Source organism: Flavobacterium sp. GNP011 (assembly GCF_056428925.1).
In genome coordinates this window covers 1-87304 of sequence record NZ_JBWJVJ010000018.1, presented here as the reverse complement: position 1 = coordinate 87304, position 87304 = coordinate 1, and the positions used below count along the sequence as shown (strand labels likewise).

Below are 87304 nucleotides of genomic sequence, written 5' to 3'. Positions count from 1 at the left end.
CGAAAGATTGCACTTTCTCGCCTTTTTGTATGGTGTCGATTTTCTTCAAATAGGTGAATAACCTATATATTGACAAAAAATTACATCAAACATTCTCGATTTTACTTTTTTTTGTGGGTATTTATCATTTAAATAATTTTCTCAATAAGCATAGATTTAATACTTTTATAAAAAATTACACTATGAGTTACTACAAAATTGACAATCTAGAACAATACTTCAAACATTACAATAAATCAGTTCGTGAACCTAGAAAATTTTGGGGAAAAATAGCAGAGGAAAATTTCACTTGGTACCAGCAGTGGGACAAGGTTGTTGAATTTAATATGGCTGAAGCCGACATCAAATGGTTTACGGAAGCCAAAGTGAATATTGTCAAAAATTGCATTGATAGACATTTGGCAAAAAGAGGCGAAAAAACCGCTATAATTTTTGAACCAAATAATCCAGACGAAGAAGCTCTGCACATTACTTATAATGAATTGCACCAGCGTGTTTGTAAAATGGCAAATGTGTTGCGTGAACAAGGAATTAAAAAAGGGGATCGAGTTTGCATTTATTTACCCATGATTCCAGAATTGGCAGTATCTGTATTGGCATGCGCCAGAATAGGAGCGATACATTCAGTTGTTTTTGCTGGATTTTCTGCATCGGCAGTAGCCAGTCGTATTAATGACAGTTCTTGCAAAATGGTAATTACTGCTGACGGTGGTTTTAGAGGAAACAAAACAATTGACTTGAAAAGTATTGTTGATGAAGCATTAGAGAAGTGTTCATCTGTAGAAAAAGTTTTAGTAGCCAAAAGAATTCACACCGAAATCAGCATGCAAGAGGGTCGCGACCAATGGTTACAACCTCTTTTAGATGAAGCTTCGGATAATAATGTTGCAGAAATAATGGATGCCGAAGATCCTTTATTCATTTTGTACACATCGGGTTCTACTGGAAAACCAAAAGGAATGGTACATACCACGGCAGGCTATATGGTGTATACGGCGTATACCTTTAAAAATGTTTTTAATTATGAAGAAAGTGATGTATTTTGGTGCACGGCTGATATCGGTTGGATCACTGGTCATTCATACATTCTTTATGGACCACTTTTAAATGGGGCAACTACAGTGATATTTGAAGGAGTTCCTTCTTATCCTGACTTTAGTCGCTTTTGGGAGGTAATCGAAAAACATAAAATCACTCAATTTTATACCGCGCCAACTGCTATTCGTTCTTTGGCGAAAGAAAATATAGAATTTGTACAAAAATATCCATTAAAATCTTTAAAAGTAATTGGATCCGTTGGAGAACCTATTAATGAAGAAGCTTGGCACTGGTACAATGACCATGTTGGGGACAAAAGATGTCCAGTTGTAGATACTTGGTGGCAAACAGAAACGGGAGGAATTATGATTGCTCCAATAGCTTTTGTTACTCCTACAAAACCAACCTATACAACCTTGCCGCTTCCAGGAGTGCAAGCTGTTTTGATGGATGATAAGCGCAACGAAATCGAAGGAAATCAAGTGGTAGGTAGTTTGTGTATCAAATTTCCTTGGCCAGGAATTGCCAGAACTATATGGGGTGACCATCAGCGTTATAAAGATACTTATTTTTCAGCTTTTCCAGGTAAATTTTTTACAGGTGATGGCGCTTTACGAGATGAAGTTGGGTACTATCGAATTACAGGTCGCGTAGATGATGTCGTGATTGTTTCAGGTCATAATTTAGGAACAGCTCCCATTGAAGATGCTATCAATGAACATCCAGCTGTTGCTGAATCAGCTATTGTAGGTTTTCCTCATGATATCAAAGGGAATGCTTTATATGGTTTTGTTATCCTAAAAGAAACTGGCGAAACCCGTAACAAGGAAAACTTAACTAAGGAAATCAACCAACATATTTCGGATCATATTGGACCTATTGCTAAGTTGGATAAAATTCAGTTTGTTTCTGGTTTACCAAAAACGCGCTCTGGAAAAATTATGAGGCGAATTTTACGTAAAATTGCCGAAGGAGATTATTCTAACTTTGGTGATATTACAACCTTATTAAATCCTGAAATTGTTGAAGAAATTAAAGAAGGAAAAGTTTAAATATAAGAATAGCCGTTTTATTTTAAAGCGGCTTTTTTTTGTTGCTCTATTTTTTTAGACCATAATTATGTAAGTTTTTTTAAGTTTTATATAGCAAATGGTATTAAACTTATCCATAAATTTACTTCCAGATGAAAGACAAAGAAGTACTTATTGTTGGTGGTGGTTTAGCAGGTTTGACTGCTGCAATTCATTTGTCTAAAATTGGACTTCAAGTAACGGTTATTGAAAAAAATAGTTTTCCAAAACATAAAGTTTGTGGAGAATACATTTCTAACGAAGTTTTACCTTATTTAAACTGGCTTGGTCTTGACCTATCTCATTTAAATCCTACACATATTACTCATCTTGAATTTTCAACATCAAGTGGAAAAACTATAGAAAGTAAGCTACCACTTGGAGGTTTTGGCATTAGTCGTTTTGCTTTGGATCATTATTTGTATCAAATAGCAATCAAAAATGGCTGTCACTTTTTACAAGATACTGTAGCAGAAATTGTCTTTGCAGACAATGAATTTAACGTTACCACAGCAAAAAATAGTATTTTAAAATCTGAAATTGTTATTGGTGCTTTTGGCAAACGTTCGAATATTGACCAAAAAATGAACCGGGATTTCATCACTAAAAAGTCTCATTGGCTTGCAGTTAAGGCGCATTATACGGGTGATTTCCCTAATGATTTAGTAGGGCTTCATAATTTCAAAGGTGGATATTGTGGCGTTTCCAAAGTAGAAAACGATAGTATTAATATTTGCTATCTAGCAGATTATGAAACATTTAAACAATATAAAAATATTGAAGAGTTTCAAAGTAATGTTCTAGAGCAAAACCCTCATTTGAACGAAATTTTCAATAAAACAAAAATGCTTTTTGAAAAACCTTTAACAATAAGCCAAGTATCGTTTGAAAAAAAACAAGCTGTTGAGAATCATATTTTAATGATTGGAGATACTGCGGGACTTATTCATCCTTTGTGCGGCAACGGAATGGCAATGGCAATTCATAGCGCTAAAATTGTTTCAGAATTAGTTGATAAATACTATACCAGTGAAATTAAATCTCGAGAAAAATTAGAAGAAAAATACATACAAGAATGGAATTTTAACTTTAAAGAACGACTTAAAATGGGTCGGTTTTTATCAAATATTTTACAAAACCAAAAACTTTCGGGGATATTAATGCGTTTATTAAGTATATTTCCTTTTTTATTACCTAAAATTATTAAAAAAACACACGGAAAACCAATCCTTTTACAATCTTAAATGGCATTAAATACGAAGTACAGAACTGATAAACCAGAAATAATGGACGATTTTGCCTTAGAGGGCGAAATTTTACGAGATGCTTTAGACAAAATAGCAAAAATCAATCAGCTATTAGGTGGAAATCAGTTGACCTTAAGAGGAGTACAAGAACTTATTCAACAATCTAAAAAAGAAGAAATTCTAATTGTGGATGTAGGTTGTGGCAATGGTGATATGTTGCGGAATTTAGCTGATTTTGGACTTAATAATAAACTAAATTTTAAGTTGATAGGTATTGATGCTAACAATTTTACAATTTCTCATGCAATAAAATTGTCAGAAAAATATACGAATATCAGTTATCGGTGTGAAGATATTTTTAAGGATTCTTTTAAGGAATTAAAATACGATATTGTCTTGTGCACATTAACATTACATCATTTCAAAAACCATGAAATTGAAGATTTTTTAAAAGTTTTCTATAAAAATTCATCGATAGGAATTGTAATTAATGATTTACATCGAAGTCCAATTGCATACCGCTTATTTCAAGGGTTATGTTTTGTATTTCAATTGAATGATATGTCCAGAGAGGATGGCCTGACTTCTATTTTAAGAGGTTTTAAAAAAGAAGAACTGATTCATTTTTCTAAAAAATTAAATTTCATAAACTATAAAATTCATTGGAAATGGGCTTTTCGTTACCAATGGATAATTTCGAAAATATGAGTGTAAAAATCAAAACAGTTGCTAAACAACTACCTAAATATTCTAAAAATACGGATGAAATAATTCCTTTTTTAGACACTTGGTTGACAGGACAAAACGAGCGTTTTATTAGAAAAGTAAAGAAAATTTTTGAAGGAGCTGCAGTTGATAAACGATATTCTATTATGGATCCAATTGAAGTGTTTACCAAAACTTCTTTTGAAGAAAGAAATGACATCTATGTACGTGAAGTGATTGATTTAGGCGAAAAGGTATTAGAAAAAGCGTTAGAAAAAGCCAGCTGGAACCCTGAAGATTTAGATTACATTATTACAGTAAGTTGCACTGGAATTATGATTCCATCATTAGATGCATATTTAATTAATAAATTACAATTGCGTCAAGATATCGTCCGACTTCCTGTGACTGAAATGGGTTGTGCTGCAGGAATTTCAGGAATTATCTATGCAAAAAACTTTTTGCAGGCCAATCCCGGAAAACGTGCTGCTGTAATTGCAGTTGAAAGTCCAACAGCTACATTTCAATTGGATGATTTTTCTATGGCCAATATTGTGAGTGCCGCCATTTTTGGCGATGGAGCGGCTTGTGTGCTTTTATCATCACATGAAGACGACGACGGACCTGAAATTCTAGCCGAAGAGATGTATCATTTCTATGATAACATTCATATGATGGGCTTTAAATTAACGAATTCTGGATTACAAATGGTCTTGGATATTGAAGTTCCCGAAACGATTGCTTCGCATTTTCCTGATATTATTCATCCCTTTTTAGAAAAAAATAATTTAAAAATGGAAGATATTGATCATTTAATTTTTCATCCAGGAGGAAAAAAAATAGTACAAACGGTAGAAAGTTTGTTTTCCAGTTTGGGTAAAAATATAGACGATACCAAAGAGGTTTTACGATTGTACGGAAACATGTCTAGTGCAACGGTTTTATATGTTTTAGAACGAATAATGGATAATCAGCCTAAAAAAGGGGAAAAGGGTTTAATGTTGAGTTTTGGTCCAGGATTTTCTGCTCAAAGAGTTTTGTTACAATTTTAATTCACTTTTAAAAACAATGACAAACCAAGATATCCTAAGCAAATTACCGTATACTAAACCGTTTCTCTTTGTAGATGAAATCATTTCAATTGATGAAAATGGAGTAGAAGGAACCTATACTTTTGATGAAAATCTTGACTTTTATAGCGGACATTTTAAAGACAATCCAGTTACACCAGGAGTAATATTGACAGAGGTGATGGCTCAAATTGGTCTAGTATGTTTAGGTATATTTTTATTAAATGAAAACTTAAATATAAATATTGCAATTGCTTTAACATCAACAGATATTGAATTTTTAAAACCTGTTTTCCCTAAAGAAAAAGTAACCGTAATTTCCGAGAAAATTTATTTTAGATTCGGAAAATTAAAATGTAAAGTAATCATGAAAAATGAAAAAGAAGAAGTGGTGTGTACAGGAACAATTGCTGGAATGATAATTTCTAAATAAATGAAAAAGAGAGTTGTTATTACTGGGCTAGGTGTTGTTGCTCCAAATGGAGTTGGCCTTGATGCGTTTACACATGCCATTAAAAACGGAATTTCAGGAATTAAACATGATCCAGAGTTAGAAAGATTGAAATTTTCTTGTCAAATAGCGGGAAAACCTGAAATTTCTAATGAATTAGCTTTACACTATTTTTCAGAACTAGAGTTAAGAAATTTCAATTCATCTGGAATTTTGTATGGTGTAATAGCGGGTATTGATGCATGGAAAGATGCCGGATTATCTTTAAAAATAAATGAAGAACCAGATTGGGACAGCGGAACTATTTTTGGAACAGGAACCTCCGGAATTGATAAATTTCGTGAAAGCATCTATAAAATTGATGATTTTCAAACTAGAAGATTGGGTAGTACTGCCGTAGCGCAAACTATGAATAGTGGCGTAAGCGCATATTTAGGAGGTAAATTAGGTTTGGGAAACCAAGTCACAACAAATTCTTCAGCCTGCACAACGGGTACTGAAAGCATTTTGATGGCCTATGACCGCATAAAATCAGGTCAAGCCAAACGTATTTTAGCAGGCAGTACAAGTGATTCAGGTCCCTATATTTGGGGTGGTTTTGATGCTATGAAAGTGTGTACTTTTAAATACAATCAAGATCCAGAACACGGCTCAAGGCCAATGTCAGAAAGTGCTTCAGGATTTGTTCCTGGAAGTGGAGCAGGAGCTTTGGTTTTGGAAGATTTGGAAACCGCCATAGCTCGCGGCGCCAAAATTTATGCCGAAGTTTTAGGTGGGCATGTTAATTCTGGCGGTCAGCGCGGACTTGGGACAATGACAGCACCCAATCCTGTTGCAGTACAAAAATGTATTCAAAATGCCTTAACAAATGCTGGAATTTCATCAAATGAAGTTGATGCAATCAACGGACATTTAACAGCTACATCAAAAGATAGTTTAGAAATTCAGAATTGGAGTGAAGCTTTGGGCAGAAAAGGAAAAGATTTTCCGTATATAAACTCTTTGAAATCAATGGTAGGTCATTGTTTGTCCGGAGCGGGAAGTCTAGAAAGTGTTGCATCGGTATTGCAATTGCATCATGGATTTGTTTTTCCGAATACTAATTGTCCCGATTTACACTCAGAAATCACAGCATTAATTGATAAAACACGAATACCACAACAAGCTATTGAAATTGAATTAAATATAATTGCAAAAGCTAGTTTTGGTTTTGGGGATGTAAATGGTTGTGTGATTTTCAAAAAATACAAATAATATAACGTACAGGAAAACAAAAAATCATTACATTTATCAAAATACTACTTATGAATAAAGAACAAACCATAGCAGAATTAAAAAATATAGTTAAACCGTATATTGCAAATCAAGAAGCATTTGACACTCTTACCGAAGACACCGATTTTATAAATGATTTAAAGATCAACTCTGCTAATTTAGTAGATGTTATTTTGGACATTGAAGAAAAATATGATATCATTATTGATAATGAAGCTATGGAACGCATGATCAACGTAAAAGCAGCTTTAGAAATTATTGAAACTAAATTATCTGAAAAGATGTAATCCGACCTCCAAAATGATAGGGAATGATATCGTCGATTTAGATTTGGCTTCAAAAGAAAGCAATTGGAAACGCAAAGGGTTTTTAGAAAAAATATTTACCATAAACGAACAAAAATTAATAGCATCAACTGAATTTCCAGACGTAATGGTCTGGAATTTATGGTCTAGAAAAGAAGCTGCCTATAAAATTTATAATAGGGAAACAGGAATAAGAGGATTTTTTCCTTCACAATTAGAATGTGTTTACCAAGACGCCATTTTAGGAAGTGTTTTAATAAAGGGGAGATCCTATTTTACCCAAAGCACAATTAAAAATAATACAATTTACACTATTGCTGTTGCAAATAAGGAGCATTTTAGAAGGATCAAAAGTATTAATCCTAGTATTGAAATTTTAAAAAAGAATGGTATTCCCTTTATAATAGATTCTAATTCAATAGTAGAAAAGCCCATTTCTATAACGCATCATGGTAAATATTGGAAAGGAATACAGTTAATTGACTAAAACTATTTAATTCCCAATCTAGATTTTAATTTTAAAAACAATAGCGCCGTTTTATAAGCATCGTTTGCTGCTGAATTACGGTCACTTACTGGAATTTTATAAAACTCACAAAGTTCATCAAGTGGACTTTCTTTATCTGTAATATCTTGAAGCTTTCTATGCATAACATCAATATCTAGTGCTTCATTTTTCAACCTTCCACAATCCATTCGTTCAAGGGATTCATTAATAATATCAACATCAAAATCAACATGATGTCCTACTAATACTGAGTTACCTATGTATTCCAAAAAAGACTTTAAAGCTTCTGGTTCACTTATTTTTTTTAATTTACTTTCAACCAAAAACTCATTTGTCAAACCATTGTCATGAAAATAATTATACTGCGTCAATACAGCTTCAAAATTATCACCAATTACAATGGAATTATTAACTACAGAAAAAGAACCAATGGACAAAATCACATCGTATTTAGGGTTTAAACCCGTTGTTTCAGTAGAAAAAACAACAAATCTGGATGACTTTTTCTCAAACTTGGCTGTGTAAGCTTTCCAAAAATCAGGATATTCTTTATTTATATTTTTTAACCAATCTAACATACTATGAAAATTGTGTAAGTTGAAATTTACTTTTAATTAATTCTTCTAAATCTCGCATTGGGGCTAGAGCATTCTTTAATTTCTCTTTATCATTTTTTGATAATTCCTCTAAATTAATATACTGACCATTATTATCGTTTTTTAGCCCTTCTAAAGTTCTAAATTTTGATAATGTAAGGAAGGCTTCGGCACAGTTTAAATAGATTTCAGAATGTTTAGGATCTGTTATAGATAATTGCTTGAATCTTTGAAAAGTATTATTAATGCCCTTTACTTCAAAGGACAAGCAAAACATTCTGGCCCCATCAATTAATGGCATAAGAGCACGTGTTTTGATATCAAATTTGTCTTTATTTTCACCTTCTTCTTCAACATGAAATTTTTTGAAGAACGTTAATGGTGAATTATTTCTAAGAGCATCATTACCTAAGAAATCAAAGAAAAGTGTACTCTTCAAGACATTTTTAAAAATGACATCAGTAATTGCATCTTCCATTTTTTGCTCGCCAAAAATGATTTCATAATCAAAAAATATACTACTTAAGTCTGAACTGTTTTCACCTGGAGTATTCATCCAGTTGTCGTATTGTTTAATCCAATCAGTCAATGACTTACACCATTGCATATTACTCCCCATATGACCATTAGGACAGGATGAAAATCCAATTTTTTCAAGTGTAGCAGTTGTCTTTTTTCCTAATTTCAAAAAATAATCTTTTACATCACGATACTTTTCTGCAGCAACATCTTCAAATATTAAAATACTATCTTGATCTGTAAATAGTAATTGTTCTTTTCTACCTTGGCTACCTATACTTAACCAGGCGAAACGAGCAGGAGGGGAGCCTAAATCTAATATTGACAATTCAACAGTACGTTTTAATAATGCCAAATTAATTTCGCTTGTAATATTAAAAACGTGAGATAAAGGAACGTTTTTAGAAATGGATGTCTGTATCAAATCTGCAACTCTATCTCTTATTTGTTTGAGTTCTTTTGCAGTTTGGCTGCGTTTAATTTCTTTAACAAGTACTCCAGGGCTATTAGCTTGTGCAACAATCAAGTCGTACTCACTTATGATTCCTTTAACTAGTGATTTATCCGTTCCATCTAATGTTACACATAGATGCGTTACATTATTTTTAAGCATTAATAATTGTGCCTCGGCTAATGAAACATTTTCAAGAACAGTAACTACGGGTGAGGACATGATTTTATCAACAGTTACCGTAATTGGAAATCTTCCAGTAGCAATCTTTGTTCTCATATCAGTATCAGTAACAATACCGACTGGAAAATCATTTTCACAGATTAATATATTGTTTGTTAAAGAAGAAGTCATTTGCTGTGCTACATCTTGAACACTAGAATACAATGTAGTCTTTAAGGGATTTAAATTATAGGTTAAGGACTGAAAATACTGCATCTCAGACTGCTGATCAGAATAAAAAACATTGTCAGATATTAACTTTCCTATTAAATTTTCCTTGTCTTTTGGATTTCTAGTATTTACTGCAAAACTTTCCAATAAAAAATTTAATACATCCGGATTGTTAGCTACAAAAGGCCTAAACGAAGCAATAGGAATAGCATAAACAATAGTTTCTTCTCGAGACTTAGCCGTCATCATATAATTATTCTTGGCAAAAAAAGGTCTTAAACCAAAAATGTCACCTGCTGAACACTTGTTCAATAAAGTCTCCTCAGAATCAGAGATCACTGACAAATTGATTATACCTGATGATACTACATAAAAACTGTCATGAAGCACATCATTTATTTGAAATAAAGTTTGATTTTTTTCTAAAACAACAACTTTTACATCACTAGCTATTTGTGAAAGTTCTTCAAACGCTAAATAATTAAAAGGCGCGTAATCACTTAAAAAGTCTGCAATTTGCTCAGCAATAGAATTCATAATGTTTGTTTTTCTAGTGTAAAAATAGAAAATAATAGGCAGATAAAATAGCTTTGTAAATGGTTTACCATTAAATTATACATTCCTTAATTTTTTCATAAAATAAGACTGTGTATATAAGTTTGTTGCACAGTTTTTTTAATTTTATACAGTAACTAATAAATAAAAATTATGAAATCAATTATTAAGACTGGTTTTGCAATAATTGCATTACTGCTAGTAAATGTAATGGGAGCTCAAAGTAAGCCTACGAGTAGTAAAGAAACAATCACAGGTAAAATTAAAGACGCCACAATAACTGTTGACTACGGTAGTCCATCTGTTAATGGAAGAAAAATATGGGGCGAATTGGTGCCATTTGACAAAATTTGGCGCGCTGGTGCAAATGATGCCACAACATTTGAAACAGATAAAGATCTTACTGTAGAAGGATCAAAATTACCAGCCGGAAAATATTCTTTTTTTATTATTCCAAATGGCAATGAGTGTACAATCATATTTAATAAAGTAGCTAAACAATGGGGAGCTTATAAATACAAGCAAGAAGATGATCAATTGCGAGTTGTTGTAAAACCAGAAGTACTTAGATCTGCATATGAAAAATTGACTTATGAAATTAACTCAAATACATTTAGTTTAAAATGGGATAATTGGTCAATTCCAGTTCAAATCAAATAAACATAAATCATACTTAATGATTTAAACTTCAAAAAGCTAATTAAAAAAACATTGCAAAGAGCAATGTTTTTTTAATTCTATATTTTCTATTTTACATAATATAAATTATAGGTCAAATATAAATACAAGTAATTATTTTGAAAATTGCTTAATTAAAGATCTTCTTTTAGATTGGATAAAATTAAATGTGTAGTTGGCTCACCGTAAACCAATAATCGATCAATATATTTTTGCAAATGCAACTGATTATTTAAAATTACTTTCATAAAAATATTATGCGTTCCTGTAATTCTGTGAATTTCAAAAATTTCAGGAAATTGATCTAAATTTTCACAAAAAACACTCAATTTGCCACTGTATAGTTTAAACATGATGAAAACTTCAAGACCATAACCAAGCTTAGTATTGTCTAATCTTACTCGATATCCTTTGATAACTTCTAAGTCTTCTAGTTTTTGAATGCGCTCTCTAACTGCAGATGGCGAAAGTTCTACTTGCTTGCCAATTTCTACAAATGAATATCGGGCATTTTGTTTTAGACATTCAATAATTTTTAAATCTAATGCATCCACCATAAAAAAGTTTTTAAAATACAAATTTACAATTTAAAAATGTGTTTTTTAACTTTTTAACCATTGAAACCATTTTACAAGAAGTTATTCTTGATTTAATTTTGCAAAATGGATACAATGATGATTTTACTTTCACTTGGAATTTTTACAGGTTTTTTTGTTCAAACAATTACTGGATTTGCTGGCGCTCTAATTGCATTACCTTTTTTATTATTTGCCATGCCATTGCCAGACGCTGTGGGATATTTATCTATTTTTTACATGATTTCTACTCCTATTCATGTTTATAAAGAGTGGCACAACATAAATTTAGATTTATTAAAAAAATTAGCTGTTTCTTCATTTTTTGGTTTGCTTGTAGGCATTGTTGTTTTGGCCTACGGACAACCCGTTATTTTAAAAAAAGCTTTAGGGATTTTCATTATTTTGTTTGTCTTAAATAGTCTTCGTAATGCTAAAGAAATCAAATTGTTTTCTAAAATGAAGTTTCTATTTGGTTTTTTAGGAGGGTTTTTTTCAGGACTTTTCTCAACTGGTGGGCCTTTATACTTGATCATTGTTAAAAATGAAACTTCGGATGTGAAGATTATGAGAGCAACCATGTTTGGGGTTCTTGGTTTAATTACGTTATTTAGAATTCCTGTTCTTGCTTTTGAAGGAATATTAACATGGCAACAACTGTACAACTCTCTTTATGTATTGCCTTTTTTCATTTTGGCTTTAGTATTGGGAAAAAAGGTATATCTTTTTTTGAATGATACTATGTTAAAAAAAATCATGCTTTCGCTCTTATTTGTATCTGGATTTGTTTTGCTTTTAAAAAAATAAACAACCGTAGCATCCCATTTATATTGGCTACTTTTGCAAAAAATAAAATATGAAGGTACAAAATGTAATGTCTCGTTTACAATACATCAAATTAATACTTATTCTAGGATCTCTAACAGCACTTGGTCCTTTTTCAATTGACATGTACCTACCCGGATTTGCGGGTATTGCAAAAGATTTGAATACCACTGTGGCCAATGTTTCCTTGACATTATCCAGTTATTTTATAGGCATATCAGCAGGTCAACTATTATATGGGCCATTATTGGACCGTTTTGGTCGAAAAAAACCTTTATTCATAGGAATGTTGGTTTATATTTTAGCTTCGTTAGGCTGCGTATTTGTTACTGATATTGACACTTTTATTGGACTACGATTTATACAAGCCATAGGTAGTTGTGGCGCAACAGTAGCATCTGTATCAATGGTTAGGGATTTATTTCCTGTGAAAGATATTCCTAAAGTATTTTCAATGTTAATGCTGGTAGTTGGGCTTTCGCCAATGCTAGCGCCAACTATAGGTGGTTATATCACTGAAGATTTTGGCTGGCATACCGTTTTTTTTATTTTGATGTGTATGGGGATTTTAATTTTAATTGCTGCATTGCTTGGCTTACCCAATACTTTTGTGCCTGACACTACTATTTCCTTAAAACCTAAACCTATTGTTTCTGGATTTATCTCAATACTTAAAGTACCACAATTTTATACCTATGCGTTTGCAGGAGCAATTGCTTTCTCTGGGTTGTTTACTTATGTGGCTGCCTCTCCTATTATTTTTATGGACATTTATAAGATAGATGCAAAAACGTATGGTTGGATATTTGCTTTTATGTCTTTAAGCTTTATTAGCGCAAGTCAGTTAAATTCTTTATTGTTAAGAAAATTTAGAAGTGATCAAATGATAATAGGTGCTTTGGTAGTGCAATCAATAATCTCTATTGTATTTTTATTTCTTGCTCTCAAGGGTTTATTAGGTTTGTATGAAACCATAGATATGCTTTTTATTTTCTTAGCTTGTTTAGGAATCTCCAATCCAAATACTGCGGGACTGACTCTTGCTCCTTTTGAAAAAAATGCTGGAAGTGCCTCTGCATTAATGGGCGCTATTCAGTTAGGTTTGGGTGCGATGGCATCGTTTGCGGTAGGTTTATTTGTTAAGAATTCAATTTTACCTATGGTTTTTATCTTAACCACTTCTACGATAATTGCACTTATAATCTTGATTTTAGGCAAAAAAAGAATAAAAAAAAACTAGTACACCCTCTGTTTAAATTGAGGGAGTACTAGTTGTTTTTTTTTATAAAAAACCTACTTTTTTAATTTTTTGATAGGTTTTTCTAATTTTTGCTGTGTTTCATTTTTAGTTTGTAGCACTTGATTTGCTATTAGTTTTTCAATTAACTCGTCCTTAGTTAAATGATGGAAAACCGTTTTTATTTTTTCTTTTAATTCAACTGCAACCTCATGATTGGGTTTGGTCTTAAAAATTTGCTTGGCCCACAAGAACGTATTGTTTTCTTCAATACTTGCTTTGTTCGGTTTAGCAAAAGGTAAAAATTTGATGCCCAATTCTTTTTCAAAGTCAGCAATTTCAACTACCTCTTCTTGTTGTAGCACAGTTAAGGCAAGTCCCTTTGCTCCTGCTCTAGCTGTTCTACCGCTTCTGTGTACATATGCTTCGTATACATCAGGTAAATGATAATTTACAACATATGAAATTTCTTTTACATCTATTCCTCTAGCTGCAAGATCTGTTGCTACTAGAATATTAATGTGGCCTTCACGAAACTGCTCCATTATTCGATCTCGAATACCTTGAGACAAGCTACCATGTAAGGCACCAGATGAAAATCTATTGATGGCTAAGTTTTTGGCTAATTTATTTACGGCAGCTTTTGTTTTACAAAAAATGATTCCGCGTTGACCCTCTTTTGTAGTAAGAAAGTGCATTAAAACATCTAGTTTTTCTATAGGGTCCACTACAATGTATTGGTGATCTATCCCTTGATTACCTATTGTTTCCATGTTAGCGCTTACTTGCACTACATTTTTATTTAAATAGTTTTGAATCAATTGCTTAATTGTACCCGGCATAGTTGCCGAAAACAAAAATGTTTTGTGTGTTTTAGGCAATTGAGCCACAATTTCATCTAAACTTTCTTTTAGAATCGTGACCATTTCATCAGCTTCATCAAGGACAAGGAATCTTGTCTCTTTGAGGTTTATGGCATTACGTTGTATCAAATCAATTAATCGTCCTGGAGTTGCTACAACAATGTGTGTAGGCAAAGTAAGTCTTTCTATTTGAGGTTTTATGGGTATTCCTCCACAAGTTGCAGCTATAGAAACTTGAGGTAGATATTTTGCAAAATCTTCTAAATTTTTAAAGATTTGGTGTCCCAATTCTCTAGTTGGTACTAAAATTACGGCTTGAATTGCTGGAACATTAATATCTATCAATTGTAAAATAGGAAGTCCAAACGCAGCTGTTTTTCCAGTACCGGTTTTTGCAATACCCACCAAGTCCTGTTTGTCTGCGAGTAACAATGGAATGGTTTGTACTTGAATTTCAGTAGGAATAACAATTTTCAAATCGGCTATTGCTTTAAGTATGGGTGTTGCTAATCCTAAATCTGAGAATTGTTTTTGCATTTTTTCTTGGTTTTGTATTTTAAAAATAATAGTTCTTTTGTAACCTAATTTTAGCCCTGATGGGAACGGCATCCTTTTGTGGTCTCTTTTTTGAGACCACAAAAGATACAGTGTACAGCAGGATTAGCTCCTAATAAAGAAATTAATCTTCATCAGGTTCATTCATGATTTTTTCTCGGTATTTTTTACCTGTTAATAGAACCAATTTAAGTTTATAATCATCTACAAGCCATTCTCTATAGTTTTTACTGCACTGACTCAAACATTTTGCATAGCGCTTGATACGGCATTCAATATCATCGTCTAATAATTTACCTAGAGCTTTTGCTTCTTGCAAGGTTTCGGAATTGTCAACACACATAGCTGCATGTTGATCTAATGATTTATCCAAAACTTCCTTTGAACGTAAGTTTAATTTTATAATAAGTTTATGTTCTTCCTCTACATCAAAAGTTACAACTTCGGTTTTACTGAATTTGGCTCGCACATCTAAAGGCATCGTGTATTTAAAATACATTTCGATTTCAGTGTCGTCTCTTAAATTTTCTAGGTAAAACTCAGGAGATTTAAAAATGTGTTGCCAGTTTACAGGTTCACTCCACAGTCCAAAACGGGCTGCATTATTTCCTAAATCTATTACATTAAAACTGTCTTTACCTGGTAATTTTCTAGATCCACGGCCTATCATTTGATAGTATAAAGTTAGAGATTTAGTAGCTCTATTTAAGATAATGGTTTCAACGGTAGGCTCATCAAAACCTGTTGTAAGAATACCTACTGAGGTTAAAATAGCGTCTGGAGTATATTTGAACCAGTGTAAAATGTCTTTTCGTTCCTCATTACTACTAGTATTATCAAGATGTCTTATAGCGTATCCAGCTTCTCTAAATGTTTCATATACATAAAGTGATGTATTGATACCATTATTGAAAATTAAGGTTTTTTTGCCTAATGATTTTTCGGTGTAAGCATGTAATAATTTTTCTTGCATAGCCATATTGGTATACAAATCATCTGAAGATTTTACGGTGTAATCTCCATTAATACCTACTTTAAGAGAAGTTAAGCCTACATCATAACTATAGGTAATTGCTTTTGCAAGAAAACCTTTTTCTATCAATGAGTTAATGGTATCACCTACTATCAATTCATCATAGCTCTCGTGCATGGGTAATTTTATGTTAGAGCTCAATGGCGTTGCAGTTACTCCTAGTATAAAAGCATTCTTGAAAGAACTTAATAATTTTCTGAAAGAGTTGTAATGCGCCTCATCAATAATAACTAAACCTACATTATCTAGGTGTAATTTATCATCATTGATACGGTTTTTTAAAGTCTCTACCATGGCAACAAAACAAGAATAATCATTTTGATCTGGTAGCTCTTTTACTTTACTATTGATGATTTTATTTTTTACATCAAAACCTTTAAGCATTTTTGAAGTTTGCTTACACAACTCAATTCTATGTGTTAGCACAACCACTTTTTTATCATGTTGAGATAAGTAACGACGCACAATTTCTGAAAAAACTACTGTTTTACCACCACCTGTAGGTAATTGATATAATAAATGGTGTTGTGGTGGTGCATTATCTATACGCTCAAAAATGGCGTCAATATCGCCTTGTTGGTATGCGTAGAGTTGTTTTTTGTCTTCTATTTCTATTTCTAAGGTGTTTTGGGACATTGCTAATTATTGGATTTTTGCAAAAATACACCTAAAAAACAGTTTAATTGTCAATTTTATTTAAAAAAAACCGCATCTGATTAATTAATTTAAATTAAGGAAACTTTTTAATACTCTAATCGTTCCATAATAGCATCAAATTCAGGAGTATTATACCATTTTTGATCTAATATACCGTTGTGAATAGCGTTGAGTCTGGGTTTAAAATCAGTTAAAATAGCACTTGCAATGAGATAAATCACAGCTTGCTCAAAGGAATTGAACATACTTTTGAAAAATAAATCTTGTTTTATGATGTTCTCTGAAGCAAATGTCTGAGCAATTTCAATGTTATACAACATCAAATCAGCTATGACAAACGGGTCAACCCCTAACGCAGTAAAGTGCTTGATGTATTTTTGAGCCACAGAACGTCTCATTTTCGGTCGGCTACGCCTACCTGATTTTTTTACTGGAAAATATTCATACGCTATTTTCAATTTAGCTTCTTTTAATAAATTCTCTTCTTTTGGATTAAAAACGAAATCATAATAGACTTTTACGGGACTAAATTTCTCGTACAACTCTATAATTTGTTCTTCAAGTTGCTCTTTAGTCAATTGTGCTATGTATTTTTTTAAATCTCGCTTGCTCATTATCAAAGTTTAGAGAAACAAAAGTAATTTAGTTTTATGATTTAAGCATCTAAAATCAATGTTTATACTTAATTTTGTGTTCAAAATAAAAAAATACAAATGCTTAAAATTTTTAAAATTGTCGCTTTATTGGAAGGGGTTTCTTATTTGGCATTGTTTTCAAATATGCTAATTATAAAACCTATAAATTTAGTTATGTATAAAACGTTACTTTTTCCAATAGGAATGGCACACGGTCTATTATTTGTAAGCTATATCATATTAGCAATAATGCTGAAATTTGAGCAAAATTGGGATTGGAAAAAATTTGGAATTATCTGTTTGGGCTCCTTAATCCCTTTCGGAACTTTTTACGTCGATAAAAAATATCTGAAAAATGTTTAAATACATCGAGAAAATTTTCACTTTTATATATCCCATTTTACGCAAAATAGGTTTGGGAAGTAGCGCAACGTCTTATTTAAGTTTACTGCTTAATATTTTTGTACTTTGTGCACTTTCATATGCTATTTACCTTGTTTTCAGGCTACTACTAGTAACTATTCTGGCTATTATTGCTCAAAAAACTAAAACCAAGTTTGACGATTTATTGGTTTCAAATAAAACTGCAAAATACATTGCGCATTTGATACCGCTTTTATTTATTTACAAATCTGTGCCCGTAATTTTAGACCGATTTGAATATTGGGAAGGGATTTTTGCAAAAATAGTTGGTATCTATATTATTGTACTCGTATTGTGGATTATCAGAACTATTTTTAATGCGTTACGAGATTATTTAAAACTAAAACCTCGATACAGTGACAAACCGATAGATAGTTTTATTCAGGTAATTATGATTTTATTGTGGGTCATCGGTACTACATTAATTATATCCAAGCTATTTGATATTGACAAAAAAGAACTTTTAACTATTTTGGGAGCCGTATCTGCGGTGATCATTTTGATTTTTAGAGACACGATTTTAGGTTTTGTGTCGAGTGTGCAAGTCTCTATAAATGATATGGTTCGAATTGGGGATTGGATTACGATGGATAAATTTGGCGCAGACGGAGATGTAATTGAAATCAATTTAGCTACGGTTAAGGTTCGAAATTTTGACAATACTACCACTACAATTCCTACATATAGTTTGAGTTCAGATTCTTTTCAAAACTGGCGCGGAATGCTCAACTCGGATGGACGAAGAATTAAACGACACATCTTAATTAAAACAAGTAGCATTCGCTTTCTTGAAGAAGCAGAGCTGGTTGATTTAAAAAAAATACACTTGATTAGCCACTACATTGACGAAAGAAAAAATGAAATTAAAAGATACAATCTTGAAAATAAAATAGATAAATCCCTAGCTATAAATGGTCGTAATTTGACCAATCTAGGCTTGTTTAGAAAATACATTACCGAATATTTATTCAATTATCCTGGACTTAACAAAGATATGCTCATGCTTTGTAGACAATTACAATCAACAGAGCATGGTGTTCCTCTTGAAGTATATGCCTTTTCTCATGACAAACGTTTTGAAAATTATGAATTTATCATGTCTGATATTTTTGATCACATCATAGCTGCTGTTGGTTATTTTGACTTAGAAATATTCGAATCTAAAATTGAATTAAACAATTAAAAAGACAGATACTTACAACCTGTCTTTTACGTACTCAATAACTGATTTTCCGTGTGGTTTCGGTTTTCCATTCTCATCAACATTAACCATAGTAGTTTGATCAATGGAAATAATGGTTTCTCTAGTCATCATATTTCTGGCCTCACATTTTAAACTAATTGAGGTAGTCCCAAACTTGATGACATCTATACCTATTTCTATGATATCACCTTGTTTTGCTGAACTCCTAAAATTAATTTCTGACATATATTTAGTAACAATTCTGGAATTTTCTAGTTGAACAATGGTATATAAAGCTAATTCCTCGTCAATCCAAGCAAGGAGTTTTCCTCCAAATAAGGTGCCATTGGGATTTAAATCTTCGGGTTTTACCCATTTTCTGGTATGAAATCTCATTTTTAAAATTTTACAGGTAAAAATAATACTTTTTTACTTTTATATTTTTAATTTTAAAGAAAAAATAATGGATACAAGAGATCAATTTATAGCTGAATTTAGAGGAAAAACATTAGGCATTATAACTAGTCAATCCACAACCGAAGAATCCTTTCAGAATGAGGTTTTGAGACCCATTTTAAAACTTCAAAACGAAATGATTTGTAAAGTTTTTCTACATCACCTAAAAAAGAACAAAATAGATTTTAATAGTTTCTCATTAGACAAGAAATTAAAAACTATTGATAATGCTGTTCAAAAAGACATTAAATTTAGGAATGCACTTAAAGGAATGATTTCTGGATTATTTACCATTCCAGAATATGAAATTTACACAAATAATAGCTCTAATTTAAACAAACGAATGATGAGTATGTTAATTGAAAGGTTAAAAAGTCAAATTCAGTTATTAAACATATAATATCTATAATTTTTATTTGCTTTTTCTATAATCAAAGATTAATTTTTTTTGATTTGTAGATTTTAGCGTTAAAAAAGTATTACTGTAGTTTTAATTTTTTAAAAGTTAGATTATTTCGTTTTGGATCTAAATATTTCATCAAAAAAAAGAGGCTGTCATGAACAGCCTCTTATAATCTAATGAATACTTTAATTTTTTATAATTTTTTGTTTTAATTCTTGTCCATTTTCAAAGCGTATATGAATGATATATATCCCATTATTTAAATAACTCATATCAATAGCATTGTTGTTTGATTTTCCAGATTTCACTTGTATACCATCCATAGCTTGAATTTTATAATCTAAAACTGGAGAGCTTGAGTTTACATATAAAAGGCTACTTACAGGATTTGGATATACTGAAATGGTATTATCTTCAGTTTTAAGTTCTTTATTTAGTGCAACTTTTGCTGTACTAGTGCCCCAAGAGTAAGAGAATCCATTTGTTTTATTTAATAAATCTGGTGTTTGATTTGCAGTCCCACTTGAGCCATTATTAAAAATCAAATTAGTTGATGTAGGTCCTGTAATGGTATATTTATAAAACCCATTTACATCGGCTAACATAGCAACACCTGGCCATGTTGTATTGGCAACACTTCCAGCAGGGATAGCATTCCAATAATGTATTTTTGGGGTTGTTGTCCAAGTCGTTGGAGGTTTAAAATAAACTGTCATAGTTGTTTGAACAGGACAACGATTTGCCGGTTCACCAGCTAACCAAGCACTATCATAATATTTCATTCCGGCAGTAGTAGTAAGATCGGCAGTTTTTAATGTTCCATCGTTAAATATTAAGTTTGTAGCACTTACAGTAGATGGGAAAGTAAATTTGTACCAATCACCACAATCTTTTGTCATTGCAACTCCTGGCCAGGCTACCGTTGGTGCTGTACCTGTTGGGGACCAGTAGTATACTTTTACAGCTGAATTCCAGTTTGCTGGTTTTTTAAAATATACAGTAAATGTTGGTAGTGTACCAAAAGTGTATGTTTCTGATTTGATTGTAGAGTTTACACCTACAGTATTTCTCACAAAGGCATTAAGAGTTTTAGTGGTATTAATTGAAAGTGTAATTGTACCAACTGCGGATGGCGATGCAATGGTTGGTGTTGTACCATCTAGAGTATAATATATAGTAGATGTAGAAGTATTAGCTGTTAAAGTAGTGTTAACCGTTGTTCCAGTTGTAAAAAATCCTCCTACTTGACTTACTGTTAGGCTTGGTAAATCAACAACACTTGACTTGTCCCAAATTGCAAAACCTGTTCCAGATAATTTTAATATCCAACCAGTTCCAGAAGGAGACCAATTATCTGATCCTAATTTCATTGCCACTTTATTGTCAATAATAGCTGCATATAGATTATTTGAAGCTGCTACTATATTTAAGGTAGAGGTGTTAGATAGTAAATTGTCTTTTCTAATTTTAATCATAGCGTCAATTTGAGATTTGATTCCCCAATTAAAATAATGAGGCCACCAAACCATAGGAGTTCCAGGATGAGTTAAAATATAGGCATAACCATTTAATACTTTTGATCCAGGGAAAATCCATAAATCTTGACCATAAGGCACAGGTCCCGTATCGTGATTATCAAGCATGGTTACTGCTTTATCTGGCCAAACTCCAATTAAACCAGAAGCTTTGCCAGAACCATCTTTTAAATAACTTAAATTATTATCATTAAATGCATTTTGGAGTGCGTTTTTGGTTGCAAAATCAAATGCAGTAGAAGAAGCTGTATTAGTTCCACCCTTTGTGTAATCTAACCATTTTACAATTCTATTTCGGTCACCTTCTAACAATTCACCAACTGAAAAATAAGGCGAGGTAGCATCGTTATATTCTTTAATATATTTCCCATCAAATCCATGGACAAAATCATAACGCCATCCATCAAAACCTATTTGATTTTTCAACCAAAGCATCCAAGTTTTGATACCATTTCTAACTTCAACATTAGAATGGTCTAAATCTCTAGCTGCAGAAAACAATCCTGTAGTACCGGGAGATTTTAAACCTGCTTGAACAGGATCATAATCTGGATTTCCAGTTCCTTTTTGTCCAGAAGGACTAATATTTGAATTATTGCAAATAGACCAAGTTTGTGTTGGAGTATTCCATGATGGTGTCGAAAAATCATACCACCCAGTTGTTCCGCCACGATGATTGACAACAATGTCTGCAATAACCTTTATATTTTTTGAATGAAGATCGGATATTAATGATGTTAATTGTGTTTGGGTACCATGAGCATTATTCAAGTCATACCAAACTGTTGGTATATAACCCATTCCTCCAGTTGATTTACTAGGAGGAGGCAACCAAATAGCATCAAAACCACCTGTTTGCAATGCTGTTGAATTACTTTTTATCACCTCATACCATTTGGTTGTTGAAGCATCAGTGGTCCAATGAAAACCTTGCATCATTACTTCTCTCCCAGTGGCAGTTGTTTGCGAAAAAACAATGGGATGTAATAATAGAAAAAAAAACAGCAAAAAAAATTTTTTTGATTTCATAATTTTTGGGGGTTTAGTTGTTAATTAATCATGAAATTAATGTTTATATTGATTAAAAATTACATTATTTATTTTTTAAATATTCTTTTTTTATTTTTTTCGTAACTATAACGTTATAGTTTTTAATAATGTTAATAAATTTTTAATTCTCAAAATAACTTTCTATCGATGTTTGAATGTTAATCAATTAAAAAAACTTTTAACCTATTTAGGAAAATCTATTTATAATGTCATTTTAACACAATGAAACTAAATTTGTAAATAACAGACAGAAATTTAATAGATAAAAACTTATTTATTTATAATTTTAAAGCCAACAACCACTTTTATTAATTTGGTCATAATTCAATTTTGATCAATAAAAATCTACTAACTAGTTAAAAGACAGCGTTTCTTTAATTTTTTTAATTGATAAATAACATAAAATTGTATAAATCGTAATAATTCAAAAAATTAACATTAAAAAAATAAACATGCTTTTTTTTTGGTTATTATTGTATAGTTATAGTAGTATTTCAATAGTGATTAATTTTAATATTTAAAAGTATGAATAGAAGAGAGGCACTAAAAAACGTTGCTTTTTTGATGGGCAGCGCGATATCAGCAACTACAATGGGCGTTTTATTTGAAAGTTTTACTATTCCAGAAGCTTTAAAAAAACAAGTTTATTTTTCTGCCATTGATGAAGATATTTTAGCAGAATTTGCTGAAATTATTATTCCTACTACTGCAATTTCTCCTGGCGCAAAAGCTGCTGGCTTGGGCACTTTTATACCCATGATTATGAGAGATTGTTACCCAACAAATATTCAAGAACTTTTTGCATCAGGTTTGAAAGAGATGCAATATACCTGTTCAAAAACTTACAATAAAGATTTTTTATCTTTAACCGTTCAAGAACGTCAAGAATTAATTACAAAATTAAAAGACGAGGCACTTGCTAATAACAAGGCTCCTTGCTTTTTTATAATAGCTAGAGACTTAACTCTTTTAGGATATTATTCCTCTGAAATTGGATGCACACAGGCCCGTGAATACCTACCCGTTCCCGGACGATATGATGGGAATGCCGATTATGTTCCTGGACAAAAAGCTTGGGCAACAAACTAAAACAGAACCAAATAAAGCGATTAACCAATTTTAAAAAATATACTCAAGTGAATATAAATACAAATTTAAAATTAGAAAATACCTATGATGCCATTGTTGTAGGATCTGGAATCAGTGGAGGTTGGGCTGCAAAAGAACTTACCGAAAAAGGTTTGAAGGTTTTAATGCTAGAAAGAGGCATGAACATTGAGCATATAAAAGATTATGAATCGGCTATGAAAGCTCCTTGGGAATTTGAACGTGCTGGAAAACTAACCGAAGAACAAAAAAGGACGCATCCCGTTCAAACCAGAGACTATCCCTATAACGAAGCTACCGAAAAATGGTGGGTAAACGATCTTGACTGTCCGTATACCGAAGACAAACGATTTGACTGGTATAGAGGTTTTCACATGGGTGGGAAATCATTAATGTGGGGAAGACAAAGTTACCGTTTTAGCGATCATAATTTTGAAGACAATAAAAGAGATGGACACGGAAATGATTGGCCTATTCGATATAAAGATTTAACCAAGTGGTATGATTACGTAGAAAAATTTGCTGGTATTAGTGGTCAAGCCGAAAACTGGCCTCTACTTCCTGATGGAAAATTTTTACCACCAATGGATTTGAATTGTGTAGAAAAATCAGTTAAAGAAAGATTAGAAAAACATTACAATAAATCAAGAATTTTAACCATTGGTAGAACGGCTAACTTAACGGTACCTCACAAAGGGCGTGGTAGTTGTCAATATCGAAATTTATGTAGTAGAGGTTGCCCTTTTGGTGCCTATTTTAGTACACAATCCTCTACTCTACCTGCTGCAATGGCTACCAATAAATTAACAGTTAGGCCCTACTCTATTGTAAACCATATAATTTATGATAAAGATACTAAAAAAGCCAAAGGAGTAATGGTTATTGATGCAGAAACAAACGAAACTATGGAATTTTATGCCAAAATTGTTTTTGTAAACGGTTCTACTCTGGGATCTACTTTTATTTTATTAAATTCTACTTCTGAGGCACACCCAAATGGAATGGGAAATGCAAGTGGGCAATTAGGACATAACTTGATGGACCACCATTTCCGCTGCGGAGCTGAAGGAACTGCCGAAGGTTTTGAAGACAAATATACTTATGGACGACGAGCAAACGGAATTTATATCCCCAGATATCAAAACGTTGGTAGCGATAAACGTGATTATCTTAGAGGTTTTGGTTACCAAGGAGGTGCTAGCAGAGGCTCTTGGCATAAAGAAGTGGCTGAATTAGCATTTGGCGAAAACTTTAAAGCAACGATGTCCCTACCAGCAGATTCATGGAGTATGGGTTTAGGCGGTTTTGGAGAGATGCTACCTTATTATGAGAACAGAGTATATATTGATCACACCCGAAAAGATAAATGGGGACAGCCTGTTTTAGCTATTGATTGTGAACATAAAGAAAATGAGGCTAAAATGAGGGAAGATATGATGAATGATGCTGCCGAAATGCTTGAAGCATCAGGAATCAAAAACGTAAAAACGTATGATAATGATTGCTATCCTGGAATGGCAATTCATGAAATGGGAACAGCTAGAATGGGTAATGATCCTAAAGAGTCTGTTTTAAATAAGTGGAATCAAATGCATGAAGTCAATAATGTATTTGTTACAGATGGTTCTTGTATGCCATCCATCGCTTGCCAAAATCCTTCATTAACTTTTATGGCATTGACGGCAAGAGCTTGCGATTATGCTGTAAAAGAACTTAAAAAAGGAAATATCTAAAACAGCAGCATGAGAAAGTTAAAAATGGGCATGGTAGGTGGCGGTACAAATGCCTTTATTGGCGCCATTCACCGTATTGCAGCCAGCATGGATAGTCTAATTACTTTACATTGTGGTGCTTTTAGTTCAAATCCAGAAACTTCTATTCAGTCTGGAAAACAACTTTTTTTACCTGAGACCAAATGTTATGCGTCTTATGCAGAAATGTTTGAAAAAGAGCGTGCCCTACCAAGAGAGGAACGAATGGATTTTGTAACTATTGTTACTCCTAATTTTGCACATTTTGAACCTGCAATGATGGCTTTAGAATATGGTTTTCATGTGGTAATAGATAAACCGATTACTTTAACTTTAACTGAAGCCAAAATGCTTCAAGGAAAAGTTAAAGACACTGGTTTATTACTTTGCTTGACACATACTTACTCTGGTTACCCAATGGTTAAGCAAGCAAAGCAAATGGTTTTAGAAAATCAATTTGGTTCTATTCGAAAGATACTTGTTGAATATCCGCAAGGATGGTTGAGCACACTTTCTGAAAATAACGGAAACAAACAAGCGCAATGGAGAACTGACCCTTCAAAGAGTGGTTTAAGTGGTTGTATGGGAGATATAGGCACACATGCTGCACATTTGGCAGAATATATTTCTGGTTTGAAAATCACGAAACTCTGTGCCGCAATACATACCGTTGTTGAAGGTAGACAACTTGATGATGATGGCAATGTTTTACTTCAGTTTGACAATGGTGCCAATGGCGTTCTAATTGCAAGCCAAATTGCGGCTGGAGAGGAAAATAGTTTAAAAATAAAAATATATGGTGAAAAGGGAGGTTTAGAATGGCATCAAATGGAACCAAATAGTTTAACTGTTAAATGGATTGACGCGCCAAGTCAAACCTATCGAGCAGGAAATAACTACTTACATTCAAATGCCTCTTTTAACTCTAGAACTCCTGGAGGACACCCTGAAGGCTACTTAGAAGCTTTTGCTAATTTGTATAAAAATTTTGCCCTGACTTTAATGGCACAAATTGAAAATAAGCAACCTACACAAGAGATGTTAGATTTTCCAACAGTTGCAGATGGCGTTAGAGGTATGGCTTTTATTGAAAACGTAATTGCCTCAGGAAAATCAGATTTAAAATGGCATGACTTTAAGATTTAAAAAATAATAAATGACTACAATTCAAGGACCAGCCGTATTTTTAGCACAATTTATTGGGGAACAAGCGCCTTTCAATACTCTGGATGGAATCTGTAAATGGGCGTCTGATTTAGGTTTTAAAGGGATTCAATTGCCTACTTTAGACAATAGATTCATAGACCTTGAAAAAGCGGCAAACAGTATCACTTACGCTGAGGAACTAAAAGGAAAAATTGCTTCTTACGGACTTGAAATAACAGAGTTATCAACGCACTTACAAGGGCAACTAGTTGCTGTTCACCCTGCATATGATGATTTTTTTGATGCATTTGCACCTAAAAATGTGCATCGAAATCCGAAAGCGCGTCAAGAATGGGCTGTACAACAATTGATGTTTGCGGCAAAAGCATCTTTTAATTTAGGTTTAAATGCTCATGCTACCTTTAGTGGGTCTTTGCTATGGCAATATTTTCACCCTTGGCCGCAGCGACCAGCAGGATTGGTTGAAGAAGGATTCGCAGAGTTAGCGAAACGCTGGACTCCTATTTTGAATGAATTTGATAAAAATGACGTTGATGTTTGCTATGAAATACATCCTGGCGAAGATTTATTTGACGGTGAGACCTATGAAATGTTTTTAAAAGCAGTTAATAACCATGAAAGAGCTTGCATTTTATACGATCCTTCCCATTTTGTTTTACAGCAATTAGACTACATTCAATACATCGATTTTTATCACGAACGTATCAAAGCATTCCATGTAAAGGATGCAGAATTTAATCCAACGGGAAAACAGGGAACTTTTGGAGGATATCAAAACTGGTCCAACAGAGCCGGTAGGTATCGCTCTCCTGGCGATGGACAAATTGATTTTAAAACGATTTTTAGCAAACTAGCCCAATATGATTTCAAAGGATGGGCTGTCATGGAATGGGAATGTTGCATTAAAAATCAAGAAGATGGCGCTCGCGAAGGAGCTGAATTTATTAAAAAGCATATCATAAAAGTTACAGACAAAGCGTTTGACGATTTTGCGGCTGTACCAACAGATCAAGCTTTTAATAGAAAAAACTTAGGACTTTAAAACTAAAAATAACTAAAATGAAACTGAAATTTGTATTGTTTGGAGCAGCTTTAATAAGCCTGAATTCATTCTCAACTCCAATTGAAACACCAAAATATAGTAAGGTTACCAAAAAAGTAACTTTTATTGATCAATCTTCGGATGGCGAAAAACTAATTGCTAAATCAGATTGTATAGGGTGTCATAAAGTTGATAAAAAACTTATAGGTCCCTCATATTTAGAGATTGCGAAAAAATATCCTTTGAATGATAAAAACATTGCCTACTTAACTGGCAAAATCATCAAAGGAGGATCGGGAGTTTGGGGAAGCATCCCTATGTCTGCTCATGCTTCACTTAAGAAAGACGATGCTAAAGTTATGGCTAAGTATATTTTATCTTTAAAAAAATAATTTTTTTCAAAACCTATTAAGTTTTGCTATTCAATTTCAAACCAAAAAAAGATGATGAATTCAAAAGAAGATAATAAGTCAACAACAAACAATCGACGGGACTTTATCAAAACCACTGCCATCGCTGCTGCGGCCTTCATGATTGTTCCACGTCATGTATTAGGGCGCGGATTTACAGCACCTAGTGATCGCCTATCGATAGCAGGAATTGGTGTGGGTGGTAAAGGAAAATCAGACATCGCTATGTTTGCCAAAAGTGGTAATGCTAATATCTCTTTTTTATGTGATGTTGATACCCGAAGAGCTGCCGAAAGTGTAACTGCATTTCCCAAAGCTAAGTTTTATAAAGACTGGAGAGAAATGCTAGACAAAGAGCACAAAAATATAGATGCCGTTTCAGTTTCAACTCCAGATCATAATCATGCGATTCAAGCATTGGCAGCAATGCAACTTGGCAAGCATGTTTTTGTACAAAAACCAATTGCGCATGATATTTACGAAGCTAGAATTTTAACACAAGCAGCGGCAAAATATAAAGTGGTTACGCAAATGGGTAATCAAGGTGCATCAAATGATGGTACACGAATAATGAAAGAATGGTACGAAGCAGGTTTAATAGGAGATGTTCACACGGTTCATGCCTGGACTGATCGCCCAGTGTGGCCTCAAGGCATACCATGGTCTACAAATAAAGCTGCTGTTCCTAATGAGCTGGACTGGGATTTGTGGTTAGGCACCGCGCCGTATAAAGAATATGTAAACAAATTGGTTCCCTTTAATTGGCGAGGCTGGTGGGATTATGGCACAGGAGCACTTGGTGATATGGGATGCCACTTATTAGAAGCTCCTTTTAGTGTACTAAATTTAAAACATGCTAAAGATGTGCAATGTAGCATCGGCTCAGTTTATGTCGATGAATTTCAAAGAGGTTATTTTCCAGAAAGCTGTCCACCTTCAAGTCATGTAACGCTTAATTTTCCGAAAACAAATAAAACCAAAGGTGATATTGAAGTACATTGGATGGATGGAGGTATACAACCCGAAAGACCTGATGAACTCGGACCTAATGAAATTTTTGGAGATGGTGGTAATGGTACTTTATTTACAGGTACCAAAGGAAAAATGATGTGCGACACCTATGGATTAAATCCTAGACTGCTACCGTTAAGTAAAAATGATGCTATTAAAGTTCCAAAAAAATACGAGCGCGTAAAAAATGGTGCCGAAGGTCACTATAAACAATGGGTAGATGCTTGTATTGCTGGATATGGTAATATGGAAGTTAGTTCACCATTTGAAATTGCAGGACCACTTACAGAAACTTTACTAATTGCAAATCTAGCCATCAGAGGTTATGATGTAATGATTGAAGAACTTGGCGAGGAAACCTATCCTGGACGTTCTGCCAAGCTTTTATGGGATAACAATCAAATGAAAATAACCAATTTTGATGCAGCCAATCAGTTTGTAAAAAGAGAATATCGTGAAGGCTGGAAAGCTTTAACATTATAAAATATACTAATTAAAAAAACGGATAAAAAAAATGCGAAATTTATGTACTTCCTTATTAGTAATCTTGATGGTTCAAGTTACTAATGCGCAGCAAAGTCCAATTCCTAAGGGTTTCAAGTCTATTTTTGATGGACAATCTACAAAAGGCTGGCACACATACGGTCAAAAGACTGCTACCGCTGGATGGAAAATAGAAGATGGAACTTTACATTTTGACCCAGCAGCAGCTCAAAACGGACAAGGTGGTGATCTTGTAACCGATATAGAATATGAAAATTTTCATTTAAAATTAGAATGGAAAGTAGCTAAAAATGCTAATAGTGGAATCATTTTTTTTATCAATGAAGACCTATCTAAATTTAAAAATACTTACGAAACAGGTCTTGAGATGCAAGTTCTAGATAATGATGGTCATCCTGATGGGAAAATAGAAAAACATAGAGCAGGAAATTTATACGATTTGATCAAAAGCAGTTCAGAACCTGTCAAGCCAGTTGGTGAGTGGAATTCGGTAGATATAGTTTGCAAATTTGGAAAACTAACCATGCAACTTAATGGTGTAAAAGTAGTTGAAACAACACTTTGGGATGCCAACTTTAAAACTCTTGTTGCAGGAAGTAAGTTTGCAACTTGGTCTGGATTTGCTGCCTTTAAAAAAGGGAAAATTGCATTACAAGACCATGGAGACAATGTTTGGTATCGAAACATCATGATTAAAGAATGGAATACCATGAAAGTTACTACGGGCTGCGAAGCAGGAATGTAATTTCATGAAACCTAAATAAAACCAAGTTAAACACTAAATATTATCTTTTATGCATGCTACCATCAGAATAAAATTATCTATAATGATGTTCCTTGAATTTTTTATTTGGGGTGCTTGGTTTGTTACTCTGGGGACTTTTCTTGGAAATAATTTAAAAGCAACTGGATCTGAGACTGCTGCTATATTTTCAACACAATCTTGGGGTGCCATCATAGCACCTTTTATAATAGGATTGATTGCAGATAGATATTTTAATGCTGAAAAAATTTTAGGATTTCTTCATCTCGCAGGTGCTGTGTTGATGTATCAAATGTATCAATCAGAGGATGTAAGCACTTTTTACACCTATGTTTTTAGTTATATGATTTTATATATGCCCACATTAGCACTTGTTAATTCAGTTTCCTTCAATCAAATGCAAGATCCAGAAAAAGAGTTTGCAAATATTAGGGTTTGGGGAACAATAGGCTGGATAGTTGCAGGATTATCTATTAGTTACCTGTTTCACTGGGACTCCCCAACAAACATAACTCAAGGAATGTTAAAAAACACGTTTCTATTAGCAGGAATTGCTGCTTTTATTTTAGGAATATTTAGTTTTTTATTACCAAAAACACCTCCAAAAGTATCAGATGAAAAAATCAAACTTGGAGATATTATTGGACTCGAAGCCTTGAAGCTACTGAGAGATAAAAATTTCGCTATATTTTTTGTCTCTTCAATATTGATTTGTATTCCACTTGCCTTTTATTATCAGAACGCAAATTTATTTCTTACCCAAGCTGGGATAGAAAATCCAACCGGAAAAATGGCAATCGGTCAAATCTCAGAAGCTTTATTTTTATTATTAATACCTGTTTTTTTTACTCGATTTGGATTCAAAATAACAATATTAGTTGGCATGATCGCATGGGCTATTAGATATGTACTTTTTGCCTATGGAAATGGAAACGATTTGAGTTTCATGTTGATCATTGGAATTGCATTACATGGTATCTGTTATGACTTCTTTTTTGTTTCAGGTCAAATTTATACGAACTCTAAAGCAGGCGAGAAATATAAAAGTGCAGCCCAAGGACTTATTACACTGGCAACTTACGGAATTGGAATGCTAATAGGTTTTGCAGTTGCAGGATGGATTACTGATACTTACAAACTAGAAACTGGAAATACAAATTGGCAAATGGTTTGGATCATTCCTGCTGGTATTGCCTTTATCGTATTCCTACTATTTGCACTATTTTTTAAAAATGATACAAAAGAAAATACAACTATAGCATCATAATATGAGCTCAAATTTAAATAGACGGTCAGCCATAAAAGGTATTTTTGCTGGAGCTACTGCATTGAGTATTCCTGATTCTTTCTCAGCATTGGCTATGCCAAAAAATGAAAATGTTGATCAAAATAGATTAAAAGGCAATATTAACCACTCTGTGTCCAGATGGTGTTTTGACTCTTTAGATTTAGAAACTTTATGTTTAGAAGCCAAAAAAATGGGCATTACCGGTATTGATTTGGTAGGTCCAAAATCTTGGTCAACTTTAAAAAAATATGATTTAGAATCTACTATGTGCAACGGAGCAGAAATTAACTTAGTAGATGGTTTTAATGATACGCAATTTCATGAAAAATTAATCCAAAATTACTCTGAAATGATTCCGATGGTAGCAAAAGCAGGTTATAAAAATCTAATTTGTTTTAGCGGAAACAAAAGAGGAAAATCAGATGAGGAAGGATGGAATAATTGTGTAAATGGATTAAAACAGCTCATTCCGTTAGCCGAAAAGCACAAGGTAACACTAGTCATGGAATTACTTAATAGTAAAATAGATCACAAGGATTACCAATGTGATACAACGAGTTGGGGTGTAGCACTTGCAAAAAAAGTAAATTCAGAGAATTTTAAACTACTCTATGATATTTACCACATGCAAATTGATGAAGGTGATGTGATAAGAACCATTAATGAAAACCATCAATATATAGCACATTATCATACAGCAGGAGTTCCTGGAAGAAATGAAATTAATGACTCCCAAGAATTGAATTATTCTGCAATTATGAAAGCTATTTACCAAACAGGTTTTACTGGCTTCGTGGGACAAGAGTTTATCCCTAAAAACCCGAATAAACTAGCTTCCCTAAAACAAGCCATTACCATCTGTGATATCTAATCCTTAAAATAAATGTACCATGATAAAGAGAAGAGAATTTTTAATAAATACTAGTTTAGCATTAGGTGCGCTGGCACTAGCTCCTTCATTTGCTTTTGAAACCAAAAGAAAAGCAATAGGAATACAACTGTGGACCTTGAGAGATACTTTACCAAAAGATGTCAAAGGAGTTCTTTCACAGGTTAGTAAGGCAGGATTTACTGAAGTAGAAACTTTTGGTTTTTCTGTAGATCAAGGTTTTTTTGGAACCAAAGTGCGTGACTTTAAATCCATATTAGATGACAATGGTTTAAAAGCAACTAGTAATCATTTTGATTTCAATTCTATGATTAAAGATGGTACAACTGATTTAGTTCAAAAATACATTGAAACTGCAAATGAATTAGGAAGTGAATATATAACAGTTCCTTATATTGTATCTGAATTAAGAGGAACAACTGGAGATGATTATAAAAAATTGGCATTACAAATAAACAAAATAGGCAAACTTTGTAAAGATGGAGGCGTAAAATTGGCGTATCACAATCATGATTTTGAATTTACAAAATTTGGAGATACTAACGGTTATGAGATCTTATTAAATGAAACAGATAAGGAATTAGTTGATTTTGAAATGGACTTATATTGGGTGGTGCGTTCCGGTAACGATCCCTTACAACTCTTTGAAAAATATCCTGGACGTTTTAGTATGTGGCATGTAAAAGACATGGACAAGGTAAATCCAGCCTTAAATGCCGAAATAGGAAGTGGAGCAATTGATTTTAAATCTATTTTTGCACATGCTATTCAATCTGGAATGAAACGTTTCTTTTTAGAGCATGAATCAAATTATAAGCCTAACCCACTAGAATCAGCAGTAAGCAGTTTTAATTATATCAAGAAAAATTTGATCTAAATTTGGTTTAGAAAACTATATAAAAAAAGGGATACATGTTGTATCCCTTTTTTTGTACTACATTTATAAATTATTCAGTTACTTCGAAACTATCTACATAAAAGTTAGGATCTACTAGCAGTTTTAGGTTTTCACTATTTACTAGGATAATTTTGAACTCTGTTTCTGGTTGAAGCAATTCTTCTTTACCATTTAGAGTCACTTTTACTGGCATATTAAAACCTTTCACACTATTTTTCCAGCGATATCCTAACTGTTTATTCTTAAAAAAATATTCTAATTTTGGTATTCTAGTATCTCTTAAGTATTGATTAAAAACAATTGACAAATCAATTCCTGCTTGTTTGCTTAAATATTCCTCAATTTGCTTGGTTGTTACCGTTTGGTGATAAAAAGTACTGTTCAAACCTCTCAGTATTCCCCTCCATTTTTCATCGTTACTCACTAATTGACGTATAGTATGCAACATGTTTGCACCTTTAGGGTACATATCTCCTGAACCCTCATTGTTTACATCGTATTTACCAATGATGGGTTTGTCATTTTCAATAATATTTCTGAGACCTCTAACATAAGTATATCCAGCTTCCTTTCCGTAGTAATATTCTAAAAAAAGACTCTCAGAATAGTTTGTAAAACTTTCGTGAATCCACATGTCGGCAATATCTTTGTAGGTGATATTATTGGCAAACCACTCGTGTCCAGACTCGTGTATGATTATAAAATCAAACTTTAATCCCCAGCCAGTTCCGCTTAAATCTCTACCACGATACCCGTTTTGATATCCATTCCCGTAAGTAACGCTGCTTTGATGTTCCATTCCGAGATATGGAGCTTCAACTAATTTATAACTATCTTCATAAAATGGATAAGGTCCAAACCAATGTTCAAACGCTTTTAACATTTTAGGAACGTCTTGAAATTGTTTTTTAGCTTTCGACAAATTATCTCTCAAAACAAAATACGTACAATCTAAATTTCCTTTTTCACCTTTGTATTTTTCTGAAAAAGTAACATAATCCCCAATATTGATATTTACACCATAATTATTTATAGGATTAGCTACATACCAATTATAGGTTTTAGTTCCATCTTTCAAGGTTTTTATACTTTGCAAGCGACCGTTAGAAACATTTGTTAAATTAGCAGGAACATTGACACTAATGAGCATATTGTCAACTTCATCGTACATGTGATCTTTGTTAGGCCACCAAACACTAGCTCCCAATCCTTGACATGATGATGCTATAAAAGGGTTTCCATTTATGTCTTTTTTCCAAGTAATCCCGCCATCCCAAGGCGGATCTACAGCCACTTTGGGTTTTCCACCATAAAAAATAGTAAGTTCTTTAATGCTACCTTTTACTTGAGGATCCAGTAATGTAATAAAAAACACATTTCCTTCTCTTTTAAACTCCAAGTTTTTCCCATTCTGGGTAATCTTGTAAATGTTCATTGGATTTTGCAAATCAACTTGCATGGTGTTGTATTCTTGAACAACCTGATACTTTATGGTGTTTGAGCCTGTGATAGTGCTGTCTATAGGATTTATCTTAATATCAAGATGATAGCGTTTTACGTCCCACCAAACTCTTTCCTTAGTAATACTCCCTCTAAGGGTATCTTGTCGGGTAAATTTTTCTGCTTTTTCGCTCAAAAGTCCTTGAGCTAGAGTTGCATTAGAAATTAAAAATCCGATACATAGTAATTTGAAATATTCTTTCATTTATCATTTAGTTTTAATCAAAATTACGTTTTTTTTGAGTTTATATATCAGATATATATGCTTTATTTTATACAAAATAAATAATTAATTTTAATTATATACGAATATATTGATTAATAAATAAAAACAAAATAATTAGATAAACAGCTATTTTATTACATTTTTGTAAATTAATTAAGTATTTTTTTTAAATAAAAATAATTTTATTACCAAATAATTTTATTTTATAAATAAGTTTTATAAATTTGTGCAATCGATTACAATTTGTTGCAACAAAAATTAGAATTGATATTAATTTATTAATTAACAAAAAAAAACCAAATGAAAAATTTAAAAACAATTAGCAAAATCTCAGCTGCAGTTTTATGTACAATACTTTTAGGAAGTTGTCAAAATGATGATACCGAAATTATGAATACTGAAAGTATAACTAAAGAACAATCAATCTCTTCAAATCAAAAAACAACTACAGTAACTACGTTATCAGCATTAAAAAGTGCAGTAAGTAGTGCGGTAGCTGGAGATGTAATTACAATTAGTGGAACTATAAAATTAGATGGTACACTTAAACTTGAAAAAAATGGAACTTCTTCAAAAAGAATTATTTTTCAAGGTGGTACTATTGATTGTTCTGGCGTTCCAGGAACTGGTCGTGGTGTTGCATTGACTGGAAGCTATTGGGAAGTTAAAAATATGACCATCAAGAATGCTCCCGACAATGGATTAATTTTACAAAATGGTGGTTTCAATATTGTTCGTAATGTACAAACATTGACTAACCAAGATACAGGATTACAAATTGCAAATGGATCACACGACAATCTAATTATTGACTGTTTTTCTTCTAAAAATAACGATAAAGCCAATAATGGGGAAAACGCTGATGGTTTTGCGTGCAAACAAACTGGAGGAAGAAACAATAAATTTGAAAATTGTATTGCCGATGGAAATTCAGATGATGGATGGGATTTGTATGACCAACCTTATAGTGTTACCATAACAAAATGTACAGCCAAAAATCACGGTATCGGTTCAAATGGAGATGGTAATGGCTTCAAACTAGGTAGTGCTGGTCAAAATTTACCTCATACTGTAACGTATTGTACAGCTACAAACAACAAAAAAAATGGATATGATGGTAATGGAAACAAAGGGAAAATCACTATCACAGGGAGTGGCGGATCTGGAAACGGACAATCTTTATTTTCAAGAATTTTTTAATTCTATTCAATAAAAAAGGGAGTTGCTTAATTGTAACTCCCTTTCTATTTATAGTCAAAAACTACTTTTGACGTGCTTTCAAAACATTGACAACATCATTCAATTTAAATCCTTTGGCTTGAAGCAAAATCAAATAATGAAACAATAAATCAGCACTTTCACTCAAGAACAAATCATCATTATCATCTTTGGCTTCAATTACCACTTCAATTGCTTCTTCCCCTACTTTTTGGGCTATTTTATTAATTCCTAATTGAAATAAAGAAGCAACATAACTCTTTTCAGAGTCAGCTTTTTCTCTACGGGTTTCAATAGTTTGTTCTAGGTGTGAAATAAAACCATAATCTGATTTGTTTTCTGTTTGCCAACAGGTATCTGCACCTGTGTGACAAGTTGGACCAACTGGTTTTGCTTGAATCAATAATGTGTCGCCATCACAGTCATTTTTTATATCAACTAAGTTTAAAAAGTTGCCACTCTCCTCGCCTTTTGTCCATAGTCTTTGCTTAGAGCGGCTAAAAAAGGTTACTTTTTGCGTATCAATTGTTTTAAGATATGCTTCTTCGTTCATGTAACCCAACATCAAAACGGCTTTCGTCTCGCTGTCTTGTATAATGGCTGGAATTAATCCGTCTGTATTTTTTGAGAAATCTATGTTCATAATTTTAAGTCTAAAGTTTTAAAGTCGAATGTCTTAAAGTAAAAATATTAAATTCGTACTTCAATATTGTTATTTTTAAGAGCTTCTTTTAATGTTTTGATTTCAATTTCTTTAAAATGAAATACACTTGCTGCTAAGGCTGCATCGGCTTTCCCTTCTAGGAATGAATCTACAAAATGCTGGATGTTTCCTGCACCTCCCGAAGCAATAATTGGAATATTAACTAGTTGCGAAAGTTTGGCCAAAGCCTCATTCGCAAAACCATTTTTAGTTCCGTCATTATCCATCGAGGTGAATAGTATTTCACCTGCGCCACGTTGCTCCACTTCCTTTGCCCAATCAAATAAATTCAGTTCAGTAGGCACTTTTCCACCCACTAAATGTACAATCCATTGACCGTCAATTTGCTTAGCATCAATTGCAACCACAACACATTGGCTTCCAAATTTTTGTGCCAAATCATTAATCAACTGCGGATTTTTAACAGCTGATGAATTGATAGATACTTTATCGGCACCATTTTGCAATAAAACATCAACATCCTTAACAGAGGAAATTCCGCCACCAACTGTAAATGGAATATTAATAGTTGCAGCTACTTTTCGAACCAAATCAATTAATGTTTTTCTTCTTTCTTCGGTTGCCGAAATGTCCAGAAAAACTAATTCATCGGCTCCTTCATCCGAATATATTTTGGCCAATTCAACCGGATCTCCAGCATCACGTAAATCTACAAAATTTACACCTTTTACAGTTCTTCCGTTTTTAATGTCGAGACAAGGAATTATTCTTTTTGTAAGCATTTAAATTAAGTATAAAGTTGTAAGGATTAATTATTAAGTTTTTTTGATATTGTTTTTAGAAGTAATAATTATACTTTTTATTAATTTCAAAACTTCTACACCATCATTATTCAAACTTAAAAATTCTTCATTTGAAATATAATTAGTTGCATGTAATAGTTCTAACCAATATAAAGTTTCATCAGCTTCTTTTTGCGAGATACCCATTTTATGAATAAAATCAGCTTTGCTTTCTGCATTTTTAGCTTCTCTAATATTTGCGCCAACAGAGGTGCCAGAACGTAAAATTTGTTTACTTATTACATATTCTCTTCTGCTAATTAAGGTCTTATATAAATTAACGATTCTAATGGCAAAAGAAAAACTTTTTATTCTTATTACGTCCTCACTCATAATTAATGCTTAATAATTCATACCTAATATGTATTGTTCCAATTGTTTCAATGAAATACGTCCTTCGTAAATAGCTTTACCTATGATCGTTCCTTCGCAACCTAATTCCGCTAATCTAGGTAATTCATCAAAAGTAGAAATTCCACCAGAAGCGATCAATTTTAAACTTTTATTTTCATTCAAAATCTTCGCATACAAATCAAAACTTGGTCCTTCTAGCATGCCGTCTTTGGCAATATCAGTACAAATTACATACTGAATTCCTTTACTTTGATAGTCTTGAATAAACGGAATCAAATCTTCATTTGAATCTTCTAACCAGCCTGAAACAGCTACTTTTTCATTGTTTGCATCTGCTCCCAAAATAATTTTATCCGCACCATACTCCGCAATCCATTTTCCGAATAGTTCTTTATTTTTCACAGCAATACTTCCACCAGTAATTTGATTCGCACCACTTTCAAATGCAATTTTCAAATCGGAATCAGCTTTCAAACCACCTCCAAAATCAATTTTTAAACTGGTTTGTATTGCAATTTGTTCCAAAATTTTATAATTCACAATTTGGCTTGATTTTGCTCCATCTAAATCTACCAAATGTAAATATTCAATTCCGTGCGCTTCAAATTCTTTTGCAACTTCAAGCGGGTTTTCGTTGTAAATAATTTTGGTGTTGTAATCTCCTTTTGACAAACGGACACATTTCCCGTCGATGATGTCTATTGCTGGTATTATTCTCATTTATTTTAATTTAAAGATTTAACAATTGAATTATTTAAAGATTAATACTGTTGATCAAAGAAATATTTGACTCCCTAATTTTTCAATCTTTGAATTTTTCAATCTTATAATTTTAAGAAATTCCCTAAAATTTGTTCGCCAACATCGCCGCTTTTTTCGGGATGAAATTGTGTTCCGTAAAAATTATTTTTCTTTAATGCTGAGGCATATTCTACTTCATAATTTGTGGTAGCAATGGCATCGGAGCAATTTGGCGCATAAAAACTATGTACCAAATACATGTATTCCTTTTCAGCAATTCCCTTGAACAAATCTGATTTCAAATTATAGATTTGATTCCAACCCATTTGCGGCACTTTTACTTTCGAGGTGAATTTGACTACATCTACATCAAAAATTTCCAAACCAGCAGTGTTTCCTTCTTCGGATTTGTTACACATCAATTGCATACCCAAACATATCCCTAAAACAGGTTGTTTCAAAGTAGGAATTAATACATCAAGACCACTATCTACTAGCATTTTCATTGCAGAACTTGCCTCACCAACACCAGGAAAAATCACCTTATCTGCTGCTTTTATTTCCTTCCAATCATTACTAAGCACTGCTGTAAAACCCAATCGCTCTATAGCAAACATAATGCTTTGAATATTCCCGGCTCCGTAGTTTATAATTACTATTTTCATTTAACTTTTGTTTCAAGTTTCAAGTTTAACGTTTAAAGTTGCTCGAATCAACCTGAAACTTTAAACTTGAAACAATTTTAAAGCATACCCTTCGTACTTGGTAAAATCATTTTTTCTGTATCACGTTTCACAGCTACTTTTATCGCTTTTGCAAAAGCTTTAAAAATCGCTTCAATCTTGTGGTGCTCATTAGTACCTTCAGCCTTGATGTTAATATTGGCTTTGGCACCATCTGAGAACGATTTAAAAAAGTGAAAGAACATTTCGGTTGGCATTTTACCTACCATTTCTCGTTTGAATTCGGTTTCCCAAACTAGCCAATTTCTACCACCAAAATCAATAGCCACTTGAGCCAAACAGTCATCCATTGGCAAACAAAAACCATAACGTTCTATACCTAATTTATTCCCCAATGCTTTAGCAAAAACTTCTCCAAGAGCTATCGCAGTATCTTCAATAGTATGGTGTTCATCTACTTCTAGATCACCTTTTACAAGGATTTCCAAGTCCATTTGCCCATGACGCGCAATTTGGTCCAGCATGTGATCAAAAAACGCGATTCCGGTTTCAATTTTACTTTTCCCAGTTCCATCAAGGTTCAAATTGATGTAAATATCAGTTTCATTCGTCTTTCTTGAAATGGTTGCTGAACGTTCTTCTAATTTTAAAAACTCATAAATCGTTTTCCAATCCGTGGTTTGAAGCGCTATAACCGAGTCTAATTCTTCTCTTTTTGAAGCTATTTCGTCACTTCCTAATGCTTCATCCGTATTGATGAAAATCCCTTTTGCACCCAAGTTTTTCGCTAATTCCACATCAGTAATGCGGTCACCAATTACAAATGAGTTTGCCAAATCATAGTTAGAACTATTGATATATTTAGTCAATAAACCCGTTGCAGGCTTGCGTGTAGGAGCATTTTCATGTGGAAACGTTTTATCAATTAAAACGTCACTAAAAACAACACCTTCATTTTCAAAAGCTTTCATCACCAAGTTATGCACGGGCCAAAAATTCTCTTCGGGATGAGAAGCGGTACCTAAACCATCTTGATTGGTAACCATAACCAATTCAAAATCCAATTCTTTTGCAATTTTCCCCAAATATTGAAACGCGTTTGGGTAAAATTCTAATTTCTCAAAACTATCCAACTGGTAGTCATGCGGTTCCAAAACCATCGTTCCATCACGATCTATAAAAAGCACTTTTTTCATGGTATCCTACTAATAAACGCATTGGCATGTGCGGTTGCGTTCTGTTATTTTAATTTAATATTTCAAGTTTTGGGCGTGACCCTCCAAAAAAAGTCGGGTCGGGCTATTCGTTCCCGCTTTTGTACTGCCCAGCTTCGCGGCACTACAAAGAGCTCCACTCCTATCCCTCACGCGGAAACAAAGTTCCTAACTAGTTTCCAATAGCTTTCAAAGCTACTATTAATTTTTTATTTTCTTCTTCAGTTCCTACTGTCAAACGCAATGTGTTTTCACAAAGTGCTTGTGTAGTTCTATTTCGAATTACAATTCCTTTTGCAATCAATTCAGCGTATCTTTTATTGGCATCATCCACTTTAACCAAAACAAAATTGGCTTCTGTAGGATGAATTTTTTCCACATAACTCACTTCTGACAAAGCTTCAATTAAAAGTTCTCTTTGTGATATAATCGACTCAATTTCAATTGTAATAGCTTGCTGATCTTCAAGTCTTGCTACCGCTCTATTTTGCGACAATTCGTTTACATTATAAGGTGGTTTAATTCGGTTTAATATGGTAGTTACCGCGCTAGAAGCATAACAAATTCCTAAACGAATACCCGCCAATCCATAAGCTTTAGAAAGCGTTTGAGTGATAATCAAATTAGGATATTCATCCAATTCATTGATCCAACTTTCTTTTTTAGAAAAGTCAATATAAGCTTCATCAATAACAACGATTCCTTTGAAATTTTGCAACAAATAGGCTACTTTTTCATCCGAAAAGGAATTTCCCGTAGGGTTATTTGGCGAACATAAAAAGATCATTTTGGTATTGGTGTCAACCGCTTCTATGATTTTTTCAATCTCAGGCTGAAAATCCTCCGAAAGTAAAACTTCTCTATTCTCAATAGCATTCAAATTAGATAAAACGCCGTACATGCCATAAGTTGGTGGCAAAGTAATCACGTTATCAGTATTAGGCTCACAAAATGCTCTGAAAAGTAAATCTAAAATTTCATCGCTTCCATTTCCTAATACAATCTGATTCGTTTGTACACGACGTTGTTTTGCTAAAAGGCGTTTTACACGCATTTGTTGCGGATCTGGATATCTGTTTACGCCATTTTCAAACGGATTTTCATTGGCATCCAAAAAAATCATTTCGGCTGTATCAAAGTCTTCAAACTCATCGCGAGCAGATGAATACGGTTTCATGTTTTTTACATTCTCCCGAACTAAATTATTGATATCAAAACTATTTTCCATTTTCAAGTGCTTTTAATCGTAATGTAACTGCGTTTTTGTGCGCTTGCAATCCTTCTGCTTCGGCCATAATTTCTATAGCTTTACCAATATTTTGAATCCCTTTTTCAGAAATTTTTTGAAACGTCATTGCTTTTGTAAAACTATCTAAATTTACACCACTGTAATTCTTAGCATAACCATTCGTTGGTAAGGTATGATTGGTTCCTGAGGCATAATCGCCTGCACTCTCAGGAGTATAGTTTCCTATAAAAACCGAACCCGCATTTTCTATTTTGTCAATATAAAAATCATCGTTGTCGGTGCATACAATAAAGTGTTCTGGTCCGTATTCGTTTATTAAATCCAAAGCAATTTCATCATTTTCGACAAAAATTAATTTGGAGTTGGCGATAGCTTTTTCGGCAATTGCTTTACGTGGTAATTGCTCTATTTGAAGCTGAATTTCTTCTTCGACGGTATCAATCAGTTTTTTAGATGTTGAAACTAAAATAACCTGACTGTCTGCTCCATGTTCTGCTTGCGATAATAAATCGGATGCCACGAAAGCCGGAACCGCTGAGTCATCTGCAACAATCAATAATTCCGACGGGCCTGCTGGCATATCGATTGCTACTCCAAATTGAGTAGCCAATTGTTTGGCTACCGTTACAAACTGATTTCCTGGTCCAAAGATTTTAAATACTTTAGGAATCGTTTCTGTACCAAATGTTAATCCTGCAATAGCCTGAATACCTCCAACCTTAATTATTTTGGTCACGCCGCATAATTGTGCAGCAAATAAAATGGCGGCATTAATTTGCCCATTTTTACCAGGTGGAGAACATAAAACAATCTCTTTGCAACCTGCAATTTTAGCAGGAACAGCAAGCATCAAGACTGTTGAAAATAAAGGCGCTGTGCCTCCCGGAATATACAAACCTACTTTTTGAATAGGTCGTTTTTCCTGCCAGCAGCTTACTCCTTCAATGGTTTCAACCGCTACTCGGTTTGTTTTTTGAGCTGTATGGAATTTAGTTATATTTTCTTTAGCTAATGCAATCGCTGCTTTTAACTCCTCTGAAATACTAGCAATAGCCGCATCAATCTCTTCTTTTGAAACTTCGATTGTATCGACTGTAGCTCCATCAAAAAGCGACGTGTATTTGGCGACAGCCTCATCCCCTTTTTTTTGAACTTCCTTGAAAATTTCTTTTACAGTAGCTTCAATATCATCTACCGTTTTTGTAGGTCGTTCTAAAATACTAGACCACGTTTCTGGTTTTGGATTGTATATTTTGTTCATTGTATTATTTTTAACCGCAAAGTTCACAAAGGTTTTCGCAAAGTTCGCAATGAATTTTTTACTAAAATAAGTTATACACTAAAGTCTTTACAAGACCATTTTTTCAATTGGGCATACCAAGATACCTTCGGCTCCAGCCTCTTTCAACTGATCGATAACATCCCAAAAAGTATCTTTATCAATTACAGAGTGTACACTGCTCCAACCTTCTTGCGCCAATGGTAAAACGGTTAAGCTGCGTAAAACTGGAAGAATTTTACCAACTGCCTCAATTTTATCATTAGGAACGTTCATCAATATGTATTTTGATTTTCTAGCTCTTAAAACCGACTCGATTCTGAATTTCAACGTGTCGATAATTTTTTGAGATTCTGGACTTACTTTTGGCGAAACAGCCAAAACCGCTTCACTTTTGAAAATAACTTCAACCTCTTTTAAATTATTTTTAAATAAGGTACTTCCACTGGATACAATATCTACGATAGCATCAGCAAGACCAATGTTTGGAGCAATTTCAACCGAACCTGAAATTTGGTGAATGTCAACCGTAACACCTTTTGAATTAAAGAAATCAAGTACCGTTTTAGGATAAGATGTAGCGATGCGCATTCCGTCAAGATCTTTTACAGATTTGTACTCAAAAGATTTAGGTACAGCAACAGATACTTTGCATTTTGAAAAACCTAATTTTTGAATGACTTCAATATTTCCGCCTTTTTCAACCAATAAATTATCTCCAACAATGGCAATATCTACTACGCCATCCATTAAATATTGTGGAATATCTGAATTTCTTAAATATAGAACTTCAAGTGGAAAGTTAGATGCTTCGGCTTTTAATTGGTCGATTCCGTTATCAATGGATATACCCGCATCTTTTAGAATTTGAATACTGTCTTCGTTTAAACGACCTGATTTTTGAATTGCAATTTTTAATGTACTCATTTTTTTGTTTTTTGTTTTTTGTTTTTTTTAGAATGATAATGTTTGAGTACAATGTGGGGTAATAAAAAACCCGTTTGATGTACTCAAACGGGTTTTTAAATATGATGATTTACATGCATACCATTAACACATCGCTTGAGAGCAATAATGAAAATGATGATGATGTAATTGTATTGTAAACATGTGCTTTTATTTTTCTTTGCAAATATAGATTCTTTTTTAATTAAAAAGCAATTAATACTTTAACTAAATGTTTCTTTTTTGTTAAAATATTTTTTTATTCCTTTTCCTCCTCATTTGTAGGAGCAATTTTCTCAGTATTACTATCCGCAGCAGCACTTTCAGTTCTTATTTCAGTGTGACGAACTTCGCCTCCTGTTGTGCCCGTTTGTTGTGCAAAAAACACGGCAATGATTGCAACTACTGTCGCGATATAAGAAACTAGATTTGCTTTTGACTTGTTTTTCAAATTTGAATAAAGGCCAAACAATGATGTAACCGCTAGCGCATATAAAACAAGTGCAAGTTTTTCGGCCATTTCTTCGTGTTCATGAATAATTGCTTTTCCTATTCCTGGGAAATCTTCCACCATTTCCTCTGCTCCTTCCCCAGTAGACATGCTAAAAAAGCCAAAAACAGCTGCAATGACAAATAATACATAAGCGGTGTTTTGTACTGATTTATTCTTGAGTACTATTCCAGCGATTAAAATCCCAAGTCCAAGGATTGTTCCAATAATAGGAAAATGGTTTACAACTAGGTGTAAGTGTGCATCATTCATAATTTAATAGTTTAAGTTAGTGTTTATTAGTGATATTTAATTTTTCAGAATTTTATCCTGCTAAGGATACGCCAATTAACGAACCAATTCCGTAGGTAACTGCTGCAGCTAACAAACCGAAAGCCACTTGTCTGAATCCCGAGAATAAAATGCTTTTTCCTGTCAATAAAGTGATGGCTGCTCCTATGCCAAAAAGCCCAACGACACTGCTTCCGACACTCAGTAAAATTGCATTTTTCCCGTCTAAAAACATAAAAGGATATAACGGAATAATCGCTCCAATTGCAAAAAGCACAAACGATGCTGTAGCTGCTTCCCAGGCTGATCCTCCTAATTCTTCTTTGTCAATTCCTAATTCCTCCGTGATAATGGCATCAATCGCTGTTTGCGGATTTTCAAAAGCTTTGTCAGCCAATTTTTGTGCTTCGATTGCATTCATTCCTTTGGCTTGATACAATAAAACTAATTCTTTTTTTTCTTCTTCGGGAGAAGCTTCTAATTCTTCGGTTTCCAAATCAATTTGGCGCTGGTTTAATTCTCTGGAACTTTGTACCGAAAGCCACTCACCTAAAGCCATTGATATAGCGCCTGCCAAAAGTCCTGCGATTCCGGTTAACAATATCGTATCATTAGAAACGGCTGCGCCAGCAACGCCCATGACCAAGCTCATATTAGAAACCAATCCATCATTAGAACCCAAAACTGCCGCACGTAAGGCGTTTCCTCCCACGGATTTATGGCGACTCTCAAATTTAGACAGAAGCCCTCCAGAAACATTTAGAGCAGCATTATTATTTACAGCCTCAATAATATTTAGGTGATTGTGCTCAAAACCAGTTGGTTTTTCACCCGTTTTAATTTTGTTTCGAACCGAATTTTCGGCAAACTGTTTTTCTATTGAGGATAAAGAACTAATTATAGAGCTGTATCCAAAAATTTTGCCCAACTTCAATTGAAATTTTGCTCTACCAGATGGCAAAGGCATGTTGAAATTTGGTTCTATTGTACGAACTTTATCTAACATGTGTTTTGCGTGTCCTTTCTCGATTTCGCCTAAACTAAGTAAAACTCTCGAAAGATTTTCATCAGACTGAATGGCAGCAATACTATCGTACAAAAAGGCGGTATCAACCTCTGTTTGTAACTGATCTTTAAGTTTATTCAAGTCCATTATTTCATTTTTTATTAATTAACCAAATCAAAAACTCCTTTTGTTAATAGTCTTGAAGAAGCAGATATTGCAGCATTTGGCAGTATTTCGACAAACTTTTCAGACTTCGATCCTACTATAACACTTACTTTCTGGAACGAATATCCATTTTTTTCATTCTTGACTAAAAGTACGAAATTTTTATTGTTTTCTGTCACCAATGCTTCAGAAGGAATCGCTAATCCTTTTTTAGAATCGATAATTATTTCAGCTTCTACAAACATTCCTGTTAAGAATTTTTGTTTTATGGCATCGTCTAAATGCCCGTGAATATTAATCGTTCTGTCGTTTCCTTCAATTGATTTTCCTACCAAATGCACTTCGGCATTAAATACTTCTTTGGATGCTTCGGGAACTTTAAATTGTATTTTTTGTCCAATTTTCACATTCAAAATATCTTTTTCAAAAACGGCTAATTCCAAATGCAAGTGATCCGTATCAACAATTTCTAAAATCACATCCGAAGGCGCTACATACATACCCACATTGGCATTCATGATTACGATATCGCCTGTTATTGGAGAAAAAATAGTAATTGTTGAAGTCAAAATTCCTCTTTCTACATTTCTAGGATTAATGTTCAAAAGCAACAATTTGGCACGTAAACTTTGATGCATGGCTTTGGCTCTTTTATACTCGCTTTCGGCTTTTAAGTAGTTTTTTTGCGAAGTGATTTTTTCATCGTACAAGGTTTTTTGGCGATCGTATTCGGATTTCAAGAAATTAAGTTGCTCCGCTACTTCCATATACTCTTTTTGAATATCCAGAAATTCAGTGTTTTGTAAAGTCAATAAAGCTTGTCCTTTAGTGACTCTATTTCCAACCAAAAGCGTTGTCGATTTTACATAACCGCCCATAAAAGTGTTCACTTTAGCTCGGTTTTGTGGCGGTACATCAATTTTCCCAGATGCTTTTACGGTAACATCAAAATCCTGTTCTGTTGGACTCGCAATCTCCATTCCCGAGGTTTTAAATTGGGTTGCAGATACTGTAATTAATCCGGTATCTTTTGGTTCTGCCTCCTCCGTTTTCGCTTCTTTGCAAGAAAATAAAAAAAGTGAGATAGTGATTATATAGAGTGCATTTTTCATTGATAAAATATTAAAAATTTAAGTATTGTAAATCTAATTGGGTTTGGTTGAATTGTAAAATAGTATCTAAGTAATCCACTTGAATTGTTGTGGCATTTTCTAGACTTTGAATGTATTGGAAAAAATCGATCTCACCATGCTTGTAGCTGTTATTTCCCACCTTTATAATCTCATCCGATAACTTTTTACCGTATGAATTGTAGTAGTTTATAGCCTCCTGATGTTTCGCTAATTCATTCTTTTTTTGAGTGATGTACTTCTCTATTTTTATAGCTTCGTTTTGTTTTTGTTGCTCCCAACTTTGCAATTCAAGTTGTGCTACTTTATTTTTTGTAACTTGTCCCGATAATAAAATTGGTACAGCAACTCCGATTTGAAAACCATACAAAGACTGAGACAATCCGTTATTTTTTCCTTGAAAATAATCCACGTTAATATCTGGTAGCCAATGTTGCTTTTGTAAATTAATTTGACTTTTATAATTACTCGTAATACTTTCTAAATAAGAGGAATACATTGTTTTACTTGTTTCATTTATAGAAGATTCTAAAGGTGAAATTTTATTGCTTTTTACAAGTATGGTTTCATCGGTTTGAAGTAAGGATTGCAACAATTCATACTGCGCTTTTTTATCATTTTCATTCTGCGTGAGCTTAGTTCTTATTTGTCTAAACTTGGCTTGAGCCGTAATTTTTTCGAGATAATTGGTTTCTCCTAATTCAAAACGCCTGTCGCTGGCTTTCGAGAAATTTTGATACAAACTGTCCAAATACTGATAGAGTTTTTCTTGATGTTGCAAATAAACAATGTGCTGATACGATTTGGCTACAGCCAAAGAAAGTTTGTTTTTCTGAATTTCAAAACTAGCTTTTTCCTTTTCATATTCAGATGAAAATACTTTTTTCTGCGCTCCGTAAACCGTTGGAAAAGCAAAACGTTGCTGCACACCAAAAACACGCAAAGGTTGGTTATTGAGTGCCAAATTATTTTGATCGTAACTGTAATAAATATTGGTTTTATCAAAGGTATTGGCCGATTTAATATTGGCTTTAGTCTTATCGACTTGCAATTGAGCCGCTTTAATACCTTTATTGTTTTGCATTGCTTTGGACAATAAACTATCTAATTCTGGATTAGTATTTTGTGAAAAAGCAAATGAAGAACTCAACAGTAAAAAAATGATAAAAGTAGCGCTTTGATGCTTTTTAAACTTTACTTTTTTGAAAGACTGACCCTCAAAAACTTTGTATAAAATAGGCAATACAATCATGGTTAAAATAGTTGCCGTAAACAATCCACCAATAACAACCGTTGCCAAAGGTCGTTGCACTTCCGCTCCTGCAGAAGATGAAATTGCCATCGGTAAAAACCCTAGTGCGGCAGCAGACGCAGTCAATAATACCGGACGTAATCTATCTGTAGTTCCTTTCAAAATTAAAGCATCAATATCTTTCATTCCTTGGTGTTTGAGTTCTTTAAAATGTTCGATGAGTACAATTCCGTTTAATACTGCGATCCCGAAAAGTGCAATAAAACCAACACCCGCCGAAATACTGAACGGCAAATCACGTAGCCATAAAAACAAAACACCACCCACTGCTGACAACGGAATAGCTGAATAGACCATTAACGCTTCTTTCACGGATCCAAATGCAAAATATAAAAGGATAAAAATCAAAAATAATGCGATAGGAACTGCAATCATCAATCGGGCTTTGGCACTTTGTAAATTTTCAAATTGCCCACCATATTTCACGTAATAGCCTGATGGTAATTTGATTTTGTTTTCAACAATTTTCTGAATATCGGTAACAACACTCTGTAAATCACGATTCCTAACGTTGATTCCCACTACAATTCTTCTATTGGTATTATCTCTAGAAATTTTCGCAGGACCTTCAGTATATTCAATAGAAGCCAGTTCACGCAATGGAATTTGTTCGCCGTTTGGAGTTGGAACATATAAATTGCGTAAATCCTCAATGTCTTGTCGGTTGGTTTGATCCAAACGCACGACCATATCAAAACGTTTTTCGCCTTCAAAAACAGTTCCAACGGTTTTTCCGGCAAAGCCAAGCGCAATTATTTCGTTCAAATCGGCGATACTCAACCCATAACGGGCAATTTTAGAACGATCATAAACTACAGACATTTGTGGCAAGCCCTCTGTTTTTTCGATAATAATATCCGAAGCTCCTTCTACTTTTGCAATTGCATTTTTAATTTCCTCTGCTTTTTGAGCCAAAATACCCAAGTCTTCGCCAAAAACTTTTACCGCCACATCAGAACGCGTTCCCGAAATTAATTCATTGAAACGCATTTCTATCGGCTGCGTAAATTCGATTTCCATATTCGGAATTTGCGCTTCCAACGCTTCTTTTATTTTATCTGCCAATTCATCTTTGGTGGAAGCCGAAGTCCATTCTGATTTGGGTTTCAATTTCACAATGACATCGCTTTCTTCCATAGACATCGGGTCAGTAGGTACTTCCGCAGCTCCAATTCTACTCACAACTTGTGTAACTTCTGGAAAGTTTTTAAGGATTATTTTTTCAATTTTTGTAGTAATTGCAATCGTCTTAGTTAATGACGTCCCTGTTTTTAAGACAGGCTGAATCACAAAATCACCCTCATCTAATGTTGGAATAAATTCTCCTCCCATCGTTGCAAATAAGCCTGCAGCCAGCAATAATAAACCAAGAGCACCATATAAAACCTTTTTGGTATTGGCTATAGCCCAAGTAATAATAGGCAAATACCACGAATTCAACTTATGAATTAACTTATTTGAAATAGAGTTTGGATTTTCCTCTTTTGGTTTCAAAAACAATGAAGAAACCACAGGAACATAGGTAAAACAAAAAATCATGGCGCCTAACAAAGCAAAACTAAACGTCATTGCCATTGGTTTGAACATTTTACCTTCGATTCCAGATAAGGATAGAATTGGAATAAAAACAATCAGAATAATCAACTGGCCAAAAATAGCCGAATTCATCATTTTGGAAGCGCTTTTATAAGTGATTTGATCAATCTCTAGCTGGCGTTCTTCCTTACTAAGATTTCCTAAATGAGCGGATTTACTGGCTATTTGAAAAGCAATAAATTCGACAATAATTACAGCGCCATCGATGATAATTCCAAAATCTATCGCACCTAAACTCATCAAATTGGCATCGATACCAAATATATTCATAAACGAAATGGCAAACAACAAACATAACGGAATAACAGAAGCAACAACCAAGCCCGAACGCCAGTTTCCTAGCAATAATACCACAACAAAAATTACGATTAAGCATCCTAAAATCAAGTTTTCAGCAACGGTAAAAGTTGTTTTTCCTACTAACTCACTTCGTTCTAAAAATCCATTGATATAAACACCTTCAGGCAGTGATTTTTGGATTTCGGCAACTCTGTTCTTGACATCATCAATAACTTGTTTAGAGTTTCCGCCTTTGAGCATCATGACTTGTCCCAAAACTTTTTCACCTTCGCCATTGCCCGTGATCGCACCAAAACGATTGGCATGGCCAAAACGAACTTGCGCTACATTCTTGATGTAAACCGGCAAACCATTTGTAGTTGAAACCACAATATTTCCAATATCTTCAAGTGAATTTACTTTTCCCTCGCCTCTTATGAAATAACTTTGATTTACTTTTTCGATATAGGCTCCACCAGCAATACTGTTGTTTTTTTCCAAAGCGGTGAAAACATCCGAGGTAGTGATGTGCATCGCTTTTAAACTCGATGGACTAATTGCAATTTCATATTGTTTTAAAAAACCACCCCAAGTATTGATTTCCACAACACCTTTGATTCCCGATAACTGGCGTTTTACTACCCAATCCTGAATAGTGCGCAAATCTGTTACAGAATAATTGTTTTTAAATTCTGGTTTTACTTCTAATGTATATTGGTAAATTTCACCTAGTCCTGTGGTGATTGGACCCATTTCTGGTGTTCCAAAACCTTGCGGAATTTTCTCCGAAGCCGTCTTGATTTTCTCGGCGATTAGTTGTCTTGGAAGATAGGTTCCTAAATTTTCATCAAAAACAATAGTGACAACAGACAAACCAAATTTAGAAATCGATCGAATTTCCTTTACTCCAGGCAAATTAGCCATTTCAATTTCAACTGGATAGGTGATAAATTGTTCAATATCTTGCGTTGAAAGATTGCGAGAAGTTGTGATTATCTGAACTTGGTTATTGGTCACATCTGGAACTGCACCGATTGAAATTTGGAAAACAGAAAAAAGACCAAATCCAAAAATTCCGAGTGTGAATAGTAAAACAATGAGTTTGTTTTTTAAACTGAAAACAATTATTTTTTCAAGCATTTTAATCTTTTTTATACCCCAAAAGTAAGGTTGAAAGATAACAAATTCCTTAAGAACTACTTAAGTTATGCTTCAAATAATCTTAAAATAATAGTGGTTCCTTTGTTTTCTTGACTGCTAATCGCAATATCAATGTTGAGCAAAGTACACAATCTTTTTACAATAGAAAGACCTAAACCAGTCCCTTTAATTTCGGGATGACTACTGGATTGAGATCTGTAAAATTGATTAAAAATTTTATCCACATCTTCGGCAGGAATTCCTATCCCGGTATCACTAATATGGCATTCAATTATTGAATCAACTTCTTTCAAAACTATTGTTAAGCTTCCATCTTGATGAGAATATTTTAAAGCGTTCGAAATTAAATTGTTAATTACAATCGAAAATAAATACCCATCTGTTTCTGTGTAATGTTCTGCAGCAAAATTGTTGCTAACATTGATTTTCTTGCTTTGAATGATCGATGAAAATCGAGAAATAGTATCTAAAAATAAGGCATTTAAATATACTTTTTCTGTTTTTAGCGTCTGCTTTTGATTTTCAAAACGAGCTAACAATAACAATTGATCTACTAAATTATTCAAGCGGTTTACTTCATTAACACAAAATTTTATTTTCTCTGCATATTCGGCATGTTCTCTGGGTTTTCTTATCAACACTTCAAGTGTACCTTTAATCACAGTTAAAGGAGTTCTAAGTTCATGAGATGCATCAGACGTGAATTGTTTTTCACGTTCCACCGCAGTTTCAATACGGTTCAATAAATTATTTATTGTTTGAGATAAAACATACAATTCATCCTGTTGCGGAGGTAGCGATATACGCGATGATAGATTGTCTTTTGTTATATCATTGGAGGTTGTTATAATAGAACTGATGGGCTTTATAAAGCGACCGGCAATAAAACGAGCGAGAAAAAAAAGGACTAATAAAATTAGAGGATAAGTAATAATCAATACTTTGGAGATATTATCAAGAACCATCGTAGCATCTTCAAGTGACATAGCAACGATTAAATATCCAATAATTTTAGATTTATTGTAAATAGGAACCTGCATTTGCCTGATGGCGCTATTGGCTAGAACATCGTCAAAAAGTACATTTGAAACATGCTTAGGATCAAAAGATAAAGTCTTATTTTTAAGATTTGGTGACTTTTCAATTAATTTTCCTTCTTGATCAATAAACTGAATAAAAACAGGATTCACATCAAGTGTATTGTGTTCGCGTTCCTTCCACTCCTCTTTGTGAATCAAATGAAATGAATTGCCAACGATTTCAATTTCGCTCAAATGCTTATCTGCCTCACTATCAATATCAGTATTGACATGATTGTACACACTAAATTTTACGATCGAATAGATAATACAAAAAACCACAAAAATCAATAATGCTGTGGTGACAATATAATTGAGTGCAATTCTATTTTTAAATGAAAGTTGTTGCATTTTTTATTTAATCATTAGCGATATACCCTACTCCTCGCACAGTTTTTATATTGTCTTGTTCTAATTTTAAATTCAATTTTTTACGAATAGCATTCATAAAAACATCAATAACACCAGTGTCATATTCAAAATGAATGTCCCAAACATCTTCAATAATTTGTGTTCTAGTGCAAACTTTACCTTTATTTTTTATTAAGTAAGTCAAAAGCTCAAATTCACGTTGTGTAAAGGCAACCTCCGCATCGTTTACTAAAACCCTATGCTGCGCTAAGTCAATTGTTATACTTCCTAAAGTCAGTTTTGTAATCTCACCTTGATTCCTAAAATGGATCTTGATTCGTTCTAACAATTCATCAAAACTAAATGGTTTTTTAATGTAATCGTTTGCTCCTGCTTTCAACCCTTCAATAGTTTCTTGAACCGTATCTTTAGCAGTTAAAAAAATAATAGGAGTAGTATTGTTTTTCAACCGAATGGCTTTGCACAGCTCTAATCCTGTCATTTTTGGCAACATCCAATCTAATAAAATAAGGTCAAAATTTTCCTTTTGGATTTTATCAAATGCAAGACTCCCATCAACGGCGCTGCTCACGGTGTAGCCTTCTTCTTCTAATCCTTGTTTCAAAAACTGAATAATCCCAGCCTCATCCTCTACAATTAATAAGTGCATGTTTCGTTTTTTGTAAAATTAAGCTTTATTGCATTATAAATTTAAATGCAACAGTTGCAATATCGGCTGTAAGATTATCACTTCGTTTATAATGATTGAATCTAAAATCAATATTTTTTAGTCCAAATTTCCAAACTTTCGCAGCTGTAAAAATATCTGTATAATTCACCCCAAAACCATATTGATTGGCATCAAAAGTAGCTAGGTCAGCATCTGAGGTGTAAAATTTTTCAGTTGACAAATGGGTTTCGTAAGGCGCATAATATTTAGACTGTGTTTGTGTGTAGTACCTGTACATTGGGAATACCGTAAACTTCTCTGTAAGTTTTACTGGAACTTCAATACTCGCGGTATGCGATTGTATGTCCCAATTATCTGAATAATAGCGGTAATAGGTTCGCAAAGCAACACGTTCATTTACATAATAATTCAATCGTGCTCCAATTGGAAGTTTAAAACGAGTATCAGGCAATCGCTCAATATCATCGGCTAATTGATACGCTCCTTTATTGTTTTCATTGGTATAATTAGCAATGAATTGCGGCAGCCCTACATAAAAGTTCGCTTTATCAGCAAAATACATTCTGTGATACGGTGAGGATAAAAGTCCTTGTTGTTGCAACACATCAAAGAAAAACGAAACTTGTAATTTCTTGGTTAAAACCTGTGAAAATCCAAATGAAGCAGAAAACGAATTCCTATTTACTGCCGTAACTGGCTTGAAAGCACTTGGTAAATAAGCCGTCGATGCTTGTCCGTTTTGATCCCAAATAGTTCTACCATTAAAAATACCTTGATTTAAAAAACCTGTGCCATTATCATTGAAATCTGATAATTCTTTTGGGTAAATAGGTCTCCATTGGTCCAAATAGGCATTAACTTTTACGCTAAGTTCTGTATTTTTTTCATTGAACAAACGTGCTACTCCACCACCTACTCCAATAGAAGTGTAATCATACTCATTAGAAAAAGACACATCTCCGTTCCAAATAAGATCTCGTGAGTCACTACTATGGCTGTAATTAGCAACAATTGATGTAAGTTGATCGCTTTGAGAAGCTCCAGATGAAGCTTGCCAAGGCGTGCTGTTTGCAGCGTCATACGGATTAATATTACTAGAAGATGCTGACGAATAAGCCGAAATACCAAGGTCAATAGTCAAAACATCATCGTCATTTAATGGCATTGCCACTACAATATTTGAAGCGACATCCGAAAGTTTTTCAGAACCAAGTCCTCCCGAAACAGCGGATCTTGAGCCATCTTGCGTATAATAACTTGCCAAAAAATCAACTTCGGTAGTTTCTAATACGCGCTTTTTAAATGCAGGTTCCTTGGTTGTATCTTGTGCAAATACAGTTGCCGTTCCAATTAGCAAGAGTGCTATAATTTTTATCTTCATTTTAAATTGAATTGCTATTAAAGTCAAATATTTGCAATGTTAATTGCAACCACAACCACCACCTGATTTACCACCATTGGCTCCAGCTGAAGCTTCACGGTAGATTTGAAAAGAAGTTTCGTAACGCTCTGCTGTTCTTGCTGATAGCTTCATATCAGGATCATTAATTTTTTCTTTTTCATATTCCTTTACCGCACTACAAGATTGCAAAACAAACAATCCTACCAGCATTAATCCTAATTTCTTTATCATCGCACTACTATTTAATTGATTGTGTTTTTGGTATCTATTCCTTTTGATGAATGAACTTTACCCGTATCATCTACAATGATACACTCTACTCCTTTTATTTGATTGACTAAATCCAAACCAACGTCTACTCCTAGCACAAAAATCCCTGTAGCTAAGGCATCTGCAATTTCTGTTTGCTTTGCAAATACAGACACACTTACAATTCCCGTTGCAGGATAACCCGTTCTTGGATCGATGATGTGTGAGTATCTTTTACCATTAAAAACAACAAATTTCTCGTAACTCCCTGAAGTCTCCACCGCGCTATCAGTAAGTGGAAAAGTGGCAAAAATTTTATTTTTATTTACAGGGTTTACAATTCCCACAGTCCATGGTTTCCCGTCAGGTTGCTTTCCCCATGCATTAATATCTCCCGAAACATTTATAATTCCTGACAAACACCCTTTGGAAAATAATAAACTTTTTATTTTGTCGGCAATGTATCCTTGTCCTATTCCTCCTAAACCCAATTTCATTCCTTCAAATTTCAGAAAAACAGTCTGCTCTTTAGGGTCTAATATGATGTTTTGATAGCCAATTTTCGATACTGATTGTTTGATTGCTTCTTCTGTAGGCATTTCTTTCATAGATCCATCAAACTTCCAGATTTTATCCATCGAAGCATACGAAATATCAAAAGCTCCAATGGTTAACTTCGAAATTTTTATGGCTCTTTCGACCAATTCAAAAACTTCAGCATCGACTTTAACGGGTTTTATGCCCGCATTTTTATTGACTTGAGAAATCTGAGTGGTGGGAATCCAATCTGAGATTAAATTCTCAATTCGTTTCGACTCGGCTATAGCCAAATCTATGTAAACGTTTGCGGCAATAGTATCTTTTGCAACAGCAGTAACCTCAAATGGACTTCCTAACATAAACAATTTTCGTTTGTGAATGATTTGGGCATCTACTGATAAGCAGCAAATTAACGCTATAATTAAGGCTGTTTTTTTCATTTTTGTTCGAAAGAATGTATCAATTGAATATATTCTTGTGGACTCACGTTTTTGTAACCACTAATTCCCAATACTGATCCAGAAGGATTTAATAAAAGTACCAGCGGAAAATTCCCTGCTTTGTTATATTGCTCAGCTAATTTTTTATTGCTTTCGATTAATTCTGCTGGCAATAAATTGGCTTTCTTCTTTGGGAAATCAGCTTTATAAATCACCCATTTTTGAGCAGATTCACTTTTAAACTCTTCCGATTGCCAAATGGTTTTATCTAATTTAATACAAGGCGCACACCAATCAGATCCTGAGAAAACTAAAAGTATATTTTTGTTTTCGGCAGCTGCTTGAGCTTTTGCTTCTGTAAAAGATGTTTTCCAGCTTTGTGAAAAACCTATTGTTCCTATCATGAGGAATAAAAAAATAATGGATTTCTTCATTTGACCTTGAATTAAAATTCTTTGTAAAATTATTTAATTTATTGGTTACTAGTTTGTCCAACAGACATTCTTAAGTCAATATTAATCTTATTGCTAACATTAAGCAAATCTTAAAATAACACTTTCTTAATAATAGTTATTTTTGCGATAAAATATAAAACATGAAGCTTTTTAAGATAACGTCGCCTTTCAAATATTTACTATTGTTTTTTGTTAGTATTAGCTTTATAGTCCGGTTGATTTTATTTTTTCATCCTATTACTCAAAGCTCCTTTACTATTATTGAAACTTTTTCAATATTCATTTTAGGATTTCTATCGGATGCATTAATTTTTGTGCCCTTAAGTTTATTTTTATGGCTTTACCTTTTATTTATATCAAATGTGAAATACTATTCCCCATACGGATATATAATTTTAGGGTTCTTTGTGGCGCTACTTTGTTATGTAGCTTTTGGCAATACTATTTTGAACGAATATGGTAGCGCATTACCAAAAATTGCAATTGGTTTTCTTTCTATCAAAACGCTCGTTTTTGGACTTCTACTTTTTTTACCGAAATATCGTAAAACAATTCGGTTTTGGTTGTTCTCTTTTGTTATTTTACTATATGTTCTGTTGATTTTACAAAATGGTATCAGTGAATATTTCTTTTGGAATGAATTTGGTGTTCGTTACAATTTTATTGCAGTCAATTATTTAATTTATACTAATGAAGTAATAGGAAACATAATGGAATCTTATCCCGTTATTCCATTGTTTTCAGCTTTGTTTGCATTAGCGGGAATTATTACGTATTTCATTGTCCAAAAAACAAAAAGCTATATAGAAAACATTCCCACTTTTACACAAAAAATTAAAATATCAGGAATCTATCTCTTCCTTTTTGGTGTCGCATTGCTTGCATTACCTTATTTATCGACGAAAGAAAACTCTCGAAATGTATTTGCGAATGAGCTACAAGCCAACGGCATTTATAAATTTTATTTTGCTTTCGTACATAGCGAATTGGATTACTTCAAATTTTATAAAACGATACCAACTCATGAAGCATTTTCTCAGCTAAAGCAACAAATTCCAAATATTACAGACAATAGCTCTTTACGAAACATTCAAAATGTAGCTGCTGAACAACATAAAAATGTTGTTTTAATCACGATTGAAAGTTACAGTGCTGAATTTATGAAAATGTATGGTAACGAAAATGGTATTACTCCCTTTTTAGATAGTTTGGCGACAAAAAGTTTGGTTTTCACCAATCTTTATGCGGCTGGAAATAGAACCGTAAGAGGCCTTGAAGCCGTAACCTTATGCTTTCCGCCTACTGCAGGTGAAAGTGTTGTGAAGCGCGAAGACAATAAAAATAAATTTTCAACAGGGAGCATTTTCAAGCAAAAGGGATATGCAGTTAAATTCATGTATGGAGGTGATGCTTTTTTTGATAATATGGAGGATTTTTTCACAGGCAATGGCTATGAAATTGTAGACAAAAAAACATTTGAACCTAAAGAAATCACTTTTGCCAATATTTGGGGTGTTTGTGACGAAGATATGTATCAAAAGGCTATTAAAATAATGAATCAAGAAGCAAAAACAGGGCAACCTTTTTTCAATCACATCATGACTGTTAGCAATCACAGACCTTTTACGTACCCGAATGGAAAAATAGATATTCCTGGAGATGCTAAATCACGTGATGGCGGAGTGAAGTATACGGATTATGCTATGCGCAAATTTTTTGAAATGGCACAAAAACAGCCTTGGTTTGGAAACACGGTTTTTGTAATTCTAGCTGATCATTGTGCATCAAGTGCAGGAAAAACAGAATTACCGGTTGATAAATACCGTATTCCTGCTATGATTTACAGTCCTGGTTATATTGCACCAGCTCAATACACTAACCTAATGTCACAAATAGATGTTATGCCTACGGTATTTGGACTTCTAAATTTTGATTACCAAAGTAAATTTTATGGACAAGACGTACTAAAAGCAGACTATAAACCAAGAGCTTTGATTGCTACGTATCAAGATTTAGGATTAATAAAGGATAGCGTTTTAACCATTATTTCACCAAAACAGAGGGTTAAACAATTTGAGTTGCATTTAAAAACAGACCAAAAAGTGGATCCAATTTTTCAAATTTATTACGATCAAGTTCCCTTAAAAAACGAGAGAACCGATCTTGTTAAAGAAACCATTTCCTATTACCAATCAGCATCTGATATCCTAAAGAATAAAAAATATCAAAAAATAAATTAACAAAAAAAAGCGGGTGAAACATAAGTATCACCCGCTTCATTTTTAAATTATTACAGCTTATTCTTTATCGCTTGTTAAACCAAAAAGATTCCCTTTCAAATACGTCTTCATGTCTTTTTTTAGCAATTTGCTATTTCTTTTAGTCAATTCTGGAGTATCTAAATTGCTCAAATCAGGTTTTCCTGCATTTACCCAAGCCGTATACCAAAAACTAGCTGTAACAGTTATAGCTTTTCGCATTTGCTTTTCAACCATTCCGTTCATATCAGCATGCAATTGTTTTGCATATTCATCAGAATACATGGTACCTCCGTATTTATTTTTTACAATTTCACCAGCTGCATCAGTAACAAAAATTTTGTTTTCGGGTGTTGCTGTTCTTAATTCTTTATCAATCGCTAATAACGGCTCTACTAAGCTGTGTGTATCAAAAATCAAATCCCAAGTTGCTTTCTCCACATTTTCTAAATACACACCTTGTGGAACGTTGAATTTATAATCCTTAGCAAACAACTCTGGTAAGCGGCTTTCCCACAAAGAATGAATTCCTTTTTGATCTGTATTTTGACCGTCATGATTATCTGAAGTATGCAAAGGCATGTGACCATCTGCAATGTAATGTCCTAAATCACCAGCAATAAAAAGGATTTCGTTTTTTCTCTTTTCTTTGAAAGCCTTTGTTAATTTCACCATTAAATCCTGAATATGCCAAGGTAAGATTCCATTTTTGGTTAAAAACTTTTCGTCATATTTTGCTTTAGCTTCCTCCATTGTTTTAGGAAAAGAAGCTGCATCACCAAAGTTTTCCATATCAAAATAATGACGTGGTGGTTCCATTTTATCATTCAAAACATTGCGTCTTAAATCTGGAACTGTTGATTCCTGAGTAATAAAATCAATATGATTGTAAAAGAAAGTCTGCAGTGGTTTAGGCAATGCCATAACAGCTGCTCTGTTGATACGCTCATGACCAATTACGCCCCATGAAATTAAAAAAAAGGCAACTCCAACTGACGATAATGCAATAATTGTAGATTTAAATTTAAAATTTTTCATTAAATGTTATTTTTTTAAAGCAAATGTATTTCATTAATTTGTGATAATAAAGAAAAACATTTTGAGATTATGTTAAATCCTTTCTAAATAATTTTTTGATTGAACTATAATAATTATCTAAATGTTTATTTTTAAATTTAAAACAAAACAATCCATATAAAAGTAAAACTCGCAATACAAATCCAAAGTATTATTCCTTGAACAAGTGGTCTAAATCCAACTGATTTTAAAACCTTTCTATTTAAACCTGCTCCAATCAAAAATAAGGTAATCGTGAGTCCTATTTTAGAAATGGAAACCAATTGCGGTGCAAAAATCTGCACTTGTGGCAAATATGTATTGGCAACTAGCACCAAAATAAAGAATCCGATAAAATATGGAATTTTCACTTTACCCGATTTGTTTTTAAAAATAAAAGCCGTGAATAAAGCAACTGGAATAATCCACAATGCCCGAGCTAATTTTACGGTTGTCGCTATTTGCAATGCCTCAGGACCATATTTACTAGCTGCTCCAATAACAGAACTGGTATCATGTATTGCGATGGCACACCACATTCCAAAATCACTTTGAGAAACATTAAAATAATGACCTATAGCCGGAAATAGAAATAAAGCAACCGAATTTAGTATGAATATCACTCCTAGCGCTACCGAGGTTTGTTTTTCGTCAGATTTGATTACTGGTGCAATTGCTGCTATAGCACTTCCACCACAAATTGCAGTTCCACAAGAAATTAAATGAGATGTTTTACTTTCAACTTTAAACCATTTACCCAACAAAATTCCTAAAATCAATGTACTAACAATTGAAATAATGGTAAATAAAAAGCCTTCCTTTCCTGCAGCCATTGCGCTTTGAACATTCATACCAAAACCTAAACCAACAACTGAAAATTGCAACAAGTAATTGGTAGCTTTTTGATTCCATACTAAAAAAGGATGCCCAAATACATTAGCCACAATCAATCCTAATCCTAAAGCAATTGGAGGAGAAACAAAAACGGTGGTACAAAGTAAAAGCATCCCAACAAAAAAGAGTTGTTGAATAAGTTTACTTTCGCTAAAAAATAAATAGGATTGTTTATGAATATCTTTATGAGGAATTTCCAATGTAAAGTTGTTGTATTAGTACTTTACAAAGGTGCGTACATTAATCTAAAAGCGCCAATTGCAAATTATAATCTACTATAACTTTAAATTATAATGATTCGAAATATTTTGAATAAACAATTCTGACAAAGAATCTGTTTTTCCTTGTAATGTAATGATATAAAAATAACGTTCTATTACTAAGTCTTTAATGTCTAGAATAGCCAATTCATTGTTTTGAAGCTCTTTTTGCACCGCATGAATTGACATAAAGGCAACACAATCAGAGTTCAATAAATACGATTTAATACTTTCAGTACTTCCCAATTGCATTTCTACTTGCAAATCAGAACCTTTAATTTCAAAAGGTTTTAAAGCATGCTCAATTACTTCAAGTGTTCCTGAACCTTGTTCACGTATTAAAAACTGCATTTTTTTAAGGTCAGTTAGCTCAATCTCATCTCGTTGCACCAGCGGATTGGAGCTATTACAAACTAAAACCAATTCATCTTTTAAAAATGGTATGTATTTTATTAATTTATTTTTAGACTGCCCTTCTACAATGCCTATTTCAATTTCTTGCTGTACCAATGCATGCTCAATTTGTTCCGTATTGCCGTTTAACAAACTTACTTTGACGTCCTGTAGTTTTAAATGAAATTTAGCTAATAATGGCGGAATAATATATTGTGAAATTGTCGTACTCGCACCCAATCGCAACAATCCTGAGCGCTTATTAATCAGCGTACTCATGTCAAAATCGATCTCACGATACATTTCAAAAATATTTTTGGCATGTTTTAACAATACAGTTCCAGCGTGTGTCAATGCTATTTTAGAACCGTTTCTATCAAATAATTTAATTCCGTATTGTTCTTCTAACTCTTGTATGTGCTTTGAAATGGCGGGTTGAGTGATAAACAATTCAGTTGCAGCTTTTGTAAAACTCAATCGATTGGCAACAGTATAAAAAACTTTTAGTCTAAAATCCATAATAAATCTGAATTATAGTAAACCATTGTATTTACGTACAAACCATTCTGTAGCAAGTGAAATAGCAATAATTATGAGTAACCAAATCCAGTCTATCAATGGTGTTTTAACACTATTGCTTTTTTGAATCGCTTTGTATTCTTGACTATCGAGTAGGGTTTTTATTAATTGTTCTTCTTGATTTGCAAAAAATACCATTCCGCTAGTATGAGTTGCTAATTGGCTTAGTTTTTCAACATCTGAATTTACAAATTGCTTTTCAATATCAAAATCTAAAATTTCAAAACTACCTGTATAGGACGTTTTAGAATTAAATTCTTGAACTACAAAATCATAAGATCCCGCCTTTAAACCATCAAGATTGACTTTGTAAGTATTGTTCCCTTTAACTAAATCGTAATTTTTAGTTTGCTTATTGCTTTTGTTTTTTAACGAAATAGATAGTCGAGCTTTTTCATCAAATTCATAATTTTTATTAAAAAACTGAGCCATAATTTCAATAGGCTCTCCTGAGTTGTAAAAACGTTCATGCTCCACCACCAATGATTTTTTGGAATTGTTTGAAGCTAGAAACTGAATAATTTTATCAAGAAAAACATCGTATTTTTCAAAAGATTTATGAGTTACATGAGACTGCAAACGCCATTTCCAGCTATTCTCTCCCATTAAAAAAGCATTTCTACCAGATTGACTTTCTGCAAAAACTAGTAAAGGCATTTTCGTATCAATTGCTCTAATTCTTGACGATAACAATACGGTAACACCCGCATTTGTAGTTATAGTGCCAAATGGATTTTGGAGGGGAGGGAAATTTTCAAAGCCAATGTTTTCAGCGGCAAACAAATTAAATTGATTATTAAAAACAGGTAAATAATCCTCTTTTTGCCCACTCATTTTAAAATTAAGAGAATTTTGCTGATTGTTCAAAAAATTAAAATCGGTACTATTACCAGTGATAATAAAGCTGTTGATTTTCAATTTTTTATTGGCATCAAAAACTGATTTAAACTCTGAATTAGGTTGATACAAAATCAAAACCGAATATGGTGTTAAATCTTTAATATCATTTGGTTTAACAACAGTAACTTTACGCTGTACATTAGCTTCTATTGCTCGTTTTAACGCTCCTAAATCCGGATGATTTATTGCTGATACTATTGCAATATTTGTTTTTTGATCTATAACATCAACTGCAAAATTCTTTACATTATTAAAGGTGTTTTTTTCTTTTACCTTTGAAGTAATTGTCGCTTTATAAAGTTGTAATCCTATTTTATCTGCAGGTAAAAACAACGTTAGGGATTGTGTTCGTTTTGAAGGAGAAAAACGCATGCTTTGCTTATTCAAAATAGTTTTCCCTTGAGACAATGAAAAATCAGCTTCCATAGCTTTTGTACCTGAATACTGTAAAAATACTTCTACTGGAAATTTATTTTTATGAAAAGCATACTTATTCACATTCAACTGATTGATTTTAAAATCAAGATAAGTAACAGTATCCCCTACTACAAGAGGAAATACTCTATTTGATGGATCAAAACTATAAACATAGTCGTTACCTGATGTTTGATTTCCATCAGTAAGCAAAACCGTTGGGAAAACTGTATTTTTAAATATACTTTTTAGATTGTTCGCTACAAGATCAATATTGGTTTGACTGCCTTTAAAATCAATATTTGATAACGGACTAAAATCCTCAGAAAATTGAAAAACTTGAACGTCAAATTTATCATTCAAAGCCGTATTGCTCTGAATGTTTTGGAGAATTGCTTTAGTTTTCTTTTCATTTTTAAGAAAAGCTATAGAACTCGAATTATCAACTACAACGGCAAGAGGTGTCTTTGTGATGATTAAATTATCTCGAGTTATTATCGGATTTAGCAATAATAAAAACAGACAAAAGATAGAGGTAAAACGAAAAAAAGCTAAAAACAAACTCAATTTTGATTTGTTTTTAGCTTTGTGTAAATATTGAAAATATGACAATACGCCCGCTATTAATAATGATAAAACTAATAGTAGCAAGGTAGATGTTGTCATGTAGTGTTTATTAAAATATTTTAAATTTGAAAACTTAAATGTAATCTAGAATTCAATAAAAGTGTAGAATGAATTAAATACTCATTTCGCAAACCTAAGTAAGCATTCCTCCACAAACATTCAATACTTGCCCTGTAACATAAGCACTCATATCAGATGCAAAGAAAAGACACGCGTTAGCCACATCCTCTGTAGAGCCACCTCTTTTTAACGGAATTCCATCTCTCCAGCCTTTTACTACATCTTCGTTTAACTTCGCAGTCATTTCAGTTTCAATAAATCCTGGCGCAATTACATTACAACGAATATTACGAGATCCTAATTCCAGTGCTACAGACTTTGAAAAACCAATTACACCCGCTTTTGAAGCCGCATAGTTCGTTTGTCCTGCATTACCTTTTACCCCTACCACTGAACTCATATTGATAATCGATCCCGCACGTTGCTTTAAAAATGTACGTTGAATCGCTTTTGTCATGTTAAAAACCGATTTCAAATTCACATCCATCACGTTGTCAAAATCTTCTTCGGACATACGCATCAATAAATTATCTTTTGTGATTCCAGCGTTATTAATCAATACGTCAACCGTTCCAAAATCAGCCAAAACAGCATCCACAAATGTTTGCGCTTCGTTAAAATCTGCAGCGTTTGATTGATATCCTTTTGCCTTAATACCTAGAGCGTTTAACTCATTTTCTAAAGCCATCGCAGATTCTACTGATGAACTATATGTAAAAGCAACATTGGCTCCATGTTTAGCAAAAACCTCTGCAATCCCTTTTCCAATTCCGCGACTTGCGCCTGTGATAATGGCAACTTTTCCTTCTAGTAATTTCATATTCAAAAATTAGTTTATTTTTTATTTGAAGCTATTCCTGCTATTCACTGCAATCTTTTAGGTCCGCTGTCGCGTACCCAAAAGGATTTCCGTTGCTATCAGGGCTAAAAACGACTTGCCAAATATATACTATTTCCTTTTTTAAAAAAAATTTAGCTTTGATTATGAACAATAATTTTTACAATTAAACCTTCAAAAAACGGTATGCTAATTTATCCCAAAAAGCAGCATAAATAGCAATCAATGTAAATACTAGTAAAAACAAATGATACCACGCATTACTTAAAATATCTATAAAATTTAATTTACCATTTGCATAGTTTAATATCAACAATATTTGAGCACCATAAGGCAATATACCTTGTATTACACATGAAAAAATATCTAATATAGTAGCCGATTTTTTAGCGCTCAATCCGTATTCATAATTAATTTCCTTTGCTATGGGCCCCGTAATAACAATAGAAACCGTATTATTTGCAATAGCTAAATTTGCAAAACCTACTAATACTCCAATTCCTGTTTGTGCTGATTTTTTACTTTTAATTCTTTTCTTTATCTGATTCAAAACCCATGTTATACCACCAGCCTTGTCCACCATAGCTGCTAATCCACCTGTAAGCATTGAAAGTAAAAAGATATCTGTCATGCTTGTAAATCCTTCATAAATTTTCTGAGTAAACTCCATTACTGTAAAAGAATCATTGTAAAAACCAATAAAACCAGCAATTATGGTACCTAATAGTAAAGTGTAAAAAACGTTGACACCTACAACTGCTAAAATTATCACTAAAACATAAGGTAAGATAGCCCATAAGGAGTAATCACTTTTTGCAATATCCACAGAAACAACATCTGAATTAAATCCCAAATAAAAGAAAATTAAAACAGTTACAATTGCCGCCGGAAGCGCGATAAACAAATTAATCTTAAACTTATCTTTTAAATCACAACCTAGAGATTGAGTGGCAGCTATAGTAGTATCTGATATCATTGATAAATTATCTCCTAGCATAGAGCCACCAAGTAAAGCGCCTGCTATCAATGGCATTGAAGCACCACTTTTATCAGCAAGTGATATTGCAATAGGTCCTATTGCAACTATAGCTCCAACAGAAGTACCTGTAGCAGTTGATAAAAACGAGGCTATTAAGAAAATTCCCAACGGAAAATACGCTGCATCAATGGTATTAATACCTAGGTTCACAACTGCATCAACTCCACCCATGGCTTTACTCACCACAGCAAAAGCGCCTGCAAATAAATAAATCAAACACATGGTTATAATTTTACTATCACCACAACCAGCAATTAAAGTATCAACTTTATCTTCTGTACTGTTTTTAAATAAAATAAAAGCAGCAACAATGCCTACTAAAACAGCAACAGGAGAAGGAAAAGCATAAAAATCATTAAGCAAAATACCTGCACCTAAAAAAGTAAAAATAAAAATAAATAGCGGAATCAATGCAAAAGGATTTCCAGATTCCTTAGTAAAATTTGTCATAAAAATAATTTTAAATTAAGTGTTATGACGAAAAACAAAGCTGGTATTGGGAATGTAACAACATTTTTTCCAAAAGATTTGGCTTATCGTTTTAGCACCTTGCTTGTTGTTGCAGGTTGCTATCCTATTGAAGGATTCGTGATAACGGGTGCAAAAGTAATTAATATTTTATGATAAACTAAACAAACACTTTAAAATTTAAAATATTATGCAATATTTAACAAGTGGAACTTTATTTAAAATTAAAAATCTCATAAAATAAAGTGTTATCAAATTAAAAATCATCATAAATTAAACTATTTTTGATAAACATAATCTAAATAATATCAAAATAAATGATATAATTCATATAATATTAACATTAATAGAATCATTATGAAAAAATTCACATTATTAATCGGCTTAATTTTAGTTCTAAGTTGTAGTAAAAATGATGACGCAAATGAATATGTGGCTATTGATCCCTATCCTAATATTACAACAACATTTACCGGCAAAATAAATGTTAACAAACTGGATAATTATTCGAACCAAACGATTCCTAGCTATATCACTAAAGATAATACTGCAGGGAATGCCATTACAGATAAAGGTGCTACTTTAGGACGGGTCTTATTCTACGATAAGAATTTATCGTCAAAAAATACCATCTCCTGCTCCTCTTGTCACATTCAAGCAAATGCTTTTGGAGATGTTGCAGCAGCTAGTACAGGAGTAAACGGAACAACTAGTAGACACTCCATGAGATTAATAAATACTAGATTTTCAAATGAAAATAAATTCTTTTGGGATGAGAGAGCTTCAACTTTAGAGAATCAAGTAACCCAACCTATTCAAGACCATATTGAAATGGGTTTTAGTGGTACATTAGGCGATGGCAACTTTACTACATTAATTACTAAACTACAAAACATAGGGTATTATAAAGAATTGTTCAAGTTTGTATACGGATCCGAAGATATTACTGAAAACAAAATTCAGTTAGCTTTATCACAATTCGTAAGAAGCATTCAATCATTCGATGCAAAATATGATGCTGGTCGAGCTCTTGTTGCAAATGATAACCAACAGTTTCCTAATTTTACAGCTCAAGAAAACCAAGGTAAAAATTTATTTTTAACACCGCCTGTTTTTGACGCTACCGGAAATAGAACAGCAGGAGGTGTAGGTTGTGCAGCTTGCCATCAAGCTCCTGAATTTAGTATTGATCCAAATAGCAGAAACAACGGCATAATTGGTATTCTAAATGGAAATGGAATTGATATTAGAAACACTAAATCACCATCACTTAGAGACTTGGTAAAAGCAGATGGAAGTACCAATGGCGCCTTCATGCATACCGCAAATTTGAATACGCTTCAAAATGTAATTGGCCATTACGGCACAATAAACCTAGCTATTGGAAACACGAATCTAGACCCAAGGTTAAGGCCAAATGGTTTTGGTCAAAAATTAAATTTAAATGCCTCAGAAGTAGACGCTTTAATCGCCTTTCTAAAAACCTTAACTGGAACAAATGTCTATGTAGATACAAAATGGTCAACACCTTTTAAATAACAAAAAAGTCCCCAAATCTACATTTGGGGACTTATAATTTTTAATCAATATGAACTTAAAAAGCTACATTCCATCTTGGTAATTTTCCATTTTCATCAAAGAAATTTTGTAAAATTACACCTTCAACTGCAGTTGGAATTCCTTTTGTGTCTGTATTAAATGTTTCATACCAAACAACTTCAAGTGTGGTGATATCTTCAATTTTCATTTGTGCTGGCCAAGAATATTTTCTTCCCGTTTTAGCAAATTGATGCCCCTCTACAATCTTGTCATAAAGCCCGCCATTTTTTGCTTTTAAAGCACCATTATTTTGAACAGTTCCTGTAGAACCTACCATAATTAACTCTTTTGAATCACCTATGGCATACACTAAAAACACACCTGATCCATCCGAAGCATTGCAAACTTCAGCAAGACTATCTTCAATGGTGAAAGAAAATTGATTGGTAACTTTGAATTTTTCTAATTCTTTGTACATATATAATATTTATTAGGAACTGGCCATGAACATTACTCTACATGTTGTAGAACAAACCATAACAAGTTCATTTGCGTTTTATTGATTTCACTGTAAAATCAGATTTTCAATAAAGTGCAAAGGTATTTTTTTTAATTCTATTTATCATAAAAAAGCCTCACAAATTGTGAGGCTTTACTATTATTTAGAAAAAGCTTAGATTAACCTAAAACTTCTTTTACTTTTTTACCAATTTCAGCTGGTGAATCCACAACGTGAATACCACATTCTCTCATGATTTGTTTTTTAGCCTCAGCTGTATCGTCAGATCCACCAACAATTGCACCTGCATGCCCCATTGTACGTCCTGCTGGAGCAGTAACTCCTGCAATGAAACCTACAACTGGCTTACGGTTTCCATCCGCTTTGATCCATTTTGCAGCATCAGCTTCAAGTTGACCACCAATTTCACCTATCATTACGATACATTCAGTCTCTGGATCATTCATTAACAATTCAACAGCTTCTTTTGTAGTTGTTCCAATGATTGGATCTCCACCAATACCGATAGCAGTTGTTATTCCTAAACCTTGTTTTACAACTTGATCCGCAGCCTCATACGTTAAAGTTCCTGATTTAGAAACTATCCCTACAGTTCCTTTTTTGAAAACAAAACCTGGCATAATCCCTACTTTAGCTTCACCTGGAGTAATAATTCCAGGACAGTTAGGTCCTATCAATCTTGCATTTCTTTCTTTTACATAACTGTTAGCTTTTATCATATCAGCAACAGGAATTCCTTCGGTAATTGCAATGATTACTTTAATTCCAGCATCTGCAGCTTCCATTATAGCATCAGCAGCAAAAGCTGGTGGTACAAAAATGATAGTTGTATCAGCACCTGCTTGGTCTACAGCATCTTTTACAGTATTAAATACAGGTCTATCTAAGTGACTTGTTCCTCCTTTACCAGGAGTCACACCACCTACAACATTGGTACCATACTCAATCATTTGAGAAGCATGGAAAGTACCTTCACTTCCTGTAAAACCTTGAACAATTATTTTGGAATCTTTGTTAACTAAAACACTCATGATATATTATTTATGTAGTTTTTAAAATCGTTATGCAAAAGTATAAAATACTAATCAGTAATTGGTATTCAAAAATATTTTTTTTGACACTAAATATTACGATAATTGGCTCATTTGATAACCTCGATATAATTTTTCGTCTTTGATTTGCCAAAACACAATAAAATGTGCCAATAGCATTTCCTCTCTGGGATTTTCAATCGTTTTTACAAAATGTGAATAACGCACTGATACCATATCATTTTCGGCAATAATTTGACTAATTCTAACTTTTGATCGAACATAAGCTTTACTTAATTCATCTGAAAGTAATAATAATGAAGCAAAATCATGCTCGACAAATCCTTTGCTACTATTCCACTCTAAAACTATTTCTGGATGCAAAAATTCTTTTAGAAGGGTACTATCAATTAAAGCATCTGATTTATAAAAATTTTGAACTATTTCTTTAGCAGACATATTACTTCAGTTTATTTAAAATTTCTGGAATTTTCTTGATATTAGCCAACTGCTTTAATTTTTCTCTTGATTCTTCTATAGGTGTACCAAAATAGGATTTACCACCTTCAACAGATTTAGTAACTCCAGTTTGTCCCATAATAACAGCTTTTGCCCCAATTGTGATTCCACTAGTTGTGCCTACTTGTCCCCACATGGTTACTTCATCCTCAACAATTACACAACCTGCAATACCAGTTTGAGATGCAATTAAACATTTTTTACCAATAACGGTATCATGTCCAATATGAACTTGGTTGTCAATTTTTGTTCCTTCACCTATGGTTGTATCTCCAGTCACTCCTTTATCAATGGTACAAAGGGCACCTATCCCAACATTGTCTTCAATAACAACTCTACCACCAGAAACCAATTGATCATAACCCTCTGGACGTTTTTTATAATAAAAAGCATCAGCCCCTACAACAGTACCAGCGTGTATAATAACATTGTTACCAATTACAGTATGGTCATAAATAGACACATTAGAATGGATTAAACAATTATCACCAATTTCCACATGATTACCAATAAAAGTATTGGGTTGAATGACTGTTCCTTCACCAATTACAGCAGTGTTAGAAATAGCAACATTCGAAAATTGAAAGGGTTTAAAATGCCTTGTTAAAACATTAAAATCTCTAAAAGGATCATCAGACAATAACAATGCTTTACCTTCAGGACAAGCAACCTCTTTATTGATTAATATTATGGTTGCCGCAGATTGTAATGCTTTATCATAATATTTAGGATGGTCAACAAAAACGATATCGCCTGGTACCACTACATGAATTTCATTCATACCGTAAACAGGAAAATCAGCATCACCAATGTATTTACAATTGATGATGCTTGCTATTTCTTGTAAAGCATGTCTTTTTTGGAACTTCATTTACTATTTTTTATTAAAATCAAAATATTTTGAAAAATAGAACAAGTAATAACTTATTCTTTCACGCGCTCCATGTAAGAACCACTTGCTGTATCAATTTTAATTTTGTCACCTTCATTGATAAATAAAGGTACATTCACACTAGCACCAGTTTCTACCGTAGCAGATTTAGTAGCATTGGTTGCTGTATTTCCTTTTATTCCTGGCTCAGCATACGTAACTACAAGAATAACTGAAGCTGGCATATCAACAGATAAAGGCAAATCAGTTTCTGTATTGATACTTACCATCACGTTTTCACCTTCTTTTAATAAATCAGGAGAATCCAAAATATTCTTGTTTAATGTAATTTGTTCAAAAGTTTCTGTGTTCATAAAATGAAACTGATCTCCTTCTGGGTACAAAAATTGGAATTTGTGGTTTTCAACGCGAACTTCATCAATTTTGTGACCTGCCGAAAAAGTGTTATCTAATACTTTACCATTTGTTAAACTTCTTAATTTTGTTCTCACAAATGCTGGCCCTTTTCCTGGCTTAACATGTAAAAATTCAATAATTTTATAAATATCGTTGTTGTACTTGATACACAATCCGTTTTTAATATCTGATGTAGATGCCATTTGAATGTTTGTTTAATTTATCTATCCTAATCCTAAAATAATAGAATATAGGAAATGAAAATGAGTTACTTAATTATTTTGTTTTTTGATTCTTATTTTAGGAAATAGAATTAATAGTTCCCAGAATATCCTTTCATAACACCTCGTGAAGAATTTCTAATAAAATCAATTATTTCATCTCTTTCTGGAGTTGCTTCCATTTCGGCTTCAATAATTCCCAAAGCTTGAGTGACATTGTAATTTTTTTGATATAAAATTCTATAGATATCTTGAATCTCTCTTATTTTATCAGAAGAAAACCCTCTTCTTCTTAAACCTACAGAGTTTATCCCTACGTATGACAAAGGTTCTTTAGCCGCTTTTGTATAAGGTGGAACATCTTTCCTCAACAAAGATCCTCCTGAAATCATAGCATGATCACCTACACTTATGAATTGATGAACTGCTGACAATCCACCTATTATGGCATAATTTCCTATGGTTACATGCCCCCCAAGTAAAACACCATTAACAATAATGGCATTATTACCAACATGGCAATCATGAGCAATATGCGCCGTTGCCATAATAAGGCAATTATCACCTATTACAGTTTGACCAGAAGCAATAGTACCTCTATTGATAGTTACACATTCTCTAATGGTACAATTATCGCCTATAATTACTAGTGAATCCTCTCCGCCAAATTTTAAATCTTGAGGAACTGCTGAAATGACTGCTCCAGGGAATATATTACAATTTTTTCCAATTCTTGCACCTTCCATAATGGTAACATTTGAACCTATCCAAGTACCATCTCCAATAACAACGTTATTGTGAATGGTTGTAAATGGTTCTATTACAACATTTTTGGCAATTTTAGCACCCGGATGAACATAGGCTAGTGGTTGATTCATCAGCTCTTTTTTATTAATTTAAAATTATTGCAATTGAAAGTTTAATGCTTTAAAACATATCAATCCAATTTTACTGTTTTTTTGCAATCTGCGCCATAAGTTCTGCCTCAGCTACAAGCTTACCATTTGCGTAAGCATTTGCTTGCATGTGACATATTCCTCTACGGATAGGCGTGATCAAATCACACTTAAATATTAATGTATCACCAGGTAATACTTTATGTTTGAATTTCACATTATCAATTTTCATGAAATATGTCAAATAATTTTCAGGATCTGGAACCGTACTTAAAACCAGTATTCCTCCTGTTTGAGCCATAGCTTCAACAATTAAAACACCTGGCATTACGGGAGCTTCTGGAAAATGCCCTACAAAGAAATTCTCGTTCATGGTCACATTTTTCATACCTACCACGTGACTTTCAGACATTTCAATGATTCTATCAATTAATAAAAATGGAGGTCTGTGAGGCAAAACCGCCATAATTTTATGAATGTCCATCAAAGGTTCTTGATTCAAATCATAAACAGGAACGTAATTTCTTTGTTCAATTTTTATGATTTTTGCCATCTTTTTTGCAAACTGTGTATTCACAAAATGACCGGGTTTATTTGCAATTACTTTTCCTTGAATGCGTGTACCTATCAAAGCTAAATCACCAACTACATCAAGTAATTTGTGTCTTGCAGCCTCATTAGGATAATGCAACGTTAGGTTATCTAGAATCCCATTTGGTTTAACCGAAATTTCATCTTTACCAAATGCAACCTTTAAATTTTCCATTGTAGATGCTGAAATTTCCTTATCAACATATACAATTGCGTTGTTTAAATCGCCACCTTTAATTAATCCATTTTCTAATAAGGACTCTAATTCATGTAGAAAACTAAAAGTTCTAGAATCAGCAATTTCATTTTTAAAATCGGTAATACTTTTAAGATTTGCGTTTTGAGTTCCTAATATTTTAGTTCCAAAATCAACCATGGTTGTAACGCAGTATTGATCACTTGGCATTACTAGAATTTCACTTCCAGAAGCTTCGTCAAGATAAGAAATTACCTCTTTTACAACATATACTTTGCGTTTTGCATTTTGCTCTTCAAAGCCTGCATTTTCTAGCGCTTCAACAAAATATTTAGAAGAACCATCCATAATAGGAAGTTCAGAAGCATTTAATTCAATTATAATATTATCAAGATCACAACCTATTAATGCCGCCAAAACATGCTCTGGAGTTTGAATCTTTACACCCAGTTTTTCAAGATTAGTTCCTCTTTGTGTGTTTACCACATAATTAGCGTCAGCTTCTATCACAGGCTGCCCCTCTAGATCAACTCTCACAAAAGTAAAACCATTATTTACGGGAGCTGGTTTAAAAGTCATTTTAACTTCTTTTCCGGTATGTAAGCCCACTCCTGTAAGTGAAATTTCTGTTTTGATGGTTTTCTGTTTAACCATTGTTTCCATTTTTTTGGTTTAAAATTTTCTTTTTTAATTCTTCTATTTCAGCTACAATCTTAGGTAAGTTTTTAAAATGCACATATGATTTACTAAAATCATTGTACCCAAAGGTAGGACTACCTTGTAAAACTTCATTGTCTTTTATGTTTCTCCCCACACCTGATTGGGCTTGAATACGAACATTGTTACCTATTGTTAAATGTCCTGATATACCTACTTGACCACCTATAAGGCCGTTTCTACCTATTTTTGTTGATCCAGCTACACCTGTTTGAGCTGCTATAACCGTGTTCTCCCCTATCTCAACATTATGAGCAATCTGAATTTGATTATCAAGTTTAACACCTTTTCTTATTATCGTAGATCCCATGGTTGCTCTATCTACAGTTGTGCAAGAACCTATATCAACATTATCTTCAATAATTACATTGCCTATTTGTGGTATTTTTGTGTACGTTCCGTCTGGATTTGGAGCAAAACCAAAACCGTCAGACCCAATGATAGCACCCGAATGAATGGTGCAATTTTTCCCTATTATAGTTTCAGAATACACTTTTGCACCAGCAAAAAGAGTTGTATTATCTCCTAAAACCACGTTGTCTCCTACAAAACAATTTGGATAGATTTTTACATTATCCCCAATTGAAACATTTTCGCCAATGTAACTAAAGCTTCCTAAATACAAATTTGCTCCAAGAATTACATTTTTCGAAATAAAAGAAGGTTCTTCTACTCCCGCTTTATTGAGTTTTACTTGATTATAAAATTCTAATAATTTAGTAAACGATGCATAAGCATCTTCAACTTTTATCATTGTTGTACCTACCGCATTTTCAGGCATAAAACTCTGATTTACAATAGTTACAGATGCTTTTGTAGTATATATATGATTGTTGTATTTAGGATTTGAAAGAAAGGTAAGGGAACCTTCAGACCCCTCTTCAATTTTTGATAATGTCGAAACTTCAGCCATAGGATCCCCTATAACTTCGCCCTCCAAAATCTCCGCTATTTGTGCTGCTGTAAATTTCATTGCGACAAAAATATAAAAAAATAGATTTTAAATGCTGTTTTTATAACAGTTGTTTTGGGAAACATAAATAATACTTGGTCACCAACTTTGATAATGATTTCAAATTTAACTGATCAGATGACTCAATTACATCCTCAATTGTACTATCTTTTTTAAGAATTCGTATCGGATCTGCCTCTTTACTGTAGGCTTGATTCTTGATTTTTCCTTTAAAAATAAAATAATTAGTGTCGGCGATAGAAATAGAATTTTGAGCTGCAAAACGTTCTTGCATAGGCTGTAAATCCTCAAGAGTTACTTTATCAGTTGTTAATTTTATTTTTAACAAATCTCTGTTAACAATCATTTTACTTAGAGAAGACAGAATGAAATCATCGTTTTTTTGCCAACTTTTTAAAGCTCCTATGATGTCAAAATCATCCAATTGAGCAAATAAATCTAATGTAGTTTCGTCAAAGGTATCAATGGTAACTTTATTTTGCATAAAATACAAAAGTGGGGCACTACAAGGAAGATCTATCCCTTTCAAAGTAAGTTCTTTTGCACGTTTTAAAATTTTCATTAATATCAACTCGGCTACAAGACTTGTTTTATGCAAATAGGCTTGCCAATACATCAATCTTCTTGACATTAAGAATTTTTCTACCGAGTATATTCCTTTTTCCTCAATGACAAGATAATCGTCTACCACATTCATCATTTGGATTAAACGCTCTGAATTAACATTGCCCTCAGCAACACCAGAGTAAAAACTATCTCGTTTTAAATAATCCATTCGATCCATGTCTAGCTGACTAGAAATTAATTGCAACATGAATTTTCGGTTGTATTCTCCTTTAAAAACCTGGATTGCTAAACTGAGTTGCCCATTAAATTCATGGTTTAATTTATTCATAAAAAGCAATGAAATAGCTTCATGATGCACATCCTCTACAATACTTTTTTCCATAGCATGCGAAAAAGGACCGTGCCCAATATCATGTAATAAGATGGCAATATAAAGCGCATTTTCTTCTTCCAGCGAGATTTCTACTCCTTTAAAACGAAGTACATCAACTGCTTTTTGCATCAAATGCATGCACCCTAACGCATGATGAAAACGAGTATGATTGGCACCAGGATAGACTAAATATGACAATCCCATTTGAGAAATTCTTCGCAAACGCTGAAAATACGGATGCTGAATCAAATCATATATTAAAGCGTTTGGTATGGTAATGAATCCATAAATGGGGTCATTAAATATTTTGAGTTTATTAATTTGAGTCACTATTTACGTAAAATTTAGTCAACAAATATATGTAAAATTGATGTTGAAATTTCAATTTATAAAAAACCAATTAAATTCTAGTACCTTCATGTGCGCTAGCAAGAACCTGAAAAAAATGTTTCTTAAATCTAATTCGTTAAAAACTATTTACGGTTAAAAACAAGAAACCTTTATAAAAATAAAGGTTTCTTGTTTTTATAAGCACATAAATTATACGTTGAGTTTACTGTTTTTTCGACTAAAACCAAAATAAACTACAAGTCCGATTAGCAACCAAACTCCAAAATAAATCCAGTTCCATACACTTAATTCAGCCATCATGTACAGGCAGCAAATTAAACCCAGTAAAGGTATTAATGATAAATTTGCTTTGTAAGACCAAACTGTAAGTCCAAGTAGTGTAATAATAAAAATCCACATTGGAATTTTATGTTTAAACAAGCTAAAACCACTTTCGTATTTAATAGAGTCGTCAACAGGAAGTCCAGAGATGATTTTTGAATACTGCACATCATCACCTTGATATTGACTCAATAATTGTTCTAGATCTGGTGTTTCAACCGTACTATTTTTTGGATCAACAGTTACTAAATATTGATACACTTTTTGAGTTTCTTCTTTATTTAGAGCAGTAATTATAGAAGATGGACTATTGAGTTGAGTTTCATTGGTAATGAAATCCATTGTTGCTTTTTTATTATATCCAAATGTAGCAGCAATTCCTACAAGTAATAAAACAGGCATTATAAATTTTGAATTCACATATGGTGTTTTAAACTTACCACGAGGAATATCTTTTTTATTTTGCAAAACCAAGACACCCGCACACACTAGCACAAAAGCAAACAAAGTTCCAATACTACATAAATCTGTTACCAATGTTAAGTTTAAAAACAAAGCCGGAATAGCAACCACAAAACCAGTAACGATGGTAGCGTACGAAGGAGTTTGATATTTAGGATGCACTTTAGAAAAACGTTTTGGCAACAAGCCATCACGACTCATACTCATCCAAATACGAGGTTGTCCCATTTGAAAAACCAATAAAACACTTGCCATTGCTACTACTGCACTTACCGCAATAATACCAGACATCCATTTTAAATCTAGTTTTTCAAAAACAAAAGCAAGCGGATCACCTACATTAAGAAGGTCATAGCTTACCATACCTGTAAGTACAAGTGCAATTGCAATATACAATAGTGTACATATAATTATAGCCCACATCATTCCTCGAGGTAAATCACGTTGAGGATCTTTACACTCCTCTGCAGTTGTTGAAATAGCATCAAAACCAATATAAGCAAAAAATACGGCTGAAACTCCTTTTAAAACTCCCGAAACTCCATTTGGAGCAAATGGATGCCAATTTGCAGTATCTACATAAAAAACACCCACGGCTATTACTAAAAGAACGATACATAATTTTACAACAACCATTATATTACTTGCATTTCGCGACTCTTTCATACCGCGGTAAATCAAGGCAGTAATCAAAACAATAATCAATAAAGCAGGTAAATCAGCTACGAAATGAAAAGAACCAATTACTGGAGATGTATTCCAAGCAGTATAAGCATCCTGAAGTGCAGGACTTAAATCTGCATAGCTTTTTCCTGCTTGCATGAGAGCTGTGGCTTCATCAAATCCTCGAGATGCCGATAAGAAATCCATTTGGATCCATTGGGGCAAATGAATGCCTCCACTAGAGAGTAAACTGGTAAAATAATCACTCCAAGATATGGCTACTGTAATATTCCCTACAGAATACTCCATGATCAACGCCCAACCTATAATCCATGCTATAATTTCACCAAAAGCAACATAAGAATACGTATATGCACTTCCAGAAACAGGAACCATTGAGGCAAATTCTGCATAAGCAAAAGCAGCAAAACTACAAGCAATAGCCGTAAATAGAAACAGGAAAATTACCGCAGGTCCCCCATCAGCACTTGCTTTACCAATGGTACTAAAAATACCAGCTCCTACAATTGCAGCAATCCCAAAAGCTGTTAAATCCCTAGCTGTTAAATGTTTTCCTAATGCATTGTGACCTTCTGCATTGTTTTTTTCAACTTGATTTAATATATCTTGAACTGTTTTTTTTCTAAACAAACCCTTTAATGCCATGTTGACTATTTTAATTGATACTATTCATGCAAAACTTCTATGTAAAATGTTCCTAAAAGTTAGTTGCGGTTTCAAAAGTATAAAACTAATTGAATTAATACGGTTTTATACACGTATTTTTTAAATATTTTTTGATTTAAATGACTTGAATTATGAAAATAAAAGTCAAATAAATTATTTAATATTCTATAAAAAATTAAATTCACTTAATTTTAACTTATTTGATGTTATTTTAATAATTTAGATTAAGAAACTTTTCAAAATTGTGATAGGATGTTCTGCTTTTTTTCCTGTTCCGTCAAAAATTTGATGTCTACAGCTTGTACCTGCCGCAACTAGAACTGTTTCAGGATCAGCAGTTCTGATTTTTGGGAATAAAGTATCCTCTCCCATTTGCATACTAACTTCGTAATGTTCTTTCTCATAACCAAAAGAACCAGCCATACCACAACAACCCGAATTGAAAATAGTAACTGTACTATTCTCAGGAAGATTTAGCATGGCAAATGTAGCTTGCGTTGTACTTAATGCTTTTTGGTGACAATGTCCATGTATTTTTATGGTTTGTTTTTTATTTGAAAAATGAGCTTTTGTAATTTTACCTTTTGTAATCTCATTTTTAAAAAATTCCTCAATTGTATATACATTTTCAGCTAACTCTTTAGCTTTTGATTTATCATCTGCTAGGCGAAGATATTCATCCCTAAACGTCAAAATGGCGGATGGTTCAATACCTATTAAAGGTGCATCTTCAGAAACATATTCTGAAAAAACAGAAACATTATAATTTGCAATTGCTTTGGCTTGTTCCAAAAAACCCTTTGATATAAAGGCACGTCCGCTTTCTTCATGATGCAAAAGAATTACTTGGTACCCTAATTTTGTCAATACTTGATAAGCGTCTATCCCAACTGAAACATCATAATAGTTTGTAAACTCATCACAAAACAAGAATACTTTTCCGTTTTCAAAAACATGATTTATTTCATTCTCGCTATTTTTCTCATACCACTTTCTAAAAGTTTGTTTAGCTAATAGTGGCACTTCTCTTTTGGGTGCAATTCCCATGCTTTTTTTTACAAATGGCAAATTAACCATGTAATTAGTAAGTCTGGGAAAAAGACTTCCCAAGCCATTAAGTTTAGCATTGTAAGCAAAAACTTTATTTCTCCAAGAATAGCCATTCGTTTCTTGATATTGATATAAAAACTCCGATTTCAATGCAGAAACATCTACATTACTTGGACATTCACTCGCGCATGCTTTGCAACTTACACACAAATCAAAGACTTCATATAATTCCTTGTGATTGAACTTATTATCTTGATCCGAATGTGTTAAAAATTCACGTAGTGCATTAGCTCTTGCGCGGGTGGTATCTTTCTCATTTCTAGTTGCTCTATAACTGGGACACATGGTTCCTCCTGCCGAAGGTAGTTTTCTACAATCGCCAGAGCCATTGCATTTTTCGGCAGCTCTCAGAACACCCATACTATCCGAAAAATCTTGAATTGTTCTGATTTCTGGTTCTATTCTTCCGGCTTCAAACCGTAAGCTTTCATCCATTTTGAAAGCATTCACAATTTTACCTTCATTCATAATACAATGAGGATCAAAAGCAAATTTTATTCTCTTAAGCAATTCGTAATTTTTTTGCCCAATCATAAATGGCAAAAACTCACCTCTCACAATCCCATCGCCATGTTCTCCGCTGAGTGAACCACGATATTTTTTGACCAAAATTGCAACTTCTGTAGCAATATTTCTGAATTGGTGAACGCCTTCTTTAGTTTTTAAATTCAATACGGGCCTAAGGTGTAACTCACCGGCACCAGCATGAGCATAGTAAATAGCACTTTGGCCGTGACGTTCCATCATACTTGAAAAATCAGCAATGTATTGCGGTAAATCACTTAATTCAACCGCTGTGTCTTCAATAGAATCAGCAGCTTTGTCATCACCCACAATACTTCCCAAAAGTCCTAAACCTGCCTTTCGCAAATCATTAATCTTATCAATATCAGTCCCATAAATTTTAGGCAAGGCATAGCCAAAATTGTTTTTTTCTAAATCCGCTATCAATAAATCTGCTTGATTTTCTGCATCTTCCATACTTTCATAGGAGGCTACTTCAAGCATAATCACCGCTTTGGGTTCACCCTGAATAAAAAAACTATTTTTAGCCTGCTCCCTATTGTGTTTTGTGCAATCAAGTATGGTGTCATCCATCATTTCACAAGTGTATAAATGATGCTTCATAGCAGTAACTACGGCCTCAAGACTTTCTTGGATAGAATGAAAATGAGCCACAACCATTACATTATTGGTAGGCGGAAGTACATCAACTTTTAATGTAATTTCAGTAATAAAAGCTAGGGTTCCTTCGCTTCCGCAAATGAGTTTGGCTACATTTATAGTTTTTTGGTTTCCACCAAAAAGTTCTGACTGCAACAGCAAATCCAATGCATAACCTGTATTTCTTCGATGAATTTCAGGTTTTGGAAATTCTTTGACAATTTCTTTTTGGTTTTCAACATTTGAAAGTTCCTCATACAAAGATTTGTAAATAACACTTTCAAGTGTATTTCCTTTTGTTTTTTCGATAAATGCTTCAGAAGTAATTTCGTTAAAAACAACTTTCGAGCCATCACTTAAAATGGCATGAATCTCCTGAACCTTGTCTCTTGTTACTCCATAGCGTATGGAAGTGGTGCCAGAGGAATTGTTACCTACCATTCCTCCTATCATACATCGGTTTGAAGTAGACGTATTGGGACCAAAAAACAAACCGTATTCTTTTAAAAACAAATTAAGTTCATCCCGAATCACTCCTGGCTGTACCGTTACGGTTTTATTTGTAGCATCAAATGAAATTATCTTTGTAAAATGTTTAGAAACATCAACAATGATTCCGTTTCCTACCGTTTGCCCAGCAAGTGATGTACCAGCTGTTCTGGGCGTAATTGAAATTTTATTTTGAGACGCAAAATGTATTATTTTGATGATGTCATTCTCAGTTTTGGGTATAGCTACAAGAAGGGGTTTGATACGATAAGCAGATGCATCTGTGGCATACAAGGTTTTATGTAATTCATCTTGTAAAAGAGTTCCCTCAAATGATTGGGATAATTGTTCCAATTGAAGCGTAATTGACATCTATAAGTCCTAAATTTGTTAATTTACAAATATAAAAATATCACTTGGTTTTAAACCAAAAAATAAAAAAGATAAAAGAACAATTTAGAATCTTAATTTGAAAGATGAAGAATGAAGCTCTAATTTTGGCCTATAAATTGCGATGTTGTATTAGTGAATATTTAAAAATTTAGCCTTCTATTTCACTAAAAAAACTATTTTTGAAAATTAAAACGATTAGACTTTAATGAAGACTCATAAAAACCCTATATTTCTCACAATTTTTTTACTCCTTTTTTTTTCAAACGGTATAGCACAGTCACCAAATCTTCATCCTAAAAATGAGTTTAGAGCTGTATGGATAGCAACTGTTGTAAATATTGACTGGCCTAAAAAAGGTACCGATAGCGTAAGCAAACAAAAAGCAGATTATTTAGAACTACTTGATACTTATAAAAAACTAAATTACAATGCTGTCATTGTGCAAATAAGAAGTGTGGGCGATGCATTTTATCCAACACAACTTGCGCCATGGTCACGTTTTTTAACAGGAAAAGAAGGGAAAGCTCCAGATCCTTACTATGATGCACTTCAATGGATGATTACTGAAGCACACACTAGAGGTTTTGAATTTCATGCCTGGTTAAATCCGTACAGAGCAACTATGGATTACAACACCCAAATTTTAAGCTCTGATCACGATTATTTCAAACACCCTGAGTGGATGATTAAATATGGTGGAAAAATATATTATAATCCAGCTTTGCCAGAAGTACAAGCACATTTATTGAATGTGGTAAATGAAGTAGTGAAAAATTACGATATTGATGCCATTCATTTTGATGATTATTTTTACCCGTATCGCATTCCGGGAGAAGAATTTAATGATAGTGCATCATTTAAGTTATTCGGAAACGGTATGAAACTAGAAGATTGGAGGCGCTCTAACGTGAACACTTTTGTAAAAGATGTAGCTGCTACTATCAAGAAAAATAAGCCTTGGGTTCAATTTGGCATAAGTCCCTTTGGAGTATGGCGTAACAAATCAGTTGATCCAAAAGGTTCTGATACCGAAGCAGGTCAAACCAATTATGATGATTTATTTGCCGATCCTCTGGCTTGGATGGATCAAAAATGGATTGATTATATTATTCCGCAGTTGTATTGGAGCATTGATCATCCAAAAGCATCGTATGCCAAACTCCTACGCTGGTGGTCTGAAAACTCTAATAATACAGCCATTTACATCGGAAATAGCAGTTATAAAGTCAACGCAGATTCAGATAAAAAGTGGAACAATCCAAATGAAATTCCCAACCAAATTGACCTAACCAGAACCTATAAAAACGTGCAAGGAAATGCTTTTTTTAGTGCCAAGTCATTTGTAAATAAAAATCAAAGTGTTACAAATCTTCTAGTACAAAACCAATATAAATACCCAGCCTTACCTACCGTGGTTCCAGCTGCTATTAAAAAAAATGAAGTTGTACCAGTAGTTCAAGCGGCTTTTAGCAATGAAATTGCATCGGGATTTCAAATTGTATCTCCTACGGGCTCAAAGATGCGTTATGCAGTAATTTACGGCTCTGCGGCCAATGCTAAAATCGATGTTAATGACGCAAGTCACATCATTGATAAAGTAGCTTTGATTAAAAATTTAGAAACGCTTCAAATATTTGTTCCAACTTATAAATTACATAAAAACAAAACCTGCGCAGTCACTTTTATTGACTACTATGGAAATGAAAGCGCCCCGACATTTATAAACGTAGCAGAACACTAAATTTCTAAAAATTTATGGCAACAGATAATAGACCTTGGTACTGGATACCACTTTTAAACTTTGCATCGGGATTTCCTTATGTAATTATTATTTCCGTTTCTGTATTGATGTACAAAAACCTAGGTATCAGTAATGAGGATATTGGCCTCTACACAAGCTTACTGTATCTCCCATGGGTAATTAAACCATTGTGGAGCCCTTTTATAGACTTGCATGGAACCAAAAGAAAATGGTTTTTAAGCATGCAATTGTTTATCTCAATTGCTTTCTTGCTTGTTGGTTTTATTATACCAACTAGTCAGTTTTTCTTACTTAGTCTTGCTATATTTTGGGTAGCTGCATTTGCATCAGCTTCTAATGATGTAGCCAGTGATGGTTTTTACATGCTAGCATTGAGCAAAGACCAACAATCTTTTTTTTTAGGAATTAGAAGTACATTTTACAGAGCTTCTATGCTTACAGGAAATGGATTGATTATTTTGTTAGCAGGCTATCTAGAGCAACACTATGCTAATACACAAAAAGCATGGTCCTATACAATGATTTTCGTAGGATTGGTAATGGTTTTCTTGACCGTTTACAATTATTTTGCTACACCAAAAAAAGAATTAACACTAGAAACTGTAGTAAAAGAAGAAAAGAATTTCAGCACCGTTTTTGCTAGTTTTTTTAGAAAGAAACAAATCAGCTTAATTCTTTCTTTCATCCTTTTATTTAGGCTGGGAGAATCTCAACTTCTTAAAATGCTGACTCCTTTTTTAGTAGATAAAAAAACAGTAGGTGGACTTGAATTAACTACCGAAAATGTAGGACTTATTTACGGAACTTTTGGGTTAATTGCGCTAACTATTGGCGGTATTTTAGGCGGTATTGCTATTTCAAAAAAAGGATTGGGCTATTGTATGCTACCTATGATTTTGATCATGCATTTGCCTATTATTGGATTTGTATTGCTAGCTCATTTTCAACCTACTACACTAATTAACCTTTATTTAGACTTGAATCTTTTTACTATTGATTGGTCCTTTAATCCGTATATCACTGCTGTGGTTATAATTGAACAATTAGGCTATGGTATCGGTTTTGCAGCTTTTATGATGTACTTAATTTATGTTGCTGAGGGAGAATCAAAAACATCACATTATTCTATTGCTACAGGTTTTATGGCACTTGGAATGATGCTCCCAGGAATGTTAAGTGGTTATATCCAAGAATATCTCGGGTATGGAAATTTCTTTATTTGGGTGTTTTTGGCAACCATTCCAGGAATTATTTTGTCTAGATATTTAACTTTTCCAAAGGATTTTGGTAAGAAATCAGAACAAGAAAAAACAATCTAGCTTTTTTTAATATATAGGTCATATAAGTTCCTTTAAGTAGGTAAGACGCTCATAAAATGACTGTTTGTATACCATCCGTTTTATGTAATTATTTATGCTATATAATTTAACTTACAGGACTTATAGGTTTAAAATTAGCGACATATTCCTTTCAAAATGACATTAGAACAAAAAGTAGGTCAATTTTTCTTTCCAGCTGTTTTTATCAATGACAGCGAAGAGCACATTCAAGAAATGGAGTCTCTTATTAAAAAATACAACATTGGTGGACTGACTTTTTTTCACAGTCGTGCTAGTGCTGCAACAAATTACGAATCGAATAAAAAAATAGAGTTCAACGATGATAGCGCCATTCGATTACAAGAATTGATTGTACGCTATCAAAAATGCGCCTCTACTCCATTATTAATGAGCATTGATGCCGAATGGGGTTTGGCCATGCGCGTAGAAAAAACACCTCAATATCCATATGCCATTACGCTTGGCGCTTTGCCAAATAGCGAAATTGATTTGGTGTACCAAGTTGGCAAACAAATAGGATTAGATTTAAAATCAGTGGGAATTCATTATAATTTAGCGCCACTGACTGATGTAAATAACAATCCTAACAATCCTGTGATTGGGTATAGATCTTTTGGCGAAGACAAAAAAAAAGTAGCTAATTTTGCTGTTGCTTATTTACAAGGCCTGACTGACGCTGGAGTTTTAGGCTGTCTTAAACATTTTCCTGGACACGGAAATACTAGCGTAGATTCACATTTAGGATTACCGGTACTGCAAGAATCACGTGAAGAGTTAATGGCAAATGAATTAGTACCTTTTATAGAAGGAATTAAAAATAACGTCGATTCTATAATGATTGGTCATTTAGCAGTGCCGTCTTGGAACGACAACCAGAACACATCAGCAACACTTTCAAAAAACATAATCGAAACCCTTTTGCGAAAGCAACTGGGTTACCAAGGCCTTATTATATCAGATGCCTTAAACATGCACAGTGTTTCCAAATTATATGAGAAAAAAGGACAACTAGAATGGGAAGCTTTTCAAGCTGGAAATGATGTATTGTGTTTTGCTGAAAACGTAGCCGAAGGAATAGATGAAATTGTAAAAAACGCATCTCTTGAAAGAATCAATGCAAGTTTTGATCGCATCATGCAGTGCAAAGAAAAAGTTGGGATTCTTAATATTGACAATCAAATAGATATCAATAATACAGTCGATTTTGATTTTAATAAAACATCCGACTTAAATTATAAAATTGCTCAACAGAGCGTAACTACTTTAATAGATTCGGACAATACAAATTCCATTTTCGAGTCGCAAAAAAGAAACAATTTAGCCAAGGTTAGTTTTTATAAAGAGGCTAATAATTATTTTTTCGACACTTTAGAATCCGAATTGCCGACTTCAAATTTCTATTATACTACTAACAGTAATGATTTAGAAGTTTTAAAAAGTCAATTGGATGCATTTGAAACGGTTTTGGTTTCTCTTTTTGTACCGAAAGCAAAACCTTTGCATAATTTTGAAATCGAAGATTCGGTTTTGCATTTTTTAAGTGAATTGCTTCAAAATAAAAACTGTTTTGTGTACACTTTTGGAAATCCTTATGCTTTACAGATTATACCCAACTTAAAAAAAGCAAAAGGTTTAGTACACACCTACCAAGATTTTAAAGAATTTCAGGAAATTACTGCTGAGCAGCTTTTGAATAATGACAAGAGTAAAGGTACACTTCCCGTAAAAATTAACATGTTATAAATTTAAATTTCATGTCATAAGAAATCCTTATCAATCAATAAACATTTATAATCATTGAGCGTTTTATTTATTACAAAGTATGACTACTTTTGCACCATCAAAAAAACAACAATTTAAAAGTAAAAAAATGTCATTAGTAGGTAAAAAATTTCCAAGTATTGCAGTAGACGCCATCTCTGAAATGGGTGATAATTTAAAAATAAATATTTTTGAAGAAGCTACAAACAACAACAAAAAAGTATTGTTGTTTTGGTATCCAAAAGATTTTACTTTTGTTTGTCCAACTGAATTACACGCTTTTCAAGCAGCATTACCTGAATTTGAAAAAAGAAATACAATTGTAATTGGTGCATCTTGCGATACTAACGAAGTGCATTTTGCATGGTTGAACACACCAAAAAACAATGGTGGAATTGAAGGTGTAACTTATCCAATTCTTGCTGACACAAACAGAAACCTTTCTAACATTTTAGGTATTTTAGATATAGAGTCTACTGGATACAGCGAAGAAACTGATTCTATCATTATTGAAGGATCAAATGTTACTTACAGAGCTACTTATTTGATTGACGAGACTGGTAAAATTTTCCACGAAAGTGTTAACGATATGCCACTTGGCCGTAACGTAAACGAATACTTACGTATGGTAGACGCTTACACACACATACAAGAAAAAGGTGAAGTATGTCCTGCTAACTGGGAAGCTGGTAAAGAAGCAATGAGTGCTGATAGAATTAGTACTGCTGAATACTTGAGTTTAAACTAATATCAATACAATATCAATTGCAATTTCGAATTTCATTTAAAAAAAATTGAAATTTGAAATTGCAATTGTATTTTAAATAAAAAAATATGTTAATCGAATTAACCGATGATACGCTTAAAGATTTAATTGCAATTGTATTTTAAATAAAAAAATATGTTAATCG

The 87304-nt window shown here is 33.3% G+C and carries 76 protein-coding genes and 1 riboswitch; of the genes, 31 read left to right on the top strand and 45 right to left on the bottom strand.

All coding sequences use genetic code 11. From position 1 onward, the window contains the following. Positions 1-182: 182 nt before the first annotated feature. The 8 genes from acs (at position 183) to AC061E_RS13830 (ending at position 7648) form a co-directional block, all read left to right on the top strand. Complete coding sequence (gene acs / locus AC061E_RS13865; RefSeq protein WP_478286774.1) at positions 183-2090, top strand: acetate--CoA ligase; 1908 nt, start codon at positions 183-185, stop codon at positions 2088-2090. Positions 2091-2221: 131 nt separating this feature from the next. Then, complete coding sequence (locus AC061E_RS13860; protein WP_478286773.1) at positions 2222-3352, top strand: NAD(P)/FAD-dependent oxidoreductase; 1131 nt, start codon at positions 2222-2224, stop codon at positions 3350-3352. Next, positions 3353-4063: a methyltransferase domain-containing protein gene (locus AC061E_RS13855; RefSeq protein ID WP_478286772.1), complete on the top strand. Its 711-nt coding sequence runs from the start codon at positions 3353-3355 to the stop codon at positions 4061-4063. Next, positions 4060-5112 carry a type III polyketide synthase gene (locus tag AC061E_RS13850; RefSeq protein WP_478286771.1) on the top strand — a complete coding sequence of 351 codons (1053 nt, stop codon included), beginning with the start codon at positions 4060-4062 and terminating at the stop codon, positions 5110-5112. Before AC061E_RS13855 ends, AC061E_RS13850 begins: the two co-directional genes overlap by 4 nt. A gap of 16 nt (positions 5113-5128) precedes the next feature. Next, complete coding sequence (locus AC061E_RS13845) at positions 5129-5563, top strand: 3-hydroxyacyl-ACP dehydratase FabZ family protein (protein WP_478286770.1); 435 nt, start codon at positions 5129-5131, stop codon at positions 5561-5563. Further along, positions 5564-6835: a beta-ketoacyl-[acyl-carrier-protein] synthase family protein gene (locus tag AC061E_RS13840; RefSeq protein ID WP_478286769.1), complete on the top strand. Its 1272-nt coding sequence runs from the start codon at positions 5564-5566 to the stop codon at positions 6833-6835. A 50-nt stretch (positions 6836-6885) separates the two neighbouring features. Beyond that, the gene (locus AC061E_RS13835; protein WP_144890812.1) at positions 6886-7143 is read left to right on the top strand and encodes an acyl carrier protein; all 258 of its coding nucleotides are present in this window, start codon (positions 6886-6888) and stop codon (positions 7141-7143) included. A 13-nt stretch (positions 7144-7156) separates the two neighbouring features. Further along, positions 7157-7648: a 4'-phosphopantetheinyl transferase family protein gene (locus AC061E_RS13830; RefSeq protein ID WP_478286768.1), complete on the top strand. Its 492-nt coding sequence runs from the start codon at positions 7157-7159 to the stop codon at positions 7646-7648. A gap of 2 nt (positions 7649-7650) precedes the next feature. On the opposite strand, the gene AC061E_RS13825 is transcribed toward AC061E_RS13830, so the two are convergent. After that, positions 7651-8247 carry a 3'-5' exonuclease gene (locus AC061E_RS13825; RefSeq protein ID WP_478286767.1) on the bottom strand — a complete coding sequence of 199 codons (597 nt, stop codon included), beginning with the start codon at positions 8245-8247 and terminating at the stop codon, positions 7651-7653. A 1-nt stretch (position 8248) separates the two neighbouring features. Then, positions 8249-10165 carry a DUF294 nucleotidyltransferase-like domain-containing protein gene (locus tag AC061E_RS13820; protein ID WP_478286766.1) on the bottom strand — a complete coding sequence of 639 codons (1917 nt, stop codon included), beginning with the start codon at positions 10163-10165 and terminating at the stop codon, positions 8249-8251. A 171-nt stretch (positions 10166-10336) separates the two neighbouring features. Here AC061E_RS13820 and AC061E_RS13815 point away from each other — a divergent pair, with 171 nt between their 5' ends. Continuing rightward, entirely contained in the window at positions 10337-10843 is a 507-nt protein-coding gene (locus AC061E_RS13815; protein ID WP_144890820.1) for a DUF2911 domain-containing protein, read from the top strand. Positions 10844-10995: 152 nt separating this feature from the next. On the opposite strand, the gene AC061E_RS13810 is transcribed toward AC061E_RS13815, so the two are convergent. Beyond that, complete coding sequence (locus AC061E_RS13810) at positions 10996-11418, bottom strand: Lrp/AsnC family transcriptional regulator (protein WP_478286765.1); 423 nt, start codon at positions 11416-11418, stop codon at positions 10996-10998. A gap of 114 nt (positions 11419-11532) precedes the next feature. On the opposite strand from AC061E_RS13810, the gene AC061E_RS13805 reads away from it, so the two are divergent. After that, positions 11533-12243 carry a sulfite exporter TauE/SafE family protein gene (locus AC061E_RS13805; protein ID WP_478286764.1) on the top strand — a complete coding sequence of 237 codons (711 nt, stop codon included), beginning with the start codon at positions 11533-11535 and terminating at the stop codon, positions 12241-12243. A gap of 49 nt (positions 12244-12292) precedes the next feature. Beyond that, entirely contained in the window at positions 12293-13501 is a 1209-nt protein-coding gene (locus AC061E_RS13800; protein ID WP_478286763.1) for a multidrug effflux MFS transporter, read from the top strand. 53 nt (positions 13502-13554) lie between these two features. Here the strand turns inward: AC061E_RS13800 and AC061E_RS13795 are convergent, their stop codons facing one another. From AC061E_RS13795 to AC061E_RS13785, 3 genes are all read right to left on the bottom strand, one after another. Then, positions 13555-14898, bottom strand: coding sequence for a DEAD/DEAH box helicase (locus AC061E_RS13795; RefSeq protein ID WP_478286762.1), 1344 nt, complete (start codon positions 14896-14898; stop codon positions 13555-13557). 142 nt (positions 14899-15040) lie between these two features. After that, positions 15041-16585, bottom strand: coding sequence for a DEAD/DEAH box helicase (locus tag AC061E_RS13790; protein ID WP_478286761.1), 1545 nt, complete (start codon positions 16583-16585; stop codon positions 15041-15043). Between the two features lie 107 nt (positions 16586-16692). After that, complete coding sequence (locus AC061E_RS13785) at positions 16693-17220, bottom strand: DUF6155 family protein (protein ID WP_478286760.1); 528 nt, start codon at positions 17218-17220, stop codon at positions 16693-16695. Between the two features lie 99 nt (positions 17221-17319). On the opposite strand from AC061E_RS13785, the gene AC061E_RS13780 reads away from it, so the two are divergent. Further along, positions 17320-17604: a DUF3817 domain-containing protein gene (locus AC061E_RS13780; RefSeq protein ID WP_478286759.1), complete on the top strand. Its 285-nt coding sequence runs from the start codon at positions 17320-17322 to the stop codon at positions 17602-17604. Then, on the top strand, positions 17597-18847 hold the full coding sequence (locus tag AC061E_RS13775; RefSeq protein WP_478286758.1) for a mechanosensitive ion channel family protein: 1251 nt from the start codon (positions 17597-17599) through the stop codon (positions 18845-18847). The genes AC061E_RS13780 and AC061E_RS13775 overlap by 8 nt, the downstream gene beginning before the upstream one ends. A gap of 12 nt (positions 18848-18859) precedes the next feature. On the opposite strand, the gene AC061E_RS13770 is transcribed toward AC061E_RS13775, so the two are convergent. Beyond that, positions 18860-19243, bottom strand: a complete 384-nt coding sequence (locus tag AC061E_RS13770; RefSeq protein ID WP_478286757.1) for an acyl-CoA thioesterase — start codon at positions 19241-19243, stop codon at positions 18860-18862. 67 nt (positions 19244-19310) lie between these two features. Here AC061E_RS13770 and AC061E_RS13765 point away from each other — a divergent pair, with 67 nt between their 5' ends. Then, entirely contained in the window at positions 19311-19703 is a 393-nt protein-coding gene (locus AC061E_RS13765; RefSeq protein WP_478286756.1) for a glyoxalase, read from the top strand. Positions 19704-19891: 188 nt separating this feature from the next. Here AC061E_RS13765 and AC061E_RS13760 read toward each other — a convergent pair whose 3' ends face one another. After that, positions 19892-22270, bottom strand: coding sequence for a starch-binding protein (locus AC061E_RS13760; protein ID WP_478286755.1), 2379 nt, complete (start codon positions 22268-22270; stop codon positions 19892-19894). 546 nt (positions 22271-22816) lie between these two features. Here AC061E_RS13760 and AC061E_RS13755 point away from each other — a divergent pair. From AC061E_RS13755 to AC061E_RS13710, 10 genes are read left to right on the top strand one after another with little or no spacing between them, the layout of a single operon-like run. After that, a complete protein-coding gene (locus AC061E_RS13755; RefSeq protein WP_478286754.1) occupies positions 22817-23380 on the top strand; it encodes a gluconate 2-dehydrogenase subunit 3 family protein in 564 nt (187 codons plus the stop codon). A 47-nt stretch (positions 23381-23427) separates the two neighbouring features. Continuing rightward, the gene (locus AC061E_RS13750) at positions 23428-25131 is read left to right on the top strand and encodes a GMC oxidoreductase (RefSeq protein ID WP_478286753.1); all 1704 of its coding nucleotides are present in this window, start codon (positions 23428-23430) and stop codon (positions 25129-25131) included. Between the two features lie 9 nt (positions 25132-25140). After that, complete coding sequence (locus AC061E_RS13745) at positions 25141-26295, top strand: Gfo/Idh/MocA family protein (RefSeq protein ID WP_478286752.1); 1155 nt, start codon at positions 25141-25143, stop codon at positions 26293-26295. Between the two features lie 10 nt (positions 26296-26305). Beyond that, the gene (locus tag AC061E_RS13740; RefSeq protein WP_478286751.1) at positions 26306-27358 is read left to right on the top strand and encodes a sugar phosphate isomerase/epimerase family protein; all 1053 of its coding nucleotides are present in this window, start codon (positions 26306-26308) and stop codon (positions 27356-27358) included. A gap of 17 nt (positions 27359-27375) precedes the next feature. After that, positions 27376-27750, top strand: coding sequence for a c-type cytochrome (locus AC061E_RS13735; RefSeq protein WP_478286750.1), 375 nt, complete (start codon positions 27376-27378; stop codon positions 27748-27750). A gap of 51 nt (positions 27751-27801) precedes the next feature. After that, entirely contained in the window at positions 27802-29262 is a 1461-nt protein-coding gene (locus AC061E_RS13730; protein WP_478286749.1) for a Gfo/Idh/MocA family protein, read from the top strand. A gap of 31 nt (positions 29263-29293) precedes the next feature. Continuing rightward, positions 29294-30028, top strand: a complete 735-nt coding sequence (locus AC061E_RS13725) for a 3-keto-disaccharide hydrolase (RefSeq protein WP_478286748.1) — start codon at positions 29294-29296, stop codon at positions 30026-30028. 49 nt (positions 30029-30077) lie between these two features. Continuing rightward, positions 30078-31313 carry a nucleoside permease gene (locus tag AC061E_RS13720; protein ID WP_478286747.1) on the top strand — a complete coding sequence of 412 codons (1236 nt, stop codon included), beginning with the start codon at positions 30078-30080 and terminating at the stop codon, positions 31311-31313. 1 nt (position 31314) lies between these two features. Continuing rightward, the gene (locus AC061E_RS13715; RefSeq protein ID WP_478286746.1) at positions 31315-32205 is read left to right on the top strand and encodes a hydroxypyruvate isomerase family protein; all 891 of its coding nucleotides are present in this window, start codon (positions 31315-31317) and stop codon (positions 32203-32205) included. 19 nt (positions 32206-32224) lie between these two features. Continuing rightward, complete coding sequence (locus AC061E_RS13710; RefSeq protein WP_478286745.1) at positions 32225-33100, top strand: sugar phosphate isomerase/epimerase family protein; 876 nt, start codon at positions 32225-32227, stop codon at positions 33098-33100. A 70-nt stretch (positions 33101-33170) separates the two neighbouring features. On the opposite strand, the gene AC061E_RS13705 is transcribed toward AC061E_RS13710, so the two are convergent. Continuing rightward, complete coding sequence (locus tag AC061E_RS13705) at positions 33171-34826, bottom strand: M1 family metallopeptidase (protein ID WP_478286744.1); 1656 nt, start codon at positions 34824-34826, stop codon at positions 33171-33173. A 321-nt stretch (positions 34827-35147) separates the two neighbouring features. Between AC061E_RS13705 and AC061E_RS13700 the strand changes: the two genes are divergently transcribed. Continuing rightward, positions 35148-36047 carry a right-handed parallel beta-helix repeat-containing protein gene (locus tag AC061E_RS13700; protein ID WP_478286743.1) on the top strand — a complete coding sequence of 300 codons (900 nt, stop codon included), beginning with the start codon at positions 35148-35150 and terminating at the stop codon, positions 36045-36047. A gap of 61 nt (positions 36048-36108) precedes the next feature. Here the strand turns inward: AC061E_RS13700 and hisIE are convergent, their stop codons facing one another. The 19 genes from hisIE to AC061E_RS13605 form a co-directional block, all read right to left on the bottom strand. Continuing rightward, positions 36109-36708 (bottom strand): bifunctional phosphoribosyl-AMP cyclohydrolase/phosphoribosyl-ATP diphosphatase HisIE, encoded by a 600-nt coding sequence (hisIE, locus tag AC061E_RS13695; RefSeq protein ID WP_478286742.1) that lies wholly within the window; start codon positions 36706-36708, stop codon positions 36109-36111. Positions 36709-36755: 47 nt separating this feature from the next. Then, on the bottom strand, positions 36756-37511 hold the full coding sequence (hisF, locus tag AC061E_RS13690; RefSeq protein ID WP_478286741.1) for an imidazole glycerol phosphate synthase subunit HisF: 756 nt from the start codon (positions 37509-37511) through the stop codon (positions 36756-36758). A 33-nt stretch (positions 37512-37544) separates the two neighbouring features. Then, on the bottom strand, positions 37545-37904 hold the full coding sequence (locus AC061E_RS13685) for a four helix bundle protein (protein WP_478286740.1): 360 nt from the start codon (positions 37902-37904) through the stop codon (positions 37545-37547). Positions 37905-37913: 9 nt separating this feature from the next. Beyond that, on the bottom strand, positions 37914-38645 hold the full coding sequence (gene hisA / locus AC061E_RS13680) for a 1-(5-phosphoribosyl)-5-[(5-phosphoribosylamino)methylideneamino]imidazole-4-carboxamide isomerase (protein WP_478286739.1): 732 nt from the start codon (positions 38643-38645) through the stop codon (positions 37914-37916). A 104-nt stretch (positions 38646-38749) separates the two neighbouring features. Continuing rightward, positions 38750-39331 carry an imidazole glycerol phosphate synthase subunit HisH gene (hisH, locus tag AC061E_RS13675; protein WP_478286738.1) on the bottom strand — a complete coding sequence of 194 codons (582 nt, stop codon included), beginning with the start codon at positions 39329-39331 and terminating at the stop codon, positions 38750-38752. A gap of 77 nt (positions 39332-39408) precedes the next feature. Further along, complete coding sequence (gene hisB / locus AC061E_RS13670) at positions 39409-40545, bottom strand: bifunctional histidinol-phosphatase/imidazoleglycerol-phosphate dehydratase HisB (RefSeq protein ID WP_478286737.1); 1137 nt, start codon at positions 40543-40545, stop codon at positions 39409-39411. 190 nt (positions 40546-40735) lie between these two features. Next, entirely contained in the window at positions 40736-41791 is a 1056-nt protein-coding gene (hisC, locus tag AC061E_RS13665) for a histidinol-phosphate transaminase (RefSeq protein ID WP_478286736.1), read from the bottom strand. Further along, on the bottom strand, positions 41781-43073 hold the full coding sequence (gene hisD / locus AC061E_RS13660) for a histidinol dehydrogenase (RefSeq protein WP_478286735.1): 1293 nt from the start codon (positions 43071-43073) through the stop codon (positions 41781-41783). The genes hisC and hisD overlap by 11 nt, the downstream gene beginning before the upstream one ends. 87 nt (positions 43074-43160) lie before the next feature. After that, entirely contained in the window at positions 43161-44018 is an 858-nt protein-coding gene (gene hisG, locus AC061E_RS13655; protein WP_478286734.1) for an ATP phosphoribosyltransferase, read from the bottom strand. Positions 44019-44295: 277 nt separating this feature from the next. Then, positions 44296-44799, bottom strand: coding sequence for a DUF2231 domain-containing protein (locus AC061E_RS13650; RefSeq protein WP_478286733.1), 504 nt, complete (start codon positions 44797-44799; stop codon positions 44296-44298). A gap of 52 nt (positions 44800-44851) precedes the next feature. After that, the gene (locus AC061E_RS13645; protein WP_478286732.1) at positions 44852-45970 is read right to left on the bottom strand and encodes a VIT1/CCC1 transporter family protein; all 1119 of its coding nucleotides are present in this window, start codon (positions 45968-45970) and stop codon (positions 44852-44854) included. A gap of 14 nt (positions 45971-45984) precedes the next feature. After that, positions 45985-47100: an efflux RND transporter periplasmic adaptor subunit gene (locus AC061E_RS13640; protein ID WP_478286731.1), complete on the bottom strand. Its 1116-nt coding sequence runs from the start codon at positions 47098-47100 to the stop codon at positions 45985-45987. Positions 47101-47110: 10 nt separating this feature from the next. After that, the gene (locus tag AC061E_RS13635; protein WP_478286730.1) at positions 47111-51445 is read right to left on the bottom strand and encodes a CusA/CzcA family heavy metal efflux RND transporter; all 4335 of its coding nucleotides are present in this window, start codon (positions 51443-51445) and stop codon (positions 47111-47113) included. A 65-nt stretch (positions 51446-51510) separates the two neighbouring features. Then, a complete protein-coding gene (locus tag AC061E_RS13630) occupies positions 51511-52896 on the bottom strand; it encodes a sensor histidine kinase (RefSeq protein WP_478286729.1) in 1386 nt (461 codons plus the stop codon). 7 nt (positions 52897-52903) lie between these two features. Next, positions 52904-53566: a response regulator transcription factor gene (locus tag AC061E_RS13625; RefSeq protein ID WP_478286728.1), complete on the bottom strand. Its 663-nt coding sequence runs from the start codon at positions 53564-53566 to the stop codon at positions 52904-52906. Between the two features lie 25 nt (positions 53567-53591). Continuing rightward, the gene (locus AC061E_RS13620) at positions 53592-54968 is read right to left on the bottom strand and encodes a DUF3570 domain-containing protein (RefSeq protein ID WP_478286727.1); all 1377 of its coding nucleotides are present in this window, start codon (positions 54966-54968) and stop codon (positions 53592-53594) included. Positions 54969-55007: 39 nt separating this feature from the next. Further along, the gene (locus tag AC061E_RS13615; protein WP_478286726.1) at positions 55008-55220 is read right to left on the bottom strand and encodes a DUF4266 domain-containing protein; all 213 of its coding nucleotides are present in this window, start codon (positions 55218-55220) and stop codon (positions 55008-55010) included. 11 nt (positions 55221-55231) lie between these two features. After that, entirely contained in the window at positions 55232-56218 is a 987-nt protein-coding gene (locus AC061E_RS13610; protein WP_478286725.1) for an FAD:protein FMN transferase, read from the bottom strand. Next, positions 56215-56652, bottom strand: a complete 438-nt coding sequence (locus tag AC061E_RS13605) for a thioredoxin family protein (RefSeq protein WP_478286724.1) — start codon at positions 56650-56652, stop codon at positions 56215-56217. The genes AC061E_RS13610 and AC061E_RS13605 overlap by 4 nt, the downstream gene beginning before the upstream one ends. Positions 56653-56813: 161 nt before the next feature. Between AC061E_RS13605 and AC061E_RS13600 the strand changes: the two genes are divergently transcribed. Beyond that, positions 56814-58913 carry an LTA synthase family protein gene (locus AC061E_RS13600; protein ID WP_478286723.1) on the top strand — a complete coding sequence of 700 codons (2100 nt, stop codon included), beginning with the start codon at positions 56814-56816 and terminating at the stop codon, positions 58911-58913. A 57-nt stretch (positions 58914-58970) separates the two neighbouring features. Here the strand turns inward: AC061E_RS13600 and AC061E_RS13595 are convergent, their stop codons facing one another. From AC061E_RS13595 to AC061E_RS13570, 6 genes are all read right to left on the bottom strand, one after another. Further along, positions 58971-59969 (bottom strand): zinc dependent phospholipase C family protein, encoded by a 999-nt coding sequence (locus tag AC061E_RS13595; RefSeq protein ID WP_478286722.1) that lies wholly within the window; start codon positions 59967-59969, stop codon positions 58971-58973. 137 nt (positions 59970-60106) lie between these two features. Next, a complete protein-coding gene (locus tag AC061E_RS13590) occupies positions 60107-60994 on the bottom strand; it encodes a YeiH family protein (protein WP_478286775.1) in 888 nt (295 codons plus the stop codon). Positions 60995-61156: 162 nt separating this feature from the next. Continuing rightward, complete coding sequence (locus AC061E_RS13585; protein WP_478286721.1) at positions 61157-62053, bottom strand: LysR substrate-binding domain-containing protein; 897 nt, start codon at positions 62051-62053, stop codon at positions 61157-61159. Positions 62054-62065: 12 nt separating this feature from the next. Then, a complete protein-coding gene (locus AC061E_RS13580; protein ID WP_478286720.1) occupies positions 62066-64093 on the bottom strand; it encodes a hypothetical protein in 2028 nt (675 codons plus the stop codon). A gap of 94 nt (positions 64094-64187) precedes the next feature. Continuing rightward, entirely contained in the window at positions 64188-64934 is a 747-nt protein-coding gene (gene fabG, locus AC061E_RS13575; protein ID WP_144890891.1) for a 3-oxoacyl-[acyl-carrier-protein] reductase, read from the bottom strand. 184 nt (positions 64935-65118) lie between these two features. After that, a complete protein-coding gene (locus AC061E_RS13570) occupies positions 65119-66441 on the bottom strand; it encodes a Na+/H+ antiporter NhaC family protein (RefSeq protein WP_478286719.1) in 1323 nt (440 codons plus the stop codon). Positions 66442-66494: 53 nt separating this feature from the next. Further along, a riboswitch (SAM-I-IV-variant riboswitch) is annotated at positions 66495-66591 on the bottom strand. Positions 66592-66816: 225 nt separating this feature from the next. Here AC061E_RS13570 and AC061E_RS13565 point away from each other — a divergent pair. Then, entirely contained in the window at positions 66817-67998 is a 1182-nt protein-coding gene (locus tag AC061E_RS13565; RefSeq protein ID WP_478286718.1) for a cytochrome-c peroxidase, read from the top strand. Positions 67999-68053: 55 nt separating this feature from the next. On the opposite strand, the gene AC061E_RS13560 is transcribed toward AC061E_RS13565, so the two are convergent. The 11 genes from AC061E_RS13560 to AC061E_RS13510 form a co-directional block, all read right to left on the bottom strand. Continuing rightward, complete coding sequence (locus AC061E_RS13560) at positions 68054-68476, bottom strand: hypothetical protein (protein WP_158729817.1); 423 nt, start codon at positions 68474-68476, stop codon at positions 68054-68056. 200 nt (positions 68477-68676) lie between these two features. Beyond that, a complete protein-coding gene (gene sucD, locus AC061E_RS13555; RefSeq protein ID WP_086454387.1) occupies positions 68677-69549 on the bottom strand; it encodes a succinate--CoA ligase subunit alpha in 873 nt (290 codons plus the stop codon). A 96-nt stretch (positions 69550-69645) separates the two neighbouring features. Further along, the gene (locus AC061E_RS13550) at positions 69646-70008 is read right to left on the bottom strand and encodes a nuclear transport factor 2 family protein (RefSeq protein ID WP_478286717.1); all 363 of its coding nucleotides are present in this window, start codon (positions 70006-70008) and stop codon (positions 69646-69648) included. 1 nt (position 70009) lies between these two features. Beyond that, complete coding sequence (locus AC061E_RS13545) at positions 70010-70939, bottom strand: UDP-3-O-(3-hydroxymyristoyl)glucosamine N-acyltransferase (RefSeq protein ID WP_478286716.1); 930 nt, start codon at positions 70937-70939, stop codon at positions 70010-70012. 53 nt (positions 70940-70992) lie between these two features. Then, positions 70993-71559 (bottom strand): elongation factor P, encoded by a 567-nt coding sequence (efp, locus tag AC061E_RS13540; protein WP_478286715.1) that lies wholly within the window; start codon positions 71557-71559, stop codon positions 70993-70995. A gap of 110 nt (positions 71560-71669) precedes the next feature. Continuing rightward, positions 71670-72455: an acyl-ACP--UDP-N-acetylglucosamine O-acyltransferase gene (gene lpxA, locus AC061E_RS13535; RefSeq protein WP_086454391.1), complete on the bottom strand. Its 786-nt coding sequence runs from the start codon at positions 72453-72455 to the stop codon at positions 71670-71672. Between the two features lie 70 nt (positions 72456-72525). Further along, positions 72526-73914, bottom strand: a complete 1389-nt coding sequence (locus tag AC061E_RS13530; protein WP_230158645.1) for a bifunctional UDP-3-O-[3-hydroxymyristoyl] N-acetylglucosamine deacetylase/3-hydroxyacyl-ACP dehydratase — start codon at positions 73912-73914, stop codon at positions 72526-72528. Continuing rightward, positions 73907-74950 carry a UDP-3-O-(3-hydroxymyristoyl)glucosamine N-acyltransferase gene (gene lpxD, locus AC061E_RS13525; protein WP_478286714.1) on the bottom strand — a complete coding sequence of 348 codons (1044 nt, stop codon included), beginning with the start codon at positions 74948-74950 and terminating at the stop codon, positions 73907-73909. Before lpxD ends, AC061E_RS13530 begins: the two co-directional genes overlap by 8 nt. A gap of 40 nt (positions 74951-74990) precedes the next feature. Beyond that, positions 74991-76220, bottom strand: a complete 1230-nt coding sequence (locus AC061E_RS13520; protein ID WP_478286713.1) for an HD domain-containing protein — start codon at positions 76218-76220, stop codon at positions 74991-74993. 210 nt (positions 76221-76430) lie between these two features. Beyond that, positions 76431-78353, bottom strand: a complete 1923-nt coding sequence (locus tag AC061E_RS13515; protein WP_478286712.1) for an amino acid permease — start codon at positions 78351-78353, stop codon at positions 76431-76433. Positions 78354-78593: 240 nt separating this feature from the next. Further along, entirely contained in the window at positions 78594-81509 is a 2916-nt protein-coding gene (locus AC061E_RS13510) for an FAD-binding and (Fe-S)-binding domain-containing protein (RefSeq protein ID WP_478286711.1), read from the bottom strand. Between the two features lie 226 nt (positions 81510-81735). On the opposite strand from AC061E_RS13510, the gene AC061E_RS13505 reads away from it, so the two are divergent. From AC061E_RS13505 to AC061E_RS13490, 4 genes are all read left to right on the top strand, one after another. Then, positions 81736-83271 carry a glycoside hydrolase family 10-like protein gene (locus AC061E_RS13505; protein WP_478286710.1) on the top strand — a complete coding sequence of 512 codons (1536 nt, stop codon included), beginning with the start codon at positions 81736-81738 and terminating at the stop codon, positions 83269-83271. Positions 83272-83285: 14 nt separating this feature from the next. Beyond that, the gene (locus AC061E_RS13500) at positions 83286-84611 is read left to right on the top strand and encodes an MFS transporter (protein ID WP_478286709.1); all 1326 of its coding nucleotides are present in this window, start codon (positions 83286-83288) and stop codon (positions 84609-84611) included. A 156-nt stretch (positions 84612-84767) separates the two neighbouring features. Next, a complete protein-coding gene (locus AC061E_RS13495; RefSeq protein WP_478286708.1) occupies positions 84768-86375 on the top strand; it encodes a glycoside hydrolase family 3 protein in 1608 nt (535 codons plus the stop codon). Positions 86376-86502: 127 nt separating this feature from the next. Beyond that, positions 86503-87141, top strand: coding sequence for a peroxiredoxin (locus AC061E_RS13490; protein ID WP_086453956.1), 639 nt, complete (start codon positions 86503-86505; stop codon positions 87139-87141). Positions 87142-87304: the final 163 nt, after the last annotated feature.

Excerpts from the sequence above, each read along its gene's own strand:
- acs (WP_478286774.1), top strand. The coding sequence starts at position 183 with ATGAGTTACTACAAAATTGACAATCTAGAACAATACTTCAAACATTAC.
- AC061E_RS13860 (WP_478286773.1), top strand. The coding sequence starts at position 2,222 with ATGAAAGACAAAGAAGTACTTATTGTTGGTGGTGGTTTAGCAGGTTTG.
- AC061E_RS13855 (WP_478286772.1), top strand. The coding sequence starts at position 3,353 with ATGGCATTAAATACGAAGTACAGAACTGATAAACCAGAAATAATGGAC.
- AC061E_RS13850 (WP_478286771.1), top strand. The coding sequence starts at position 4,060 with ATGAGTGTAAAAATCAAAACAGTTGCTAAACAACTACCTAAATATTCT.
- AC061E_RS13845 (WP_478286770.1), top strand. The coding sequence starts at position 5,129 with ATGACAAACCAAGATATCCTAAGCAAATTACCGTATACTAAACCGTTT.
- AC061E_RS13840 (WP_478286769.1), top strand. The coding sequence starts at position 5,564 with ATGAAAAAGAGAGTTGTTATTACTGGGCTAGGTGTTGTTGCTCCAAAT.
- AC061E_RS13835 (WP_144890812.1), top strand. The coding sequence starts at position 6,886 with ATGAATAAAGAACAAACCATAGCAGAATTAAAAAATATAGTTAAACCG.
- AC061E_RS13830 (WP_478286768.1), top strand. The coding sequence starts at position 7,157 with ATGATAGGGAATGATATCGTCGATTTAGATTTGGCTTCAAAAGAAAGC.
- AC061E_RS13825 (WP_478286767.1), bottom strand. The coding sequence starts at position 8,247 with ATGTTAGATTGGTTAAAAAATATAAATAAAGAATATCCTGATTTTTGG.
- AC061E_RS13820 (WP_478286766.1), bottom strand. The coding sequence starts at position 10,165 with ATGAATTCTATTGCTGAGCAAATTGCAGACTTTTTAAGTGATTACGCG.
- AC061E_RS13815 (WP_144890820.1), top strand. The coding sequence starts at position 10,337 with ATGAAATCAATTATTAAGACTGGTTTTGCAATAATTGCATTACTGCTA.
- AC061E_RS13810 (WP_478286765.1), bottom strand. The coding sequence starts at position 11,418 with ATGGTGGATGCATTAGATTTAAAAATTATTGAATGTCTAAAACAAAAT.
- AC061E_RS13805 (WP_478286764.1), top strand. The coding sequence starts at position 11,533 with ATGATGATTTTACTTTCACTTGGAATTTTTACAGGTTTTTTTGTTCAA.
- AC061E_RS13800 (WP_478286763.1), top strand. The coding sequence starts at position 12,293 with ATGAAGGTACAAAATGTAATGTCTCGTTTACAATACATCAAATTAATA.
- AC061E_RS13795 (WP_478286762.1), bottom strand. The coding sequence starts at position 14,898 with ATGCAAAAACAATTCTCAGATTTAGGATTAGCAACACCCATACTTAAA.
- AC061E_RS13790 (WP_478286761.1), bottom strand. The coding sequence starts at position 16,585 with ATGTCCCAAAACACCTTAGAAATAGAAATAGAAGACAAAAAACAACTC.
- AC061E_RS13785 (WP_478286760.1), bottom strand. The coding sequence starts at position 17,220 with ATGAGCAAGCGAGATTTAAAAAAATACATAGCACAATTGACTAAAGAG.
- AC061E_RS13780 (WP_478286759.1), top strand. The coding sequence starts at position 17,320 with ATGCTTAAAATTTTTAAAATTGTCGCTTTATTGGAAGGGGTTTCTTAT.
- AC061E_RS13775 (WP_478286758.1), top strand. The coding sequence starts at position 17,597 with ATGTTTAAATACATCGAGAAAATTTTCACTTTTATATATCCCATTTTA.
- AC061E_RS13770 (WP_478286757.1), bottom strand. The coding sequence starts at position 19,243 with ATGAGATTTCATACCAGAAAATGGGTAAAACCCGAAGATTTAAATCCC.
- AC061E_RS13765 (WP_478286756.1), top strand. The coding sequence starts at position 19,311 with ATGGATACAAGAGATCAATTTATAGCTGAATTTAGAGGAAAAACATTA.
- AC061E_RS13760 (WP_478286755.1), bottom strand. The coding sequence starts at position 22,270 with ATGAAATCAAAAAAATTTTTTTTGCTGTTTTTTTTTCTATTATTACAT.
- AC061E_RS13755 (WP_478286754.1), top strand. The coding sequence starts at position 22,817 with ATGAATAGAAGAGAGGCACTAAAAAACGTTGCTTTTTTGATGGGCAGC.
- AC061E_RS13745 (WP_478286752.1), top strand. The coding sequence starts at position 25,141 with ATGAGAAAGTTAAAAATGGGCATGGTAGGTGGCGGTACAAATGCCTTT.
- AC061E_RS13740 (WP_478286751.1), top strand. The coding sequence starts at position 26,306 with ATGACTACAATTCAAGGACCAGCCGTATTTTTAGCACAATTTATTGGG.
- AC061E_RS13735 (WP_478286750.1), top strand. The coding sequence starts at position 27,376 with ATGAAACTGAAATTTGTATTGTTTGGAGCAGCTTTAATAAGCCTGAAT.
- AC061E_RS13730 (WP_478286749.1), top strand. The coding sequence starts at position 27,802 with ATGATGAATTCAAAAGAAGATAATAAGTCAACAACAAACAATCGACGG.
- AC061E_RS13725 (WP_478286748.1), top strand. The coding sequence starts at position 29,294 with ATGCGAAATTTATGTACTTCCTTATTAGTAATCTTGATGGTTCAAGTT.
- AC061E_RS13720 (WP_478286747.1), top strand. The coding sequence starts at position 30,078 with ATGCATGCTACCATCAGAATAAAATTATCTATAATGATGTTCCTTGAA.
- AC061E_RS13715 (WP_478286746.1), top strand. The coding sequence starts at position 31,315 with ATGAGCTCAAATTTAAATAGACGGTCAGCCATAAAAGGTATTTTTGCT.
- AC061E_RS13710 (WP_478286745.1), top strand. The coding sequence starts at position 32,225 with ATGATAAAGAGAAGAGAATTTTTAATAAATACTAGTTTAGCATTAGGT.
- AC061E_RS13705 (WP_478286744.1), bottom strand. The coding sequence starts at position 34,826 with ATGAAAGAATATTTCAAATTACTATGTATCGGATTTTTAATTTCTAAT.
- AC061E_RS13700 (WP_478286743.1), top strand. The coding sequence starts at position 35,148 with ATGAAAAATTTAAAAACAATTAGCAAAATCTCAGCTGCAGTTTTATGT.
- hisIE (WP_478286742.1), bottom strand. The coding sequence starts at position 36,708 with ATGAACATAGATTTCTCAAAAAATACAGACGGATTAATTCCAGCCATT.
- hisF (WP_478286741.1), bottom strand. The coding sequence starts at position 37,511 with ATGCTTACAAAAAGAATAATTCCTTGTCTCGACATTAAAAACGGAAGA.
- AC061E_RS13685 (WP_478286740.1), bottom strand. The coding sequence starts at position 37,904 with ATGAGTGAGGACGTAATAAGAATAAAAAGTTTTTCTTTTGCCATTAGA.
- hisA (WP_478286739.1), bottom strand. The coding sequence starts at position 38,645 with ATGAGAATAATACCAGCAATAGACATCATCGACGGGAAATGTGTCCGT.
- hisH (WP_478286738.1), bottom strand. The coding sequence starts at position 39,331 with ATGAAAATAGTAATTATAAACTACGGAGCCGGGAATATTCAAAGCATT.
- hisB (WP_478286737.1), bottom strand. The coding sequence starts at position 40,545 with ATGAAAAAAGTGCTTTTTATAGATCGTGATGGAACGATGGTTTTGGAA.
- hisC (WP_478286736.1), bottom strand. The coding sequence starts at position 41,791 with ATGGAAAATAGTTTTGATATCAATAATTTAGTTCGGGAGAATGTAAAA.
- hisD (WP_478286735.1), bottom strand. The coding sequence starts at position 43,073 with ATGAACAAAATATACAATCCAAAACCAGAAACGTGGTCTAGTATTTTA.
- hisG (WP_478286734.1), bottom strand. The coding sequence starts at position 44,018 with ATGAGTACATTAAAAATTGCAATTCAAAAATCAGGTCGTTTAAACGAA.
- AC061E_RS13650 (WP_478286733.1), bottom strand. The coding sequence starts at position 44,799 with ATGAATGATGCACACTTACACCTAGTTGTAAACCATTTTCCTATTATT.
- AC061E_RS13645 (WP_478286732.1), bottom strand. The coding sequence starts at position 45,970 with ATGGACTTGAATAAACTTAAAGATCAGTTACAAACAGAGGTTGATACC.
- AC061E_RS13640 (WP_478286731.1), bottom strand. The coding sequence starts at position 47,100 with ATGAAAAATGCACTCTATATAATCACTATCTCACTTTTTTTATTTTCT.
- AC061E_RS13635 (WP_478286730.1), bottom strand. The coding sequence starts at position 51,445 with ATGCTTGAAAAAATAATTGTTTTCAGTTTAAAAAACAAACTCATTGTT.
- AC061E_RS13630 (WP_478286729.1), bottom strand. The coding sequence starts at position 52,896 with ATGCAACAACTTTCATTTAAAAATAGAATTGCACTCAATTATATTGTC.
- AC061E_RS13625 (WP_478286728.1), bottom strand. The coding sequence starts at position 53,566 with ATGCACTTATTAATTGTAGAGGATGAGGCTGGGATTATTCAGTTTTTG.
- AC061E_RS13620 (WP_478286727.1), bottom strand. The coding sequence starts at position 54,968 with ATGAAGATAAAAATTATAGCACTCTTGCTAATTGGAACGGCAACTGTA.
- AC061E_RS13615 (WP_478286726.1), bottom strand. The coding sequence starts at position 55,220 with ATGATAAAGAAATTAGGATTAATGCTGGTAGGATTGTTTGTTTTGCAA.
- AC061E_RS13610 (WP_478286725.1), bottom strand. The coding sequence starts at position 56,218 with ATGAAAAAAACAGCCTTAATTATAGCGTTAATTTGCTGCTTATCAGTA.
- AC061E_RS13605 (WP_478286724.1), bottom strand. The coding sequence starts at position 56,652 with ATGAAGAAATCCATTATTTTTTTATTCCTCATGATAGGAACAATAGGT.
- AC061E_RS13600 (WP_478286723.1), top strand. The coding sequence starts at position 56,814 with ATGAAGCTTTTTAAGATAACGTCGCCTTTCAAATATTTACTATTGTTT.
- AC061E_RS13595 (WP_478286722.1), bottom strand. The coding sequence starts at position 59,969 with ATGAAAAATTTTAAATTTAAATCTACAATTATTGCATTATCGTCAGTT.
- AC061E_RS13590 (WP_478286775.1), bottom strand. The coding sequence starts at position 60,994 with ATGCTTTTACTTTGTACCACCGTTTTTGTTTCTCCTCCAATTGCTTTA.
- AC061E_RS13585 (WP_478286721.1), bottom strand. The coding sequence starts at position 62,053 with ATGGATTTTAGACTAAAAGTTTTTTATACTGTTGCCAATCGATTGAGT.
- AC061E_RS13580 (WP_478286720.1), bottom strand. The coding sequence starts at position 64,093 with ATGACAACATCTACCTTGCTACTATTAGTTTTATCATTATTAATAGCG.
- fabG (WP_144890891.1), bottom strand. The coding sequence starts at position 64,934 with ATGAAATTACTAGAAGGAAAAGTTGCCATTATCACAGGCGCAAGTCGC.
- AC061E_RS13570 (WP_478286719.1), bottom strand. The coding sequence starts at position 66,441 with ATGACAAATTTTACTAAGGAATCTGGAAATCCTTTTGCATTGATTCCG.
- AC061E_RS13565 (WP_478286718.1), top strand. The coding sequence starts at position 66,817 with ATGAAAAAATTCACATTATTAATCGGCTTAATTTTAGTTCTAAGTTGT.
- AC061E_RS13560 (WP_158729817.1), bottom strand. The coding sequence starts at position 68,476 with ATGTACAAAGAATTAGAAAAATTCAAAGTTACCAATCAATTTTCTTTC.
- sucD (WP_086454387.1), bottom strand. The coding sequence starts at position 69,549 with ATGAGTGTTTTAGTTAACAAAGATTCCAAAATAATTGTTCAAGGTTTT.
- AC061E_RS13550 (WP_478286717.1), bottom strand. The coding sequence starts at position 70,008 with ATGTCTGCTAAAGAAATAGTTCAAAATTTTTATAAATCAGATGCTTTA.
- AC061E_RS13545 (WP_478286716.1), bottom strand. The coding sequence starts at position 70,939 with ATGAAGTTCCAAAAAAGACATGCTTTACAAGAAATAGCAAGCATCATC.
- efp (WP_478286715.1), bottom strand. The coding sequence starts at position 71,559 with ATGGCATCTACATCAGATATTAAAAACGGATTGTGTATCAAGTACAAC.
- lpxA (WP_086454391.1), bottom strand. The coding sequence starts at position 72,455 with ATGAATCAACCACTAGCCTATGTTCATCCGGGTGCTAAAATTGCCAAA.
- AC061E_RS13530 (WP_230158645.1), bottom strand. The coding sequence starts at position 73,914 with ATGGTTAAACAGAAAACCATCAAAACAGAAATTTCACTTACAGGAGTG.
- lpxD (WP_478286714.1), bottom strand. The coding sequence starts at position 74,950 with ATGAAATTTACAGCAGCACAAATAGCGGAGATTTTGGAGGGCGAAGTT.
- AC061E_RS13515 (WP_478286712.1), bottom strand. The coding sequence starts at position 78,353 with ATGGCATTAAAGGGTTTGTTTAGAAAAAAAACAGTTCAAGATATATTA.
- AC061E_RS13510 (WP_478286711.1), bottom strand. The coding sequence starts at position 81,509 with ATGTCAATTACGCTTCAATTGGAACAATTATCCCAATCATTTGAGGGA.
- AC061E_RS13505 (WP_478286710.1), top strand. The coding sequence starts at position 81,736 with ATGAAGACTCATAAAAACCCTATATTTCTCACAATTTTTTTACTCCTT.
- AC061E_RS13500 (WP_478286709.1), top strand. The coding sequence starts at position 83,286 with ATGGCAACAGATAATAGACCTTGGTACTGGATACCACTTTTAAACTTT.
- AC061E_RS13495 (WP_478286708.1), top strand. The coding sequence starts at position 84,768 with ATGACATTAGAACAAAAAGTAGGTCAATTTTTCTTTCCAGCTGTTTTT.
- AC061E_RS13490 (WP_086453956.1), top strand. The coding sequence starts at position 86,503 with ATGTCATTAGTAGGTAAAAAATTTCCAAGTATTGCAGTAGACGCCATC.